120 protein-coding genes, 2 tRNA genes and 1 pseudogene (1 of these 123 running past the window's edge) are annotated in these 115,343 nt (G+C 41.0%); 31 read left to right on the forward strand and 92 right to left on the reverse strand.

All coding sequences use genetic code 11. The annotated features are described in order from the left end of the window. The first annotated feature begins 114 nt into the window (after nucleotides 1-114). Nucleotides 115-1,458: an outer membrane protein transport protein gene (locus C9J40_RS02520; RefSeq protein WP_199188046.1), complete on the forward strand. Its 1,344-nt coding sequence runs from the start codon at nucleotides 115-117 to the stop codon at nucleotides 1,456-1,458. 95 nt (nucleotides 1,459-1,553) lie between these two features. On the opposite strand, the gene C9J40_RS02525 is transcribed toward C9J40_RS02520, so the two are convergent. The 10 genes from C9J40_RS02525 to ccmA form a co-directional block, all read right to left on the reverse strand. Continuing rightward, nucleotides 1,554-2,354 (reverse strand): VacJ family lipoprotein, encoded by an 801-nt coding sequence (locus tag C9J40_RS02525; protein WP_107205522.1) that lies wholly within the window; start codon nucleotides 2,352-2,354, stop codon nucleotides 1,554-1,556. Between the two features lie 68 nt (nucleotides 2,355-2,422). Next, nucleotides 2,423-3,712, reverse strand: coding sequence for a c-type cytochrome biogenesis protein CcmI (ccmI, locus tag C9J40_RS02530; RefSeq protein ID WP_107205521.1), 1,290 nt, complete (start codon nucleotides 3,710-3,712; stop codon nucleotides 2,423-2,425). Then, nucleotides 3,709-4,224: a cytochrome c-type biogenesis protein gene (locus tag C9J40_RS02535; RefSeq protein ID WP_107205520.1), complete on the reverse strand. Its 516-nt coding sequence runs from the start codon at nucleotides 4,222-4,224 to the stop codon at nucleotides 3,709-3,711. The genes ccmI and C9J40_RS02535 overlap by 4 nt, the downstream gene beginning before the upstream one ends. Continuing rightward, nucleotides 4,224-4,778, reverse strand: a complete 555-nt coding sequence (locus tag C9J40_RS02540; RefSeq protein WP_107205519.1) for a DsbE family thiol:disulfide interchange protein — start codon at nucleotides 4,776-4,778, stop codon at nucleotides 4,224-4,226. The genes C9J40_RS02535 and C9J40_RS02540 overlap by 1 nt, the downstream gene beginning before the upstream one ends. Beyond that, the gene (locus tag C9J40_RS02545) at nucleotides 4,771-6,753 is read right to left on the reverse strand and encodes a heme lyase CcmF/NrfE family subunit (RefSeq protein ID WP_107245615.1); all 1,983 of its coding nucleotides are present in this window, start codon (nucleotides 6,751-6,753) and stop codon (nucleotides 4,771-4,773) included. Before C9J40_RS02545 ends, C9J40_RS02540 begins: the two co-directional genes overlap by 8 nt. Then, entirely contained in the window at nucleotides 6,750-7,235 is a 486-nt protein-coding gene (gene ccmE, locus C9J40_RS02550) for a cytochrome c maturation protein CcmE (protein ID WP_107245617.1), read from the reverse strand. The genes C9J40_RS02545 and ccmE overlap by 4 nt, the downstream gene beginning before the upstream one ends. After that, a complete protein-coding gene (gene ccmD, locus C9J40_RS02555) occupies nucleotides 7,232-7,438 on the reverse strand; it encodes a heme exporter protein CcmD (protein WP_045127283.1) in 207 nt (68 codons plus the stop codon). The genes ccmE and ccmD overlap by 4 nt, the downstream gene beginning before the upstream one ends. Before the next feature lie 7 nt (nucleotides 7,439-7,445). Further along, nucleotides 7,446-8,177, reverse strand: a complete 732-nt coding sequence (locus C9J40_RS02560; protein WP_107245619.1) for a heme ABC transporter permease — start codon at nucleotides 8,175-8,177, stop codon at nucleotides 7,446-7,448. A gap of 153 nt (nucleotides 8,178-8,330) precedes the next feature. Continuing rightward, nucleotides 8,331-8,999: a heme exporter protein CcmB gene (gene ccmB / locus C9J40_RS02565; protein ID WP_107245708.1), complete on the reverse strand. Its 669-nt coding sequence runs from the start codon at nucleotides 8,997-8,999 to the stop codon at nucleotides 8,331-8,333. Nucleotides 9,000-9,007: 8 nt separating this feature from the next. After that, on the reverse strand, nucleotides 9,008-9,655 hold the full coding sequence (gene ccmA, locus C9J40_RS02570; protein ID WP_107245620.1) for a cytochrome c biogenesis heme-transporting ATPase CcmA: 648 nt from the start codon (nucleotides 9,653-9,655) through the stop codon (nucleotides 9,008-9,010). A 115-nt stretch (nucleotides 9,656-9,770) separates the two neighbouring features. Between ccmA and C9J40_RS02575 the strand changes: the two genes are divergently transcribed. Both C9J40_RS02575 and C9J40_RS02580 read left to right on the forward strand, forming a co-directional pair. Continuing rightward, complete coding sequence (locus tag C9J40_RS02575; RefSeq protein ID WP_107245622.1) at nucleotides 9,771-10,631, forward strand: hypothetical protein; 861 nt, start codon at nucleotides 9,771-9,773, stop codon at nucleotides 10,629-10,631. 3 nt (nucleotides 10,632-10,634) lie between these two features. Then, the gene (locus tag C9J40_RS02580; protein WP_107205513.1) at nucleotides 10,635-10,943 is read left to right on the forward strand and encodes an EscU/YscU/HrcU family type III secretion system export apparatus switch protein; all 309 of its coding nucleotides are present in this window, start codon (nucleotides 10,635-10,637) and stop codon (nucleotides 10,941-10,943) included. A 3-nt stretch (nucleotides 10,944-10,946) separates the two neighbouring features. Here the strand turns inward: C9J40_RS02580 and C9J40_RS02585 are convergent, their stop codons facing one another. From C9J40_RS02585 to flgK, 37 genes are all read right to left on the reverse strand, one after another. After that, the gene (locus C9J40_RS02585; protein ID WP_107205512.1) at nucleotides 10,947-11,381 is read right to left on the reverse strand and encodes a DUF2802 domain-containing protein; all 435 of its coding nucleotides are present in this window, start codon (nucleotides 11,379-11,381) and stop codon (nucleotides 10,947-10,949) included. Further along, complete coding sequence (locus tag C9J40_RS02590; RefSeq protein ID WP_005370336.1) at nucleotides 11,381-11,875, reverse strand: chemotaxis protein CheW; 495 nt, start codon at nucleotides 11,873-11,875, stop codon at nucleotides 11,381-11,383. The genes C9J40_RS02585 and C9J40_RS02590 overlap by 1 nt, the downstream gene beginning before the upstream one ends. Nucleotides 11,876-11,899: 24 nt before the next feature. Then, entirely contained in the window at nucleotides 11,900-12,850 is a 951-nt protein-coding gene (locus C9J40_RS02595) for a chemotaxis protein CheW (protein WP_107205511.1), read from the reverse strand. Further along, complete coding sequence (locus tag C9J40_RS02600) at nucleotides 12,840-13,619, reverse strand: ParA family protein (protein ID WP_107205510.1); 780 nt, start codon at nucleotides 13,617-13,619, stop codon at nucleotides 12,840-12,842. Before C9J40_RS02600 ends, C9J40_RS02595 begins: the two co-directional genes overlap by 11 nt. Nucleotides 13,620-13,629: 10 nt before the next feature. Next, nucleotides 13,630-14,796 carry a chemotaxis response regulator protein-glutamate methylesterase gene (locus C9J40_RS02605; RefSeq protein WP_107205509.1) on the reverse strand — a complete coding sequence of 389 codons (1,167 nt, stop codon included), beginning with the start codon at nucleotides 14,794-14,796 and terminating at the stop codon, nucleotides 13,630-13,632. A 76-nt stretch (nucleotides 14,797-14,872) separates the two neighbouring features. Further along, complete coding sequence (locus tag C9J40_RS02610; RefSeq protein ID WP_107205508.1) at nucleotides 14,873-17,101, reverse strand: chemotaxis protein CheA; 2,229 nt, start codon at nucleotides 17,099-17,101, stop codon at nucleotides 14,873-14,875. Nucleotides 17,102-17,110: 9 nt separating this feature from the next. After that, nucleotides 17,111-17,830 carry a protein phosphatase CheZ gene (locus C9J40_RS02615; protein WP_005370327.1) on the reverse strand — a complete coding sequence of 240 codons (720 nt, stop codon included), beginning with the start codon at nucleotides 17,828-17,830 and terminating at the stop codon, nucleotides 17,111-17,113. A gap of 38 nt (nucleotides 17,831-17,868) precedes the next feature. Next, complete coding sequence (cheY, locus tag C9J40_RS02620) at nucleotides 17,869-18,240, reverse strand: chemotaxis response regulator CheY (RefSeq protein ID WP_199187030.1); 372 nt, start codon at nucleotides 18,238-18,240, stop codon at nucleotides 17,869-17,871. A 64-nt stretch (nucleotides 18,241-18,304) separates the two neighbouring features. Next, on the reverse strand, nucleotides 18,305-19,027 hold the full coding sequence (locus C9J40_RS02625) for an RNA polymerase sigma factor FliA (RefSeq protein WP_045082753.1): 723 nt from the start codon (nucleotides 19,025-19,027) through the stop codon (nucleotides 18,305-18,307). Next, nucleotides 19,020-19,910 (reverse strand): MinD/ParA family protein, encoded by an 891-nt coding sequence (locus tag C9J40_RS02630; RefSeq protein WP_005370324.1) that lies wholly within the window; start codon nucleotides 19,908-19,910, stop codon nucleotides 19,020-19,022. The genes C9J40_RS02625 and C9J40_RS02630 overlap by 8 nt, the downstream gene beginning before the upstream one ends. After that, nucleotides 19,903-21,615, reverse strand: a complete 1,713-nt coding sequence (flhF, locus tag C9J40_RS02635; protein WP_107245623.1) for a flagellar biosynthesis protein FlhF — start codon at nucleotides 21,613-21,615, stop codon at nucleotides 19,903-19,905. Before flhF ends, C9J40_RS02630 begins: the two co-directional genes overlap by 8 nt. 50 nt (nucleotides 21,616-21,665) lie before the next feature. Further along, nucleotides 21,666-23,762, reverse strand: coding sequence for a flagellar biosynthesis protein FlhA (flhA, locus tag C9J40_RS02640; protein ID WP_107205504.1), 2,097 nt, complete (start codon nucleotides 23,760-23,762; stop codon nucleotides 21,666-21,668). 362 nt (nucleotides 23,763-24,124) lie between these two features. After that, complete coding sequence (gene flhB / locus C9J40_RS02645) at nucleotides 24,125-25,255, reverse strand: flagellar biosynthesis protein FlhB (protein WP_045148070.1); 1,131 nt, start codon at nucleotides 25,253-25,255, stop codon at nucleotides 24,125-24,127. A 23-nt stretch (nucleotides 25,256-25,278) separates the two neighbouring features. Beyond that, a complete protein-coding gene (fliR, locus tag C9J40_RS02650; protein ID WP_107205503.1) occupies nucleotides 25,279-26,061 on the reverse strand; it encodes a flagellar biosynthetic protein FliR in 783 nt (260 codons plus the stop codon). Between the two features lie 20 nt (nucleotides 26,062-26,081). Continuing rightward, complete coding sequence (fliQ, locus tag C9J40_RS02655) at nucleotides 26,082-26,351, reverse strand: flagellar biosynthesis protein FliQ (protein ID WP_005370314.1); 270 nt, start codon at nucleotides 26,349-26,351, stop codon at nucleotides 26,082-26,084. 33 nt (nucleotides 26,352-26,384) lie between these two features. After that, nucleotides 26,385-27,233, reverse strand: a complete 849-nt coding sequence (fliP, locus tag C9J40_RS02660) for a flagellar type III secretion system pore protein FliP (RefSeq protein WP_107245625.1) — start codon at nucleotides 27,231-27,233, stop codon at nucleotides 26,385-26,387. After that, nucleotides 27,220-27,669: a flagellar biosynthetic protein FliO gene (fliO, locus tag C9J40_RS02665; RefSeq protein WP_107205501.1), complete on the reverse strand. Its 450-nt coding sequence runs from the start codon at nucleotides 27,667-27,669 to the stop codon at nucleotides 27,220-27,222. Before fliO ends, fliP begins: the two co-directional genes overlap by 14 nt. Before the next feature lie 8 nt (nucleotides 27,670-27,677). Then, nucleotides 27,678-28,067 (reverse strand): flagellar motor switch protein FliN, encoded by a 390-nt coding sequence (gene fliN, locus C9J40_RS02670; RefSeq protein WP_107205500.1) that lies wholly within the window; start codon nucleotides 28,065-28,067, stop codon nucleotides 27,678-27,680. A gap of 16 nt (nucleotides 28,068-28,083) precedes the next feature. Continuing rightward, nucleotides 28,084-29,133: a flagellar motor switch protein FliM gene (gene fliM / locus C9J40_RS02675; RefSeq protein WP_107205499.1), complete on the reverse strand. Its 1,050-nt coding sequence runs from the start codon at nucleotides 29,131-29,133 to the stop codon at nucleotides 28,084-28,086. A 7-nt stretch (nucleotides 29,134-29,140) separates the two neighbouring features. Beyond that, the gene (gene fliL, locus C9J40_RS02680) at nucleotides 29,141-29,623 is read right to left on the reverse strand and encodes a flagellar basal body-associated protein FliL (RefSeq protein WP_107205498.1); all 483 of its coding nucleotides are present in this window, start codon (nucleotides 29,621-29,623) and stop codon (nucleotides 29,141-29,143) included. Between the two features lie 53 nt (nucleotides 29,624-29,676). Next, on the reverse strand, nucleotides 29,677-31,128 hold the full coding sequence (locus C9J40_RS02685) for a flagellar hook-length control protein FliK (RefSeq protein WP_107245626.1): 1,452 nt from the start codon (nucleotides 31,126-31,128) through the stop codon (nucleotides 29,677-29,679). Nucleotides 31,129-31,248: 120 nt separating this feature from the next. Then, nucleotides 31,249-31,689: a flagellar export protein FliJ gene (fliJ, locus tag C9J40_RS02690; protein WP_045148062.1), complete on the reverse strand. Its 441-nt coding sequence runs from the start codon at nucleotides 31,687-31,689 to the stop codon at nucleotides 31,249-31,251. 31 nt (nucleotides 31,690-31,720) lie between these two features. Then, nucleotides 31,721-33,043 (reverse strand): flagellar protein export ATPase FliI, encoded by a 1,323-nt coding sequence (gene fliI / locus C9J40_RS02695; RefSeq protein ID WP_005370306.1) that lies wholly within the window; start codon nucleotides 33,041-33,043, stop codon nucleotides 31,721-31,723. Next, the gene (gene fliH / locus C9J40_RS02700; RefSeq protein WP_107245628.1) at nucleotides 33,040-33,843 is read right to left on the reverse strand and encodes a flagellar assembly protein FliH; all 804 of its coding nucleotides are present in this window, start codon (nucleotides 33,841-33,843) and stop codon (nucleotides 33,040-33,042) included. The genes fliI and fliH overlap by 4 nt, the downstream gene beginning before the upstream one ends. Before the next feature lie 35 nt (nucleotides 33,844-33,878). After that, nucleotides 33,879-34,922, reverse strand: coding sequence for a flagellar motor switch protein FliG (gene fliG, locus C9J40_RS02705; RefSeq protein ID WP_107245630.1), 1,044 nt, complete (start codon nucleotides 34,920-34,922; stop codon nucleotides 33,879-33,881). After that, the gene (gene fliF, locus C9J40_RS02710; RefSeq protein WP_107205495.1) at nucleotides 34,915-36,663 is read right to left on the reverse strand and encodes a flagellar basal-body MS-ring/collar protein FliF; all 1,749 of its coding nucleotides are present in this window, start codon (nucleotides 36,661-36,663) and stop codon (nucleotides 34,915-34,917) included. Before fliF ends, fliG begins: the two co-directional genes overlap by 8 nt. Nucleotides 36,664-36,724: 61 nt before the next feature. Beyond that, nucleotides 36,725-37,036: a flagellar hook-basal body complex protein FliE gene (gene fliE / locus C9J40_RS02715; protein WP_107205494.1), complete on the reverse strand. Its 312-nt coding sequence runs from the start codon at nucleotides 37,034-37,036 to the stop codon at nucleotides 36,725-36,727. Between the two features lie 41 nt (nucleotides 37,037-37,077). Beyond that, a complete protein-coding gene (locus C9J40_RS02720) occupies nucleotides 37,078-38,457 on the reverse strand; it encodes a sigma-54 dependent transcriptional regulator (protein ID WP_107245631.1) in 1,380 nt (459 codons plus the stop codon). A gap of 37 nt (nucleotides 38,458-38,494) precedes the next feature. Then, nucleotides 38,495-39,535, reverse strand: a complete 1,041-nt coding sequence (locus C9J40_RS02725; protein WP_107205492.1) for a PAS domain-containing sensor histidine kinase — start codon at nucleotides 39,533-39,535, stop codon at nucleotides 38,495-38,497. Nucleotides 39,536-39,873: 338 nt separating this feature from the next. Then, nucleotides 39,874-41,322 carry a sigma-54 dependent transcriptional regulator gene (locus tag C9J40_RS02730; RefSeq protein WP_107205491.1) on the reverse strand — a complete coding sequence of 483 codons (1,449 nt, stop codon included), beginning with the start codon at nucleotides 41,320-41,322 and terminating at the stop codon, nucleotides 39,874-39,876. Nucleotides 41,323-41,596: 274 nt separating this feature from the next. Next, a complete protein-coding gene (gene fliS / locus C9J40_RS02735) occupies nucleotides 41,597-41,998 on the reverse strand; it encodes a flagellar export chaperone FliS (RefSeq protein WP_107205490.1) in 402 nt (133 codons plus the stop codon). Between the two features lie 52 nt (nucleotides 41,999-42,050). Then, the gene (locus C9J40_RS02740; RefSeq protein ID WP_107205489.1) at nucleotides 42,051-42,350 is read right to left on the reverse strand and encodes a flagellar biosynthesis protein FliS; all 300 of its coding nucleotides are present in this window, start codon (nucleotides 42,348-42,350) and stop codon (nucleotides 42,051-42,053) included. A gap of 12 nt (nucleotides 42,351-42,362) precedes the next feature. Beyond that, complete coding sequence (fliD, locus tag C9J40_RS02745; protein WP_107205488.1) at nucleotides 42,363-43,748, reverse strand: flagellar filament capping protein FliD; 1,386 nt, start codon at nucleotides 43,746-43,748, stop codon at nucleotides 42,363-42,365. Nucleotides 43,749-43,759: 11 nt separating this feature from the next. Continuing rightward, nucleotides 43,760-44,185 carry a flagellar protein FlaG gene (locus C9J40_RS02750; RefSeq protein ID WP_107205487.1) on the reverse strand — a complete coding sequence of 142 codons (426 nt, stop codon included), beginning with the start codon at nucleotides 44,183-44,185 and terminating at the stop codon, nucleotides 43,760-43,762. Nucleotides 44,186-44,255: 70 nt separating this feature from the next. Continuing rightward, nucleotides 44,256-45,674, reverse strand: a complete 1,419-nt coding sequence (locus C9J40_RS02755) for a flagellin (RefSeq protein WP_107205486.1) — start codon at nucleotides 45,672-45,674, stop codon at nucleotides 44,256-44,258. Nucleotides 45,675-45,875: 201 nt separating this feature from the next. Beyond that, nucleotides 45,876-47,111 carry a flagellar hook-associated protein FlgL gene (gene flgL / locus C9J40_RS02760; RefSeq protein WP_107245632.1) on the reverse strand — a complete coding sequence of 412 codons (1,236 nt, stop codon included), beginning with the start codon at nucleotides 47,109-47,111 and terminating at the stop codon, nucleotides 45,876-45,878. 12 nt (nucleotides 47,112-47,123) lie between these two features. Further along, nucleotides 47,124-49,457: a flagellar hook-associated protein FlgK gene (flgK, locus tag C9J40_RS02765; protein ID WP_107245634.1), complete on the reverse strand. Its 2,334-nt coding sequence runs from the start codon at nucleotides 49,455-49,457 to the stop codon at nucleotides 47,124-47,126. Nucleotides 49,458-49,691: 234 nt separating this feature from the next. Here flgK and C9J40_RS02770 point away from each other — a divergent pair, with 234 nt between their 5' ends. Beyond that, nucleotides 49,692-49,880, forward strand: a complete 189-nt coding sequence (locus C9J40_RS02770; RefSeq protein WP_107205483.1) for a flagellar hook protein — start codon at nucleotides 49,692-49,694, stop codon at nucleotides 49,878-49,880. 97 nt (nucleotides 49,881-49,977) lie between these two features. Here the strand turns inward: C9J40_RS02770 and flgJ are convergent, their stop codons facing one another. From flgJ to C9J40_RS02825, 11 genes are all read right to left on the reverse strand, one after another. Beyond that, on the reverse strand, nucleotides 49,978-50,964 hold the full coding sequence (gene flgJ, locus C9J40_RS02775; RefSeq protein WP_107205482.1) for a flagellar assembly peptidoglycan hydrolase FlgJ: 987 nt from the start codon (nucleotides 50,962-50,964) through the stop codon (nucleotides 49,978-49,980). Between the two features lie 42 nt (nucleotides 50,965-51,006). Further along, nucleotides 51,007-52,098, reverse strand: a complete 1,092-nt coding sequence (locus tag C9J40_RS02780; protein WP_107245635.1) for a flagellar basal body P-ring protein FlgI — start codon at nucleotides 52,096-52,098, stop codon at nucleotides 51,007-51,009. Between the two features lie 46 nt (nucleotides 52,099-52,144). Beyond that, nucleotides 52,145-52,915: a flagellar basal body L-ring protein FlgH gene (flgH, locus tag C9J40_RS02785; protein ID WP_199187034.1), complete on the reverse strand. Its 771-nt coding sequence runs from the start codon at nucleotides 52,913-52,915 to the stop codon at nucleotides 52,145-52,147. A gap of 55 nt (nucleotides 52,916-52,970) precedes the next feature. Beyond that, on the reverse strand, nucleotides 52,971-53,759 hold the full coding sequence (gene flgG, locus C9J40_RS02790) for a flagellar basal-body rod protein FlgG (RefSeq protein WP_107205480.1): 789 nt from the start codon (nucleotides 53,757-53,759) through the stop codon (nucleotides 52,971-52,973). 16 nt (nucleotides 53,760-53,775) lie between these two features. Continuing rightward, a complete protein-coding gene (gene flgF, locus C9J40_RS02795) occupies nucleotides 53,776-54,525 on the reverse strand; it encodes a flagellar basal-body rod protein FlgF (RefSeq protein WP_107205479.1) in 750 nt (249 codons plus the stop codon). Nucleotides 54,526-54,700: 175 nt separating this feature from the next. After that, on the reverse strand, nucleotides 54,701-56,095 hold the full coding sequence (flgE, locus tag C9J40_RS02800) for a flagellar hook protein FlgE (protein WP_107205478.1): 1,395 nt from the start codon (nucleotides 56,093-56,095) through the stop codon (nucleotides 54,701-54,703). Between the two features lie 6 nt (nucleotides 56,096-56,101). Continuing rightward, the gene (gene flgD / locus C9J40_RS02805; RefSeq protein WP_107205477.1) at nucleotides 56,102-56,827 is read right to left on the reverse strand and encodes a flagellar hook assembly protein FlgD; all 726 of its coding nucleotides are present in this window, start codon (nucleotides 56,825-56,827) and stop codon (nucleotides 56,102-56,104) included. A 17-nt stretch (nucleotides 56,828-56,844) separates the two neighbouring features. Further along, nucleotides 56,845-57,261, reverse strand: coding sequence for a flagellar basal body rod protein FlgC (flgC, locus tag C9J40_RS02810; protein WP_045082774.1), 417 nt, complete (start codon nucleotides 57,259-57,261; stop codon nucleotides 56,845-56,847). A gap of 2 nt (nucleotides 57,262-57,263) precedes the next feature. Next, complete coding sequence (flgB, locus tag C9J40_RS02815) at nucleotides 57,264-57,659, reverse strand: flagellar basal body rod protein FlgB (protein WP_005370239.1); 396 nt, start codon at nucleotides 57,657-57,659, stop codon at nucleotides 57,264-57,266. Nucleotides 57,660-57,811: 152 nt separating this feature from the next. Further along, complete coding sequence (locus C9J40_RS02820) at nucleotides 57,812-58,639, reverse strand: protein-glutamate O-methyltransferase CheR (protein WP_045148043.1); 828 nt, start codon at nucleotides 58,637-58,639, stop codon at nucleotides 57,812-57,814. 66 nt (nucleotides 58,640-58,705) lie between these two features. Continuing rightward, the gene (locus C9J40_RS02825; RefSeq protein WP_107245637.1) at nucleotides 58,706-59,641 is read right to left on the reverse strand and encodes a chemotaxis protein CheV; all 936 of its coding nucleotides are present in this window, start codon (nucleotides 59,639-59,641) and stop codon (nucleotides 58,706-58,708) included. Nucleotides 59,642-59,791: 150 nt separating this feature from the next. Between C9J40_RS02825 and flgA the strand changes: the two genes are divergently transcribed. From flgA to C9J40_RS02840, 3 genes are all read left to right on the forward strand, one after another. After that, nucleotides 59,792-60,499, forward strand: coding sequence for a flagellar basal body P-ring formation chaperone FlgA (gene flgA / locus C9J40_RS02830; RefSeq protein ID WP_107205475.1), 708 nt, complete (start codon nucleotides 59,792-59,794; stop codon nucleotides 60,497-60,499). Nucleotides 60,500-60,619: 120 nt separating this feature from the next. Further along, the gene (gene flgM / locus C9J40_RS02835) at nucleotides 60,620-60,931 is read left to right on the forward strand and encodes a flagellar biosynthesis anti-sigma factor FlgM (RefSeq protein ID WP_105060722.1); all 312 of its coding nucleotides are present in this window, start codon (nucleotides 60,620-60,622) and stop codon (nucleotides 60,929-60,931) included. Nucleotides 60,932-60,966: 35 nt separating this feature from the next. Beyond that, nucleotides 60,967-61,395: a flagella synthesis protein FlgN gene (locus C9J40_RS02840; protein WP_107205474.1), complete on the forward strand. Its 429-nt coding sequence runs from the start codon at nucleotides 60,967-60,969 to the stop codon at nucleotides 61,393-61,395. Between the two features lie 2 nt (nucleotides 61,396-61,397). Here the strand turns inward: C9J40_RS02840 and C9J40_RS02845 are convergent, their stop codons facing one another. Together C9J40_RS02845 and C9J40_RS02850 are read right to left on the reverse strand one after the other, a co-directional pair. Next, the gene (locus C9J40_RS02845; RefSeq protein WP_107205473.1) at nucleotides 61,398-61,859 is read right to left on the reverse strand and encodes an LPP20 family lipoprotein; all 462 of its coding nucleotides are present in this window, start codon (nucleotides 61,857-61,859) and stop codon (nucleotides 61,398-61,400) included. Nucleotides 61,860-61,869: 10 nt separating this feature from the next. Further along, complete coding sequence (locus C9J40_RS02850; RefSeq protein ID WP_005370226.1) at nucleotides 61,870-62,505, reverse strand: FlgO family outer membrane protein; 636 nt, start codon at nucleotides 62,503-62,505, stop codon at nucleotides 61,870-61,872. Nucleotides 62,506-62,649: 144 nt separating this feature from the next. On the opposite strand from C9J40_RS02850, the gene C9J40_RS02855 reads away from it, so the two are divergent. From C9J40_RS02855 to C9J40_RS02865, 3 genes are all read left to right on the forward strand, one after another. Further along, entirely contained in the window at nucleotides 62,650-63,786 is a 1,137-nt protein-coding gene (locus C9J40_RS02855; protein WP_107245638.1) for a flagella assembly protein FlgT, read from the forward strand. Nucleotides 63,787-63,832: 46 nt separating this feature from the next. Next, nucleotides 63,833-63,909, forward strand: a tRNA-Arg gene (locus C9J40_RS02860). Between the two features lie 362 nt (nucleotides 63,910-64,271). After that, entirely contained in the window at nucleotides 64,272-64,805 is a 534-nt protein-coding gene (locus tag C9J40_RS02865; RefSeq protein WP_233217610.1) for a hypothetical protein, read from the forward strand. Between the two features lie 103 nt (nucleotides 64,806-64,908). On the opposite strand, the gene C9J40_RS02870 is transcribed toward C9J40_RS02865, so the two are convergent. Next, nucleotides 64,909-64,984 (reverse strand) — tRNA-Ala (locus tag C9J40_RS02870). A 204-nt stretch (nucleotides 64,985-65,188) separates the two neighbouring features. Between C9J40_RS02870 and C9J40_RS02875 the strand changes: the two genes are divergently transcribed. Then, nucleotides 65,189-65,725 (forward strand): LA_2272 family surface repeat-containing protein, encoded by a 537-nt coding sequence (locus C9J40_RS02875; protein ID WP_107205470.1) that lies wholly within the window; start codon nucleotides 65,189-65,191, stop codon nucleotides 65,723-65,725. A gap of 60 nt (nucleotides 65,726-65,785) precedes the next feature. On the opposite strand, the gene gltX is transcribed toward C9J40_RS02875, so the two are convergent. The 5 genes from gltX to zipA form a co-directional block, all read right to left on the reverse strand. After that, the gene (gene gltX, locus C9J40_RS02880; protein WP_107245640.1) at nucleotides 65,786-67,210 is read right to left on the reverse strand and encodes a glutamate--tRNA ligase; all 1,425 of its coding nucleotides are present in this window, start codon (nucleotides 67,208-67,210) and stop codon (nucleotides 65,786-65,788) included. Between the two features lie 266 nt (nucleotides 67,211-67,476). Then, entirely contained in the window at nucleotides 67,477-68,106 is a 630-nt protein-coding gene (locus C9J40_RS02885; RefSeq protein ID WP_107245642.1) for a DUF2057 domain-containing protein, read from the reverse strand. A gap of 77 nt (nucleotides 68,107-68,183) precedes the next feature. After that, complete coding sequence (locus tag C9J40_RS02890) at nucleotides 68,184-69,275, reverse strand: porin (protein ID WP_107245644.1); 1,092 nt, start codon at nucleotides 69,273-69,275, stop codon at nucleotides 68,184-68,186. A 529-nt stretch (nucleotides 69,276-69,804) separates the two neighbouring features. Beyond that, nucleotides 69,805-71,817 (reverse strand): NAD-dependent DNA ligase LigA, encoded by a 2,013-nt coding sequence (gene ligA, locus C9J40_RS02895; protein WP_107205467.1) that lies wholly within the window; start codon nucleotides 71,815-71,817, stop codon nucleotides 69,805-69,807. 144 nt (nucleotides 71,818-71,961) lie between these two features. Beyond that, nucleotides 71,962-73,281 (reverse strand): cell division protein ZipA, encoded by a 1,320-nt coding sequence (gene zipA / locus C9J40_RS02900; protein ID WP_107245645.1) that lies wholly within the window; start codon nucleotides 73,279-73,281, stop codon nucleotides 71,962-71,964. A 355-nt stretch (nucleotides 73,282-73,636) separates the two neighbouring features. Here zipA and cysZ point away from each other — a divergent pair, with 355 nt between their 5' ends. The 5 genes from cysZ to crr all read left to right on the forward strand — a co-directional run bounded on the left by cysZ (nucleotide 73,637) and on the right by crr (nucleotide 78,562). Further along, on the forward strand, nucleotides 73,637-74,398 hold the full coding sequence (cysZ, locus tag C9J40_RS02905; RefSeq protein ID WP_107205465.1) for a sulfate transporter CysZ: 762 nt from the start codon (nucleotides 73,637-73,639) through the stop codon (nucleotides 74,396-74,398). A 270-nt stretch (nucleotides 74,399-74,668) separates the two neighbouring features. Continuing rightward, the gene (cysK, locus tag C9J40_RS02910) at nucleotides 74,669-75,637 is read left to right on the forward strand and encodes a cysteine synthase A (RefSeq protein WP_107245647.1); all 969 of its coding nucleotides are present in this window, start codon (nucleotides 74,669-74,671) and stop codon (nucleotides 75,635-75,637) included. 308 nt (nucleotides 75,638-75,945) lie between these two features. Continuing rightward, a complete protein-coding gene (locus C9J40_RS02915; RefSeq protein ID WP_008986407.1) occupies nucleotides 75,946-76,233 on the forward strand; it encodes an HPr family phosphocarrier protein in 288 nt (95 codons plus the stop codon). Between the two features lie 54 nt (nucleotides 76,234-76,287). After that, complete coding sequence (ptsI, locus tag C9J40_RS02920; RefSeq protein WP_107205463.1) at nucleotides 76,288-78,012, forward strand: phosphoenolpyruvate-protein phosphotransferase PtsI; 1,725 nt, start codon at nucleotides 76,288-76,290, stop codon at nucleotides 78,010-78,012. Nucleotides 78,013-78,052: 40 nt separating this feature from the next. Next, nucleotides 78,053-78,562, forward strand: coding sequence for a PTS glucose transporter subunit IIA (gene crr / locus C9J40_RS02925; RefSeq protein WP_005370195.1), 510 nt, complete (start codon nucleotides 78,053-78,055; stop codon nucleotides 78,560-78,562). Nucleotides 78,563-78,684: 122 nt separating this feature from the next. Here crr and C9J40_RS02930 read toward each other — a convergent pair whose 3' ends face one another. The 3 genes from C9J40_RS02930 to C9J40_RS02940 all read right to left on the reverse strand — a co-directional run bounded on the left by C9J40_RS02930 (nucleotide 78,685) and on the right by C9J40_RS02940 (nucleotide 80,671). Further along, a complete protein-coding gene (locus C9J40_RS02930) occupies nucleotides 78,685-79,581 on the reverse strand; it encodes a Dyp-type peroxidase (protein ID WP_107245648.1) in 897 nt (298 codons plus the stop codon). 210 nt (nucleotides 79,582-79,791) lie between these two features. After that, entirely contained in the window at nucleotides 79,792-80,205 is a 414-nt protein-coding gene (locus tag C9J40_RS02935; protein ID WP_107205461.1) for a hypothetical protein, read from the reverse strand. A 19-nt stretch (nucleotides 80,206-80,224) separates the two neighbouring features. Further along, a complete protein-coding gene (locus C9J40_RS02940; protein ID WP_107245650.1) occupies nucleotides 80,225-80,671 on the reverse strand; it encodes a DUF2919 domain-containing protein in 447 nt (148 codons plus the stop codon). A gap of 425 nt (nucleotides 80,672-81,096) precedes the next feature. On the opposite strand from C9J40_RS02940, the gene C9J40_RS02945 reads away from it, so the two are divergent. The 3 genes from C9J40_RS02945 (at nucleotide 81,097) to C9J40_RS02955 (ending at nucleotide 82,199) form a co-directional block, all read left to right on the forward strand. Further along, entirely contained in the window at nucleotides 81,097-81,444 is a 348-nt protein-coding gene (locus C9J40_RS02945; RefSeq protein ID WP_107205459.1) for a DUF2956 domain-containing protein, read from the forward strand. A gap of 14 nt (nucleotides 81,445-81,458) precedes the next feature. Continuing rightward, on the forward strand, nucleotides 81,459-81,896 hold the full coding sequence (locus tag C9J40_RS02950) for a DUF1499 domain-containing protein (RefSeq protein ID WP_107205458.1): 438 nt from the start codon (nucleotides 81,459-81,461) through the stop codon (nucleotides 81,894-81,896). A gap of 69 nt (nucleotides 81,897-81,965) precedes the next feature. Next, nucleotides 81,966-82,199 (forward strand): hypothetical protein, encoded by a 234-nt coding sequence (locus C9J40_RS02955; RefSeq protein ID WP_107205457.1) that lies wholly within the window; start codon nucleotides 81,966-81,968, stop codon nucleotides 82,197-82,199. Nucleotides 82,200-82,244: 45 nt separating this feature from the next. On the opposite strand, the gene C9J40_RS02960 is transcribed toward C9J40_RS02955, so the two are convergent. The 6 genes from C9J40_RS02960 to napF form a co-directional block, all read right to left on the reverse strand. Continuing rightward, nucleotides 82,245-82,385, reverse strand: coding sequence for a TIGR02808 family protein (locus C9J40_RS02960; protein ID WP_107205456.1), 141 nt, complete (start codon nucleotides 82,383-82,385; stop codon nucleotides 82,245-82,247). Between the two features lie 15 nt (nucleotides 82,386-82,400). Next, nucleotides 82,401-82,976, reverse strand: coding sequence for a NapC/NirT family cytochrome c (locus C9J40_RS02965; RefSeq protein ID WP_107205455.1), 576 nt, complete (start codon nucleotides 82,974-82,976; stop codon nucleotides 82,401-82,403). Nucleotides 82,977-82,995: 19 nt separating this feature from the next. Continuing rightward, the gene (locus tag C9J40_RS02970; protein ID WP_158259538.1) at nucleotides 82,996-83,505 is read right to left on the reverse strand and encodes a nitrate reductase cytochrome c-type subunit; all 510 of its coding nucleotides are present in this window, start codon (nucleotides 83,503-83,505) and stop codon (nucleotides 82,996-82,998) included. A gap of 67 nt (nucleotides 83,506-83,572) precedes the next feature. Continuing rightward, a complete protein-coding gene (napA, locus tag C9J40_RS02975; protein ID WP_107245651.1) occupies nucleotides 83,573-86,059 on the reverse strand; it encodes a periplasmic nitrate reductase subunit alpha in 2,487 nt (828 codons plus the stop codon). Further along, nucleotides 86,056-86,328: a chaperone NapD gene (locus C9J40_RS02980; RefSeq protein ID WP_005370174.1), complete on the reverse strand. Its 273-nt coding sequence runs from the start codon at nucleotides 86,326-86,328 to the stop codon at nucleotides 86,056-86,058. Before C9J40_RS02980 ends, napA begins: the two co-directional genes overlap by 4 nt. Before the next feature lie 21 nt (nucleotides 86,329-86,349). Beyond that, a complete protein-coding gene (napF, locus tag C9J40_RS02985) occupies nucleotides 86,350-86,847 on the reverse strand; it encodes a ferredoxin-type protein NapF (protein WP_199188047.1) in 498 nt (165 codons plus the stop codon). A gap of 287 nt (nucleotides 86,848-87,134) precedes the next feature. Here napF and narQ point away from each other — a divergent pair, with 287 nt between their 5' ends. Next, on the forward strand, nucleotides 87,135-88,820 hold the full coding sequence (gene narQ, locus C9J40_RS02990) for a nitrate/nitrite two-component system sensor histidine kinase NarQ (RefSeq protein WP_107245655.1): 1,686 nt from the start codon (nucleotides 87,135-87,137) through the stop codon (nucleotides 88,818-88,820). Between the two features lie 4 nt (nucleotides 88,821-88,824). After that, on the forward strand, nucleotides 88,825-89,451 hold the full coding sequence (locus tag C9J40_RS02995; RefSeq protein WP_107205450.1) for a response regulator: 627 nt from the start codon (nucleotides 88,825-88,827) through the stop codon (nucleotides 89,449-89,451). 48 nt (nucleotides 89,452-89,499) lie between these two features. Here C9J40_RS02995 and C9J40_RS03000 read toward each other — a convergent pair whose 3' ends face one another. Then, nucleotides 89,500-89,778 (reverse strand): helix-turn-helix domain-containing protein, encoded by a 279-nt coding sequence (locus tag C9J40_RS03000; protein ID WP_107205449.1) that lies wholly within the window; start codon nucleotides 89,776-89,778, stop codon nucleotides 89,500-89,502. Between the two features lie 240 nt (nucleotides 89,779-90,018). Here C9J40_RS03000 and C9J40_RS03005 point away from each other — a divergent pair, with 240 nt between their 5' ends. The 3 genes from C9J40_RS03005 to C9J40_RS03015 all read left to right on the forward strand — a co-directional run bounded on the left by C9J40_RS03005 (nucleotide 90,019) and on the right by C9J40_RS03015 (nucleotide 91,870). Then, a complete protein-coding gene (locus tag C9J40_RS03005) occupies nucleotides 90,019-90,372 on the forward strand; it encodes an ArsC family reductase (protein WP_005370164.1) in 354 nt (117 codons plus the stop codon). A gap of 13 nt (nucleotides 90,373-90,385) precedes the next feature. Further along, nucleotides 90,386-91,516: a succinyl-diaminopimelate desuccinylase gene (dapE, locus tag C9J40_RS03010; RefSeq protein ID WP_107245656.1), complete on the forward strand. Its 1,131-nt coding sequence runs from the start codon at nucleotides 90,386-90,388 to the stop codon at nucleotides 91,514-91,516. 159 nt (nucleotides 91,517-91,675) lie between these two features. Continuing rightward, on the forward strand, nucleotides 91,676-91,870 hold the full coding sequence (locus tag C9J40_RS03015) for a DUF2897 family protein (RefSeq protein WP_107205447.1): 195 nt from the start codon (nucleotides 91,676-91,678) through the stop codon (nucleotides 91,868-91,870). 82 nt (nucleotides 91,871-91,952) lie between these two features. On the opposite strand, the gene C9J40_RS03020 is transcribed toward C9J40_RS03015, so the two are convergent. From C9J40_RS03020 to C9J40_RS03045, 6 genes are all read right to left on the reverse strand, one after another. Beyond that, nucleotides 91,953-93,194, reverse strand: a complete 1,242-nt coding sequence (locus C9J40_RS03020; protein ID WP_107205446.1) for a glutamate-5-semialdehyde dehydrogenase — start codon at nucleotides 93,192-93,194, stop codon at nucleotides 91,953-91,955. 82 nt (nucleotides 93,195-93,276) lie between these two features. Next, nucleotides 93,277-94,431 (reverse strand): glutamate 5-kinase, encoded by a 1,155-nt coding sequence (gene proB / locus C9J40_RS03025; RefSeq protein WP_107205445.1) that lies wholly within the window; start codon nucleotides 94,429-94,431, stop codon nucleotides 93,277-93,279. 255 nt (nucleotides 94,432-94,686) lie between these two features. Then, entirely contained in the window at nucleotides 94,687-95,091 is a 405-nt protein-coding gene (gene crl, locus C9J40_RS03030) for a sigma factor-binding protein Crl (protein WP_107205444.1), read from the reverse strand. Between the two features lie 273 nt (nucleotides 95,092-95,364). Beyond that, nucleotides 95,365-96,624 (reverse strand): esterase FrsA, encoded by a 1,260-nt coding sequence (gene frsA / locus C9J40_RS03035; RefSeq protein ID WP_107205443.1) that lies wholly within the window; start codon nucleotides 96,622-96,624, stop codon nucleotides 95,365-95,367. A gap of 157 nt (nucleotides 96,625-96,781) precedes the next feature. Continuing rightward, complete coding sequence (gene gpt / locus C9J40_RS03040; RefSeq protein ID WP_107205442.1) at nucleotides 96,782-97,240, reverse strand: xanthine phosphoribosyltransferase; 459 nt, start codon at nucleotides 97,238-97,240, stop codon at nucleotides 96,782-96,784. 69 nt (nucleotides 97,241-97,309) lie between these two features. Continuing rightward, nucleotides 97,310-98,599 carry an NCS2 family permease gene (locus tag C9J40_RS03045; RefSeq protein WP_107205441.1) on the reverse strand — a complete coding sequence of 430 codons (1,290 nt, stop codon included), beginning with the start codon at nucleotides 98,597-98,599 and terminating at the stop codon, nucleotides 97,310-97,312. A 1,093-nt stretch (nucleotides 98,600-99,692) separates the two neighbouring features. On the opposite strand from C9J40_RS03045, the gene C9J40_RS03050 reads away from it, so the two are divergent. After that, nucleotides 99,693-101,153 carry an aminoacyl-histidine dipeptidase gene (locus tag C9J40_RS03050; RefSeq protein ID WP_107245658.1) on the forward strand — a complete coding sequence of 487 codons (1,461 nt, stop codon included), beginning with the start codon at nucleotides 99,693-99,695 and terminating at the stop codon, nucleotides 101,151-101,153. 104 nt (nucleotides 101,154-101,257) lie between these two features. Here the strand turns inward: C9J40_RS03050 and dinB are convergent, their stop codons facing one another. Beyond that, nucleotides 101,258-102,328, reverse strand: coding sequence for a DNA polymerase IV (dinB, locus tag C9J40_RS03055; protein ID WP_255418990.1), 1,071 nt, complete (start codon nucleotides 102,326-102,328; stop codon nucleotides 101,258-101,260). Nucleotides 102,329-102,571: 243 nt separating this feature from the next. Between dinB and C9J40_RS03060 the strand changes: the two genes are divergently transcribed. Next, complete coding sequence (locus C9J40_RS03060; RefSeq protein WP_107245661.1) at nucleotides 102,572-103,792, forward strand: response regulator; 1,221 nt, start codon at nucleotides 102,572-102,574, stop codon at nucleotides 103,790-103,792. A 61-nt stretch (nucleotides 103,793-103,853) separates the two neighbouring features. On the opposite strand, the gene nqrM is transcribed toward C9J40_RS03060, so the two are convergent. The 9 genes from nqrM to bolA all read right to left on the reverse strand — a co-directional run bounded on the left by nqrM (nucleotide 103,854) and on the right by bolA (nucleotide 111,996). After that, nucleotides 103,854-104,075 (reverse strand): (Na+)-NQR maturation NqrM, encoded by a 222-nt coding sequence (gene nqrM / locus C9J40_RS03065; protein ID WP_105060759.1) that lies wholly within the window; start codon nucleotides 104,073-104,075, stop codon nucleotides 103,854-103,856. An 11-nt stretch (nucleotides 104,076-104,086) separates the two neighbouring features. Further along, the gene (locus C9J40_RS03070; protein ID WP_199188043.1) at nucleotides 104,087-105,112 is read right to left on the reverse strand and encodes an FAD:protein FMN transferase; all 1,026 of its coding nucleotides are present in this window, start codon (nucleotides 105,110-105,112) and stop codon (nucleotides 104,087-104,089) included. Between the two features lie 152 nt (nucleotides 105,113-105,264). Beyond that, nucleotides 105,265-106,491, reverse strand: coding sequence for an NADH:ubiquinone reductase (Na(+)-transporting) subunit F (gene nqrF, locus C9J40_RS03075; protein WP_107205436.1), 1,227 nt, complete (start codon nucleotides 106,489-106,491; stop codon nucleotides 105,265-105,267). 22 nt (nucleotides 106,492-106,513) lie between these two features. Next, nucleotides 106,514-107,110 carry an NADH:ubiquinone reductase (Na(+)-transporting) subunit E gene (gene nqrE / locus C9J40_RS03080; RefSeq protein WP_005370126.1) on the reverse strand — a complete coding sequence of 199 codons (597 nt, stop codon included), beginning with the start codon at nucleotides 107,108-107,110 and terminating at the stop codon, nucleotides 106,514-106,516. 7 nt (nucleotides 107,111-107,117) lie between these two features. After that, entirely contained in the window at nucleotides 107,118-107,750 is a 633-nt protein-coding gene (locus C9J40_RS03085) for an NADH:ubiquinone reductase (Na(+)-transporting) subunit D (RefSeq protein WP_107205435.1), read from the reverse strand. Then, a complete protein-coding gene (locus C9J40_RS03090) occupies nucleotides 107,743-108,534 on the reverse strand; it encodes a Na(+)-translocating NADH-quinone reductase subunit C (RefSeq protein WP_107245664.1) in 792 nt (263 codons plus the stop codon). The genes C9J40_RS03085 and C9J40_RS03090 overlap by 8 nt, the downstream gene beginning before the upstream one ends. Continuing rightward, nucleotides 108,524-109,768, reverse strand: coding sequence for an NADH:ubiquinone reductase (Na(+)-transporting) subunit B (locus tag C9J40_RS22090; protein WP_107205433.1), 1,245 nt, complete (start codon nucleotides 109,766-109,768; stop codon nucleotides 108,524-108,526). Before C9J40_RS22090 ends, C9J40_RS03090 begins: the two co-directional genes overlap by 11 nt. 3 nt (nucleotides 109,769-109,771) lie before the next feature. Further along, nucleotides 109,772-111,112 (reverse strand): Na(+)-translocating NADH-quinone reductase subunit A, encoded by a 1,341-nt coding sequence (locus tag C9J40_RS22095; RefSeq protein WP_107205919.1) that lies wholly within the window; start codon nucleotides 111,110-111,112, stop codon nucleotides 109,772-109,774. A 572-nt stretch (nucleotides 111,113-111,684) separates the two neighbouring features. Continuing rightward, nucleotides 111,685-111,996 (reverse strand): transcriptional regulator BolA, encoded by a 312-nt coding sequence (gene bolA / locus C9J40_RS03100; protein ID WP_107205432.1) that lies wholly within the window; start codon nucleotides 111,994-111,996, stop codon nucleotides 111,685-111,687. A 148-nt stretch (nucleotides 111,997-112,144) separates the two neighbouring features. Here bolA and C9J40_RS03105 point away from each other — a divergent pair. From C9J40_RS03105 to C9J40_RS03125, 5 genes and pseudogenes are all read left to right on the forward strand, one after another. Beyond that, a pseudogene (locus tag C9J40_RS03105) lies at nucleotides 112,145-113,269 on the forward strand (methyltransferase). Between the two features lie 98 nt (nucleotides 113,270-113,367). Continuing rightward, entirely contained in the window at nucleotides 113,368-113,937 is a 570-nt protein-coding gene (locus tag C9J40_RS03110) for a YajG family lipoprotein (RefSeq protein WP_107245666.1), read from the forward strand. Further along, nucleotides 113,937-114,488 (forward strand): peptidylprolyl isomerase, encoded by a 552-nt coding sequence (locus tag C9J40_RS03115; RefSeq protein ID WP_107205429.1) that lies wholly within the window; start codon nucleotides 113,937-113,939, stop codon nucleotides 114,486-114,488. Before C9J40_RS03110 ends, C9J40_RS03115 begins: the two co-directional genes overlap by 1 nt. Nucleotides 114,489-114,531: 43 nt before the next feature. Then, nucleotides 114,532-114,900 (forward strand): hypothetical protein, encoded by a 369-nt coding sequence (locus tag C9J40_RS03120; protein ID WP_107205428.1) that lies wholly within the window; start codon nucleotides 114,532-114,534, stop codon nucleotides 114,898-114,900. 184 nt (nucleotides 114,901-115,084) lie between these two features. Beyond that, nucleotides 115,085-115,343, forward strand: partial view of an MFS transporter gene (locus C9J40_RS03125; RefSeq protein ID WP_107245668.1) — the 5' portion only. Its footprint extends 1,136 nt past the window's final position; 259 of the gene's 1,395 nt are visible here — the first part of the coding sequence; the start codon lies at nucleotides 115,085-115,087; its stop codon lies off the right edge, out of view.

A 115,343-nucleotide genomic window follows, 5' to 3' on the forward strand; every position in this document is an offset into this window, starting at 1 on the left:
GGAATATTACTTCAATAAGTAGAATTTATAGCGATAAATTGTCACGCCATTAATTGTTAAGGGTATTATTCGCGACTTAGTTTCAGCGAACAATTAGCGATTAATATTAAAATGATGAATAAAAATAAAATTACATTATCTTTAACGGCTGCATTAGCATTAGGCATGAGCTCTAACGCCCTAGCTGCAGGATTCCAATTGGCTGAATATTCAGCAACAGGTTTAGGCCGCGCATTTGCTGGTGAAGCAGCAATGGCTGACAATGCCAGCGCCCAATTCCGTAACCCTGCAATGCTGACATACCTTGAAGGTACGCAAATATCAGTCGGTGCAATTTACGTTGACCCAAACATTGATGTTAAAGGGAATCTACAACTTAATGATCAAACCATAGATCAAACTGAATCTCGTGATATCGCTAATAGTGCCGTTATTCCCAATTTTTATATTTCTCGTCAATTGAACGATAAAGCAACATTAGGCCTAGCATTTGGTACAAACTTTGGTATGCGTACCGAACTTGGCACCCAGTTCACTGCCTCTCTTTTCGGTAATCAAGCGGAAGTACACACCGTTGAAATCAACCCTAATCTTGGTTACAAAATTAATGACCAATTTAGTGTTGGTGCCGGTGTGCGTTATATTATGGCAAAAGGCCACTTCGGCGCGGCACTGCCAAGCGCACTACCAGCGGCTGTTTCTGGAATGTTGTCACCACAACAGAAATATATTTATGATCAAGGCTTAGCGGGTAAAAATCTTAAATATATGGAAGGAGAAGATAATGCATGGGGTTGGCAAGCAGGTGCAGCATGGCAAATTAACCCAGCAAACCGTATTGGCGTAAGCTATCGCTCAGCTGTTGACCTAAACCTTAGCGGTCACGCTAGCGGCCTTGCATACAACAACCAAACTTTACCCGGTTCATTACCGCTTGAGCTTCCAGCATCTGCAGAGATTGCAACCTTACACCAGTTAACCGATCAATGGGCTATTCATACCAGCATCAACTGGACAGATTGGAGCAGCTTTGAAAAATTAGAAGCGAATATTCCGGCTCTTGGTTCACACAGTAACGATCTAATTAAAGAAGAAAACTGGAAAGACAACTACCGTTTTGCTATCGGTACTACTTACCAAGTAAACAGTAAACTCGCACTTCGTTCTGGTATTGCCTATGACATGGCTGCAGTTGATGAAGCCCACCGAACTCAAACGATCCCTGAAACTGATCGTACTTGGTTAAGTCTTGGTGCGGGTTACCAGTGGTCTAAGAATTTAACATTAGATGCAGGCCTGACCTACGTTTATGCGAAGAAAGCGCACCTAAACGAAACAGATAAGAGTATTAATGGCCTGGCTAGCGGCCTACTTCAACAACCAACTAAACTCTCTTTCGCTGGTACAACATCTGGTGATGTGTGGTTAGCGGGTGTACAAGCAAGCTACCGTTTCTAAGTAAAATAAAATTTATTTAGAAAAACAAGCTCGCTACAAACTATACCACATATAAAAAGACCTCCTTATTGGAGGTCTTTTTTAGTTAAGTAATATTACTGATCATCAATTTCATCAAGATAACTATCATCAAAACTATCTGCTTGTTGCTCTTGGTCAACTTTACCGTCACTGGCAACAAAGTCTTTATATTGAATATATGCATCACGAGTAAATACATATGGATCGGGTGAGTTTTCTAGCATCGCTTCTTGTTGTGCTAATGCAGCACGATCTTCCATCCCCTGAAAAAGCCATTTACCTAGCCCTTCCCAAATATTTAATAAGCTGAACATTGGGTAGAGTTCATCAGCCGCATCACCAAAACCTCGGAACGTCACTGGGCCATAAACTGGTAACATCAAATAAGGACCATTTGGTACACCATAATAACCTAACGTGTCACCAAATCGTCGATCCGCAGGTTTATTTATGTCAGCCGCAGATGCGATATCGATTAAACCACCCAATCCAAAAATTGTATTAATCCAAAAACGGTTAAAATGGGTGACCGCAGCTTTGCCATTTAACGACAGTAGGCTATTAACCATACTTGCAGGCTCATCTAAATTTGATAAAAAATTCATGATGCCTTTACGAACAGGGGTTGGCGTGTAATTAACATATGCCATTGAAACTGGACGGGCTACGTACGGGTCTAAATAGTTAAAATTAAAATCCCACATAGCACGGTTAAACCCCTCAAATGGGTCATAAACGCCATTACTATCACTGTCAGCATCAATATGATCAGTAATATTGTTAGAGGTAATTTGTTTTGACGGTTCATCTGGTGTTTGCGCACAACCGACTAGCCCCAGAGAAAGCCAAATTATTAGTAAGAAAATTCTATTCAAAACATATATCCAATAGAAAGCAGGCTGGACAATAATATCCAGCCTGCTCTATTTGTTCCAGTATTGAATCAATATTGTTTATTAATTAATACTTTTGTATCACCACCAAGCATCACTTTCTGGCTTTCACCATACCAATCACCTTGTTTCGTCATGACGTTACCATCACTATCAATACGAGCACGGACAATCATTTCAGATAATGACGATAGCTTGCGCTGCGGCATCATGCTGTCTTTATCCGTTAACGTAATGGTTAATGGGAAAGACGTTGTCAGTGGTAGCTTTACAGCTGCAATAGGCATTGGTGCACCATCAGCGCTATGAACAGAGACAATAATATCGCCCTGCTTTGGCATCACGACGTTTGGCGCTAATGAAATTGTCGCCACTATCTGCTGTTTTGCTTGTTCAGCACTGACTTTTGGCGCAGTTTCTGCCGCAGCTGCAGCAGAACCATTGACTAATGCCTTCGCTTTATCATCAGCATTTAAACGTGCTTGTGCGCGTTCAATACTTCGATCAAGCATCGGTGCACGCGAATCATCCGGTCCGATAAGCTTTTTCATCATAGTCCAGTAAGCGATCGCTTGTTCAAACTTGTTTTGCTCAAACGCATCGAAAGCGAGTAGCGATAATGCTTGCACGTTAGTATGATCTTTCTTAATGACATTGCGTAATAAGTTACGTGCCATGTCACTTGCGCCCGGCTTACCACTTAGCATTAATGACTGTGCATAACCTAACTGAATATCCTCATCAACAGGGTTTAAGTCATAAGCTTTTTTCATTGCCATTTCAGCGGTTTCACCATCACGGTTTGCCATTGCGATACGACCTAACAATAACCACCCCATAGGATCATCACCGTCATCGTGCAATTTAGTACGTAATGCTAAAGTCAGATCAGACATATCTTGATCAGACAATGGTTCATTGGCTGCGTTATCACCCAGTAAGCGTTGAGAAAGTTGAGGCAGACGGTTTACCGCATCATGCCACGCTTCTACTTTCTGAATACCGCCCACAGAGGCGTACATGCCATAGCTCACACCAACAATTAAGATAATGCCAGGTAGCAACATCCCAGCACTAACATGAGTAGATTTTTTCTCTTTACTTTCAGGTATATCATCAAGCAATGACTGTTGAAGCTCAGAAACTAATTCTTGGCGATTCTCAACCAAGCCTTCTTCTGATTCGTGTTCCAGTTCATGAATACGATCTTTAAAGAATGCTTTGTTTAATTCATCTCGGCTTGCTACATCATCGTATTCTTTACCATACAACATAGGTACAGCAAAAAATGCTATTGCAATAAGCACTAAGACAGCAGTTATAATCCAAAACAGCGTCATTTGTTTACCTTTGATTGAGTATCAACACTTTTAGCATCTTGCTGTTCCATCTCTGCAAGCAGTGCTTTTAATCGTTTAGCTTCTTCCTCATCTAATTGAGCCTGCTCAACTTTTTCACCGTTTTTACGCGTACGATAAACCAGAACAGTAAAGCCAATAACGATAAACAGAATAGGACCAACCCATAAAATTGCAGTCGAAGCTGTCATCGGTGGATTGTACGTAACAAAGTTACCGTAACGCGCAATCATGTAATCAATAATTTGCTGACTGGTTTTGCCTTCTTGAAGAAGCTCAAATGTTTTCTGTCGCATATCTTGCGCTAAGGTTGCATTTGAATCAGCAATATTATTGTTCTGACACTTAGGGCAACGTAATGTTGCCGTTAGCTCTTGAAACTGCTTTTCTTGTTCCGCATTTTTAAAGTCATAGACATCAATCGATGCAAATGCTGGTAACGCCGCGGTTAGCGCAATCGTTGCAGCTATAACAAGGGCAAATAAACGTTTCATTAACCTTTTGCCTCCGCTTTTAGCTTGTTGTACAACGGCTCAAGCGTTTTTTTCCAATTTTCAGGATTAACGTCACCCACATGGCGATAACGAATAATGCCGTTAGCATCAATAATGAATGTTTCAGGTGCGCCATACACACCTAAATCCATACCTAACATACCGTTACCATCATAAAGTGTATGCAAATAAGGATTACCCAATTCAGTTAACCAACCAATCGCTTTCTCACGTTGATCTTTGTAGTTCAGACCAATGATCTTAACGCCTTGTTTCGCTAACGTATTTAAGTATTGGTGTTCTGCATAACATGTCGGACACCATGTCGCCCACACGTTAAGCAATAATGGTTCACCTTTGAAAATCGTTTGTTGATACTCTTTTCCTGGTTGGAATAGATCTTCTAATTTAAAGGTCGGTACAGGTTTACCTACCAATACCGATTCTAATTTTGTTGGATCATCACCATCAGCATTGCGGGTTAACTGCACCATAAACATAATAACCAGTGCAATGAACAAGACTAACGGAATAAAGAGGAACTTCTTATTCATGGGTTAATTTTTCCTCTGACGATTTATTACTCAGTTTTGCAGGAGTGCGGAATCGGTAACGTTTATCGCTGATCGCCAATGCACCACCTAACGCCATTAAAAATGCACCCGCCCACATCCAGTTCACAAATGGTTTGTAGTAAATACGAACAGCCCATGCACCATCACCAAGCTTCTCACCCATAGCAACATATAAATCACGAGTAATCCCGCTATCAATTGCCGCTTCTGTCATCATAGAGCCAGCCACACTGTAGAAACGTTTTTCAGCATGTAGTGTTGTTACATTAATACCACGACGGCTAATATTGAAATCAGCTATATATCCATCATAGTTAGGACCATCTGCATCACGTAATCCAGCAAAGTGGAAATCATAGCCTTTCACATTAACAGATTGACCCGGCGCTAAACGTAAATCACGTTCGATATCGTAGTTAGAGACTAGCGTGATACCAATGATAGATATCGCTAAACCAATATGGCCTAACACCATCGCCCAATGGCTACGACCTAATTTACCTAAGCCATCAACAAAAGTATGACGGTGTGTCGCACGCTCGAATAACTCAAAACCATGCATCACAATGATCCACACCGCCATCATCATCCCTAACACCGCAAGCGGTTCAACCACACTTGCCGTAAAGTAAATAACAAGGTATGAAAATGGAATCGTGATCAGTGCTGAGATAATCATTGGCTTGCGAACATGTTTGAAATTATCGCGTTTCCAACGAACAAGAGGACCAACACCCATAATAAAAGCAAACGGGATCATCAACCATGTAAATAGCATGTTGAAGAAAGGTACACCGATAGAAACAGAACCTAAACCAATTTGCTTATGTACCAATGGTAATAATGTACCAATAAGTACAACCACTAAGCCTGCAACAAGTAAAATGTTGTTTGCTAGTAACAGGTTTTCACGTGAGAACAAGCTGTAGTTACCACGAGAACGAATTTGACCACCACGTAATGCATACAGCAGTAAAGAACCACCGATAACAACCACAAGGAAACCAAGAATGAACATACCGCGAGCCGGATCTGACGCAAATGCATGCACAGAAACCAATACGCCAGAACGCACTAAGAACGTACCTAATAAACTTAATGAGAAGGCAGAGATCGCAAGCAGTACAGTCCATGCTTTAAATGTGCCACGCTTTTCTGTTACTGATAGCGAGTGCATTAACGCCGTACCTGCAAGCCATGGCATAAATGATGCGTTTTCTACTGGATCCCAGAACCACCAGCCACCCCAGCCAAGTTCGTAGTAAGCCCACCATGACCCTAGTGCGATACCTACCGTTAGGAATGACCATGCCGCGATTGTCCATGGACGAGACCAACGTGCCCAAGCGGTATCTAAACGACCAGTCATCAAGGATGCAATGGCAAAAGAGAACGCAACAGAGAAGCCAACGTAGCCCATGTAAAGCATTGGCGGGTGAATAATTAGACCCGGATCTTGCAATAATGGGTTTAGATCACGACCTTCGACAGGGAATACCGGTAGCGTACGTAAAAATGGGTTAGAAGTAATGATAATAAACAGTAAGAAACCCACTGCAATCATCCCCATCACCGATAAGACACGAGAAACAGATTCAAGTGGCATATCACGGCTAAAACGCGCCACAGCAGCAGCCCAACCGGCTTGGATAAGTACCCAAAGCAGCAATGAACCTTCGTGCGCGCCCCATACCGCTGTAATACGGTAATACCACGGTAATAAACTTGTCGAGTTACTGGCTACATACGCAACAGTAAAATCATTGTTATAGAATGACCAACATAAAATAACAAAAGATAACGATATAAAAGCAAAAATACCGTATGCCAATGGTCGTGCCATACGCATCATTGCTTGGTTACCGACTGCAGCACCATATAGCGGATAAATACTGGCCAGTACCGATAAGGCGAGGGCAGTAATAAGGGCAAAATGGCCTATTTCAGGGATCATTGAGCACTACCTTGTAGTTGTTCTTCAGTATATTGAAGTTTTGAGTGATTTTTCTTCATCGCATCAGCGACTTCAGCCGGCATGTAATTTTCATCATGCTTAGCCAGTACTTCGTGTGCTTTTATTGTTGTTGGACCAACGAGTACACCTTGCGCGACAATACCCTGCCCTTCACGGAAGAGATCAGGCAAAATACCATCATAAGTGACAGTTACTGAAGGGCCGACATCAGCAACTTTAAAACTCACTTCTAAAGATTGAGGATCACGCTTCACAGAGCCTTTCACCACCATGCCACCAATACGTAAACGTTGACCAACTTCTGGTTTGGTGCCATCAGGCTTACCATTAACCAGTTCTGTTGGTGTGTAGAATAGATCCATATTTTGATTTAACGCATAAAGCACTAAACCAATGGTAGCACCAAGGCCTAAAACGAGCGCTAACACTAAGGCGAGACGCTTCTTACGTCTTGGGGTCATAGCGTATTCTCCATCTTTTTCGCATCTTTAATGCGTTGTTCACGTGCGATTTTATTTTTAATGTCACCTAATACGCGACGATGGGTGGCCATACTAGAAAAGAGGATCCATAGCATCGCCAAAAATGAGATGCCAAACGCACTCCATACATAAGCAGCATAACCACCCATGGCAAAAAAGTCGCTCATAGAATCAAAATGCATACCAACCTCACTTCACTAGCTCACGCACCCAAGGGCGGTGACTTTCGCGGATAAGAATTTCATTACGTAGACGGATCATAGTCACCGCACCGAAGAAAAAAGCAAAACCCACAATACCAATCAGCAACGGCCATAACATATCTGTTGACATAGAAGGCTTGGCAAATTTAGTAATGGTTGCACCTTGGTGAAGGGTATTCCACCACTCGACAGAGAAGTGAATAATAGGAATATTGATCACACCAACAATCGCTAAAATACCCGCCGCTTTGGCTGCTGTTTTTTGATCATCAAAAGCATTATACAATGCAATAACACCAAGATATAAAAATAGAAGAATGAGTTCAGATGTTAAACGCGCATCCCACACCCACCATGTGCCCCACATTGGCTTACCCCAAATAGCACCAGTGATCAATGCAATAAAGGTAAACACTGCACCAACCGGCGCCATCGCAGCAGCGGCCATATCCGATAATCGAATCTGCCACACTAAACCAATGAATGCGGCAATAGCCATTGATACATAAGCACCCATCGACCAGATTGCAGCGGGAACATGCAAGTAAATAATTCTAAAGCTGTCACCCTGTTGATAATCCGCTGGCGCAAACATTAAGCCCCAAATAGAACTGACAACAATGGCAATTAAGCTAATCATGGAAAACCAAGGCAGTAACTTACCGCACAAGCGATAGGTATTCTCGGCTTTAGCGTAGGGATGTAACCACTTCCACATAATGCTCTCTACTCGTTATATAGTTATAAATACGTCATTAAAACCAAGTTCAGTCACAAAATAATAGGATTTTGTGTCATCCCTTAACCTTATAAATCTCTACCGGTTGGATAAATAAACAAAATGGAAGGCATCATCGCTCCCATTCTTGATTTAATTCACACTGATCCTTAGCGATGCCGCAACCGCAAACGGTGCTAACGTTAAAGAGGCCACCAACATTGCCGCCATTAATGCTAATTGCCCGTTATATGCCATCCCTAGGCCTGCAGCTTCTATTGCAGAGGTTGCGAATATAAGCACAGGTATATATAACGGTAATATGAGCAAGCTCAATAAAACGCCACCTTTTCGTAATCCAACCGTTAAAGCGACACCAATTGCCCCTAAAAAGCTTAATGTTGGCGTACCTACTAGCAATGTGAGTACAACGGCTACCCATGTATCCCAATTTAAGGATAATAAAATCGCTAATAAGGGACTAATTAATATCAGCGGTAGACCTGTCAACAACCAATGCGCAAGCATTTTAGCAAAGGCAGATACCGCTAATGGTGTCGGCATTAATAACATTTGCTCCAGCGAGCCATCGGCATAATCATCACGAAAGAGGCGTTCCATTGATAATAACGCTGCTAACAATGCCGCCACCCAAATGATCCCAGGAGCAATACGTGCAAGCAATTTAGGCTCAGGACCAATACTTAATGGAAATAAGGTGATCACAATAATAAAGAACCACAATGGGTTCATCACATCTGCACGTCGACGAAAAGCAATTAACAATTCACGACGAATAATTTGAATAATAGAATTAAACACCGTGCTCACTACCCTAACTTAATTTTTCGTAAATGATTACTATCCGTAAACATATCTTGGTGCGTGGTTAATAACACCATGCCACCACGTTCAACATGAGATAAAAACAAGTTTTCAAGCACCTTGACACCTTGCTTATCAATCGCCGTTAATGGCTCATCAAGCACCCATAATTTATGATTACTTAACCATAGACGCGCTAATGCAACACGGCGTTGCTGACCTGCAGATAGTTGCCCTGCTGGTACATCTTCACGCCCCGCTAACCCAACATGCGCCAATGCTTGCCATAATGCGTCCTCACCCATAACTTGTGGTGAACCCTTGAGATCTGAGCCTTGATTGCATTTATGCATGGCTTGAAAAAAAGCCAAGTTCTCAAAGGCGGTAAGTTCACGCTTTACGCCAGTTTGATGACCAAGAAACAACAGCTCTTGATGGTAATCTTCTCGTGCAACCTGAATATCTTCTTGATTCCAAAGAACGTGCCCACTATCCGCGCGGCCTAACCCAGCAATAATACGTAACAGTGTGGTTTTACCCGCACCATTATGGCCTTCAATTTGCACTAACTCGCCACTTGATATAGTGAAACTGAGTTCGTCAAACAATAAACGTTCATCACGAACGCAGCTTAAGTCTGCTACTGACAACATATAAATGATGTATCCTAGGTGTCACAAATCAGTCCGCATGATACCACAATGGCTAATAATTTAGCTAAACTACGGACATATTCATCGTTAACTAACGTAAGTAAATGTGAAATATATGCGCATCAATTTAACGCCATCTCACCCCCCTAGCGCAGCAAACACTGCTCAAATTGAAAAACCTTTATCGGATAATCGAAAGAGCCAGGCGCCATTATTTACTCGCTCAGGAGAAAAAGAGCAAAACCTCATTTCTCAACTACCGCAATTATTGTTATCCATAAACAGCTTGCAACGTTTAGTTACACTTTTATCTAACCCGTTAAACTCTGGTACAGCTAAATTAGCCACATCGCCCTCTAACAACCTAAATACTATTTTCCAGCAGCTCTTTGCACCACAAAATCAAACCAGCTTAATCACTTGGTTACAACAAGGTGGAGAACGAAAACCTTTAGCTCAGTTATTACAGCAACTATCTCAACCACAAAGCCAGTTAAACCAATGGTTAAAAACGTTAAGCCCTGAGCAACAGCAAGATATTCCCGCTCTATTAAGGCTTGCCGCTGAGCAACGAGGACCAGAAACACAACGTACACAAGATACCAGTAGCATTTATCTGCAATGGCCGATGAATAACAACCAATCTATTGATATTAAAATAAAAAATGAAAATGAGGATTCAGACTCAAATGCCGACAAGAGTATCAATTCCTGTTGGACGGTCAAATTGGCATTACCTATTGGTGCAATCGATATACTTAATGTTACAGCCCAATGGAAAAACAGCACATTAACAACGGTATTTGAAACCGTTAATCCATTGTTACTACATAAAATAGAGCAGGTCTCGCCGCTACTTTTTTCTCGTATGGCACAGTTAGGTATTAACTGTGAATCTCCTAAATTTCTGCAAGCTCAAGATAAAGAGTCTAATGACCCTCTAGCCTCTTCTAATGGCTTATTGATTAAGGTCTAAGTGATGACTACAGATAATAAAACAACCTCGCATGCAGTTGCACTTAAATATGATGGTGACAAGTCTCCTTATATTACAGCCAAAGGCCACCAGCAATTAGCTGAACATATTATTGAACAAGTGAAACTGCAAGGTGGCTTAATACATCAAGATCCCGTTCTGGCACAATATCTAAATAGCTTTGATGTCGGTGATGAAATCCCACAAGAGTTATACTTGATTATTGCCGAACTGATTGCCTTTTCATGGTACTTAAACGGAAAAACCCCTCCGGGATGGGAGGGGCTTGAAGATATTAATATATCAGTATAACGATTAACGTCGACGGTGTTTTTGCATCGTCTGCTGTAAGCGAAGCAGAAGTTCAGCTTCAGCTTTAGGTAAATCACACTCATTCATCAATTCATGTACATCTGCGCCCAACTCTACCATTTTACTGGCACGGCTATATAAACGTCCTTCGGGATCGTTCATCATGATCTCTGTTTGACGATCTTCAACCACTTCTAACTGATGTGACATATCCGCCAGTTTGTGACTCATACCCATTGTTCCTGCACGCAATTCATTGAACTCTTTATTCAAGCGTTCATTTTGTAAACGGGCATTTTTCAATACAGTTTCAATAGCGGCAAATTTTGTTTCTAAACTCCGTCGCGCTTTACGCTCGCGAAGCAATAACACAGTAAAGATTAAAACCGCCAATACACTAATAACAGTAGGTATCCACTGGAGCAGAATAGTATTCATTACAAGTACGCCATCTCATCCCACTCTTCATCAGATAGCAGCTTATTAAGATCAACTAAGATAAGTAATTGTCCTTCGCGGTTACTTACACCTTGAATAAACTTCGCACTCTCTTCGGTACCCACACTTGGCGTGCTATCAATTTCAGAACTACGTAGATAAACCACTTCAGCAACACTATCGACAAGAATACCAATCACTTGTTTTTCTGCTTCAATGATAACAATACGTGTATTGTCAGAAATCTCACCCGGAGCTAAGCCAAAACGAGAGCGAGTATCGATAACAGTAACGACATTACCGCGAAGATTAATAATACCGAGCACATAATCAGGCGCACCTGGCACTGGTGCAATTTCTGAATAGCGCAAAACCTCACGGACTTGCATAACATTTATACCGTAAGTCTCATCTTCTAGCTGAAATGTCACCCATTGCAGAACCTGATCATTCGCTCCGTCTTTTTGGATCTCAGCGATATTTACCTGTGACATGCTATTCCCTCTTAAGGTCCTGTATTACTCAATACTATTTACATCCAATCCATTGTTTAGCATTGCGATCAACGCATCGACATGGATAAGTGCACACATTTTATCTTTTACCATACCCGCAAGCCAAGGGCGTTTTCCAGCCTTCTCTCGCCAGCGAATATCATTGCCATTCAGCATTTTGGTGCCATGCAGTTTATCGCTAGCTAGCCCCCATTGGCTATCGCCAAGCATCACAATATAACGATAATTATCACGATACTCATCACCAACTAGCTTCTCTGGCATTACCCAACGTGCAGTATCAACTACATCTAACTTTTGCTCGCGTGTTGACTGTAGACCCAAATACCAATTAGGACGCCCAAGTAAACGGTTAAGCTCGCCAAGTTGATGAATACCACCCAATTGCGTGAGCGCAACAGCAAATGTCACACCATTAACTTCAAAAAATAGCGCTTGAAACGCTTGTTCCATCCCATGATGTGTCCACTGCTCTGGCGGAATTAACCCTGCATCTTCAGCAATTTCAGCGGTTTTGATAACCTCCGTTTCAACGGTATCTTCCGCTATATTTTCAGTACTCGTACACCTAGGTTCAGCTTCTTTAATAGAAGTTAGTTGCTCTGGTATGACGTATTCTGTTTCTGAAAAAATTTGTTGTGGATTTGCAGTTTGTATAACATTTTCTTGAATATCATCAACATAATTTTCATCAACTTGACTCAATAGTCGTGCTATATCTTGTCGATTTGACGGCTCTGCATAATCAACAGCAACATAAGGCTGTGGCTTTAATACATTTAACTTAGGTTGAAGTAACGTAGACGCGACTTCAACATTTTCAATACTTGGTTTATCGACATCTAAAATGGGATCTTTAATCTCCGCAGGTACAGCAACTTCATTTGATTCTTCTAATAAATCAAAAAAATAATCATCTAGGGCTTGATCACTTGAAAGTGGCTTACTTTGCATGATTGTCTAACCGTTCTACATATTTTAATAACGTTTTGTAAGCAAACACACCACGACAGTTTCGGGCATATAATGATGGTGGCATATGTTTAATACTGGCATCACGGAACTTTGTATCAATAGGTACCGCAGACGCCCAAACTTGTTCAGGGAAACGAGCCTTGAGTTCTTGCAACGTTTGGAGTGATGCGCGTGTTCGTTTATCGTACATAGTTGGAACAATCGTGACATTAAAACCAGACGGCTTAGAACGCTGCATAATTTGTAACGTCCTCATCATTCTTTCCAAGCCTTTCATGGCTAAAAACTCGGTTTGTACTGGTATAAGAATGCGATCGCTCGCCGCCAATGCATTGACCATCATCACCCCCAAAATCGGTGGGCAATCTATCAGTACGTAATCATAGTCATCAACTAAACTATGCAGCGCTTTTTTTAACACTAACCCCATACCACTGCGATTTCCCATTACACGATCAAGTGTTGCCAGTGACATATGGGCAGGAATAATATCAATATTATTAAATGCTGTTTTAAGAATAAGTGGTTTTACACTGACTTTATTCACTACGGGTAATTGAAACAAATCAAATAAACTCGCGGGTACTTGCTCTGAATCAAAGTTTAAATACGTTGTTAACGATGCGTGTGGGTCGGTATCAACTAATAAAACACGTTTATTTTGCTCACTCAGCAATCCGGCTAATGTAATTGTGGTTGTGGTTTTCCCCACCCCACCTTTTTGATTAGCAATACTCCAAACAATCACCCCTTGATCCTCACTGTAAACCTAGTTCTATTAACATACATTCAGCAATACGATCTAAAGGTAAGTCGTGGCTTGATATACCCGCTTTAGCAACGGCTTGAGGCATACCGTATACCACACAACTGTCTTCATCCTGCGCCCAAATAGTTGAACCACTATTTTTTAGCATTCTTGCGCCATCTCGACCATCAGCGCCCATACCGGTTAATACCATTGATAGGACTTTGTCTTGATAAACTTTAGCCGCAGAACCAAATGTTACATCAACACATGGTTTATAATTCATGCGCTCACCGCTATCAATAATACGTAATCTTGATGCGCCAGGTCGACCATCAAGCATCATTTGTTTACCGCCTGGAGCAAGATACGCCATACCCGCTTTCAACATATCCCCATTTTCCGCTTCTTTCACTCCAATTTTGCACAGCTGATCTAATCGTGCAGCAAAAGCGGCGGTAAATGTCGCAGGCATGTGCTGAATAAGCACTATCGGATAGGGAAAATTAGCAGGTAGCTGAGTCAATATTTTTTGTAATGCGACAGGGCCACCCGTGGATGTGCCAATTGCAACAATCTGGTATTTTTTTCCTGACGCTTTAAAACGTAATGCGGGTTTGACAACAGATGCACGCGCAGCTCTTGAAGATGAAACAGATGAAGGTTCAGCCTGCAAGCGTGACGTTAGCGTTGGTTTCGTCGTCGATGTATGAGTGCTTGTTAATGGCGAAGAAGGAAGAGATGTTGAACGCGTCGTCGCACTTCGGCGCATAAAAATACGTTTACGTGCAAGCTCTGCAACACGTTTTTGAAGCAGTTCAACGGCTTCATCACGATTACGCGCAATATCTTCAAATTTCTTTGGCAAGAAATCTAATGCACCAGCATCAAGGGCATCAAGCGTCGCCTTGGCACCATCATGAGTTAACGAAGAAAACATTAAGATCGGAGTTGGTGACACTTTCATGATCTCGCGAACGGCTGTAATACCATCCATTACGGGCATTTCGATGTCCATTGTGATCACGTCAGGTTGCAGTTTTTGGGTTAACTCTACCGCTTCTTTGCCATTAACGGCATTGCCAACAACTTCCAACCGACTATCAGCATTAATTATTTCACTTACTCTTCGACGGAAAAAACTTGAGTCATCAACTACTAATACTTTAACTGCCATGTTACTTTCATCCCGTTGAAACGCTTAAACAAAGGGGGTCATCGCCCCCCTCTTTTATTATTATTTGTCGTGCTAATTAATGACCAGCGTAGTGTTTTAATAAGCTTGGCACATCAAGAATTAATGCAATATGACCATCACTGGTAATAGTTGCACCTGCCATACCTGGCGTACCTTGAAGTAAGCTATCTAGTGGTTTTATCACGACTTCTTCTTGACCAATTAAGGTATCAACCACAAAACCAATTCGCTGATGGCCAATTTGAACAATAACGACATGACCATGGCCACGATCTTTATTCGTACCGCCAGTCATATTTGACAACCAATCTTGTAGATAAAACAGGGGTATCGCTTTATCACGAACAATAATTGTTAACTGACCATCAACAGTATTGGTTTTATTCAAATCAAGGTGGAATATTTCATTCACACTCGCTAATGGCAATGCAAATGGTTGTTCACCAACACCTACCATTAATGTCGGTAAAATAGCCAACGTTAACGGTACTTTAATGTCAATTCGAGTGCCTTTACCTAGCACTGAATCAATATGAATTGAACCATTAAGCTGATTAATCCCTGTTTTTACAACATCCATTCCTACACCACGACCAGAAATATCAGAGATTTCTTTTTTGGTCGAGAAGCCAGGGGCAAAAATGAGATTATACGCTTCATTGTCAGTGATACGAGAAGCGGCATCTGCATCCATCACACCGCGTTCAACAGCAATGCTGCGGAGCTTTTCTGCATCCATACCGCCACCATCATCTTCGATGGTAAGTAGAATATGATCGCCTTCTTGTGATGCTGATAATAAGACAGTTCCCGTACGAGGCTTACCTACCTGCTCACGAACATCCGGCATTTCAATACCATGATCTACAGAATTTCGTACTAAGTGAACCAGAGGATCAGCAAGAGCTTCCACTAAGTTTTTATCTAAATCTGTTTCCTCACCGCGCATTTCCAGTACGATTTCTTTCTTTAAGCTACGCGCTAAATCACGTACAACACGAGGAAAACGACCAAATACTTTCTTGATTGGTTGCATGCGAGTTTTCATCACAGCGCCTTGAAGATCTGCCGTTACAACATCAAGATTTGAGACCGCTTTCGACATTTCTTCATCATTGGTGTTTAAACCAAGACTAACTAAACGATTTCGTACTAAAACCAACTCTCCGACCATATTCATAATGGTATCAAGGGTTGAAGTATCAACACGCACTGTCGCATCCGCTTGTGGTTTTGACTTCTCTTTGACCGCAACAGGTTTCGCTGAGCGCTCTACTGGCGGTTGATGTGCCGCAGAAGCAGGTGGAGTGACCATTGCTGTTGATTGAGTCGAACTAACAGCAGCTTCAACTTCGGTTAAATCATTCGCTGTAGATTGTGCAGCAGACGCTTGTTCTTCTAAAGATGGGCTTTTACCTGCACCATGTAATTCATCAAGCAGACGTTCAAATTCATCATCTGTCATCAAGTCATCACTATCACCGGCACCAGTATCTTCTGGCACGGTAGATGATAGGGTTACTGACGATGATGGTGTTGTAACACTTGCCGCAGGCGTATCACTATTTCCCGGCCCTTTGCCAGAACCGTGTAGTTCGTCTAACAAACGTTCGAATTCATCATCAGTAATATCACCGCTATCAAAATTTAATTGTGCTTCTACATTATTTTGCGCAGTTGGCTCTGGTGCCGTTGGCTTGGATGGGCTTTGTCCAGTACCATGAAGTTCATCAAGTAAACGATCAAACTCATCTTGAGTCATGTCATCAACACTGTCACCAGTGGTAACATTCTCACTACTTGACGTACTCGCGGGTTCTGGTGTCACCTCTGCAATAACATCAACCGATGGCGCTTCAACGGGCTTAGAAATAGGAGCGAGTTCATCTGCTGTTGCAGGCTGGCTGTAATAATGTAAGGCATCTAATAAACGTTGATCAGCACGATCAAGAGGCTGATGTTCTTTCACTTGTTCAAACATCACATTAATACAGTCAAGCGCTTCTAAAATCACATCCATCAACTCAGATGTTACGCTACGCTTGCCTGTTCGCAGCAAGTCAAAAACGTTTTCTGCACCGTGACAAGCATCAACCAGTTCGGTTAAAGAAAGAAATCCTGCGCCACCTTTTACCGTATGGAAACCACGGAAAATAGCATTCAATAATTCAGAATCATCGGGGCTTCGTTCAAGCTCTACCAGTTGTTCAGAAAGCAATTCAAGAATTTCGCCTGCTTCTATTAAAAAGTCCTGCAGGATATCTTCGTCTAAATCAAAGCTCATAAATTTCCCCTAAAATCCAAGACTCGAAAGTAAATCATCAACATCATCTTGTGATTCAACAACATCATTACGTTGCTCTGGATTAATGATTGGCCCTTCAGGCTTTAAGGCGTCTTTTTTATCATCAATCACAGTATTCGCGTCTTGTTCCATGCCAAAAGCTTTAAGAATTTCAACTAACCTATCTTCAACTTCATGAACTAACTCAATGACACGTCGAATGATTTGTCCAGTGAGATCTTGGTAGTCCTGAGCCATAAGGATATCGGTAAGGTGGGTGCGCAGTGTGCTGCTATCACCTTCAATTTGAACAAGCAATAAATCAATATCGTGACACAATGTTTTAAATTCAGTAAGACCAATCTTACCTGCCATTAAACGCTGCCACTGAGGATGTACTTGCAATAACGTGTTATGCAGTTTATCAGCAATAGGTAGCGTGCTTTCAACTGCGTCCATCGTTTTATTTGCGGCTTGCTCCGTTTTGTCGATAACATAAAGCAATCGTTCACGAGCATCAGGAATATCAGTTTTCGCTAAATCATTAACCCGAGGGTCAAGGCGAAAATTAAGTAAAGAATCATGCAACTGGCGAGTAATTTTACCCACCTCTGCAAACATTGGTTCATGGCTATCGGCAACTAATGTTTGTACAAGCGAATTAGCTTCAGCTTGTTGTCCATTTTCTAGCAAGCTGACAAGCTGTTTTGCCTGTTCAAGTGAAATCATGCTTCTTTATCGTCCTTATGCACTACTGATGGTTATTGTTACTGCAAACGTTCGAAAATTTTATCCAATTTTTCTTTCAACGTTGCTGCGGTAAATGGTTTAACGATATAACCATTAACACCTGCTTGTGCCGCTTCAATGATCTGCTCACGCTTTGCTTCAGCAGTGATCATCAATACTGGCAAGTGCTTCAATTGTTCATCAGAACGAATATGACGAAGTAAATCAATACCTTGCATTCCTGGCATATTCCAATCCGTTACAACGAAGTCGAAATCACCCTTTTTAAGCATTGGTAAAGCGGTTAATCCGTCATCTGCTTCTAAGGTGTTGTTAAAACCCAAATCACGAAGCAGGTTTTTAACAATACGGCGCATTGTTGAGAAGTCATCAACAATGAGAATTTTCATGTTTTTATTCAAGTTTGCCTCCACTGAGAGCCAGTGTTCTTCTAGTTCTAAAAATAAATAATTATTAAGCAGTCCATGCTGTTAATTTTGCACGTAATCGCTGCATTGCTTGGCTGTGTATCTGACAAATTCGTGATTCACTAACACCGATTACCGCACCAATTTCTTTTAAATTAAGCTCTTCGTCGTAATAAAGTGATAACACTAACGCCTCTCGTTCTGGGAGGGTTTTTATCGCTTCAGCCAATGACGCACGAAAGTTATCATCAACAACACCTTGAAAGGGTGTGTTTTCACCGATACTTTCTTCATTAGCGACGGTATCTTCTGCCACTCCAAGATCACTAATACCGACTAAGCGTCCACAATTAACATCATTTAGTGCTTGATGGTACTGTTCTAACGGCATATCGAGATATTGCGCAATTTCTTGGTCATTAGGATCGCGTCCTAATTCATTTTCAAGGTGAGATATTGCTTCACTTATCTTTCGGCTATTTTTATATACTGAACGAGGGACCCAATCACCACGACGAATATCATCAAGCATTGCCCCACGAATACGAATTCCAGCAAACGTTTCAAAGCTTGCCCCTTTCGTAGGATCATAATTTTGTTGCGCTTCAAGTAAACCTATCATGCCTGCTTGAATTAAATCTTCCACTAAGACACTCGGCGGTAAACGAACCATTAAGTGATGAGCAATGCGTTTAACTAACGATGAGTATCGTTCGATAAATGCTTGTGGACTCTGCTGATATTGACCATAAGCCATCGCTTTATTCACTGTATGGCACCTCCATGGCCTGAGAACGTTTGATCAATAAACGCTCAACAAAAAACTCAAGATGTCCACCTGGGTTATGCGGAATAGGCCAAGTCATTGCTTTGGTTGATAATGAATTCAACGCCAATGCAGCAGGGCTACGAGGGAAAGCTTCGACCACTATCTTCTGACGTTTAACGGCTTGGCGAACATTATCATCAAGCGGAATACATGCCACGAGCTCTAAATTAGCATCTAAGAATCGTTCAGTAACACGCGTCAATTTGGTAAACAGATCGCGTCCTTCACGGTAACTACGCACCATATTGGCAACAATTTTAAAGCGTTGAACATCATATTCACGACTTAAGATTTTAATCAATGCATAAGCATCTGTAATTGATGTTGGTTCATCACAGACAACAACCAGCACATCTTGCGCAGCGCGAGCAAAACTAAGCACCATGTCTGAAATACCTGCAGCGGTATCTACCAGTAGAAAATCAAGATCGTCTTGTAAATTACCAAAAGCACGAATTAGCCCAGCATGCTGCGCTGGTGTTAACTCTGCCATATTTTGAGTACCCGAGGCAGCAGGAATAATTTTTAACCCGTATGGGCCTTCAATAATGATATCTTCCAGCTCACAGATACCCGCTAAAACGTGAGATAAGTTACGCCCTGCACGAAGTCCTAGCATCACATCAACGTTCGCAAGGCCTAGATCAGCATCCAATACCATGACCCGCTTACCTTGACGTGCCATCGACATCGCCATATTTAGCGTAACATTGGTTTTACCGACACCACCTTTACCACCGGTTACAGTAATCACTTTGGTTGAGGTTAACTGAGTCATTCGACGTAAACCGCTTGCTTGATCGTACATTCTGCTCTCAATCATAATAATCTGCCGCCTTATTATCTGAACTATCACTAGACCAGAAATGTGATTGCTGGCTTATCTCTATCTCCAATAATTCATTAGCACGTGACACTAGGTAGTTCCCCGATGCTATTTTGATATCTTCTGGTACACGCTGGCCATCCGCTAAATAAGCGATAGGTAATGCATTTTGAATCGCCACGCAGATGATCTCTCCTAAACTTAATGACTCATCAAGCTTTGTTAATACGCAACCAGAAAGTGGAATACGACGAAAATGTTCAATCGTTTCCTGCAGCACTCGACGCTGTGATGTCGCTGGCATCACTAAGTAGCTTCGAATATGCGCTCCGCTGTTTTTCATTAAAGTGTCTAGCTGTTCAGATAACCGAATATCACGCTGCCCCATCCCTGCGGTATCAAGCAATACCAATCGGCGATGTCGCAACTGATGTAAGATATCGGCAAGTTCTTCAGCATCTTTAGCAACTCTTACCGGACAGCCCATAATTCGACCATAAGTCGCTAATTGCTCATGAGCACCAATACGATATGTATCTGTCGTCACTAGAGCAATTTGATCTGGACCAAACTCCATTGCCGCGCGAGCAGCTAACTTGGCAATTGTCGTGGTTTTACCTACACCTGTTGGGCCTAATAAAGCCACCACACCGCCCGTATCTAAAATACAATCGTCGGTAGTAATAATTTGATCCGATAACAAATCAAGTAATGCCGGCCATGCTTCATTGGGTTGAATATCTTCAGGGATATAACACGCTAATTGATCGGCTAATTGCTCTGATAGTCCCATTTTTTCAAGGCGCTTAATCATCATGGCGCGCATTGGTTCACGGCGTTCAACTTCTTGCCACATTAAGCCTGATAGCTGGTGTTCTAATAAGCGACGTATCGAGATCATTTCAGATCGCACTTGATCCAGTTCATCTTTACTCGGTTGGGCTTTAGATTCGTAACGAGAAGGATCTAATCGTGGCTTTTGCGGTGAATGCTCACGTCCATTCATACCATGATCATGCTGAGGGCTATCAAATAACCCACGACCAACGGATAAATCACGTTCATATTGTTTTGATGATGGACGACGGTAATCGCCGATATCTAAATCATGCTTATTGGTTTCAGGTTGACGACGCTGAAATAGTGGTGATGTTGATGATGAACGGTTATCACGTGATGAAGGAGTATCTGCATAATGTTGGTCAGAATAACGAGAGTAACCACTAGCCTTTTGTTGCGATGCGCGTTCATTTTGCGGACTGTATGCTGGCTTGTGGTCATGTCGAAATGCATTCGCTTCTGAATATAAGCTGTGACTATCCCCTTGCTCGCGCAATTTAGATTGGCGATCAAGTAATGCACTAAGTGAATCAACCTCGTTAGGTTGCTCATTTTGCTCTTGGGTTGAGGCATAGTTTTGTAATACGCTAGCAAATTTCTGCGCCGTGGATTGGTTCAACTGCACCTTGTCATCAGCAAGTTTACGTCTTGCTTGATTTAACCCTTGAGTAACTTCGTCACGAGAGCGAGGCTGAGTATTTGGAGCTGCTGGAGGCGTTGTATCGACATCCACCGCTGCCACAATCTCAACACCACCAGAAACTTTCTTATTCGACATAATGACGGCATCAGGCCCAAGCTCTTCTTTGACTTCGCTAAGTGCCGTTCTCATATCCTTGGCAAAAAATCGTTTAATTTTCAAAATATCGTCCTATATCAGAAAGGGCTTAGGCGCATCTACAACCACTAACATTAATTACCTACCGCATTCACAATTCGAATTTGTTTTTCATCAGGCACTTCCTGATATGACAATACCCGTAAACTTGGGATCGTATTTTTAACAAATTTAGCTAATGTTGAACGCAACACACCTGAGGTCAATAATACCGCAGGCTCACCTTTCAATTCTTGCTGCTGAGTCGCTTCTGTTAATGAACGTTGTAAACGTTCCGCTAATCCAGGCTCAATACCTGAAGATTCACCACCAGCAGATTGCATAGTTTGATGCAATATTTGTTCCAATTCAGGGACTAGGGTAATCACTGGCAACTCAACTTCTATTCCATTGATTTCTTGACAAATTAATCGTTTCAGACCGATACGAACAGCGGCGGTTAATATGTCAGGATCTTGACTCTTACTGGAATACTCCGACAAAGTTTGGACAATGGTTCGAATATCACGCAGTGGAATAGCTTCATTTAATAAGTTCTGCATTACTTTCACCACAACCCCTAGAGGTAATTGATCAGGAACAAAACCATCAACCAATTTAGGTGTCGTTTGACCTAACATTTCTAATAGGTTTTGTACCTCTTCATGACCCAGTAACTGCGATGCATGATTTGTCAGTAATTGGCTTAAATGAGTCGCCAGTACTGTTGCTGAATCAACCACGGTATAACCTAATGCTTGCGCATGTTCACGTTGTGAGTCTTGTACCCAGACCGCTTCAAGACCAAACGCAGGATCGGTTGTCATTTCACCATCAATAGAACCGAAAACTTGGCCAGGGTTAATCGCCAGATCCATTTTGGGGTGAATATTTGCTTCGCCACAGGCGACGCCCATCAAACTAATGCGGTAACTATTCGGTGGCAGCTCTAAGTTATCGCGAATATGAACCGGTGGGATAAGAAAACCAAAGTCTTGTGATAACTTTTTACGAACACCTTTCACGCGCTCTAGCAACTCACCACCTTGATCTTTATCGACCATTGAAATTAAACGGTAACCCACTTCTAAACCAATGGTATCAACAGGCTGTACATCATCCCACGATAGTTCTTTTAGCGGTTGGGTCGGTGCTAACTCTGTCGGCGGCGCTTGCTTTTCAACAAGTGCTTCTGCTTTCTCTTTCTTTATTCGCCAATAAGCGACACCACCAATAATGGCGGCAAGCAATAAGAAAGGAATATGAGGCATACCAGGAACAATACCCATAACAAATAGAATCATACCGGTGATGATCAGCGCTTGAGGATTGTTAAACATCTGAAAATACATTTGCTGCCCCATGTCCTCGTCAGTATTTTGACGAGTTACCATCATTGCCGCACCGATGGATAACAGTAGCGATGGGATTTGAGCAACAAGACCATCACCAATGGTCAATAAACTGTAAATTTCGAGGGCTTCACCAAATGTCAGACCATGCTGACCCATACCAATGATTAAACCACCAATGATATTGATAAAGAGGATCAAGATACCGGCAATGGCATCACCTTTAACAAACTTAGACGCACCATCCATAGAACCATAGAAGTCGGCTTCTTTTGTTACTTCAAAACGACGAGTACGCGCTTGCTCTTGATCAATAAGCCCTGCGTTTAAATCAGCATCAATAGCCATTTGCTTACCCGGTAAGGCATCAAGGGTGAAGCGAGCACTAACTTCTGAAATACGACCTGCACCTTTGGTTACTACCATAAAGTTAATGATCATCAAAATAAGGAAGACCACTAAACCCACCGCATAGTTGCCACCAATAACAACCGAGCCAAATGCATCAATAACTTGTCCTGCCGCATCAGGCCCTTCATGACCGTGCAATAAAACAACACGAGTCGATGCAACGTTTAGTGCTAAACGTAATAGCGTGGCAATAAGTAGTACGGTAGGAAAAGCAGCAAAATCAAGCGGACGACGGGTATATACCGTCACCAATAACACCACCAGTGAAAGCGCGATATTAAAGGTAAACGTCATATCCAATAGCAACGGCGGCATTGGTAAAATGATCATTGCTAACATTGCCAATACCATTATAGGCGCACCTATTGATGGCATAGACTTGATACTGGCTAACGGCAATCTATCTGCAAAGGGAATTGAAAGCTTCATTCTGTCTAGTGATCTATTCTTTTATTATTGGTATCAATGTTCGTTTTATAAACAAAAGAAGATAATTAAATAGTCCGTTATTTAATAAAGACGATGAACCATGAATGCATAAAATAAGGTAAAGCAATTATCATGCCTTACATATTAGTCATTTTTTTGACAGTGCGAAAAGACTATCAAATTAATAACAGAAAGCTAAAGATAAACGCTATATTTGTGACTTCCTGTCTAATATAAACATTTAATTAAATAACGCCCCTAATAGACCTTATTCCAAAAAAGAATTAATGATTAATATATAAACAATAAATTTTTAGCCACAATATACTTAATTATCATTTCAATAATCATGTACCTAAACATTAATGGCGTAATTCTTCAGGTATATCCATTGCAGCTTTAGATAGTGTTGGTTTTTTGCCTTTACCTTTGCGGTATTCTTTTAACTGAAACACATAAGCTAATATTTGAGCAACGGCAACAAATAAACCATCTGGAATTTGCTGTTCTAATTCAGTCGTATAATAAATAGCACGAGCTAATGGCGCGGCAGGTACAATATCAATATTATGTTTATTGGCTATCTCTCTGATCTTAAGCGCTAAATGATCGCCTCCTTTCGCAATAACAACGGGCGCAGAGTCCAACTTAGGATCGTAGCGAAGTGCGACAGAGAAGTGCTCAGGGTTAGTAATTACCACGTCAGCTTGCGGCACATCTGCCATCATACGTCGCTGAGCCATTTCACGTTGCAGCATTCTAATACGCCCTTTTACTTCAGGCTTACCTTCCGAATCTTTATATTCATCTTTAATTTCTTGTTTGGTCATTTTTAATTGCTGATTAAAATTCCAAATTTGAAATGGCACATCAATGGCAACAACAATAAGCAGTGAGCAACAAATTAAAAGAACAAAGTTTAGTAATATATCGATAGCATGAAAGTAATTGGCAGGAAAAACCTCATTACTGAGTTGGAAAAAGTCTTCTAAACTCGAAAATATCAAGTAGCAAGCAATACTCCCCACCAGCCCAACTTTTAAAATAGACTTAATTAACTCAACCCAACTTTGCATACCAAACATCCGCTTTATTCCACTGAGCGGATTCATTTTTGATAACTTAGGCATTGCAGCTTGAGTGGAAAAGCGAACACCACCGACACCAGCAGCTCCAATAAAAGCAGCAACAAACAAAAAAATGAGTACTAAAAATAAAGGCGCGAGAATATAAACAATCGCATCTAAAATAATAACGAATAAACGATCAAGATCGAATATATCGTCGCGCGTTAAGCTAAACATTGCTGTCATGATATGACTCAGTGCTTTACTTAACCCTTCTCCAAACCACATTAACCCAACAGCACCAGACACTAATACCGCAACAGACGCTAATTCTCTTGAGCGCGGAACTTGACCTTTCTCTCGCGCCTGCTCAAGCCGTCTGGGCGTGGCGTCTTCAGTACGTTCTTGACCATCTGAATCAGACATACTGATTTACTCCCAGTCTTAACTTAACAATCAATTCGGATCAAACTACACACTTGATCTAAGCCAACTTGCCATATCGCTTCATATTGCGGCACGATACCGAGTACAATAAACCAGCTAATTGCCAGACCGAGTAATAACGCAAATGAGAAACCTAACGAGAAAATATTTAGCTGTGGTGCTGCTCGAGTCATTACACCAAACGACAAATTCACCGTTAGCAAAGCAATCACCCCCGCTAACGCCATATTCACGCCCGCTTTAAACATATGTCCAAACCAACCTGCAAGCTGATAGTAATCTTTTTGCTGTAGCATAGCCTCACCTATCGGCAAGGTTTTAAAGCTCACAACAACAGCATTTAACATCTCTAAATGCCCATCTGTTGCTAAGAACAATAAAATGGCCAAAAACATATAAAACTGTCCCAATACGGGCGTATTCTGACCATTCGCAGGATCAACCATTGAAGCAAAACCTAAACTCGATTGCATACCTAATATTTGCCCAAGTAAGACAAATATTTGAGTAATAAACTGTGTCACTAATCCCATTGCTACACCAATGATTAGTTGCTGAGTAGTAACAATAAATCCAGCTAAAGAAAGTAACTCAATATCTTGTGGGACTTTAGGTAAAACAGGCAAGACCGCAAATGTGATCGCTAAGGCTAAATATAAGCGAATTTTAGGTGAAACAAAGCGCGCCCCAAAAAACGTCATCGCCATCATCATTGATGAGATACGTGTAAAAGGCCAAAAATAATTCGCTATCCAATCAAGTAAAAGATTTGCGGTGTAATGCATAATCGACGGCTGCTCGTTTGCTAATAAAGCAACTGTGGGATTTGATCAATAATGCGATAGAAATAATCCATCAGCATTTGCGTCATCATATGACCAAAAAACATCAATGCGAGTAACGTCACCACTAAACGGGGTAAGAAACTCAATGTTTGCTCATTGATTGAGGTTGCCGCTTGAAATACCGCAACAACTAAACCAATTAACAGCCCTGGAATGACAATCGCGCACACCATGATAAGTACCATGTATAGCGCTTCTTGAAATATCTCAACAAAAGCTTCTGGCGTCATAAAAGCATCCTTTTTATCCGATGTTTATTCACATTAGGTGCCAAAACTACCTGCCAGTGTGGATAAGATCAGGTTCCAACCATCAACTAAAACAAACAACATTAATTTAAACGGTAACGATACAATCATAGGTGAAAGCATCATCATACCCATCGCCATTAAGATCGATGCAACGACCAAATCAATAATCAAAAATGGTAAAAACAGCATAAAGCCGATTTGAAACGCCGTTTTTAGCTCTGAAGTAATAAACGCAGGGATCAATACCGTTAACGGCACCGTCTGCGGATCATCAGCCGTTGAGCCAGACATATTCACAAACGTTTCTAAATCTTTTACCCGGGTTTGTTTAAGCATAAATTGGCGCATCGGATCTTCCGCTTTTACCAACGCTTCTTTCGCCGTGATTTGCTCATTAATATAAGGCTGAACGGCATCTGCATTGATCTTATCAATCACCGGAGACATCACAAAAAACGTTAAGAACAGCGCTATGCCGATAATCACTTGGTTAGAAGGTGTTTGCTGTAAACCCATCGCTTGACGCAGGATCGACATTACCACCACGATACGGGTGAAAGAGGTCATTAAAATAACCATCGCAGGCAAAAAGCCCAACGCGGTCATTAACGCTAAAATTTGCAGGGTGACAGAATAATCTTCACTACCATCAGGGTTTACTGTCACCGATAATGCCGGTATTCCCCCACCATTACGGGCTGCTTGCATGTGACCTGAGGTTGTTTCTGCACTCATTGCTGTCGCCGTCGTACTATTAGCCACGTTCGCTTCAACCGCATGCGCTATATTGATTGACGATAACAACACAGAGATAGCAAGAAAAGCCATCCAAGTGATAAGGGTGAATTTATTTTTTAACATTATTTTTCATTAGCTTGCTAAGCTGAGAAGCGAAATCTCTGCTTGGCGATTCGTCCATGTTTAAAGGCTTATCCAATTTACTCAGCAAAGAAATATTATGTTGAGTAATACCCACCAACATTTGCTCTTCACCGACTTGCAATAGCACGACTCTTTCTCGTTGCCCGACTGCCAGCTGTGTAATTACTTTTAAACCCGAATCATTACCACTGATCCCAGCCACCCGCATACGTTTTAATAACCAAGCTAAGAAAACAATAATCGCAATCACAAGCAGTAAAGAAGCCAGAGTGGTTGCGATATTTAAGTCAGGTGCTTGTCTTAATGGTGGCGGCGCTTTTTCAATCGTTTTCTCAACCGCTGTTTGTGCGAAACAGGACAGTGTGAAAAATAATAGCGATAATACTGTAACTATCTGGCCTATAATCCTTTTCATGGCCAGCCTTAACGTAACTTTTTAATACGCTCAGTTTGGCTGATCACATCAGTCAAACGAATACCAAATTTGTCATTGACCACAACCACTTCACCATGTGCAATAAGGGTCCCATTGACCATCACATCTAATGATTCACCCGCAATACGATCAAGCTCAACCACTGAACCTTGGTTTAATTGCAGTAGGTTACGAATACTGATTTGCGTACGTCCGACTTCCATCGAAATGGTAACCGGAATATCCATAATAGTATCAAGCTTACGACGTTCATCATCGGTGATCGGTACCGTTTCATCAGTCAGCTCTTCTAGTGGTGCTGGTTGCACATCATCAATTTGCTCTGCTAATGCTGCAGCCCAATCATCTGCCATTTGTTGGTCATTATTATTTGACATTGTCATCGTCCTTTTCTTATTCGTTACTATCGCGATTAATATTAAGTAATGCCGTGCCTAGCTCATCACGGTCGAGAAACGCCAAATCCGTTTTAACCATATCGGGACGTTGTAGTTTCTCACTAATTTTCAATGCTACATTGTCACCAGAGCGACCCATTTTGGCGTGATAAGTCGGTAAATCTTCCACAAAAATGGTCGCTTGCTCAGGCATATCAATAGGGATCACATCGCCAACTTGTAGCTCCATCAAATCACGTAACGATAAATCCACATCCAGTAATTTGGCGCGAAGATTAACGGGTACATCCATGATTTCATCACGCAATGCTTTACTCCAACGCACGTCGGTGTCCATCTTGTCACTTTGTACACCCGCATCGAGTAATTCACGGATTGGCTCAACCATCGAATATGGCATGACGACATGAAAATCACCGCCGCCACCATCAACTTCAATATGAAATGAGCTCACCACTATCACTTCTGTTGGGCTCACAATATTTGCCATGGTCGGGTTCACTTCTGAGTCTAAATATTCAAACTCAACCCCCATCACCGGAGACCATGCTTCGCGGTAATCTTCAAACACAAGTTTGAGTAGCATTTGAACAATACGGCGTTCGGTAGGAGTAAATTCACGACCTTCAATTTTGGCGTGAAAGCGACCATCGCCACCAAAAAAGTTTTCAACCAGAATAAAGACGAGACGCGCTTCCATCGTAATAAGCGCGGTACCTTTTAATGGACGAAAGCGCACCATATTTAAGCTTGTTGGTACATACAGTGTATTTTGGTACTCACCAAATTTAATCATCTGTACGCCATTAATAGACACTTCCGCCGTTTTACGCAGCATATTAAACAGGCTGATACGCATATGGCGCGCAAAACGCTCATTGATAAGCTCAAGTGTCGGCATTCGACCACGAACAATGCGGTCTTGTGATGAAAAATCAAAGGTAGCAACATCACTCGCGACCTCGTGATCATGAAGTTCATCTTCTGGCTCATCGACACCATGAAGTAGCGCATCAATTTCATCTTGGGTTAATAAATCACTCACTGTAAACCTACTGCATTACAAAACCAGTAAAAAGAACCCGCTCAACTGCAGGTGTTCCAGCCACTTTAACCATTGCCGCTTTCACAGCTTCAAGCGCTTGTTGGCGTAACTGATCACGGCCATTAGGGCTACGTAATTGCTCAACGGTTGCGACCCCGAATGCTTGAAGAAGAGTACTTTCAATTAACGGTATGTGCTGTTTCGCCAAGGCTTCATTTTTATCGCCACGTACCATTAATTGCACTTTAATTTGAACCACTCTATCTCGTGTATCACCCGTAACATTGAAAGTAAAAGGCTGAGGTAATACAACATAGTAAGCAGACATTACAGATGCTGGTGACGTTGTACTTTCTTGAACCGTTGCAGCCACTTGTGGCGACTCTTTAGCGTCATCGCCATTTAGCAACCAAAAGCCAATGCCTGCCGCCAATATTACAATGACGGCTACTGCACTTATTAACATCAGCTTTTTCTTGCCCATCGCCATTTTTATTCCTTTTTGTCTTTATTTTCATTAATTAAATTATTAGCAATTGTTAATTACGCATAGTAATCAACCCGATCTTTATTGTTTGTTACAAACATCTCAATCGCATCAAGATGTTTATCTGAATTAGTCTCATTAGTGCCTGCAAAAGATTCATCATGGGCAGTACCTGATGATTGCTCCCCTGAATGCTGCTGTGAGAACTGCTGCGCAAATTGATTTGAACTGTCTTGCTGCACAGAGCCTTGCGCTAACTGCAAGCCTTGTTGCTGCATCATCTCACGTAGCCTTGGCATTGCTTGTTCAACCATATCCCGTGTTTGGCTATTATTAACGGTAAATTGCACTGAAGCTTGATCTTGATTCAAGGCTAATTTGATTTGAATTTTGCCAAGCTCTGGCGGATCTAATCGGATATCAATTTGCTTTAAATTCTTAGCCATCATCATATTAATCCGCTCAGAAACTTGCTCTCCCGCCTGCTCTTTTGTCAGCAGTAATGGCGACTGAACCTGTGTATTTGCATGTTGTAAGTCCATTTTCATCGCATTGGTTTGCTGGTTACTCATTAGTGCCGATAATGGTTGTGAAGAGATAGTGTCTTGCTCTTGTTCCTGACCATCAACCAATGTTTTTCTAACCGCTTCCATCATTCCATTGGTTGCGATCAGTTCAGAATTTTTTTCACCAGAAAGAAACGCATTCACGATACCATGTTCAGCTTTTACACCAGATAGTGTTGATTTTAATTCAGGATCGATTGTGGGTTGAGAAAGCAGTGTCGCTTCATCACTTTTTTCCGCTTTCACTGCAGCGGTTGCAGCGTGCCAGCCCAGTTTTAACTCACTCGGTTTGACATCCGCTTGTAGTACTTTCTCTTTTTCAGTTAGCTCATTTTGCTTGATTGAAGTGATTTCAGAGCTATCTAATACAAATTTGTCACTAGAGAGCTCTGGTTTCACATCTAAAGACGCATCTGATGATGGCATTTGCTCTGACTGTGGCGGCAAAGCTTTGCCCCCACCTGAAGATTGTTGACTAAGCTGCTGATTTGATTGGTTCAAACGTTGAAGGAAATCCGCACCTTCAAACATCATTTTTTCGACATCAGCAATACTTTCGCCATCATCAACATTATCAACACTGGTGATATCCTCACTATCATCAATAGATACAACGCCACTATCAACAACAGATACCATCTCATCTGAAACAACCTCATCAGAGACTACCTCAGCGTTAGATTCAGTATCGATAACTAAATCATCAGAGACAATAACAGCATTATTGTTCGCTTCTTCACCAGCTTCAACATCTGTCGATTTTTGTGTTTTTTGTTCTATTTTTAAATCGCTTACCGATGTTTTCTCTGTTGATGCTGCTTGTAACTGAGAATCAAACGAAGCATCTTTGTCACCTTCATTTGTTTCTACCGTTTTAGTATTTGAAGATCCCGCAGGTGTGGCTTTTACGTGCGGTGTTGATAAGGGATTTAATAGATTCATAGCCAATTCAAACCTAGTACTGGGCGTGGAGAAAACAAAACGTAACCATTTGATCTTCCGACGACAAAAAGAGATAAGCTGGAGTAATGCAAAAACTAAACCAGTTACTCATCAATAAGGTTATTGTTGTAACCTTCGCGCAAATTGCAATGTAACAAATTCATCCATCATTTTTTGCTCTTGCTTATCAAGCCACTGTTTATGCTCACGTTCGCGTTTTTCCACCAGCCATTCAACCGAACGTCTTTTTTGTTGCATTTCTTGCCAGTGCTGGGAGCACTTTTGAATTTGTTCTTCAAAGTACCCTCCCGCTTGCTTTTGCTTTTCTAATGTTTGATCCAGTTGCGTTAAGAATTTCTGTAAATGACTATATTGACTTGCGGTTAAACCTTGTTGGCCCCTAACAGATAACTGATTGAGATAATCCAATCGATATTTTTCAATCTGCGCTAATTGCTGTAAGTAATTTTGTTGCTCAATACGGGCTTGGTTTAACGCTAAACTGGCTTGATGCTCTTGCTCTTTCGCTTGCTCGATGATTAATCCTAGCGCGTTAGACATACTTAATTTCCTTATCCATGATCACCTGCAATTAACCACCTAATGTTGAGCGCAACATATTGACGCACATCTCATAGGGCACTGACTCTTTCATTTCTTGTTGCAGATAAGCGTCTAATTTCGGTTTAAAACTAAAAGCTTGATCAATCGTATTATCCGTTCCGGGTTTATAAGCACCAATGGAGACTAAATCTTGATTTTTACGGCATATAGAAAGAATTTGACGTACCGCTTTTGACATCAACATATGCTCTTCGCTCACAATCGCAGGCATAACACGACTCACCGAACGTTCGACATCGATCGCAGGATAATGTCCAGCGTCTGCCATCTCACGAGATAACACAATGTGACCATCTAAAATCGCACGAGAGGCATCTGCAATAGGATCTTGCAAGTCATCACCTTCACTAAGAACGGTAAAGAAAGCCGTTATAGAACCTTGATTTTCATTACCATTACCCGCACGTTCCACCAACGCAGGTAACTTTGCAAATACCGAAGGTGGATAACCTTTGGTTGCTGGCGGCTCACCAACAGACAATGCGATTTCACGTTGTGCTTGTGCAAAACGGGTCAGAGAATCCATCAGCAGTAATACATCAAAGCCCTGATCGCGGAAATACTCAGCAATCGTCAATGAGGTTTGACAACCTTTTAAGCGCATTAATGGTGATGCATCAGCAGGTGCCGCCACCACCACAGATCGCGCACGGCCTTCAGGCCCTAAGCTTTCTTCAATAAACTCTTTAACTTCACGACCACGCTCACCAATAAGGCCAACCACAACAATCTGAGCACTGGTGCCACGAGTCATCATGCCTAAAGTCACAGACTTACCAACACCCGAGCCTGCAAACAGACCAATACGCTGGCCTTTACCTACCGTCAAACAGCCATTGATAGCTTTAATACCCACATCAAGCGGCTCTTTGATTGGTTTACGGGCGAGAGGATTGATAGGAGTGGCATTAAATGAAGCTCGATGCTCGGTAAAAATAGGTCCTAAGCCATCGAGCGGATTACCAACCCCATCAATAACCCGACCTAATAATTCTGGACCAACGGGTAGACCACTATTGTGCAGAATTGGCGTGACTTTAGCGCCTGGCATCACCCCAAGCAGCTGTTCACTTGGCATCAGAAACAAGGTTTCACCTGAAAAGCCAACCACTTCAGCTTCAAGTTCACCATTTAATGTTTCTACTTTACACAAGCTACCAACAGGGGCCCGGCAACCTATAGCTTCAAGTGTTAAACCAACAACTCGCACTAAACGTCCAGAAGCAACCGGCTTACACCCCGTACCTTCCGTTTTATACTGACTTAACCGTTCGGCTAGTGAGGCTGTCATTTAGATTGATCTCGAATGCTACTATTAACCGCTTCAAAGCTACTTAAAGAGTGACGAATGCGATCTTCGATAAAATAATCAACCGAAGTATCATGGCTATTTAATTGCAGATCACCTCGATTTAAGCTTGGCTCAGCAATAAGTTTCCATTTACGCTCTAACAAGTCATCATCACTAAAGTTTTGTTTTACTAGGGCTACATCTTCAGGATGCAGATTCATCGTAATATCACGATTGGCAACCGGTAACGTCGCCACCACTTCACGAATCGTATTTAAAATCACTTGTGGGTTCGTTTTCACTTCCACTCGGATCAACTCTTTCGCTAAACCTAAAGCAAGTTGCATCACCTGCTCTTCAACGTCACGATCAACTTGTGTAATTGGCGCTAATAGCTTTTCAGCCACTGACGCCAAATGATTCACTTGTTCTGTTATTTGTTGTTGGGCTTGCTCTAACCCCTGTTGTAACCCTTGCTCTTTGCCTTCAACAAGACCAGATTCAAGCCCTTCAGCGTGACCGGTTTTAAACCCTTCACTGTGTCCAGCTTGTCGTCCTTGCTCTATTCCTTCGTCATACGCCGATTGCTGCATCGCTTCTAAATCAGCAGCCGTTAATGGCGGAGGCCCCGCTTCTTCTTCAGGCTCGAATTCTTCAATAACAGGACGAGGCTGGTAATTAAAAGCGTTGTCACTTTGTTCTTGACGCTGTTCTGAATAATCAGGGTATGCCCAACGTTCTAATTCTTGTGCTTGGTGGTCTGAAACTCGAAAAAAGCCGCGACGACGTTCATCACTCATGACGACCACCTGCTAATTCAACAATAGGGATAATTTTATAGGTACTCATCTGCACCGCCACCGCCGCCGCCCAGCATAATTTCACCTGCATCAGAAAGACGACGAGCAATGGTTAGAATTTCTTTTTGCGCCGCTTCTACATCAGCAACACGAATCGGCCCCATCGCTTCTAATTCTTCACGTAGCATCTCAGAAGCACGCTTGGACATATTGCCGAAGAATTTATCACGCAGCATATCATCCGCACCTTTTAGTGCTTTTTGTAAGAGATCTTGTGGTATATCACGGAGCAAGGTCTGAATACCGCGATCATCGACTTCTGTTAGGTTATCAAATACAAACATTAAGTCTTGGATCTGGGTCGCCGTATCTTCATCCGTTTCACGGATCTGATCCATCAACAAGCCTTCAACATTATTATCGAGGTAGTTCATGATCTCAGCCGCAGCTTTCAAGCCGCCAATTTTAGCCGCTTGCGCACCAGCTTGACCTGCAAACTGTTTCTCCATGATATCGTTCAATTCATGCAGTGCCGCTGGTTGTACTTCTTCTAAGTTCGCAATACGCATCATCAGATCTAAACGTACACGCTCAGGAAATTGCGCTAAGATTTCCGCAGATTGTTCCGGCTCTAAGTATGATAAAACAATGGTTTGGATCTGCGGGTGCTCATTGAGAATAATGCTCGCTACTTGACGAGGATCCATCCATTTCAGCGAATCCAAGCCACGAGAGCCACTGCCCATCAGGATTTGATCAACAAGGTTATTCGCTTTATCTTCACCTAACGCAGCAACTAATGTGTTACGTACGAAATCTTCGCTACCCATGCCAATGCTAGTGTATTTTTGAATATCTTCGAGAAACAATCGGTGTACACCGGAGACTTTCTCTTGGCTAAGATCTGTCATACTCGCCATCGCACCACCCACACGTTGCACCTGCTTAGGTTCAAGGTGACGAATAATACTGGCAGCATCTTGCTCACTAAGGCTAAGCAGTAAAATGGCGGCTTTTTCTGTCCCACTTAGCGTATTTGGATCAAATTTATTTTCACTTATAGCAACATCATTAGCCATCTTCATTCACCCAACTTTTAACCACTTGTGCTGCGAGATCAGGTTCATTATCCACCAATGCTCGAACGGCTTTCAGTAAATCTTCATCTTTATGTAAATTTGGTAAATCTAAGCTACTAGAGCTCAATTCAAACCCTTCACCGCCATCCAATTCTGCGCCAATAAGCCCAACAGCATCCGCTGAGTTTGCCATAACTGGCATACCATTTTCGTCTAATGGCGTACCATCTGGTGCTTGGTTTGGATACAACAGCTTACGCATTGCTGGACGTACTAATACCATAATCACCACAATAATAACGAGCGCCGCTGCAATCCAACGTACCCAGCTACTAAAGTTCGGATTTTCCCAGATAGGGAGATCGGCAGCTAATTGAGATTCTGGTAACGCAAAAGGAACGGAAAGCACTTCAAGTAAATCCCCTCGCGCTTCTGAAAAACCAATCCCCCCCATTAGCAGGCGGCGAATTTTAGCAATTTCTGCTTCTGAAACAGGTACGCGAGTCACATCCCCCGTTTTAGGATCTGTGATGGTCTTATAATCCACCGCAACAGATACCGTTTGACGGTCAATAACCCCCGTTTGTGCACGCTTATGACTAATCGTGGTATCTAATTCATAGTTACGGGTAGATTCTCTATGTACCGAGCCATCACTGCCGTTTGTACCCGACTGCATGTCTTTCACATTCTGAGGAATAGCCGATTCAACAGGCGGCTGATTACTTAATGCGCCAGGAATACCTGCAACTTGGTTACCACCATTAATATCTTCCAGCGTAAATTCACTGCGCGTTGCCGCCGTTGATGGATCATAGCGCTTACGGGTTTCTTCTAACGCCGAGAAGTCCATTGCAACATCAACTTGAGAAGTATAATTACCCAGCCCTAAAACAGGCATTAAGATAGCATCAATTTTTTCGCGTAATGCTTGTTCCTGTTTACGCTCTAATTCGTATTCTTTACGTTTCGCTGTTGTACTAGGATCTTCAGTACCAGAGCTCAATAACCGGCCATGTTGATCGGTTACCGTGACTCGTGTTGGACGAAGCCCAGGTACCGCTGTTGCCACCATATCAACAATGGAATCCACTTCTTGTTGGCCTAATGAACCACCAGAAGATAAGGTTAAAAAGACTGTTGCCGTCGCTTCTTGATTATGACGAACAAACACACTTTGTTTTGGTGTCGCCAATAAAACCTGCGCTTTACGTACTTGGCTAATTTGTTCGATGGCACGGGCTAATTGACGTTCACGACTGAGCTTTAAACGCTCACTTTCCATTCGTTGTGATACACCAAATCCCATGTCTTGCAATAAAATATCATCGCCTTCTGCCGTTTGGGCATTTAGTCCAGTACGGGTTAAATCTAACTTGATCGCACTATATTCATCAGCAGGAACGCGGATCGTATTGCCATCTAATTGATATTCAATTTTCTTTTGATCAAAGTGATCGAGGATTGGAATTAATTCTTCGGTATCATAAGTGCCTAATGGGCGCATCTCAGGCTCTTTGATCCACATTGTTACCAACACGATTAGCGCGACACAAATTGCCACCGATAGCACTAGAATAACTTGACGTAATAAATCCAAGTTACCCAAAATACTATCAGTCGAAGAGGCTTTCTTCTCTGAAATATCAGCACCTTGATCTGCGCCCATATCATCATGTAATACAGGAGCGGCGCCATTGCCCGATACCGCCAAAGGTTGATTAATGTTTTCTTCTGCCACGACTTTTACCCATAAACTGCAAGAATAACGGTGTTACTTTCCATACTTTAAAAAGTCAGGCTTATACCGGCATATTCATTAATTCTTTGTACGCTTGTACCATTTTATTGCGAACTTGTACGGTTGCTTCAAACGCCACACTAGACTTATTTCTTGCAATCATGACATCTGCTAATGAAACGCTACGATCACCTTGATCAAAACGCGTTGCTAACTCACTGGATTGCCCTTGTATCTGATTCACAGATTGCAATGCATCACTCAAAAGATTGCCAAAATCAGAGCTCACTTGTTGGGCTGTTGCAGGGGAAGTGGTATTTTGAGCATCCAATCTCATTGCTTGCATTTCTGCTTGTAATCCGTTTACTTTCATTCCGTGATTCTCTCTATCAATGTATTTATTTTAACCGCTCACTACGCAGGAATTTCAATACCTGCATCACGCATTTTCGCCAATTTATAGCGCAAAGTTCGAGGACTGATCCCTAACTGCTCTGCCACATCTTTACGGCTGCCTTCACAGGCGATTAAAGTATCTAAAATAATACTAAACTCTTGTTCACGTAACTCACTACCCAGCCCTTCTCCCGTTGCCGCCGGTTTAGGACGAGCAGCCACAACGCAAGGTTCAGGCTCTGGCACACTTTGAGGCATTTCCGTATCTAGCCAATCAAAATGTTCTAATAAAATATCTTGCTGTTGAATGTGGTTGTTATCGCAAAGAATTAACGCGCGTTGAATAACGTTATCTAATTCTCGCACATTCCCAGGCCACGGGTATTGCACTAATTTATCTTGTGCCGCTTGGCTTATACTTGGTACCACATTTCCTTGTTTGATACTGTGTCGCTCTGCAAATAATGCCGCTAAAGGCAGAATATCGCCCTGACGTTCAGCTAAAGCAGGCCAAGCAATTGGGAAGACATTAAGTCGGTAGTACAAATCTTCACGAAAATGCCCTTCTGCCACATAAGTTTTAAGTTCACGGTTACTGGTCGCAAGAATACGTACATCTAACATAATGCTTTTGCGGCCACCTAGACGTTCAACTTCACGTTCTTGCAATACACGCAATAATTTTGCCTGTAAGCCTAAATCCATTTCACTGATTTCATCAAGCAATAAGGTACCACCTTGGGCTTGCTCAAATTTACCCGGACAGGCTTGAATCGCCCCCGTAAATGCACCTTTTTCATAGCCAAATAAGGTCGCTTCAAGCATATTTTCAGGAATGGCAGCGCAGTTAATGGCAATAAAGGGCCCATCTTTACGCTCGGAGTTATCATGGATATAACGAGACAGTACTTCCTTTCCTGAGCCACTCGGCCCTAGCACCATCACATTCGCCTCCGTTTTTGCGACCTTATCAGCAAGTGCTAATAACTTGATACTTTTCGGATCAGCAACAACGGTTTTACTGCTTTGTTTTTTTATCGGCGCATAACGCCCGACCATGTTTAACAGCACTTCAGGGGCAAAGGGTTTTGCCATATAATCAATCGCACCTTCACGCATTGCCGCGACTGCATCTTCAATATTGGCGTAAGCCGTCATTAATAGTACTGGGATTTTAGGCCAATTTAATTTAATACTGCGAAGTAATGCTAATCCATCCATCCCTGCCATTTGTACATCAGAGACAACGATATCAACCGTTTCCGACTTCATGATCACTAAAGCATGTTCTGCGCTTTCCGCTTCAATCCATTGATAGCCAGCTAACGCTAACGTATCAACCAATGCTTCACGTAATCCTTCATCATCTTCGACTACTAAGACTCTCGTTTGATTCATCTCTTCTCTCCATGAGTAAGCTCTGGCACTTTAATGCTCACGATGCGGCTAACTGTGATTGCATATTCTGCTGTGAGGCAATGGGAAGGGTTAAAGTAAAGCATGCCCCTTTACCTAACTCTGATATTAAAGACAACTTGCCACGATGCGCGAGTGCCACCATTTGAACAACGGCTAATCCCAACCCTGTACCTTGTTTTCGAGTGGTAAAGAAAGGCTCTAAGACCTTGCTTTGGAGCTCTGTCGCAATACCGGGGCCATTATCAGTGACTGATAACAAAATTTCGTCACCTACGGCATAACAAGACACAGCAACAGTACAGCCTTTACCTGACATTTGGATAGCGTTTGTAATTAGGTTACTGATAGCGCTCGCCAGTGCATTTTCATTGCCTAAAATAGCCAGTGATTCATCATCACAGTCAATACTAAAATCAACATTTTGGCTCATCACCAAGGCTTCAACCATGTTTTCCATACTATTAAGTAAACTTTCTAATGAAAAACAATTAACCACTTTATTATCACCACCTTTGGCGAACAGCAGCATATCATTAACTTGTTTTTCAAGATCTTGAAGACGATCGACAAGTTTACTTTGGAAGCGTTCACGGGTTGTTACTGGCAAGTTAGGGGCAGATAAATTAGCGGCGTATAACATCGCACTCGATAATGGTGTTCTGACTTGATGCGCCAAGGATGCCACCATTTTTCCTAAGGACGACAGTCGCTGCATTTCACTTAATCGTGATTGTAATCGGCGCGTTTCTGTCATGTCTGTAATGACAATTAACTGTCCAGCCGAAGAGGCTGAAATAGCTAATTTTACCTTAGCGCCAGAGCGCAGTGAAATTTCGTGTCCATCATCTTCCTGAGGCTGAAAACAGCGCTGGATAATATCTACCCAACGTTCACCTTCAAGGGGCTCGCCGAGCAAACGTAATGCTTCATTATTGGTTTCACAAATAATGCCTTTAGGATCGAGTAAAATGACACCAACAGGCATCACTTCCAGCACTTGTTGATAACGTTCAACTTGTTGTTCTAATGCCCCAATCACAACCGCTTTATCATCCATGCATGAAACCTAATAACAAAAAATCCAATCTAATTCATAAAAAAGCAATTTACATGCCATGTATTATTCTTTTAAATCATGCAATTACAAAATAGTCATGACAAAAAAACAATGTCAAAAAAATGACAATATATTAGAGTTTTATGGAATTGGCTAAAAAAATACAGATTGGCAGCAGTTTTTTGAGAGGTTATTGCTAAAAATAAATTAAAAGAAAGTGATTGTTAGCCCGCTCTGTTGAAAGTGATGTATTAACAACCTGCTATTTCGATTGCTATGAGGAATAAAAAAGCCGATGTCAAATTAATGGCATCGGCTTTGTATAAATTCATGACGCTCTATAAGCCTTCTTTATTCAGACCATATTTACGCATTTTTTCTACTAACGTAGTGCGTCGCATACCAAGCATATCAGCCGCCCTTGCAACAACACCTGACTGAGCATCTAACGCTTGCTTGATCATATCAACTTCAAGATCAGCTAACATTTCTTTTAAATTTAGCCCTTCAGGAGGCAGCTCGCTATTTACACCTGTTTGCTCATCTTCATATGATGAAAACATACTTGCTAATGCTTCTTGCTCTAATTCCTCAACACTTGGTTGAGAACTTTCTGGCGTAAAGTCAGGAAGTTGGCCGTAGCGATACTTAATCGGCAAATGATTAGTATCGACCATTTCACCGGGGTACAGAATACATAAACGCTCAACAAGGTTTGCAAGTTCACGTACGTTACCCGGCCAGTTATGCTCCATTAATGAATTAATCGCACGCGGTGTGAAGTGAATGCGTTTCGCACCTTCAGCTTCCATTCGAGTAAGCAACTCTTGAAGTAATAAAGGCAAATCCTCAATACGTTCACGCAATGCGGGCATATCAATAGGAAAAACATTAAGGCGATAGTACAAATCTTCACGGAATAAATTCTCATGGATCATTTTGTCTAAATCGCGGTGTGTTGCTGCAACAATACGTACGTTGGTTTTAATGGTTTGACTACCACCAACACGTTCAAAGCTTCGTTCTTGCAAAACGCGTAGGAGCTTAACTTGCATCGACATCGGCATATCACCGATTTCATCAAGAAATAACGTACCACCTTCAGCTAATTCAAAACGGCCTTTACGTGCAGAAATCGCACCAGTAAATGCCCCTTTTTCATGACCAAACAATTCACTTTCCAGTAAATCTGGCGGAATAGCACCACAGTTAACAGGAACAAACGGACCTTTACCACGCGCAGAGTGATAATGAACGTTACGTGCCACGACTTCTTTGCCTGTACCAGATTCACCTAAAATCAGCACACTGGCATCACAAGCAGCCACTTGCTCCATAAGGTGACGGATCTGACTAATTGTAGAGCTACTACCAACCATGCTACGGAATAAGGTATTTTTACGCCCTAGCTGAGGAACTTGGTAAGCACGTTTACCCATGTATTCTTGGCAATGACGGAAAGCATCAACGAGTTGGTTATAATGCAAAGGTAACTCTAGATCGCCAACATAATTCGCTAAACCAGAAAGATGAGCACGGTGATTTCCAAGCGATACAACAGGAATATGGGCATGAATTTTTAATGCATCTACGATATGAGATAAATGTTTATTTACTTCAATATTGCCCAGTAAACATGCGCCCCATGACTGCTGCCATAATGATGCATCAATACTCTGTGACGAGATAATTTCACACTGCTCACCAACAAACCCCAGAATTACACTGAGATCATGACGTTGCTGTTGATCGTCCTCAATAACGAGTGTCTTTGCTAAACCTTGCATAGAATGGATATAGCCTGCCTTCATAAAATGATGTAATTATTGGCCTATTTAATAGAAATGCGAACCACTGCCAATATTATTGGTATCTATTGTAATTAAACCATAGGAGAAGGCAATATTTGATAACGGAAAGGTGTGATACCAATACAAGGATAGATAAAACAATAGGACGAATATTGCGCATTTACAGCTATTCATCCTATATTTGAAGAGTTATTACCATTTTTTATAGTGTTATCCTGCCTATATGCATTTTAACACTTAACTTTATTAATTAACTCGCTTCACTTAAATGATGATACTCAGTTGGGATTTGATCCCACGCTGATTTGATCTCACGTAGCATACCAATCACATCATCAATGGGCTTAGTTTGGTTTTCGGCATTTGCTCGGCTGATCTCTGCAGCCATAAACTCATATAGGGCATCAAGGTTCTTGGAAATATCACCACCGTCTTCCATTGATAAGCAATCACGCAGACTTAGTACAATATCTAATGCTTTGCTTAAACGCTCGCATTTAACCGCAACATTGCCTTGCTCCATTGCCGCTTTTCCTTGAATTAAACGCTCAATCGCCCCTGCATACAGCATTTGAATAATACGGTGAGGAGAAGCACTGGCTAATTGTGCGTTTACTGAAACTTTTTTATATGCCTGAAGAGAACCACGCATGATGTAATCCCTTATTTAATAAGTGAAATCAAAATCAACAAAACCAAGAAGGCTATAAACCGTTTTGTTGAATATTGCTATACAGTGATAACGATTGTTTGCTCTTTTTAGAACGCACTAATCGCTCGCCAATAATGTCTTTGTGTTTTTGAATTAAGCTTTTTAATGCTTTCGTTCGTGCAACCACATCATCAAACACGACACGCGTTAAATCAGGTTGCCCTAAGATGTTTTCTACTTCTTGATGACGCAGAGCAACCAAATTTTCCAATTGTTGAGGAAAATCATCAGGATAATCTTGCTGCTGCAAAAGCTGTTCAATCTGCTGTTCGAGTTGAGTTAATTTTTCCATTTTTCATTCACTTTAAAATGTCATTAGGCTCATCATGGTATTCAGCTGATTATTCATTTTTCCAATAGCTGCATCCATCGCGGTAAACTGTTGATAGGTTCGTTCTTCATAAGCTTTCATTCGCTCATTTAAATCATCCATATCATCGTTTAATCTGTCTTGCTGCTCTTTTAAACTTTTCTCTTTATTGGTTAGAGAGCCGTCCGTTGAACTGGTGTAACCTTTAAAAATAGCTTCAGCCTTATCAAGAAAGCCTTTTTCATCGGTATGGAAGAAAGAATTAAATGCATTAAAATTATCTTTTAAAGACTCATCTAACTTTTCATCATCAATCTCGATTTTTCCATAACGGTCAGTGGTAATACCAAAGTCACTTAAGCTATAAGTTCTACCATCAACTTCGATACCCGCATTCATCATATTTCGCATTTGACTGATAATTGAACGGGTTAAACTATCACCGTTTAATGGCCCACTAGATTTAGACTCTGTATCGTATTTACTTAAACTATCAGCGGTATCGATAAACTCATTGTACTTTTCAACAAAGTCTTCAATTGAAGACTTTGCCGTTGAAGTGTCGTTGGTGATATCAATCGTTGCGAACTTAACATCGTCAGTATTTGTGAGTTTTTTAATATCAAGCGTCACACCTTCAATGGCATCTTCGATTTTATTACTACTACTAGTGATCTCGGTGAAGTTATCAATTTTTATTTTGGCATCAACACCGTTTTGCATCTCAACCATATCGGCATTGGCTGTTGGATTGGCAGGATCAAAGCTTAATTTGGCTAGCTCGCCCGTCATCCCTGAAGCATCAATAGAAATTTCATTGGCAACACCGGTATCAGTGCTTGAAAAAACAATTTTCGAACCATTGGCATCATTAATAACTGTTGCCGTTACACCAGGGTTATCTGCAGAATTGTTAATTGCATTCAGTACATCTTTTAAGCTGCTTTTATCTTGATCAATGGTGACAGACATGGTTTTACCATCAACGGTAATTTCCAAATCGCCCGATCCCAGTTGTGCTTTAGGATCGGCATCAAAAGCACTGTTAGTGACCACTTTATGAGATTTGGCAATTTCTAACACTTCAACGGTATAACTACCATTTTTTGCTTTATCTGATGCTTCAACAGAGACAAAATCTTTCTCAGATGATTTAGCTGATTGACCTGCAAATACTTTATCTTCAGCAAATTTTTTCACCATATCTTCTAAACCAGATACCGCCGATTTAATTTGCCCGTAGCCACTTAACTGTACTTCCAGTTTTTGTTGCTGCTCTTTAATGCGTTGCTCTTTTGGCGTACGCTCGGCGGCAACCAATTGTTGCGTCATGCCCGCCACATCTAAGCCAGAAGCTAAACCACCTGCACTTAACCCCATGAGTTTTCCTTTTACACTTTATGACTTAACGAGCCTAAACCGTACTTGGCCAAATTTTTGTTTAAATCTAGCAATTCTTGTGCCGGAACTTGGCGAATAACTTCACCCGTTTTGTTATCAACTATGGTGGCAATTGGTTTACCTGACTCATCATCTTGATGGAAACGTAACGAACGATTGGCAGATTGTAATGCCATTTCAATCTGCTTAATTCTCTCTTGTTCCGACTTTTGCTCTAGCAAAGATGAATTAAGGGGATCGTCAATGTCACTGGAATCAATAGGATTAACAGCCTTTATCGATGATAGGGAAGATTCAGAGCTAACAGTTTGTTGCTCTACACCTTGAGGGGAAGTGTGACGAACTTTCTTATCGCCTTCCATATCCTGATTAGAGGTTAAAGACGATGAAAAGATAGTTATCGGATTGATCGCCATAGCCAGTCCTTAGCGATATCGCTGTAAGTAAAAAGCCCTGTATTGAATATACAGGGCTTCATTTGAATGATTAACCCAGTAGGCTAAGTGCCGCTTGTGGGATCTGCTTAGCTTGCGCAAGAATTGAAGTACTTGCTTGTTGCAGAATTTGGTTCTTCGTCATGTTAGTGGTTTCAGCTGCGAAATCGACATCTTTAATACGGCTGTTTGATGCATTTACGTTTTCATTGATGTTCGCAAGGTTATTTAACGTGTGGTTAAAACGGTTTTGTACCGCACCCAAATCTGCTCGTTGTGAGTCAATCCCAGCAATAGCTGCGTCAATAACGTCTAGTGCGCCTTGAGCACCACTCTGACTTGTAATATCGATATCTTTAACAGTACTTAAAGATGAGTTACCAGCTGCAGTAGTAATGGCTGTAGCAGTACCAGTTACCGTAAACTTATCACTAGAACTAAAAGTTAATTCAGAATTAACTACAGCACCACCAACATTAACAGTAGCAGCTGTACCAGCAACTCCCGTTGAAGGATCAACTGCCGCCATAGTTAATGTACCGCCTGCAGGACCTACAGCTTTAATACCTGCAACATCTTCAGCTTCGATCTGCAATTTACCTGTAGACTTATCATAAGTAGCATTATAACCATCTTTACCGATATCACTTGCAAGCTCAGACATATCACCATTATAAGAGCTTAAGTCATAACTTGTTGTACCAATCTCCAGTGTACCAGTATCGGAAGCAGTCAAATTATCCAACTCAACACGAGCCGTAGCCTTAGCTTCAACACCAGTACCCAATGCACTCAAGGCATCAGCTGCTGCTTTAGCATCCATTGTTGAAATATCAGTAGTAGCTGAAACACCATTTGGACCTGATAAAACTATATCACTTGCGCCTGTTGCTAAACCGTATGCTGTGCCTGCTGCTGCTGCTGCGCCAAATACAGTACCAGCACCTGATTTCTGGTGTTGACCAATATCGCCAGAAGCAACACTTGATAATGAAACATCAATAGTCTCATTCGCATTTGAGCCAACTTGGAAGGATTTCGTACCGAAAGTACCATCTAATAACTGTTGACCACCAAACGTTGTAGTATCTGCAATACGGGTCATTTCTGTTTGTAAGGCACTTACTTCTTTTTGAAGTGCTTCACGGTCTTCAGCTGAGTTTGAGCCATTCGCTGCTTGAAGAGACAAATCACGCATACGTTGAAGCATGTTTGTTGTTTCTGACATCGCGCCTTCAGCGGTTTGCGCCATTGAGATACCGTCGTTGGCATTACGCATTGCTACGTTTAGACCGTTTGTTTGGCTGGTTAAACGGTTTGAGATTTGAAGACCTGCAGCATCATCTTTTGCAGAGTTAATGCGAAGACCAGAAGAAAGTTTTTCCATGCTATTAGCAACGCCGTTGCTTGCACCGTTTAGGTAACGCTGGGCGGTCATTGCAGAGACGTTAGTATTAACTGTAACAGCCATAATTGTAGCTCCTTGATTTGATACCCAGCGATTCCCGGGCTAACTAAGTATTTCCTGTTGTGATTTCTTTAACGGCACGGCGAGAAAATGCTTTAATGTTTTTTTTTATTTTTTTCTTATCAAGGGTTAACTTTATTTTTTTACAGTAAGTTAGACAAAAAAAAGCGGCAACTTATTGCCGCTTAATTCTATGACAGATAGCTATAAATAATTAAATAATGTGAGTTCTTTTGTCTTATTAAACGCAGCCTGTGATGCTTGCAGTGCCATCGATTGTTCATTCATATCAATGATCGCTTTGCTGTAATCAAGATCTTCTAAGCCGCTTTGTGCTTTATTCAAGGTTAATTCAAAATCTTTGTGTTGTTCGCCCTGTCTATCAAGGGTTTGTAACACACTACCAACCTGCGAGCGCTGCTGGTTCATGTGAATGAATGCGCCATTTAAATCATCAATAACACGTTGTAAATTGGCATTACCTTCTGCTGATGACGTTGGCTGCTCTGCGTTGTTAATCGCATCTTGAAGAGAGTCTAAAACGTTAAAGGTTTTACTCGGGGTTAACGCGACACTATCACCCAGTTTGATTTCACCATCAAATTGAAAGTCTAACGTCCCCGCACCACCAGCAGCTGCGAGATCAAAGTTTACCCCCACTGTAGGATCATAAGTATTTTGATCTAATAGTACCCCCGTTGTTGGGTCCCCTTGATAAAGTTGATATTCCATTACACCAGCATTATCGACAAACTTAACACTGTAATTGTTGCTGTCATTAGGATTGCTATTTGTTGCCGTTAAAACATGTAGCTGCGAGTCTGGTTGTAAACCAGAAAAGTCAGGCCGGTAATCACCGTAAGGGTTGGGTATCGCCATGAAGACATCATTACCCGTTAAGCTGGTCTTCACCTCTAAGTTTTTATCTATTTGGCTATGACGCGCTTGATCATCCCCTTGATAAACAATGGTTGGTGGCGTTTGTCCATTTTGCATAAACGGTTTGGTGGCTGATTGTGTACCTGCAAAAATATAGTTACCCGATTCATCTTGTGTATTTGCCAGCCCCAATAACTCATCATAAAGGCTCTGCAATTCATCTTTAAAGGCACTGCGATCTTCTGCAGCCATAGCACCATTGATCATGCGAATGACTTTTTGTTTCGTCACATCAAGATTGTTCTCTACACCCGTTAACGTTGATTCCGTCACATTCATGCGGTTGGTCGCTAATGTTATCGCATCTTGATATTGCGTGATGAGTGTCTGCTCTTGACGATAATTCTGAATCATTACTGATGAAACAGGATCGTCACCCGCGGTTAATACGCGTCGACCCGTCGCTAAATGTTCATTACTGGTATTTAGTTCACCCTGCTTACGCATTAAATTCGAGGTTAAACTTTGATACTGGCTAGCAGTAGAAACTCGGTTAATCATGATTTACTCCTACTACACGGTACGCATTAAGGTATCAAAGGTTTCTTTAGCCACTGACATGATCCGAGATGATGCCATGTAAGATTGCTGGAACTTCATAAGATTAGCGGCTTCTTCATCAAGATTAACACCCGATAAGTTCGATACTCGCTCGGACGCGGCATCAAAATCCAATTGATTGACTTCTGCAGTTTTATCCGCATTATTCTTTAACATACCAATGTCTGTTGCTAACCCTTCAAACAAATCAATCACACTCGATTTGCCCTCATTCATGGTTTTGCCATGCTGAATTTGCTGCATTGCTAAGAAGTTACTGTTGCCACCTACCGCATTAGTCCGGCCTAAAGTCACCGTGAAGTTATCTCCAACTTGACCATTATCCGTCAGTGACAATGTCGGGGCTGTTTGGCCTGCAAAGGTAATTTCTTTACTCACGTTAGTTAATGGATAAGCCAGTGATTGGACGGTATTACCCGCATCATCTTTTAAATCCATTAGGGTGTTCGTTTGAGTATTCGTTACTGTTAACTTGTCAGAAGCGGTGATGGCTAACGTAAACGTATCACCAATCGCTGCACCTGAAGTTAAACTTGCTACGCTGATTTGATCACCATTGCTAGCAACCATGGTTAATACATTGCCCGTTGTTGTCAGTGGATAGTCTAGCTCGTTAACAACAGCACCCGTAGCATCCACTAAATTAATCGGATTATTTGCAGCATCTACCATGCTAAGTTTATCGCCCGCACCATTTAAGCTAAGGGTATACGTGCCTTGTGCCACTGTGGCACCAGCAGCTTGAATAGCCGTCAGCGTCGCTGTACCAGTGTTACTTGCATTATTGGTCGCTGTTAAATCAGCGCTGTTAATAATGTCGACTCTGTAGGTGCCCGCTAATTGGTCAGGCACTAACCCGCCGGCTTTATTGAGCTCTGCTGTTCCAACGTTATTTGGGTTAGCTTCAATACTGGATATTTTATTCCCTGCTAGGCCACGAGGATCTGACATCTCCACGCTAATGTTTGCCGCACCACGACGCATCGGCTGAATGATGACGGTCTCACTTTGTCCTGCCGCAGGGGGATTGCCCATCACAGTATTCATGGTTAACGTTAAACCATCGACACTGACTGATAAAGGCATTGTCGCCGTTGGAGATATAAGTGGATTGCCGTTTGACTGTTTCATCTCATTGCCAGCGGGATCGATTAAGCGAAAACTATAATCAGTACCATCAAATTCAGTTGTAAGCTGGTATTCTCCCGTTTTTAACGCATTTACATCATCAATTTTGACATCAATGTCAGTTTGGCTACCTAATGGCTTTAATACTCGCTCTTTCATTAAGTTAGGGTTGTTAACATCATAAAAAATAGCACCTCCAACCGCACCTGAGAGATCGGTACCCGATTGCTGCAAATCGTTTATTTGCTTTGAAAAGCCAATCGCCATTCGCCCCATTTCATCGAGGCTTTTATCTATTACATCATCACGGATCGACAACATGGCACCTAATCCGCCGCCAATGTGATCACTTTTAATGGCTTTGGCTTGATTCCCGTTAATTAATGCCATCTGTTTGTCTTCCAAATCAGGATCACCATTAACCATTTTTAATTGTGATGATTCAACGCCAGAAACCAAGGTATCACCGCTACCAATAATGACTTTATCGGCAAGGCTGCCTTTATCCGCCAATACTGTCACTTTGGTATATTTGGCTAATTCATTAATTAAGCCTCGTTGTTTATCCAGCAAGTCATGGTTTTTATCGCCATCAGGCATGCCTTGTAAACTGGTATTAATAGCGGCAAGTTCTTGCCCTAATGCATTCACACGCTCAAGTGTTACATCCAGTTGCTCATTCACATCTCGACGAATATTGGTTAACGTTTCATAAGAATTATTAAAACTTCTTGCCGCTTGTTCGGCATGCTCTAACACGGTTTGACGAGAGCCAAGATCGTTAGGGTGATCTGACAATGAACGTACCGAGTTATAAAAATTATTCATGCTATTAACGGTGTTAACAGCACTTTTTGAGGTGAAATCATCCAGCATCATCATGTGCTGTTGACGAACATTTGAAGCTTCAAGCTGGGTGGTAGAGAGGGTTAATTCACGGGCAGCAAACTGATCATAAGCACGATTAACGCTATCAATGTACGCACCACTGCCGTAATAGTTACCGCCGCTCCATTGTGCATCGGCCGCTTTTTGATCGACCACCTGACGGCTATAACCTGCGGTATGCACGTTACTAATATTATGGCTGGTTACATCAAGTTGCTTTTGCGATGTACGCAAACCACTGATACCAAGCTGCATTAAATCCGACGCCATATTAATTCCCTAACTCATTAACAACGTGATGTTTTATATCAATCTTAATGACGCTTATTCATATAAGGCGTGCATTACGATAGCTTCTTTGCAAAAATCGAACCAATTAAAAATAATAAAAGTTTTTTTAATTAAACGATTATTTTTGAGTATTTAAAGATGGTAATAAATCGCTATTTGTTTATAATTTAAAAGCTCAACCCAAATTAAAATAAAACATAAAGGATAATGATTATGAACTTATTAGTATCAGGATTAATTGGTTACGCATTAAAAGAAGTTGTTGTGCCACTCGTTAATGATCATTTTGACGATAAAAAAACAGAAGAAAAGCAAGTACCTGAAAAAGAAGTAGAAAATGCTTTATTTGAAAGTAACGATCTAATTAAAATGGTATCGAACATTATTGACATTGTTGTATAACCCTATATTTAAGATACTAAAAAACTTCCATCAAATATTATTTGATAGAATATAAATGTTTTATTTTAATTCGCTTTTTTTTATATATCCCTTCTTTTTACATTAATGTTTTCACCTTTTTCATTACTGCTAATACTTTATTACTGTAATTAGGATCGGTGGCATACCCTGCTTTATGTATTTCTCGAATAAATTGATTCGGCTCACCACTATGTTTTAACGCAGTTGAATAACGTGGGTTCTGTTGTAAGAACTTCACAAAATCTTGAAAGCTATCTTGATAAGAGCCATAAGAGCGAAACGCCGCATTTTCTTGTACAGCAACACCGTTATGATATTCCAATGTACGCGTGGCAACCTTTTGCCCACTCCAACGTGGATCGGCTTTAATATTAAATAAGTTGTTACTCGTTCCTGCCGCATTTTTGATCACTTTTTTACCCCAACCGGTTTCTAACGCCGCTTGCGCTATCAACATTGCAGGATCGGTGCCCAACGCACGTGCCGCTTTCGTTGCATACGGTGCCATATGATCAACAAATGCTTGTGGCGTTTCAAAACGATCAGGTTCTGGTTGTCGTAATGGCGGCTGAACATCAGCGGTTTGTAATCGCTGCTTATATTTTTCTAATACCTGTTGTGCCGCAACACTGTTTTGATCTTCTCGTTGCGGTAGTGTTAATGGCTGGGATTTATTATCGATTGGGCGAATCTGCAATGGATCCGTATTGTCTTTTTTCGGGAATAAATCTGTCGTTGGAGTATGCGGCTTTTGTTCGTTATCTTCGCCACCCAATTGCTTAACAATCATATCAGCCAAGCCCAAACTTCCAGTGGTGCTTAGCTGAGATGACATCTGCTCATCATGCATTTGCTGATAAAACTTACTGTTATTGCTACTCATTAAATCAGATTCAAACGCTTCGTTCGCTTCGCGCATTGACTTAAATAGCATCTGAGTAAAGATAGACTCAAACTGATTAGCCGCCTGACGCAATGATCCCTTTGAATCTTCGCCAATACCCGCACGTAGACGGTCTAGGTTACTAATATCATGGACAAAACCGGGATCAATTTGCTTCATATTATAATCCTTGTTGATTACTTTTTAGTTAAATCATCAGGGTTAAATGATGATTAACTGCCCTTCAATGGCACCCGCTTGTTTCAGCGCTTGTAAAATTGCCATTAGATCTGATGGCGCGGCGCCCACTTGATTCACCGCTCGAACAAGCTCATCTAACGACACACCGGGCTCAAACTTAAACATGCGTGCATCAGATTGCTGTACGCTGATATTACTGTTCTCCACCACGGTTGTTTCACCACCGGCAAAGGCATTGGGTTGACTCACCTGTGGATTTTCTTTAATGGAAACTGTCATACCACCATGGGTGATTGCCGCAGGTTTTAACTTCACATGCTGGCCAATAACAATGGTACCAGTGCGTGAGTTAACGATAATTTTCGCGGAGCCTTCTGCCGGATCAAACTCTAAGTTTTCAACTGTTGATAGGAACGCAACTCGCTGGCTAACATCGCGTGGTGCTCGCACTTTTATTGATGTTGCATCAACAGCTGATGCCATTTGAGGCCCTAAAAACTGATTAATAGAATCTGCCATACGTTGTGCCGTGGTAAAATCTGAATCATGCAGGTTAAAGGTTAAGTAATCACCGCGTCCAAATGGGTTCGGGACTTCTTGTTCAACCATTGCACCGTTAGAGATTCGACCTACCGTTGGCGTATTACCGATCACTTTAGAGCCATCTGCCCCTTCTGCACTAAAGCCACCAACCACCAATGTACCTTGAGCTATTGCATAAACCTTGCCATCTAAACCTTTTAAGAAAGTTTGCAATAACGTCCCCCCCCGTAAACTCTTGGCGGAACCAATTGAAGAGACGGTAACATCAATGCTTTGACCTTGTTTGGTAAAAGGAGGCAAAGTGGCATTAACGGCAACAGCGGCAACGTTTTTGATCTTTGGCTTTGTACCTACCGGCAATTGAATGCCGAAATTTTGCAACATGGCATTAAAGCTTTGATCGGTGAAAGGCGTTGTCTCGCCAGTACCAGGCAAACCAACGACTAAACCATAACCGACAAGTTGGTTACTACGAACGCCTGCAACGGAAGCGACATCTTTGATACGTGCCGCATCCACAGTGCCAGATAATAAAATTAATCCAGTAATAATAATTGCGCGAAAATTCAATGGATTCTCCTGTCCCTAACGCTATGTTTTGACAAAAATTGGCTGATTAGAAAGCAACGTTAAAGAAACGTGATAACCAATTTTGCTCTTGAATATCTTGGCGATCACCGGTACCTGAGTATTGGATTCGCGCATTAGAAATACGTGTTGATGCAATGGTGTTATCTTGGCTAATATCGTCAGGTCTAATATGTCCGCTAACCCGAATATATTCTTCGCCAGTGTTAAGCATTAGCCATTTTTCACCACGTACAACCAAGTTACCGTTATTTAAAACCTCAACCACTTCAACTGAAATAGAACCTTTAATACTGTTACTTTGATCGGCAGAAGTAGAGCCTGCAAATGTGTTGTTGTTCGACATACCATAAGACAAGCTGTAATCACGAATGGTGACGGGTTTCCCCCCTAGCTCTATTGGCTTCATATTTAAATCGGTAGATTTATCTAAATCTGAACTTGCACTCTTTTTCGCTGCAGTTTTTTCTTCGAGTAAAATTGTGACGATATCACCAATACCACGGGGCTTAGTGTCGTCATACAGATCTTGCACTTGTGATTGATTAAATAAAGAGCCTGTTGCGGTTGCGTAATGCTCAGGTTTATCTTGTGGACGAACAGGATTCCAAGCGGGATCGCCCGCTTCTGGATCTTCGCGTTTACGGATCCGATCAATCAGCCCTTTCGACTCTTTCTCTTTACCTTCTACCGCATCAACATTGGTGGTGGCTTTTTCAATATCACTGCCAGCAACATCAGGTGGTGTAGATACACAGCCGGTTAATGCCAAACTTAATAGAAGTAATGATTTTTTCATCCACTGACGATTCATTTTATTTACCTGAGCGCAATTCATTCATTACCACCAATCATTACAACTGCTGGTTAACGTAACTCAACATCTGATCAACAGTTGAAATCACCTTCGAGTTCATCTCATAAACACGTTGTGCTTCAATCATATTCACAAGCTCTTCCGTCACGTTTACGTTGGACGTTTCAAGCATAGATTGGCGAATAGAACCATATCCTTCTAAGCCTGGCGTTCCTTCTTGAGGATCACCACTCGCGCCTGTTGGTAAGAATAAGTTCTGACCGATAGGCTCCATACCACCTGGGTTAATAAAGTCGACAGTCGTAATTTGCCCCAAGGCTTGGTTTTCTTGCTCTCCACGAATACGGGCAGAAACTTCACCATCAGTACCGACGGTGATGCCTACCGCATCTTCAGGTACCACAATCTCAGGCTGGACAGGATAGCCACTACCACTGGTAACCAATTGACCTTCAGAGTTAATCGTGAACTGACCATTACGGGTATAACCTATGTTGCCATCAGGTAATAGCACTTGGAAAAAGCCATCACCTTCGATCATCATGTCCATGGCGTTATTGGTGGTTTGAGTATTACCTTGAGTAAAGACTTTTTGTGTCGCAACCACTTTTGAACCCGCCCCCAACATTAAACCTGTTGGTAATGTGGTATCTTGAGTTGACTGACCGCCCGGTTGATTAATATTTTGATAAAAGAGATCTTCAAAAACCGCGCGACCTTTTTTAAAACCAACGGTTGATGCGTTAGCCAAGTTGTTAGAAATAGTCGAGATATTTGTCTGCTGCGCGTCAAGACCGGTTTTACTTACCCATAGTGCTGGATGCATTGTTCTGTCCTTTTAATTAGCCAATACGCATAAGAGAAGAAGAGGCTTTATCCATTTCTTCTGCGGTTTTCATCAGTTTTACTTGCATTTCAAAGTGGCGCTGAAGATCTATCATGCTGGTCATTTCAGAAACCGCGTTCACGTTACTGCCTTCAAGCATACCTTTCGCCAGTGTTACACTGGCATCTGCATCAAGCGGAATACGCTCGCCGATGGACTTAAATAAACCATCAGTATCTTTAAACAACGCTTGATTATCAGGTTTAACCAATTTGATGCGATCAACGACTGCGATTGCATCAGGCGGCGCACCTTGTGGTAAAACCGACACCGTACCGTCTTTACCAATTTCAATTTTACTGATCGGAAGTGGGATAAAAATAGGACTGTCGTTTTGGCCTAATACCAATTGACCATTACTGTTTTGTAGCATGCCTGTTTGATCAATTTTCAAATGCCCAGCACGGGTGTAAGCTTCTTGGCCTTTGACATCCATTACAGCAAGCCAACCATCACCTTCAATAGCAACGTCTAAATCACGCCCTGTATTGATCACTGAACCTTGTGCAAAATCATTACCCGGGCGCTCAGTCATTGAAAACACTCGGCTAGGTAGACCTTCACCATAGGCTTGCATACTGCGCGCCTGTTGTAAGTCGGCACGAAAACCTGTTGTACTGACATTTGCCAAGTTATTAGCATGAACTTGCATACCATACATATCTTGTTTTGCGCCACTCATGGCAAGATACAGAGCACGATCCATTTTTTTGACACTCCTATTATCTAACAGCATCAATAAAGCAAAAACTAAGCCAATTATATTTATTGTTTAATAACAGTGAATTGAGAGCAAAAGAGCAAGAAGGTAAAGCAGGAGGGAAAAAAATTGCCGCTTCAACGAAAAGGTAAAACGGCAATAGGACTGGAAAGGATAAAGCTTAACGAATTTGTAGAATATTCTGTTGTAGCTGATTATTCACATCTAGTGCACGAGAGCTGGCTTGGAAGTTACGTTGCGCAGTGATCAAATCCACCAGCTCTTGAGTCATATCGATATTTGATTGTTCAAGCGTTCCGCTTTTAACAGAGCCAAATGAACCTTGTGATGCATCACCCCAAATCGCCTGACCTGATTCTTGGGTGGTATTCCAAAGCGTGCCACCTAACTGTGCTAACCCTTGTTCATTAGAAACACGGGCTAAGGCAACACGTCCTACAACGATATCTTTACCATTTGAATAAGACGCCAAAATATTGCCTTCAGGATCAATATCAACTTTCGATAAATAACCTGTTGTAGCCCCGTCTACATCTTGAAATTTGCGCACTTCAAACGCTGAAGCATATTGCGTCGGATCATCATAATTCATAGTTAACGATTGCGTAGGATCAGCACCACCGACATCAATACCAGCAGAAGCGAATGTCTCCATTTGGATATTTAATGGCATTGGTGGAGTTGCTGGAACGGCAGGTGGATTACCAGGGTCTCCAGGATATGGCTGACCATTTTGATCAAATCGCATCCGATAGCCTGTCACTACAGGGGCTGCAGGGTTTGTATTATCAATAACTTGATAAGCTGCAGGGATGCTTGCTGGATCTGGCTTTAATAACCGCTCTTGACCACTGTTATTGGTAACAGTTTGATGCACTTCCCATGTATTAGCATTGGTTGGAACGGCATTAGGATCATATTTAGCGACATAATAAGTCGTCATTTTATACGGTTTACCTAATGAATCATAAATCGTTGATGACGTTGATTTATTGAAAGAATCAGGATCTTTAAAGTCAAATGGACTATTTTTAGGCGTTGTTTCTTTATTAGGTAAATTTAAAGACACTTTGATTGTGCCTGATTTTGTTGGCTGACCAAATACATCATCAATTTTCATCGATTTTGCTTCATAAGAAGCCACGGTATTTGAATCTTTATTGACAGGGTAACCCAGTAAGAACTTACCTTCAGAGTTCACTAACTCATTTTCGTTATTTAGATGAAATGCACCATTGCGAGTAAGATTATTATTCGAGGGCTCATTCTTATTATCTGCCACAGCAAAAAAACCCGAACCAGATACACGTAAATCTAATGGGTTATTGGTATAAATACTAGAACCTTCATGGAACTGTTGTGCAACCGTTGAGGTTTGTACGCCCCCACCCGTTGTCGTTTTACCATTAGAGAAAATCGAATTAGAATAGACATCACCAAATTCAGCACGTGATTCTTTAAAACCAAAGGTGTTGGCATTGGCTATGTTATTACTGGTGGTATTTAGATCTTTTTGAGCTGCACCTAGACCGCTCAACGCAATGTTCATACTCATATTCGATTATCCTTTTTGTGTTGCTTTGCCAATTTGTAGAACATCAGCCAACTGAACTGGCTTATCGAAACCAGCAAGGTTTAACATCACCTGACCGTCGTTATTCCCTAATAAAACGCTATTCACGTTTGCGTGTGTAAGCACTTCAAAATTCTGGCTTTCGCCTTTTACATTGCCTGACACAGAAAACTTATACATACCTTGCGGCATAATATTGCCATCATCATCTTTACCATCCCATGTAAAGGGATGTTCACCGGCTGATTTAGCACCAAGACTCATGGTTTTAACCAATTCACCTTGTTCATTTTCAACGCGCAACATTGCGTTATCAATGCTTTGCGTTAAACGCGTCATGCCAGACATTTCGCCTTCGCTACTGCGCATTGCGGTTGAATTAGGAATAAGTACATCTTGTCCAACAAGAGAAGAAGCTTGTAGTGCTTGATTTGACGTCATCGCACTATTTAATGAGCCAAACTGCTCATTCATTTTGTTAATGCCATCAACGGTAGCGAATGATGCCATTTGCGCGATCATTTGATCATTACTCACAGGTTTAAACGGATCTTGCTGTGCTAACTGCTTGGTTAGTAATGACAAGAAATCATCTTGCTTTAGCTGATTTTTTCCTGTGACTTCTTGCTCTTGTTCGACTTTCTTATCTTGCATGCTTTTTAGCTGGTCAAGGTAAGAAAGATTGCTGGTTCCTGCACCATTAACTGTGCTCATAATGACAACTCCTTACCTTATTTGCCCATCTGCAAGGTTTTCATTAGCATCTGCTTACTTGCATCGGCTACCTGAACATTATTTTGATATGAACGAGATGCTGAAATCATATTCGCCATCTCTTCCATCACATTAACGTTGGGCTTATAAATAAAACCTTCAGCATTTGCCATCGGGTGCTCTGGATTGTATTCAGCTGATAGCGGCTTATCACTTTCAACAATACCTTTAACTTGCACAGGTACGCTGCTGCTTTGATGATAAGACGCAGAATTTAATGCGGCGGCAAAAATAGGATGACGGGCTTTATAAGTTTCTTCTGCTGAGCTACTGACACTGTTGGCGTTAGCAAGGTTACTTGATGTGGTATTTAAACGTACAGATTCAGCACTCATTGCCGATCCCGTTACATTAAAAACATTAAATAAACTCATTATTATTCCCCTTTCAATGCCTTGCTCAGGTTCTTAAATTTAGAACCTAAAAAATCCAACGATGCTTGATATTCAATACTATTTTGCATAAACAAGTTTTGCTCTAGTTGGGCATCCACCGTGTTGCCATCCCCTGTATCCGGCTGTGTTGGCACGCGATATTTTTGCTCGCCACTGACTTGTGTAGAGGCATTAATGTGCCGCCCATTTGTTCGGCTTAGGCCAATATCTGCCCCAGATGTTGCCGCTTTAAGCGCACGACTGAAGTCTAAATCTTTTGCTTTATAGCCAGGAGTGTTGGCATTAGAGATATTACTCGCTAGGGTTTCGGCACGTTTTTCACGTACGCCAACAGTATACTGATGAACCCCTAATGCTTTATCGAACGAAATGGACATATCTTGCCTCCACAATTACTTAGCAGTAATAAAGCAAAGACAGTGCCAATTTTAAGAATTGAGAAATTAAGAAGATGGTTGGTAACTAGAGAGGAGAATAATTAACTAAAAAGCGCTACACGCAATATTAACAAGCGGCAGCGCTTCTTCAATTAACGGAGTTTATAAATGATGCCAGGGTTACAACGGATCATTTCAAATTTTTCTGTTAACCCTGTTAGTGACTCTGATGCACCTAAGAACAAATAGCCACCAGGATTTAAGCTGGCCGCTAATTGATTTAAAACTTTCGATTTCATCTCTGGAGAAAAATATATCAAAACATTTCGACAGAAAATAATGTCAAACTTCCCCAGCAATGCATAGCTATCTTTAAGGTTCTGCGGCCTAAAATTAACCATTTGTTTAACTTTATTGTTAACCCGCATACGGCCATCACCATTGTCTTCAAAAAACATACGGCGACGCTCCGGCGATAACCCTCGGCTTAAAGCAAGATTGTCATACACACCTGCTCGGCATGTTTCCAGCATCGTCTGTGAGATGTCAGTGGCAGTAATTTGAATAGATGGCAGTAAACCAGGACGCTTAGCTTGGGTTTCCAAAACCGTCATCGCCATAGAATACGGTTCTTGGCCTGATGAACTCGCCGCAGACCAAATTTTGATCGGTTTTTTATTTGCTGCAAGTTCAGGCAAAATTTTGTCTGATAATACGGTAAAAGGATAACCATCACGAAACCATAATGTTTCATTGGTTGTCATCGCATCAACGGCGGCAATACGTAATTCACGATTACGACCTGATAATACATTCTGCAACAAGTCTGAAAGCGACGATAAAGAAAAACGATTCACTAACGGGCTTAAACGACTGCGCACTAAATATTGCTTGCTATCGCCTAATACGATGCCACATTGAGACTCAAGAAATCGGCAAAATTCACGATATTCTTGGTCATTTACAGTTACTGCTGTCATTTACAACTCTTCTTTGTCAGTACATTCGGCATTAAATTCTCAATAATTTTTAATAATTTCAAACTGTTACGCCGATTCAATTGAGCTATCAGGCATTGCCCCTTTTACAGCTCGACCCAATTCGTCTGGGTTAAATTTAGGAATAAAAGCATTTGCTCCTACACGTTCAACCATGGCTTGGTTAAACACACCACTTAATGATGTATGTAAAATAACATGTAAGTCTTTTAATTTAGGATCATTTCGTATCTCAGCAGTTAATGTGTACCCATCCATTTCAGGCATTTCAATATCTGAAATAATCAATGCTAGTTGATCATAAATAGAGCCTTGAGCCGCCATTTCACGCAATTTAATAATGGCTTCTTTACCATCTTTTACGAGTACGCATTCACAACCAATCGCTTCTATCGCTCGTTGTACCTGCTTACGTGCAACGGTTGAATCATCAGCAACAAGAACCCGACGCACGGCAGGGCCATTTTCAACCAACTCTTCAAGCACGGTTCCTGTAATGTTGGTATTAACCGGTGAGATCTCATCGAGAATTTTTTCAACATCTAAAATTTCGACCAGTTCACCGTCTATTTCTGTCACAGCAGTCAGATAGTTACTTCGACCAGCCCCTTGAGGAGGTGGAAGAATCGATTCCCAATTCATATTAATAATGCGTTCAACAGAAGACACAAGGAAACCTTGAATAGAACGATTAAATTCCGAAATGATAATAAAGCAATTCGTTAAATTGGTGATTGGGCGCCCACCGGTCGCTAAACTCATATCAATAACAGAAATGGTTTGTCCTCGAATATGAGCAACACCTTTAATCAATGGATGTAAATTCGGCATTGATGTTAATTGGGGACACTGCAGAACTTCTTTAACTTTAAATACGTTAATACCATAACGTTGACGTCGATTAAGACGAAATGTCAGCAGCTCTAATCGGTTTTGCCCAACTAATTGTGTCCGCTGATTAACTGAATCTAAAATACCTGTCATTGGATAAACTCCCTGTCGTGTTATAAATCGCGCTCGCGAACACACTTTATCCACTCACGATCACATCTGATAAATAATCAAGATATTAGAATATCTAGCTATAACTGCGAATGTTATAGTAATTCTAACCATGACCAAAGAGCATTTACCGTGACAAGCCACAGAGATCAAAAACTCTTGCCAATTTTTATCGGCCTTTTGCTATTTTTCTTTAGTACAAATATCTTTGCTTCTGATTATAACGTGCTAGATTCCGTGGAAAAATCCGCTGAAAACTTAATAAAACAGCAAGTTACCTTACCAGAAAAAGGGAAATTAAAAGTTACAGCAGCAGAGCTTGATAACCGTCTTCGTTTTTCTACTTGTTCAGCGCCACTTGAAGCCAGCCTACCCGGCAAACAAAACTTAAGTGGTAATGTTACTGTGCTTGTTAAATGTCCTACCGAAAACTGGCAGCTTTATGTCCCTGTAAATGTACAATTAACACTGCCTAAAGTTGTCGCCAGCGTCGCTCTTGGTCGAGGCATGGTTATTACTCGAGATAAACTTTCCGTTCAAATGGTTGAAAGTCGCTTCCAACGAGGAAATAGCTTTGAAGACCCTAATGAAATCATAGGATCAAAAGTTAAACGCTCAGTAAAATTAGGAGAAATGATCCAAGCCCGTGATATTTGTTTAGTATGCCGTAACGACACTGTCATTATCCGTGCCGGAACAGGCGGACTAAATATAGTAACAGAAGGCAAGGCACTGTCTGATGGAGCTATCGGTGAAGAGATCCGAGTTCAGAATAAAACATCAAGACGCATGATTGATGCTATTATTACCGCAGTTGGTGAAGTAACCGTAAAGTATTAGTCAGAAAAGTTGATTGCGCATGACGATAAATAAATCATTTTATCTTCATAATATTTACTAAAGTCTGTTCACACTTTGCCGATAGCTAGGTATCACAGTTAATTATCAAGGTAAAACATTATGGCAAGTATTGATCACCTACGTGGTGGACAACCTGTAAATACCACACGTGTTGGCCAACAAAAAACAACCACAACGGAAGAGCAAACTACCACCTCAAACATTGCTAAAGAACAGCATGACGAAGTATCTTTAAGCTCTCAAGGTAAAGCTGTGGGCCAAATTCATCAACAATTAGCAACAGAGCCAAGCTTTGATGCAGGAAAAGTGGCAGAGATCAAACAAGCAATTGCAAATGGCTCATATACTATTGATGCCGATAAACTTGCATCAAATATGTTAAAGTTCGAAGACGAGCTTAATGGGCTTTAAGATAACATTTGCATACTAAAATTGAGATCAGCGTAATGAAACAGACACTTGGTCAACTGCTTGAAGTTCAACAAACCACCTTATTGTCTTTAATCGATCTTCTCAAACAAGAAAGAGTGGCAATTACTCGCCGCAAGGCATTAGAAATTGAACAGATTGCCAAAGAGAAGTTAGATCTGATCTACAAAGTCCAACAGCACGATTATTTATTGTCTTCCCATGAAGAGCGCGACCAGTTAACACAGATCAACGATTACCAAACACAAGTGAATACGATTCAAGATCTAGTTAAAGAATGCCAACAATATAATGATATCAATGGCGAAGTATTACAGCGCGCTCACCTCAGCTTTCATAAGCTAAATAACTTATTCCAGCAAAGTCGTGGTCGGCACCAAATGACCTACAATTGTGATGGTGTCGCACAAAATGTTCGTTCATTAGGTACCAACCTAAAAGCGTAAAGTTAAAACATGACTTCTTGTTTATTCGGCACATGAAACACTTCACCGTGTTGCTTCATTCGTTCCATCAAACCAATATTTAACTCCATTTCCGTGACATAACTGTCACCGACAGGATAACTGCGAATAATTTTTGCCCCACGAATAACACCATCTACTGCGCCATCTGTACTTTCATACCCTAACTGCTGATCATCAAGCGATGTGGTTGCACTAATGCGTAATCCATAAATTTGCTCTGATAATTCGCGGTAAGCATCTAACTTAGAAGCGCGCATTGCACGAATACTTTTTTCTTCTTTGGTTCGCCCTTTTTGCTCACTAATTGAAGCATACCCTACCGCTTGGATCACATCTTTACTTTGGGTTAAGTCAGGACCTGGAACCGTTGCACTGCCTGATGTTGTATTAGTACAACCTGACAGTAATAACATCGCAGCAGCTAAAGCCACATAATATTTCATTGTTACTTCCTTACGGCTTTAAAATTACATTATTATCAGGACGGTTACGCACATCTGTACGCATAATTACCCCATTTCGTAACTGAATTTTATTCATAAAATCCAAGTCTCGGCCAATACGCTCTGCCGGAAGAAAACCCTGTGCGGTAGCAATAACGACATTTGAGCGCATACCGATAATTCGAGCATTGATGAGCACCCCACCACTTTGACGCAGCATTGTACCTGTTAGCACGTAATCAACAGGTTGCTGTGACGCTAATTCTTTCCAGTTGCGACTAATACTAAAATCGCCACTACGGGTCACTTTAATTACCCCTGTTGACTTGTAATCAACCACAGTAAAACCACGCTGCTGCATTTGGTACATGAAGTTTTCACTCACCACATTACCGAGCCAGTTGGTTTCCGTCATATCTTGTAAATCAACAAACGAGGTGACGGCTAATGGCGTACTTGCCGTTAAATATTGATTTGACGTTACCAATTGATTCGCTAATCCTTCAATAAAATAATCAACGGTATGTCTTGGCGTGTCTGATAAAGAATAGGCGCCTGATGAGTATTTCTCTTTACCGTTATAAACCGGAGGTGCGGCACAAGCAGTCATCGCTAACGACAACACAATTACAATCCACTTATTCATTACTTCCCCGCCCTCAAATATTGTTTTCTTTATATCGTATGAACATTTAAATTCTTTAATACAAGCGCCCAATTGGGAACACTCTTTGCATTCACTTTTTCATCGAACTATTAAAAAGCAAAAAACATACCTAAATGGGCTTTTATGAATAAATTTTTTTTACGCAGCTTAAGTGCACTTTGTTTGTTTTTTTCATGTTATAGCTCAGCCCAATGGGTTGAAGTAACAGGTGAAGCTGTCATTTTAGAAAGTGAAGAAACAGCACGTGTTAATGCACTAGAAGATGCGGTATATCAAGCGATGAGGCATGCGGGCGGTGAAATAGCGACACTTCCGTCATTAAAACCTTATTTCGCAGAGTCTAAGCAACAATACCGTTTTAGTGGTAATGAGATCCGTAATGTAACGGTTCTTGAACAAAAGAAAGCAGGCGGCAAAATGTATGTCACCAGCCGTATCGACATTTACCCATCGGCAAAAAGTTGCCACAAGACCCAATATAAAAAAGGCATTCTATTAGGCAGTTTTTCAATTACAGAGCCACAACAAGCAGCCATGGGTAGCGTTTATAAAATAGGCACTGATTTCGCTTCAATGCTCGGAAAGCAAATTCAAAAACGTTCCCAAAGCTTTATTGTTACTGGTAAAACAACCGTCCCTTTCAGTGCAACCCAAGCATCTGCAATGACGATGCTGGCTGAAGATCACGATGCGCAATATTTAATTGGTGGTGAAATAACAGATTTGACCGCCACCCTTGATGAAAAATTAGTTAAGAAAGATCAAGTTAATCGCCAGTTTGCTGTTTCATTGGAAATAATGGACGGTAAAACAGGCGAGATCATCTACCAAAATAGCTACCGTGAAATTGGGTTATGGCCGTTTTCTCGCTCAAGCCATGTGGATACCAAATCAGCACGTTTTTGGGTTTCACCTTATGGACAGAGCATTCAACGTATCAGCCAAAATATGATGCTAGATATTGAAAGTGCGCTCTCTTGCCGAGCCAGCCTCCCAGAAATCATCAACATCCATAATAATGTCGCACAAATGAACGTTGGTCGTATTCATGGTGTAAAACAAGGTGATAAATTAAAACTTTGGCATAGCGCAGGATTTATTGATCAAAAAGGTATACCGCGGAATCGAATGGTTGATACAAAAATTAGCTTAACCGTTGATCGCGTTTATGAAAAGTCAGCGGAACTTATTGTTAATCAACCAGAATTAGCAGCAAGCATCCAACCTGGTGATTTACTAACCAAGCAAACGCGACGTTAAGAGTATTCCCTTATATTTTTGAAAATATACCGTATAATACTCAAATGCTTCCTTAGCTCAGATGGATAGAGCGTCCCCCTCCTAAGGGGAAGGCCACTGGTTCGACTCCAGTAGGGAGCGCCATATTTTTCAAAGGCTTAGCGATTTTTTATTGCTAAGCCTTTTTTATTTCCACACAATGTAGTGTCGTAACAATACTATATAGATTCAGTCTTTATCACTTCGGGTCGCATGATTTAATCTGCTCTTCTTTGAACAATCTGCTTTATAACGTGTTATTAGCCTTATTTTTGTGGCTAATAAACGGCTACAACTATTATTATCAAAAATATTTTTACTGTTTTAAATCAATAAAATGGATTTATTTAGCTCATTACTTGAAACATAACGTTACAATATTTGAACGTTGTTTTTTATTATTTAGTGTTTATACTGCCAGCACTTCATAACTCTCATGTTATGAGTTTGTATAGGACATTATGAAAATGAAATTAGCATCTCTTATTGTATCTGCCGCTCTTCTTGCCCCTGCAGCAGCTATGGCTAACACACCAGTTCAGCTTTCAGTACCCGGCGTAAACCTACCAGCAGGTAACGTTACAGGGGTTCGCTTAAATGCTTTATATGGGCATACCGCTTCTGTAACAGGTGTAAACTTCTCATTATTAGGTCTTTCAGATATTGATACATTCAAAGGTCTAAACTTTGGCCTAGCATTTGGTGTGAACCGTACTCGTTCGATGATGACGGGGCTTGAATTTGGTCTTGCAAACTTGAACGACGGTAATGCGAAAGGGGCTGATTTTGGTGCCGTAAACTATACTGCTGGCAACTTTACAGGTGCGCAGTTCGGTACATTTAACTACGCAGGAACACTAAATGGCCTACAGTTTGGCTTAGTGAACGCAACCGATCATATTAATAAAGGTATTCAGATCGGCCTGATTAACTATGATAAGTCTGGTACTTTCGTCAGTAACAGCTTACCTGTATTCCCTATTGTAAATGCGCGATTCTAAGATTTCGCTATAGCAATAAAGAGCCTCGCCACTATGCGGGGCTTTGTTTTAAATTGATAAATTTAGACATAAAAAAACCTCGCACAAGGCGAGGTTTAGAATTTGGTGGAGCTAAGCGGGATCGAACCGCTGACCTCTTCGCTGCCAGCGAAGCGCTCTCCCAGCTGAGCTATAGCCCCAAAACAAGAATACAATAAAATCTCACTGCATCAGTGTCAACATAACTACAAAGATATAAGCATATTTGTGAATTAACTCAAAAATATAACCCTAACAAACATAAAATAATCACGCCTATATCATTTACTTACCATTGACACCTCTAGTAATAAAGTGCGGTTAAATATCTTTAATGGTGACGACTAACCTTAAGGATTATTTTCATGAAGCTTCAACTGACCTCTCTTTTACTCGCAACGGCAATTTGTGCTCCATCCGTTTACGCTGATTCTCCAGTACAACTTTCTGTTCCAACAATTAACTTGCCTGCAGGTGATGTATCAGGTGTTCGAGTAAGTGCACTTTATGGTCGAAGCCACAATGTGAAAGGGTTAAATTTTTCCGTTCTTGGTCTTTCTGATATTGATAACTTTACAGGAATTAACCTTGGTTTGTTCTATGGTGCAAACCGTACCCGTACAAGTATGAAAGGGTTTGAATTAGGTTTAGCAAACTTTAATGGCGGAACAGCAAAAGGGGCTGATGTCGGCCTAGTAAACTACACAGCAAGTAATTTCACAGGTGCGCAATTGGGACTCTTTAATTATGCAGGTAGTTTAAATGGACTCCAATTTGGCTTTATGAACGCAACAAATCATATTAATAAAGGTATTCAAATAGGTTTAATCAACTTCGACCGTTCGGGTACTTTCGTTAGCAAAGATCTTCCTGTTTTCCCTCTTGTGAACGCAAGATTCTAATTAGCAAATATAAAAAACGGAGCATTAATGCTCCGTTTTTTTATTTTATATTTAACAAGCTTATGCGTTAGCTTCACGCTCTGCAATAAATGCTAACGCCATTTTGATACGAGCGACAACACGCTCTTTACCAATAAGCTGCATCACAGCATCAACAGAAGGCGACTGACCTTGACCTGTAACAGCTACACGTAAAGGCATACCCACTTTACCCATACCTAGCTCAAGTTCTTCACACACTTGTGCAATAACGGCATGAAGATTTTCTGTTGTCCACTCTTCAAGTGCTTCAACTTTAGCCAGTGCAAGCGCTAACGCTTCTTTTGCCACAGGACGTAAATGCTTTTTCGCCGCGCCAGCTTCAAATTCGTTAAAGTCTTGGTAGAAGTAACGAGATTGTTCAGCAAGTTCGATCAATGTATTACAACGCTCACCCACTAGCGTGATCACATCTGTAATAGCAGGGCCATTTTCAATAGAAATTTCTTTCTTATCTAAGTGCCATTGTAGGTATTTCGCAACATACTCAGGTTCAGATGTTTTGATGTAATGGTTGTTTAGCCATAATAGCTTATCAGTATTAAATGCAGATGCCGACTTACTTACTGATTCTAGGCTAAATAGATCAATCATCTCTTGTCGTGAGAAGATCTCTTGATCACCATGAGACCAACCTAGGCGTACTAAGTAGTTCAGTAATGATTGTGGCAGGTAACCATCATCACGGTATTGCATTACACCTACAGCGCCATGACGCTTAGATAATTTTGCGCCATCATCACCTAGAATCATTGCGCAGTGTGCAAACTCAGGTACTGGTGCACCTAGCGCTTTATAGATATTAATTTGACGAGGCGTATTGTTGATGTGGTCTTCACCGCGAACAACTTGAGTAATACCCATATCCCAGTCATCGATAACCACACAGAAATTGTACGTTGGGCTACCATCTGTACGACGAATGATAAGATCATCAAGCTCACTGTTCGCAATTTCGATGTGACCACGGATTTTATCATCAAAAATGACCGTCCCTTCTTTAGGGTTACGGAAGCGAATACAGAATGGTGAATCTTCTGTTGCTGCGGCATTAGCTGCAATAATTTTAGGGTGGTTTGCATCGTAGCGAGGTTTAATACCAGCTGCCATTTGCTCTTCACGGATTTCGTCAAGAAGCTCTTTCGGACAGTAACACTTGTACGCTTTGTCTTCTGCTAGAAGTTGATCAACCACTTCGTTATAACGATCAAAACGCTTAGTTTGGTAGTAAGGGCCTTCATCCCAGTTAAGCTCTAACCACTCCATCCCTTCCATAATCGCGTCGATAGCTTCTTGAGTTGAACGCTCTAGATCCGTATCTTCAATACGAAGTACAAACTCGCCGCCCATATGTTTAGCGTATAACCATGAGTAAAGTGCAGTACGAGCACCGCCTACGTGCAAAAAGCCAGTTGGACTTGGTGCAAAACGAGTTTTAACCGTCATTGGAATTACCTTATGAATGAAGGACTACACAGTAAGGGCTACTGTGTCTTATCTAATAACGAGTATTTTAGCACCGTGGAGTAAATCTACAATGCTTTGTCTACAATGAGAAATTCGAAGTTTGGAGAGGTGTTGAGAAAGATTACTCTAATAAAACTATCAATACAGAGATTATTTTAATAAGACTTTGAAAAACAAATTACCTCTATCAATTATTATCAATAGAAGTAATTTATAAAATATATTGTTTACGTTTTTAATCGAAACTATAAATTTTTTAGTCCCCAAGACATAAATTCTTGTTTTTCTTCTTCAGATAGGCCAATGAATGCATTTTTCAAAAACTTCATTTTTGCTTCAGGTGATGGAGTAGAAGCTGGAATGGTTGGAGTACTAAACGTTGTTTCAACATACCCAATTGATGCAATACCGCCAGACTTGTTATAATCAGCAACTTCTCTTTCGTAGTCTCTAAAATTCTGTAATCCTGAGCTATTTAATTGAATATATTCGAATTTAACCTCATCACCCAGACTATTTTTTAGTGTTATTTCAGGCGACTTATTAAAAGCTTCAGCTTGATCTAATGTTCGAATTTTTGGATACCCTAGAACTAATTTAGTATCTTTTGCATCAAACTTAATTAATAATGGCGTTGAATTAAATTTCTTTTTTGCAGCATCATCTAATACAACTGTACCGATGTTAAATAAAATTTGATTTTCACCATTAGGTAAAACCACTTCATTTGTAGCTTTTATAAAAGACCATCCCTCCTCTTTTCCATTTACAACAAGAATATTTGTTTCTTTTGATGATTCAAATTTCACATCAGCATAAATGTTACTAGAGAACAGCGATACCAATGGCAACACACTACAAATTATTTTTTTCATACAAGTATCCTGTTTACGCTTAAGAAAAGAACGAGCATTACGCTCGTTCTTTAAAGTTTTAATTAATAAAGTATTAATTAAAAGTAGTATTCTACACCTACAGAGTATTCCATGAACTCTGGGTTTTGATTATCAACACGTTTAGCTGCTTCATCAGCACGCTCTACATGACGAACACGTGTATAAACAACAGCTGATGGGTCAATAAAGTACATTACCTGACCAGAAATTACAGAGTCGTCAGTGTAACCAACTTTCTTACCATCACGCTCTAAATCTTCGTTCGCCGCATAACCTACCTTAAACTGGTAATCAGCGATGTTATACATTACACCAGCAGTGTAAGCATTTTGACTCTCATCCGCAGTACCAGCAACTTGTGAATTAGCTTCCATCATCTTGTACTGAGCAAAGAAGCCTAAACCGTTCTCAAAGTTACCTTGTACACCAACTAGGTAAGTATCATTAATCCACTCTGAAGAGTTATTACGCTCATATGCAGCCTGTAGTGTTACAGGGCCAATTGCGTAATGCGCAGCAGCACCACCCCAGTTGCTATCAGCTTGAGCAACAGCATCACCACGACCAAATGCTACATCAACGCTAAAGCCACCCCATGTTGGCGAGTCCCAACGCACAGTGTCAGATTGACGGTCTTGATAAGGAGCACCTGCAATACCATAACCCCAGTCATAAACATCACCTAGACCTGGGTTAGATCCTGGCCAGTCGATGATTTCATAAATAGGAGTAAGAACACGACCAATACGGATTTTACCCCAGCTATCACCTTCAAAGCCTACAAATGTATCACGTACACCTAATTTACCACTGTCACCAGCAGCGTTACCGCTACCGCCAACATAGCCAGACTCAATCTGCCAAATGAATTTTGGGCCGTTAGCAAAATCTTTGCTGCCACGGAAACCAATACGTGATTCATTATTTAATTTCCAATTACTATCTTCTGCCCAAAGAGCTTTACCTGCTTCGTTATAATCACGAGTCAGTGCTTGCATAGCAATAACACCGTAAACTTCATATGAAAATGACTCTTTAAGCTTTTGAATAGCAACTGCATCTGCACCTTCAGCACTAGCTGAAATTGAGGTCATTGCAGCAGCTGCGATTGCAGCACCAAGTAGTGTACGTTTAAACATGTTTTCCATGGAATAACTCCTAAAAGATATAAGCTGTTTACCTGTAACCTGAAAGGTTGGCCGCCGAAGGCTACAAGTAAATTTCCCATATGTTAGCCGAATCATTTCGACCAATTCATATTTTTTTCGTTCAAAATTGAACTTTGTGTAACTTCGCTATTAAGACTACTTTCGCAGCGCAAAACATCAATAAGAACTTACTTTCTTGTGTTAAAAATTTGATTCAGTGCAAAGTTTCCAGCCTATAGTGATCCAGTTCAAATGTTTTCACTAATAAATAAAATCACAATAAAAACAACAACCTACAAACATAACGGCATATATATGTGACCCTGATCGTATTTTCATTTTTATTGACATACCTGATTTTTTTTAAAAACAAATTATTAACACAATGATTTATTGTTGATAATGAAACATCTATTACACGTATTGATCACACAGTTATATACACTGTTTCATTTAATTCATAAAAAAAAGCCGCCCAAAATGGAGCGACTTTTTTTGTAACAAGGTTTATCAACCTTATAAAAAGGTATTAAGCCATCAGATCAACGAGTTTTTGTTCGTCCCAGATCTCAATACCTAGCTCTTGTGCTTTCGTTAATTTAGAGCCAGCCGCTTCACCTGCCACTAATAAATCAGTTTTCTTCGAAACACTGCCTGTGACTTTTGCACCTAATTTTTGTAATGCAGCTTTCGCATCAGAGCGAGTTAATTGAGATAGAGATCCTGTTAGTACAACCACTTTTCCATCAAGCGGTAATTCGACATCCTCATCAATTTTTTCAATTTCAGGCCAATGTATCCCAACTTCTTTTAACTCGTTCACAACGACCATATTGTGCTCTTCACGAAAGAAATTAAAGATATGCGCAGCAACAATACCGCCCACATCCGGCACTTCAATTAACTGCTCTTTCGTTGCTTGGCTAATTGCTTCTAATGTCTCAAAGTAATTCGCTAGGTTTGCAGCCGTTGCTTCACCTACCTCACGAATACCTAGAGAATAAATAAAACGAGGTAATGTTGTCAGTTTTGAAGCATTCAGCGCATCAACCAGTTTTTGAGCTGATTTAGGTCCCATACGCTCAAGTACCGTCACTTCTCCTGCACTGAATTTAAACAAATCAGCAGGTGTGGTTACCATTTCACGATCAACCAGTTGCTCTATCACTTTTTCGCCACAACCATCAACGTCTAATGCTTTACGTGATACGAAGTGTTTTAACGCTTCTTTTCTCTGGGCTTGACAGAAGAGGCCACCGGTACAACGTGCGACGGCTTCGCCCTCAATACGTTCAACCTTTGACTGACAAACAGGGCACTCTGTTGGAAATACAATCGCTTGCGCATTTTCTGGGCGACGAGACTCAACCACTGAAGCGATTTGTGGAATGACATCACCAGCACGACGAATAATAACGGTATCGCCAATCATCACGCCTAAACGCGCCACTTCATCAGCATTATGCAGTGTTGCATTACTGACTGTTACACCGCCCACAAACACAGGTTCAAGCTTAGCAACGGGTGTAATTGCACCTGTACGCCCAACCTGAAACTCGACATTGTTTAGAATTGTCATCTCTTCTTGGGCTGGGAATTTATAAGCAATTGCCCAACGAGGTGCTCGAGCAACAAAGCCAAGCTGTTGTTGTGTATCAACATCATCAACTTTAATCACCACACCATCAATTTCATAGCCTAGTGATTGGCGCTTTTCACCAATACTCTGATGATAAGCAATAACTTCTTCAATACTGTCAACTTTGCGAATTTCTGGGCACATTGGAAGCCCCCATGCTTTTAACTGGCACAGGCGTTCATATTGCGTATTGGCAAGTTCACGTCCATCGACAACACCGACAGCATAGGCATAAAAACTTAACGGCCGCGTCGCGGTAATTTTAGGATCTAGCTGACGTAAGCTACCAGCTGCTGCATTTCGAGGGTTTGCAAATGCCTTATCACCTTTTTTAAGCGCTTTGATATTTAACGCTTCAAAGCCTTTTTTAGGCATAAAGACTTCGCCGCGAACTTCTAATCGCTCAGGCCAGTCGTCGCCTTGAAGCTTTAAGGGAATAGCGCGAATAGTACGCACATTATGAGTAATATTTTCACCTGTTGCGCCATCACCTCGGGTTGCTGCTTGTACTAACACCCCCTTTTCATACATTAGGCTCACAGCAAGACCATCTAATTTAGGCTCACAGCAGTAACTAAGTGTTGCTCCTGAACGCAAACGATCTTGTAAACGTTTTTGAAATGCACGTAAATCATCATCATTAAACGCATTGTCTAACGAAAGCATCGCGATCTCATGTTTAACTTGAGTAAACCCCTCTAACGCAGTACCACCAACACGTTGGCTTGGCGAATCAACCGTTATCCATTCTGGATGCTCAGCTTCGATCTTTAGTAATTGCTGCATCATCCGGTCATATTCAGCATCAGGAATTTCTGGGTTATCTTCAACGTAATAACGATGACCGTGGTAATCGAGTTGCTGTCGTAGCGTTAATAATTGTTGCTGAAGGTCAATACTCATTTTTTCTACCTGACAAATCTTGATAGTTTCTGCCAAAACAACGCCCTATCGATAATAAAACGATTAAGACTATTGCCTAAATTTAAATAAAAAAACAGGCCCCTTAAAGGAGCCTGCTCATTAATGACTTCATCTTTTTAAAGATTAAGCATCATTATATTTCACTGATTTTTCTCGATATTGCGTAATACGATTTGGCGTGATCATTACACGATCTTGATCGAGAACATCTGCATTTAACTCATCAGCAATTTGCTGTGCTGTTTGTAGCATTAAGTTAAAGTTACTGGCTGCCTTACCGTAACAAGGCAACATTAAGAAAAAGCCGATACCTGGTGTTTCAAAATGTTGGTAGTTAGTTTCAGGGAAAGAGCCTGGATTTAGCAAGTTAGTTACTGAGAAAATAACAGGTTCCGTGCCAGCTAAATCAGCATGACGATGGAACACTGAATTCTCACCAAAAATTAAACCATGACGCTCTAAACATGCGAACAGTGACGGCCCACGTAAAATCTTACCATTGCGCGCATGAACACATAGCGATATATAAGTTGGTGGTAATGGCTCTGGCTCTGGCTCTGGCATGAAAGATACACTTGGCTCTTGCTTGGCTTGAATCGAAGGCTCGGCAACTTGCACAACGTTTTCTTCAACGACTGGCGTTGCTACTTCAACTTGTGCAGGCTCTTCAGCAGGAACAAATTGTGCTTGAGGCTCAACAGCAGATTTTTCAATCGGTTGTTCAATAATTTCAGGCTCAACCACAGGAATGTCGACGACCACCTGTTGTGCTTGCTGAAACACTGGCTCGGCCGCTACAGGTTGCTGAACAGTTTCTTGCACTGGAGTATACGTAGGCTGCTGTGGTTGCTGAATGATTTCAGGCTGTACTGGCGCTTGCGTTTCTACAACAGGAGCTGTAGTCGCTGAGTTAATAGTTGCCGCAACCTGAGGCTGTATAACAGGTTCAACAGGAGCGCTATTCGGTTGAGCAGCCGATTGTTGAACATTTACAGGTTGTACAGATTGCACAGATGTTTGTGGTGATACTTGCTGAGGTTGCTCAACTGTCGTAGCTTGTGGTTGAACGGTTGTCACTTTTGTAGGTACATCGTCATTATCTGTTGCTGACATTCTAGGGAGATCATCATCACCGTCATCAACCGTAACATTGCCTAATAATGGATCTTGCTGTGGACGCTCACCAAAACTAAAACCAGGCTCTTTGCGTTTTGTTGGCTTTGTCTTTTCAACCACTTCCTGTGGCTTACTTACAACACGTGCTTCACTGACACTCTCTTCAACGTCACCTTGAAGATCAAATGCCGTTTCATCGATTTTACCTACTGGCTTTTCACCAAACTTGGCCGGTTTTTCTTTTCGACTTGTCCATAGACCATGAAAAAGAAGCGCTGTAATCGCAAGCGCACCAACAATAATAAGAACTAGACGCAATTCCTGCATACGAATACTCTGAAATTAACTCGTTATCCCTAGACGGGGTTAATAATAGTAAAAAATCAACTAGGCAGACAAAATCTCTAGCTAGAATTTCTTGCCGATGACTTACTGTACCAAAACTCAAATGATAATGAGAAGTTGAATATCGCTATTCAGGCAAGATAGTCTTTACAACGTGAGTTTTGTACACTTTATACACCATTTTTCATTATGAATGATGAGATTTAATGGTTTGTCAAAACTGTGACAACCATATTTTCATTTGATTCCATCCTACATAGCCCGTTAACATACTCTATATAATCTCTCTATCATCCCTCATCAAAATAAATGTGAGAGATCCGATTAAGGAAATCGAATGTCGCAACAGCATGCCATAAAATCAACAACCAGCGGTGCTGGATACTTTTTTACAGGGTTACAACTGGTTACCCAACCAGGAACGCGTCGTTTTGTAATCATCCCATTGCTCATCAATATTCTTTTATTAGGTGGCGCATTTGCCACCTTACTTACTCAGTTGAATGGCTGGATTGATGGTTGGTTAAGTTACCTGCCTAGCTGGCTTGAGTGGCTATCTTATGTGTTATGGCCGTTACTTGCTATTGCTGCATTAGTGACGTTTTCTTATTTCTTCAGTACCATAGCCAACTGGATTGCTGCGCCATTTAATGGGCTATTAGCTGAATATATAGAGGCTAAACTCACAGGTAATAATCCACCTGATGATAGTTTTAAAGCGTTAATAAAAGATCTACCTCGAACCATGGGCAGAGAGTGGACTAAATTAAAGTATTACTTACCCAAAGCAATTGGCTTATTGATCCTAATGTGGATCCCTGCCATCGGCCAAACGCTTGGTCCTATTTTATGGTTTTTATTTAGCGCTTGGATGATGACGATTCAATATGTTGATTATCCGTTTGATAACCACAAAGTGCCATTTATTGATATGCGAGATGCCCTCAAAGAACATCGTGGCCAAGCGTTAAGTTTTGGTGCCATCGTAATGTTTTTCACTATGACCCCAATTATTAACTTACTTGTCATGCCTGTTGCTGTTTGTGGTGCGACAGCAATGTGGGTTGATCATTACCGCGAGCAATTTAAACGCTATTAAGATCAACGATAAATATCTACCAAAGAGCACTTATTCTAGTGCTCTTTTCTTTTCTATTACCCTTGCTGCAAACACCATTGTTTATCGTTATTTGAGTAAAACATATTTGTAAATTAGTCACTTGACGCTTTTCATCCCACTATATATCTTTAGTTCAATATAATTCACACATTGATAACAATAAGATATAACCATTAATTACTTTTCAAATCACTTATCCAGTATATTCTTAATTTATATTACTTTTAACGTGTCACGAAGGAACGAAGCATGAGCAAGATTTATGAAGATAACTCACTAACTATTGGTAATACTCCGCTAGTGCGCCTTAACCGTGTAAGTAACGGTAAAGTGTTAGCTAAAGTAGAAGCTCGTAACCCAAGCTTTAGTGTTAAATGCCGTATTGGCGCTAACATGATTTGGGATGCTGAGAAAAAAGGTCTTTTAAAAGAAGGCGTTGAACTTGTAGAGCCAACTAGTGGTAATACTGGTGTTGCACTTGCTTTTGTTGCTGCTGCACGTGGTTACAAACTCACATTAACCATGCCTGAGAGCATGAGTCTTGAGCGTCGTAAACTATTAAAAGCGTTAGGTGCAAATCTTGTACTAACTGAAGCGCCTAAAGGCATGAAGGGCGCGATTGATAAAGCTGAAGAAATTGTAAATTCAGATCCAACTAAATACCTACTGCTACAGCAATTTAATAACCCAGCAAACCCAGAGATCCATGAAAAAACCACAGGTCCTGAAATTTGGGATGCAACAGATGGTGAAATCGATGTATTTGTCTCAGGTGTGGGCACAGGCGGTACACTTACAGGTGTTAGCCGTTTTATTAAACAGCAAAAAGGTAAAGCCATTACTACAATTGCAGTTGAGCCACTAGAGTCACCTGTTATAACCCAAACATTAAATGGCGACACTGTTCAACCAGCGCCGCACAAAATCCAAGGTATTGGTGCTGGTTTTATTCCTGGTAACTTAGATTTATCATTAATTGATGAAGTTCAAAAAGTAAGCTCAGATGACGCAATTGAAATGGCGCGTCGCCTAATGGATGAAGAAGGTATTCTTGCTGGTATTTCATCAGGAGCTGCGGTTGTTGCTGCAAATAACATTGCAGCTCGCCCAGAATTTGCAGATAAAAATATTGTTGTAATACTGCCTAGTTCAGGTGAGCGTTACCTATCAACAGCACTATTTGCAGGCATTTTCACAGAAAAAGAAACACAACAGTGATCACACTTTATAATTTTTAATAGGTATATCACTATGAAAAAAGCCCCTCTGCGGGCTTTTTTGTTGCATTTTGGACTTAGCTTTAATATAAAACTCGCACGTTTTATTTTTCGCTCCGAAATAAAGGGGTGAAAATGCGCTTTAATTACTAACAAGTAAGTTTCTGATAAAACTTTGACTTGGATTAAAGCTAAGACAATATGATATTAGGTAGTTTATACTGCAGCAGCACAAGCAAATTATCTGTATTATGCTTGTCATAAATAATTTAATTATTAAATAAAATACTATATCTATCGGGGTGAATTATGTATCAGAAGCAAGTTGAAATCACAGCACCAAATGGTTTACACACTCGTCCAGCGGCTCAGTTCGTTAAAGAAGCTAAATCATTCGATGCAGATGTGACTGTAACTGCTAATGGCAAAAGCGCTAGTGCGAAAAGCCTATTCAAGCTTCAAACTCTTGGCCTAATTAAAGGCGCACAAATCACTATCTCTGGTGAAGGTGCTCAAGCTCAAGAAGCTGTTGATGCTCTAATTCAGCTAAAAGAAGATCACGACGGTTCTCCAGTTGCAATGTTCCGCGAAATCTAAGCTACGTTTATATACAAACGAGTTTTCAGTTTTTAGTTAATTTAAGGTAAGGCTATGATTTCAGGTATCTTGGCATCTCCAGGTATTGCTTTTGCTAAAGCACTACTGCTGCAAGAAGAAGAGGTTGTTCTAAATAAAACACCGATCTCTGCAGACCAAATCGATAACGAAATTCAACGTTTCTTCGACGCACGAAAGAAATCGTCTGAGCAGCTAGAAGTAATCAAAGAAAAAGCACGTGTCACCTTTGGTGAAGAGAAAGAAGCGATCTTTGAAGGTCACATCATGTTGCTTGAAGATGAGGAGCTTGAAGAAGAAATCATAGCCCTTATTAAAGATAAAATGTCTGCTGACTTTGCAATCTACTCTGTTATCGAAGAACAAGCACAAACACTTGAATCTTTAGATGATGAGTACTTAAAAGAACGTGCAAGTGATATCCGCGATATCGGTAGCCGTTTTGTTAAGAATGCATTAGGCATTAACGTAATCAACCTAAGTGCTATCAACGAAGAAGTTATCCTTGTTGCTAACGATCTTACACCGTCTGAAACAGCACAGATTAACCTTGATTATGTTCGTGGTTTTATCACTGATATCGGTGGTCGCACCTCACACACTTCAATCATGGCACGCTCGCTTGAGATCCCAGCGATTGTTGGTACAAACGATATCACATCAAAAGTTAAATCTGGCGATATGCTAGTACTTGATGCAATCAATAATCAGGTTGTAATCAATCCAACAGATGATGAATTAAACAAATTTAAAGCTATCAGCGACGCACATAAAGCAGAGCAAGAAGAACTAGCTAAGCTAAAAGATCTTCCAGCAATCACGCTTGATGGTAAGCAAGTAGAAGTTTGCGGTAACGTTGGTACAGTAAAAGACTGTGACGGCGTAAACCGTAATGGTGGTGAAGGTGTAGGTCTATACCGTACTGAATTCTTGTTCATGGATCGCGATTCTCTACCGACAGAAGAAGAGCAATACCAAGCGTACAAAGAAGTTGCAGAAGCAATGCACGGTGAGCCAGTGATTATCCGTACTATGGATATCGGTGGTGATAAAGATCTTCCATACCTAGATCTACCAAAAGAAATGAATCCATTCTTGGGTTGGCGTGCAATCCGTATCAGCCTTGACCGTCGTGAAATTTTACGTGATCAGTTCCGTGCTATTCTTCGTGCATCTGCACACGGTAAAATCCGTATCATGTTCCCGATGATTATTTCGGTTGAAGAAGTACGTACACTTAAAGCTGCAATTGAAGAGTTTAAAGTTGAATTAACAGCTGAAGGTTTAGCTTTTGATACTGACATCGAGATCGGTGTGATGGTTGAAACGCCAGCAGCTGCAGCAATTGCACACCATTTAGCGAAAGAAGTTTCTTTCTTTAGTATTGGTACCAACGACTTAACCCAGTATACTCTAGCAGTTGACCGTGGTAATGAGCTAATCTCTCACCTTTACAACCCACTATCGCCTGCTGTACTTACAGTGATCAAGCAAGTTATTGATGCTTCTCACGTTGAAGGTAAGTGGACAGGTATGTGTGGTGAGCTTGCCGGCGACGAACGTGCTACCCTACTTCTTTTAGGTATGGGTCTTGACGAATTCAGTATGAGTGCGATTTCTATCCCTCGCATCAAGAAAGTTATCCGTAACGCTAACTTTGCTGATGTAAAAGCAATGGCAGAGTATGCTTTAACTCTACCAACAGCTGCTGAAATCGAAGAGCACGTAGAAAAATTCATCGCAGAAAAGACCATCTGCTAATATAGCTGCAGATAATATAACAACGCTTAGGAGCATCGATATGGGTCTGTTTGACAAATTGAAGAAACTGGTTTCTGACGACAGCAGTGAAGCTGGTGCAATTGAAATCATCGCACCACTTTCTGGCGAAATCGTTAACATCGAAGATGTGCCAGATGTCGTATTTGCTGAGAAAATTGTTGGTGATGGTATCGCTATCAAACCAGCTGGCAACAAAATGGTTGCACCAGTAAACGGTACTATTGGTAAGATCTTTGAAACGAACCACGCTTTCTCTATTGAGTCTGACGATGGCATCGAACTTTTCGTTCACTTCGGTATTGATACTGTTGAACTTAAAGGCGAAGGTTTTACTCGCATCGCTGAAGAAGGCCAAACTGTTAAAGTTGGCGACACTATCATCGAATTCGATCTTGCACTATTAGAAGAGAAAGCGAAGTCAACTCTGACTCCAGTTGTTATCTCTAACATGGACGAGATCAAAGAGCTAACTAAGCTTTCTGGCGCAGTAAACGTTGGTGAAACACCAGTACTACGCGTTAAGAAATAAGTTAAGTTCTATAACTGATAAAAAAGCGCTACTTCGGTAGCGCTTTTTGTTTATCTGAGCTTTAAAAAAGCATGCTTAAAACAGAGTTCATCGCATGCTTGTATCTATCGATTTTATAGTAATTAAAGGCTCTTTAGCATCGCCATCGATGGTGCAAAGAAGTATGCGCCAGTTACCGGTTTTGAGAAACGTAACATTTGGTCTGTTTTACCATCCGTTTCACCAAACATGCTTTCAAGCTGCGCATCAAAGTGATGCTGACGCTGACAGTAAGCAATGAATAGTAAGCCATGATCTGATGTTACAGAGCCATATGGTAAGCTGTGGCGCAGAATCTTTAAGCCTTTACCATCTTCCTTAATATCAACGCGGCCAACGTGTGACGCAGCTGGCACATCTTCGAGTTCAATAGAATCTGGTTTCGTTCTACCAATCACTTTTTCTTGTGCTTTTACGTTTAGACGATGCCATGCTGATAGGTTATGAACATAACGCTGTACCATTACATAGCTACCACCCGCAAACTCACCTTCAGCAATAACACCCACATTAGCACGATCTTCTGCTGTTTGTGGATTCTCTGTGCCGTCAATGAAATCTGTCATGTCACGGTGGTCAAGGTATTGGAAACCATAGGTTTCATCTAACACTTCTACGTCTTGAGACAATTTTTCTAAGAAAACGCGAAACGCATAAAAGTTAAGATCATGGCGATTAGAATGGATATGCAGTAAGACATCACCCCCTGTTGCTGGCGCAATAGTCTCACCTTCACCTAACTGACGAAACTCTGTTAATTCAGCTGGGCTTTGTTGACCTAAAGACTCCCAAAATGCCTTACCGAAGGCAACACTTGCATGTAACTTTGCGTCTTGCTGCTCAGTATTGAGATCCGCAAGTAACTGATGAATTGACTGGCATTGAGCAATAACATTTTGCTTATTACCTACAACATTCATCACCACATAAAGGGCAAAGGCGCCACGATCTGGAACGATTGCTGGTTGGGCAATACTCATAGGTGTCTTCTCCTAACAGGATGTTTAGTCAAAAATGAAAAGTAATTATAACGATATAAAGACGTAAATCACTTGATCTTAATACATTAGTAGAAAGTTTTACTCTTATCCCAACGATATAGGACATTTTGATACCGACTTAATACTAAAACGCCTTCTAAAAAGAAGGCGTTATTAAGAAGAAAAAGATCAACTATCGATGTTAATACATTATGCCGTCATTATTTCAATTTGAAGTTTAACGCGCTCTTCTAAGTCGGTATTTTCACTTTCAAATAATACTGGCATATTAAGCCCAGTAGACAAAGTTTTGGCTAAAATAGTACGCCAACCACCATCATCTAATCGCTCTTGGATCTGAAAAGCAATTTTCACTTCATCTGGAGAAACATCAAGTAGTTGAGCACGACCAATCACTTCACGACACAAGTTATGTTTACTTTGACTTAAGCCATTAAAAAATATCGTTTCTTCACCAGGCACTAATGATAATGAGGTATTCACTGTATGCTTCGAATGACAGTAACTGCTCAATTCAAAGCTAACATCAAGTAACCAATCAGCCATCGCTAACGGGCTCAGTAACGTGCTTAACAGCAATTGTCCTCGACTAAAATCATTCATTACAGCTCCCCTTTACAGGCTAGTCTGCAAATATATCTTTAACTCGAGAGCTTCTTAGAAGGTACAACCCAAGCCATACTGTTAACAGTAATGTGGTTGCCCGTATCCAGCTAAACTCACCATGACTGATAACCAAATGATATATTTGCATTAAAAAATCAAAACTATATGCAGCAAGTAACACTCTTTTCCCTTGCCGCCACAGAAAATGTATTAATTTATTATTTTTATTTCGTTGACCTGATAACCACATCAATAATATTGCGGGACTACCTATTGCCATACCTATATATAAAACATCTCTTATTGGATAAATAAGCTCAAGTAATTCACCGCCTTGAGTACGGCTAACCCCCGCCATAACAAACACTAACCAAGCTTTGGCGTTAAATAGCAAGACGAACCACAACACGGTATTAATTTTTAATTGTCCATGCTGATCATAAGCATCTATCGGATATAACAAGCCATTTCCCTCAAATAGGTATCCAATGAAATTCAGATCAGAGCTTAATAAACTTCTCTATGGTTCACAAACGACTCTAATCTATTCATTTAGATTTTGAACAACAAGGATAAAGTTTTGTGCTGAACCGCACTTTTCCATTTTTTATATTGCCGTTATCGTCACACTTTTTGATCTAAAAAAAACAAAAACACTGTTTTTTAAACATAGATCACAGACAGTAAAAGGTATATACAAATACCTAAAAAACATAAAGTTACACATTAAAAACACCGTTAACAAACCTTTTACCTATTTCTGAAAATTTCCTACACAATCAGTAAGATAGTCCATTACCTTTTCCGTCTATTTTATTGCTATGACATCAACTCTGTTATTTATGGGATATAATCAACGCTTAAATGTTATTTTCAGGGATCTATACCATGGCGAGTAGAAAACAACCGGCCTCTTCACCAGAAACACAAGCTGAAGCTATACGTATAGCAAAGGCCACACAGAAGGTAGGGCAAACAAAAGAGCAAACTCGACTGATTGCACAAGGCATTCAAAAAGGTATAGAGCAATATAAAAAGCAGCAAAAAGCTAAAGCTCGTGAGCAAGACAAACTGAAAAAAAAGGTTTCACGTAATAAGGCCTCTAATGATGCTAACAACGCCTCAGAAGTCATAACTAATACAACTGTTATCCACCATCAGAGTAAACTCGCTTGGGGGCTTTTAATTGCCTCATGGTTAGGGTTTATCACTTACCTACTTCTTCCGCGATTATAAAAAGGATTTACATCGTGTTACTTCGCTTTACGCTATTGCTGTTACTCTTCCTCACTGGCTGTAGCGATACAAAGACAACCTCATGGACGCGTTCAATAAATCAGCTTTGTGAAAATAAGCCCAATTGTGTCTCAACGATTGAAAAGCGTGAACAGTTTAGCGTTAAGCCTTTTCTTTTAACGGCGAAAGGTGAGCATAGCTGGGAAGAAATAAAACGGGTAGCGCTTCAGTTACCAGGTGCAAAAATAGCAGAGCAATCAGATCACTATCTTCATATTGAAGCCACCAGCAAGATTTTTCGGTTCATTGATGACTTTGAAGTCGAAAAAAAAGCACAGCAGTTACAAGTACGCTCTGCATCACGAGTTGGTTATTCTGATTTTGGTGTGAATAGGAAGCGAGTTGAAACATTCCGTAGCCAATTAATAAAGCACGAACTGATTAAACAATAAAAAACAATTTGATAATAATTCTCATTTGCATGTATATTTGTAATATTATTCGAAACAGGATTAATTATCATGGATAAGACAACGTTTAAGCTCTTCACGCTATTAGGACTAAGCGTTATTCTTGGTTTACATTTTATTGAAGTCAGTACAAACGAAAGTCAGTCATTCTCTATCGCTTATTTTATGTTTGAATGGCTGCCACTTTACCTTGCTTGGGGGTGTTGTTTGCGATTGGGTATCGCCAGTGGCAGCGTAATCCCCCCGCGAAAAAACAACAAAAGCCGCCCTTCTATAACGCACTAGCGCATTAAAAGGACGGCTTATTATTTCTTTATCTCGAATATTGGCTTATTCGCTAATTTTTTTATCTTTACCTAGCGAAAGTAGCCAAATACAAATAGCTGCGACTACAGCAAACCCAGATAGAACAATCACCGGCATGGCTGCGTAACCGAGTATATGCCAAATCACTGACTCTAATGTGCTCATCTTATCTCCTTAGGTTTATTGCCAACCTTCAATGTTTTTCATATCAGGCAGTTTATGTGCAATACCCTTGTGGCAATCAACGCACGTTTTATCTCCTGATGCTAATGCCGTCGAATGCAGTTTTGCACTACGAGGCGCTTGCTCTGAGAAATCCATATAATTGAATTCATGACAATTACGGCACTCTTGTGAGTTATTGTCCTTCATTCGCTTCCATTCCCGTTCTGCTAAATGCCCACGGCGATCAGCAAATTTTTCAGGAGTATCAATCGTTCCCATTAAATGGGCCACAATTTCTTTTGATGCCTGTACTTTACGCACGATCTTATCTGTCCAATTGTGAGGAACGTGACAATCCGAACAAATAGCACGGACACCAGAACGATTAGAAAAGTGGATCGTTTCTTGAATTTCTTCAACGATTGGTGCGTGACAACCAGCACAGAACTCTTCAGTGTTAGTCTTTTCCATCGCGGTATTAAATGCCCCCCAGAATAATAAGCCGCCAATAAACCCCATAAAGAGAACGAGACCTACTGCTACTTTGCTGGGTGTTTTTAAGCGTAACCAAAACGTTTTTAATAACTTCATATATCATCCCTTACTTTGGTTACTGCAATGCACTAACACGTTTGAAGTCATTCTCTACTAATGGCTTAGCATCCGCTTGTGGTACGTGACACTGCTGGCAGAAGTAACGACTTGGTGATACATCAGATAGCACCTGTCCTTCTTGCGGTGACACATAGTGCGTTACACTGATTTTGGTTGCGCCCATCTCTTTGGCATTTTTCCAGCTATGACAAGCAAGGCATTTGTTTGCGTTTAGCGACACTTCGTAATGACGGATCGTGTGTGGGATCAACGGTGGCTGATACACATAATCGTTATCAATTGCACCTTGATCTTTCGGATAATGCTTCATTGGATCAGCAGGGCGTGTATCTTCTAATTCAGCAGAGCCACGTAATGATTCAAGGCCACCAATACCGCCCGGATTTAATATTTCTGTTTTCGCTACGGCTTCTGATACCGGTTTAGCTGGTGTTGATTCTTCGCTTTGCACAACCCCAGCCATTAATGCACTCACCGCTAATACAACCAATAAGATTCTTTTCATGATGTTCTCCGCCAACAGGCTAATTCTGAAATGAGGCGAGTGATTGATTCACTCGCCATAGGCAGGCTTATACCTTGCTGATTTTAACTGGACATTTTTTGAAGTCTGTTTGCTTCGATAGTGGATCGGTGGCATCAAGGATCAACTTGTTCACCAAAATTCGAGCATCAAAAAATGGCACAAAAACCAAACCTTGTGGCGGGCGATTACGGCCTCGTGTTTCTACTCGACAGCGTACTTCACCTCGGCGATTAGAGATTTCAACTTCATCACCACGACGTAAGCCACGTGTTTTAGCATCTTCTGGGTGGATATAACACAGCGCATCTGGCACTGCTTTATATAATTCAGGAACACGTCGAGTCATGGTACCTGTATGCCAATGTTCTAATACTCGACCTGTACAAAGCCACATATCAAATTCAGCATCAGGTACTTCAGGTGGCGCTTCATAAGGCGCTGAAATAATCCATGCTTTACCATCAGGCTTACCATAAAAGTCCCAACCAGAACCTTTTTTTGCATAAGGATCTGAGCCTTCTTTAAAGCGCCATTGCGTTTCCTTGCCATCAACAACAGGCCAACGTAAACCTCGCACTTGGTGGTAAGTATCATACGGTGCTAAATCATGACCATGATCACGACCAAATGCCGCATATTCTTCAAACAAGCCTTTTTGAACATAGAAGCCTTGCGCTTTTGCATCATCATTTAACGGTTGGGTTTCCGTTAATGGGAATTTATCAACCTGTCCATTGCGGAATAAAATGTCATACATGGTTTTACCACGGTACGCTGGCATTTTATTAACCAACTCATTTCCCCACACTTCTTCAATAGTAAAGCGCTTCGAGAATTCCATGATCTGCCATAAGTCAGACTTAGCTTCACCTGGTGCTTCAACTTGTTGATACCAAGCTTGTGTACGGCGCTCTGCATTACCATATGCCCCTTCTTTTTCTACCCACATTGCGGTTGGTAAAATAAGATCGGATGCTTGTGCGGTAACGGTTGGATAAGGATCAGAGCAAACAATGAAGTTTTCTGGGTTACGGTAACCCGGTAATCGCTCTTCATTAATATTAGGGCCAGCTTGCATGTTGTTATTACACATCACCCAATACGCATTTAACTTACCGTCTTTTAACATGCGATCTTGAACAACAGCATGATAACCAGGTTTAGGTGGAATAGTGCCTTCCGGTAACTTCCAGATTTTTTCAGCAATGGCTCGGTGTTTAGGATTCGCAACCACCATATCAGCAGGCAAACGGTGAGAGAACGTCCCTACTTCACGTGCTGTACCACAAGCAGATGGCTGACCCGTTAATGAAAATGGACTGTTTCCTGGGGTTGAAATTTTGCCGGTTAATAAGTGCAGGTTATAAACCAAACTGTTCATCCACACACCACGGGTATGTTGGTTCATTCCCATGGTCCATAGTGACATCACCTTGGTTTTAGGATCAGCATAAAACTTCGCAAGCTCTATTAACTTTTCAGGTTTAACTCCTGACATTTCTGATGTTTTTTCAAGCGTATACTCAGCAACAGAAGCTTTGTATTCCTCAAAATTCATTGGGAAAATATCACCTGAATTCGGGTGAGCAGCTTGCTGTTGTAGTGGGTTATCGTCACGCAGACCATAACCAATATCTGTTTCAGCACGTTTAAAGTGGGTATGTTTGTTAACAAAGTCCCAATTAACCGCATCGTTTTCAATGATGTAATTAGCTATAAAGTTGGCGATGGCTAAATCGGTTTGAGGCTTAAAAATCATACCGTTATCAGCGAGTTCAAAAGAACGGTGATAATATGTAGACAGTACATTGACTTTAACATGAGGGTGACTTAAACGACGATCAGTAATGCGAGTCCATAGAATAGGGTGCATTTCTGCCATATTTGAGCCCCATAAGACGAATGCATCAGCATGTTCAAAATCATCGTAACAACCCATCGGCTCATCAATACCAAAGGTACGCATAAACGCACCAACAGCAGATGCCATACAGTGGCGTGCATTCGGATCGATATTGTTAGAACGGAAACCGGCTTTCATCATTTTTGATGCCGCATAACCTTCCATCACCGTCCATTGACCTGAACCAAACATACCTATGCCTGATGGACCATGTTTCTTTAAGGCTAATTTCCACTTTTCAGCCATGATATCGAAAGCTTGATCCCAAGAGATTGGAGTGAATTCGCCTTCTTTATCATATTTTCCATCTTTCATACGAAGCATTGGCGTTTGTAGACGATCTTTGCCGTACATGATCTTTGAAAGGAAATAACCTTTAATACAGTTAAGACCTTTATTTACTGGTGCTTTAGGATCACCTTGAGTAGCAACAACTCGACCATTTTGGGTACCCACCAAAACAGAACAACCTGTACCACAAAAACGACACGGCGCTTTATCCCATTTAATTTTTGTTTCATCAGAACTAACAATTAAATTAGTTGCTGACGCGGGTAAGGTAATACCTGCAACAGCCGCAGCTGAAGCGGCAGCATTTGCTTTAACAAATGCGCGTCTTGTCATTTTCATGAGTTGCCCTCTGGTTGCGTCTCAAAGTGCTCTATTTGGTGATACACCAAAAAAGTAATTAACACATTTTCTAAATTATTGATTTTATCTATGGTATCGGTCACGTAGCCTTGGTTTTCTGTCTCAAGTACTACAATGATTTTCCCTTCTTCACTGTCGCCCGGTATTTCGGTATTTGGCATTGCTAAGATCTGCTCTTTTATTTCTTGCAAGTGCTCAGGTTTTACATGAACCACGAGACTTGATATATGTACTTCTTGTAAAGACATACAGACCCTCTTTGATATGTACTATTGTGCGTTGTTCTCTACACAATCGATTGTTATTGCTGATACAGGACACCCAGATAAACAGGCACCACATCCAGTACAGTCTTTCTCTGTAATCGTTGGCATCGCGACTTTTCCAACCTGTAATTGAAATTTGATCGCTTGAGGTTCACACATATCACCACAGCTTCTGCATTCAATATTTTTAGATGCCATACAACTTTCATTAATCGTTGCAATGATGTCCCATGGCGATTCTAATTGCGGAAGGAACAACGGTTCAGAACACGCCTCTGCGCACTGATAACAAAAAGTGCATTCACCTTCACCTTGGCTGAAATCCACTTGAGGAAAGCCGCCATCACCTTTCACTATGATGTTTGTCTCACAATGTTCGATACAACGTTCACAACGCGAACAAAGATCGGTAAAAGTATCTGCATGATTTAGCCAAGGTAAGCGTGGAATGTTTGATGGTGTTTTGCGTGTGAATAATGAACGTCTTAAACGATCAACCATCATTACCTCTATCGTTGTACTATTTGTGTTACATGGCTGATAAAATACTCAGCAAATAACTCAAATAGCATGCATTAATAAGCTATTCATCTTTTTATACATTAATTCTAAATAATGAAATAATTGCTTAAATACCCCCTAAGGGGTAATTGGTAGGAGTTTTTGCTCTAGATCAATAAATCTAGCTGATAAAGCTCACATTAATAGCTTAATTTTCTGCATCAAAAATTAAGCTATTAATAATTTCAGGGTAAGTAACAGTAAGGATTGCTGTGAATAGGCAAAAAATGACACATTCTGTAACAACGACGATAGCGCGTTCTTTAGTGTTAATTTTGATCATTTCGATAATAACGACTGCACTTGCATTAATGACATTGGTTTCGAGTCAAAATGATGCTGAAGCTATAAATATTGCAGGTTCTTTACGCATGCAAAGCTATCGATTAGCTTTTGATGTTGAAACAGAGTCGCCTCTTTTATCTACACATATTGAACAATTTGAACACTCGCTTTATTCAGCGCCAATGAAAGAACTCTCTTACTGGTTTACCCCTTCAGAGATCCAACAACACTACGATCACATCGTTCTGCGCTGGGCAGAGCTGCACCCGATCCTTGAAAAAGATAACAACACGGTATTTATTCAACATGTCGCCCCATTCGTCCATCGTATTAATACTTTTGTTTCTGAACTGCAAAAATCATCAGAACTTAAAATCCAACGACTCGCTATTATTGGCGCCATAGGCCTTAGTCTGATTTCTCTTATCATCTTCTACACTATTCGTTATACACGCCAACAAGTTGTCGCACCTTTAAATGATCTTGTTGATGCTTGTAAGCAAGTAAAGCGTAAAGATTTTCGATTGGATTTATTAAATAATAGCAATAATGAACTAGGTATTCTTGCCCATACCTTTAGTAGAATGTCATCAGATCTTGAACAGCTTTATCAAGGCTTAGAGCGCAGTGTCAATGAAAAAACCCACCGCTTACGTCATGCAAACGAATCACTCCAAGTGCTTTATAATTGCTCACAACAACTTTCTGTTAGCCATTTAACCCGAAAACAATTTACCAACATGCTTGAAACCATGATTGCTATAGATGGCTTAATTGGTACAAAACTGATCATTGCAGAGCCAAATGGCAGCACATCAGAAATTCAAGTGGGTCAACAAGCAGGTCAACATTGGCAATATAACGAATTGTATATCGATGGTGAATTAATGGGACAACTTTGGTGGCAGTACACTTTACCTTGTCCTGATAAGGCATTAATTAATAATATCTCTCAGATCCTTGCTCGCGCTATCTATTACAACCGCGCCCAAAAACAAGCGGAATATTTATTGATAATGGAAGAGCGCGCGACCATTGCCCGTGAACTCCATGATTCATTGGCACAATCGCTCTCCTATTTGAAAATTCAATTAGCCTTATTAAAAAGAAAACTCAATCAAAGCGATCAAAATGAAAGTACCCATCAAACTGTCCATGATATTGAAGAAGAGTTAAGTAACGCTTATACCCAACTGCGCGAATTACTCAGTACATTTCGGTTGATGATTAAAGATGCCAATTTTGGTGAAGCCTTAAATCAAATGTTAGAACCATTAGAAGAGCAAACCGATGCACTCTTAATTATAGATAATCAAATATCATCAATGGCGTTAGATGCCCATAACCAGGTTCACCTGTTACAAATTATTCGAGAAGCAGTATTAAATGCGATTAAACATGCAGACGCCGATGAGATTATCGTAAACTGCCAACAAACCGATCAACATATTGATGTCACGATCATCGATGACGGTAGAGGATTCGACCTTAACGAGAGTAAACGTGATCATTACGGTTTAAGTATTATGCAAGAGCGCGCATCACGGCTACAAGGTGAATTAAAAATACAATCGGGAATCAATCAAGGCTGCACTATCTGCCTTCTATTTCCATTACAAAAAGGATAACACGATGACATGCTGGAAAGTTATGATTGTAGATGATCACCCTCTCATGCGTCGAGGGATAAGCCAACTATTAAGTATTGAATCAGACTTCCAATTAGTAGGTGAAGCCAGCAATGGTAATGATGCTATCGCACTCGCCCATGAAAAATCACCAGATTTGATCTTACTCGATTTAAATATGAAGGGATTGTCCGGTCTTGATACGCTAATAGCGATGCGTGATGAAGGAATACTTGCCTGTATTGTTATATTAACTGTCTCTGATAGTCGAAGCGATATTAAAACAGTACTCAATGCTGGCGCTGACGGTTATTTACTCAAAGATACTGAGCCTGATGAATTAATCGAACAACTAAAATCAGCGTTATGTGGTGGTAAAGCCTATAGTGATATCGTAAAAGAGTGCCTTGATTCACCACATACCCCTACGAATATTTTGTCTCAATTAACAGACCGTGAGACGCAAATATTACAAGAAGTGGCAAAAGGTCAACGTAATCGCCAAATAGCCGAACAGCTTTTTATCTCAGAAGCGACGGTTAAAGTTCATATGAAAAGTTTACTCAAAAAGCTACAAGTAAAATCCCGTACAGCCGCCACTATTTTATACCTTGAAGCCCAAGGCCAATAATATCCTATTAAAAACGCATAACACGTGACGTCTTATGCGTTTTAATTTTTAGGATAACGCCGCTAATAAGTAGGGTTCTTTTTCTTTGATCCATTCCAAATCAAATGGCCCCCAATCACTCAGCGTATAGTAACCATCATTATGACGACGCCCATCTTGAATGAAAGCAAGCTCAATACCGATGCTAGGTAGCGCTTTTAATACATCTTGAATAGTGCGACGCGGCCAGCCTGTTTGCTCAACCAAACGAGGGACATTAGGTCTCTCTGTATTTTCTACTAACAATGCTAAATAAAGTCGACGGGCAAAAACCGGATTCAGTTCCATTGAGGCCTCCATAAAATATTCCACATATTATTAAGCAGTGGAAAATATTTATGTTGAGTTTGATCAAGCCCGCTTTATCTTTACTTCTATTAAATAGAAAAATAAAAAAGCATTATTGTTTTTGTTAACAATACCGTTCTCAATCTCTTACAATCAGCTCACAAACAACAACACTTGCGGTCATTGTGTAATCTCGTTATAAAAGACTATCCATTAAAATATAATCAAGTCAGATCTTTTATGAGTACTACAGCCTACGGCATCAAAAACTGCGACACTATCAAGAAAATGAAAAAGTGGTTAGAAGCAGAAAATATCGAATACACTTTCCATGATTACCGTGTTGATGGCTTAGATCGCGCTCAACTCGAAACGTTTGAAACAGCACTTGGCTGGGAAGCCATGCTTAATAAACGTGGAACGACTTACCGTCAACTGACTGATGAGCAAAAAAATAGCTTAAACCGCGACAATGCCTTAGCCCTAATGTTAGAGCAACCAGCAATGATCAAACGTCCGCTATTAGTACACAATGATGCGTACTACTTAGGTTTTAAACCTGCTCAATACCAAGAAATTTTCCATCAACAATAACAAGGATACAAGGATGTCTGATAGCCCAGTTATTGCGCTTGCTAAAGATTTAATGAGTCGCCCATCTGTTACTCCTGAAGATGCAGGCTGCCAAGATGTAATGATCGCTCGTCTTGAGCAATTAGGCTTTATTATCGAAACCATGGTATTTGAAGATACCACCAACCTTTGGGCTCGCCGTGGTACCCAAGCTCCACTGTTTGTTTTCGCTGGTCACACCGATGTGGTACCGTCAGGTCCAGCAGAGCAATGGCACACGCCACCGTTTGAACCAACGATTATCGATGGCTACCTTCACGGCCGTGGCGCCGCTGATATGAAAGGCTCTCTAGCATGTATGGTTGTTGCCATTGAGCGTTTCATCGCAGAAAACCCAGATCACAAAGGCTCAATTGCCCTGCTCATCACCTCTGATGAAGAAGGGCCATTTATCAATGGTACAACCCGTGTAGTTGATACCCTTGAAGCCCGTAATGAAAAAATCGATATGTGTATTGTCGGTGAGCCTTCAAGTACTCACCACGTTGGAGACGTTGTTAAAAACGGACGTCGTGGCTCAATTACCGGTGATTTAACCGTAAAAGGTATTCAAGGGCACGTTGCCTATCCACACCTTGCCAATAATCCCATTCACAAAGCATTACCAGCCCTCGCTGAGCTTGCTGCCACCACATGGGATAACGGCAATGCATATTTCCCACCGACCAGTTTCCAGATCCCAAATGTTGCCGCAGGCACGGGCGCATCGAATGTGATCCCTGGAGAATTTGAAGTGCAATTTAACTTCCGTTTTAGTACTGAATTAACGGATGAAGAAATAAAGCGTCGTGTACATTCAGTATTAGATGCCCATGGTTTAGATTACGACTTAAAATGGACATTAAGCGGTCATCCATTCCTTACCGATAAAGGTACGCTAGTCGAAGCGGTTGTTGCCGCGATTGAAGAAGTAAACCACCAGCAACCTGAACTTCTTACTACCGGTGGTACATCGGATGGTCGATTTATCGCTCGTACCGGTGCGCAAGTGGTTGAGTTAGGCCCTGTAAATGCCACTATTCACAAAGTGAATGAGTGTGTAAAAGTCGCTGATCTTGAAAAGCTAACCGACATGTACCAAAAAGTATTAGAAAAAGCACTGTAATAACAAACGCATTCAATACTCAAAGCAGCTAACGTATTTCACCTAAGAAGTGAAATATGTGGCTGCTTTTTTATTGCCATTAATGACTAATATATAAGCTAAATGATCGATAAAAGTGTTATCCTGAAAATACTCTATCACTAAATTAGTGAGGCTAATATGGAATGGCTTTTTAACCCTTGGGTGATCTCTTTTATTATTGTTGCCGTCATCGCTAGCAACATTGCAGCGCTAAAATATACCGCTTATATGAAGATTGAGATGCAGAAAAAACACAAACTGTTTGACGACAAACACCCTCTCAGTAAGCAAGAAAATCCTGTATCTCAAGATAAAAAAGACGACAAAGAATAAGAAAAAATCAAAAATTACTGGCATAAAAAAAGCTGCCAATTAGTGATTACTAGCCGGCAGCTTTTTACATTTTATTTAACGATTAAGCACGGCTTAAGTAATCAGCAACACCCACCCACTTATAACTCGTCAGCTCTTCTAAACCCATTGGGCCACGAGCATGCAGTTTCTGGGTTGATACCGCAACTTCCGCACCTAAACCAAATTGCGCACCGTCAGTAAAACGTGTAGACGCATTCACATAAACAGCCGCCGAGCCTGCCGCATTAACAAAACGTTCTGCCGACTGCAGGTTATTAGTTAAGATTGAATCGGAATGGCTCGCATTGTGCTTACGCATATGGAAAATGGCTTCATCCACATCGTTTACCACCTTAATACCTAAGGTGTAGCTTAACCATTCAGTATCAAAGTCACCTTCTGCTATCTTGCGCAGAGAAGACGCTTTACCTTCAAGTAGATTATAGGCTGCTTCATCAGCAACCAGTGCTACCTTGGCTTTGTTCATACGCTCAACTAAACGTGATAAGAAGGCTTCTGCTACTTTCTCATTTACAAGTAAGGTATCTAACGCATTACAGGCCGATGGACGCTGTACTTTGGCATTTTCAACCACATCTAAAGAACGAGTAAGATCGGCACTTTCATCAACATAAATATGGCTAATACCAAAACCGCCGATAATCACAGGAATAGTGCTGTTTTCTTTACACATTTTATGTAAACCCGCACCACCACGAGGAATGATCATATCTACGTATTGATCAAGCTTAAGCAGTTGTGAAACAAGTTCGCGATCGGGTTGCTCTATGTACTGTACAGAAGCGGCTGGTAGTCCTGCTTTTTCCAATGCCACTTGAATCACTTTTACCAGTGCCATATTGGAGTGAAATGTCTCGCGACCACCACGAAGGATGCTAGCGTTACCTGTTTTTAGGCATAATGCCGCAATATCAATCGTAACATTCGGACGCGCTTCATAGATCACACCAACAACCCCTAATGGAACGCGACGACGGCTTAAACGCATACCATTTTCAAGTACGCGGCTATCAAGCTCTGCACCAACAGGATCATTAAGATTAATCACATTACGCACATCATTTGCAATACCCGCTAATCGTGATTCATTTAGTAATAAGCGATCGACTAATGCATCAGACATACCTGATTCAAGTGCGGCATCAATATCTTGTTTGTTCGCTGCTAAGATAATGTCTTTATTACTTTCTAATTCATCAGCAATAATCGCTAAAGCATTATTTTTAACTGCAGTTGCCGTTGTTGCTAACTCGAAAGCAGCCTGTTGTGCCGCTTGTCCCATTAATTCAAGATTCACAATAATTCCTCTATTAATCCTTGTCGTGATGCCAATACTTCTCTGTATTTATACATACATGTCGTTTTTAAATAACTACCATATCATCACGATGGATAGCCACGTGACCATGTTCGTAACCCAACACAAGGTGGATTTCTTGGCTATGCTTTCCTGCAATTTTTGCCATATCTACACTCGAGTAGCGGCAAATACCACGTGCTAATAGGTTATTTTGTTTATCAAAGATACGCACCACTTCACCGCGTTCAAAATCACCTTTTACCATGGTGATCCCTTTCGCAAGTAAACTACTCCCACGTTGTTGCACAGCAATGACAGCGCCATCATCAATAACAATGTCACCGGCTGGAGGAGGCCCAGCTAAAATCCAACGCTTACGGCTTTCTAATGGGGATTCCAGCGGTAAGAAACGCGTACCAACAGATTTACCTTCCGCTAAATCAATAATGACATCAGGACGACGACCAGCAGCGATGATCACTTCAATACCAGCTCGACGAGCCACATCTGCTGCCTGTAGTTTTGTTGCCATGCCGCCTGTACCTAAACCACCCACAGTGCCACCCGCTAATTTACGCAGTGTTTCATCAATAGTATGTACTTCACGGATAAGCTCTGCATCAGGATTACTACGAGGATCGGCGGTAAATAGACCTGGTTGATCTGTCATTAATAACAGTTTATCTGCGCCACCTAAAATACCGACAAGTGCGGATAAGTTATCGTTATCACCCACTTTAATTTCTGTTGTCGCTACCGCATCATTTTCATTCACAACAGGAACAATACCGTTATCCAGCAAGGCAACTAACATATCACGCGCATTTAAATAACGTTCCCGATCGTTTAAATCTGCACGCGTTAATAGCATTTGACCGATATTGATCCCATAGATACCAAATAAGATTTCCCACTCTTGAATTAAGCGACCTTGACCAACCGCAGCCAGTAATTGCTTACTTGCCATTGTTTTGGGCAGTTCGGGGTAACCTAAATGCTCACGTCCTGCTGCAATTGCACCAGATGTGACAATAATAATTTTATGTCCTTGACGACGAAGCATCGCACATTGACGGACAAGCTCAACCATATGGGCGCGATCTAACTTCAGCGTACCGCCAGTAAGAACACTGGTGCCCAACTTAACAACAATTGTTTGTGATGCAGCAGATGCTGCAAGGTCTTGCTCTCGAGCATTAGTATTTTTGGTATCTGCCATGGGGATCAAACAAAATAGAAAGAAATAATATGTACTTTGTTTTATCAATACTGCTAATAAAGCACAAGAGAAAAACAATGACTAAATACATATAAGTGCGCAAATATTTAGTTAAACAACTGAAACGCTTACAAATCACACAAAATTATATTTAAGCCGCTAAATTCGGTTATCTTAGGCAACAAGATGTAAAAAAAAGATACAAAAAAACCCATCACTTCATTGGATGGGTTTTATAAATTGAGAGCAAATTATTTATGCTAGCTCAGTAAGCGGTGTTTGTGTGAGTTCTGAAGATGGAGATAAGGTTAATTGGCATTCATCAACAATAAATGGCGTCAACTTACGGTGAAAATCTAATAATGTTTTCATCACCGCATCTTTATGCTTTGCGGGTAACTTTCCATTACTCCACTCACCATTTAAATCAAAACGGCCAAAATCATAGCAATATTCATAACCATTATCGGTTACTGTTAAAATTAACCACCAGCCCCAAAATTCACGTTGTTCGGGCTCTTTATCAGCATTAACACAACTGGCTAAACAATCAAAAAAGAACTGACCTTCTTTTGATTTTTTCTCACGTAAGTAAGGACCCAGCGCAGTTAATTTTGTTATTAAACGCCCATGAGGCGGAAAAAGAGTTGTCGAAGTCATTGCAAATCCATCCATAGTCAACTGCAGTGATGAGTATGCTAATACTCAAAATAATATACGTTTACTAACGTTTTTTAATCACGTTGTTTATGTGCAACATGATAGCTATCAGTATTTATATATTATGGTTGAATATGGATAAAATGCTAGTGAAGATACGAAATTTTATTAACAATATCATAGTGGTATAAAATAAAGTTCGATATCCTCACTGCGTACCGTCAAGGTTTTGTCTCCACCTTAACCATTAGAGCCAAATAATTGTCTACTTTATTACCTTAACTGCTCATTTAACCATTCAACGACAGTCGTTAATGAACGGTGGTAGCCATCATGAATAGGCTTTTCTGGTAATGTTATCGCTTTACCACCATAACTGGACAGCGCAATTAACTGATTATCACTTTCAGGGCATACAGGATCATTTTTTAAACTTATTCCCAGCATTGGCATATCAATACGTCGGCGCCCCAAAATTCCTTGATGCTTTAACGACCATGCCGGAAGATGAGAAATGATGCTCGTTTCTGATTGACCATTTTTACCCATTCGAGATGCTAACACATCAAGATACATCCGAGGGATCTGCTCAATCATCTTAGGTTGGGTCAACACGCTATGAATCGCGCCGCCCAAGCTAATACAGGTTTTTAAACGTGTTGGCTCCATAAAACCTAAACGAATAGCTGCATTACCGCCCATTCGTAACCCTAGCATTGCAACTTTATGGTGATCGACCCAAGGGACATCACGTATCTGCTGTAATAACGCTTGATGAAGTCGACTGGTATCTTCCGTTAAGTTCCAACGATCACAATGACCGACAGATGGCATATCCAGTGTGACCATCGCATAACCTGCCGGCCCTAAATAATCTTCATATAAGCGCCATAAATCGCATTGCAATGTATCTAATCCACCGCTAACGATCACTGTCGGTAATAGTTTATCGGTACGAGGCAAATGAATGAAGGCTTCAAAGGTTTTACCTTCATACTTGACACTAATCGTTCGCATATCATGCGGGCGTAATTCTATCGCTTCACGATAACTTTGATTGGCTTGCAATTCTGCTTGATCAGCCAATTGATCGCCTTTGATATACGGATACGCGGCAATACTGTAATGCGTGCTGGCTTTTAATAACAACTCAGAAGCTTTAAGTTTCTCGCCTTCATTTAATAGAAGACGTGCTTGCTTTTGATAGCTTGCGCCCAATTGCGCCCATTCATATGTCCAGTTACCTGGCTTATAGCCAATCACCGTATCCAGTAAATGTTCACTCGTACGTGGAGATTTAGCACCCGCAATACGAGCAAGTACCGCTTCAAGCTCTATCGGATCGACGCCCTGCCAAATCCATTGTGGGCGACGTAAAACACGGTACCAGCTAGCCTTACTCTCACCATCCAGCGCATTGTTCACTCGCCCACTACGCACATGAGCAATTTTAACCAAATTCGATGTCTCTTTAGAGGTTGGTCTTGGGGCAAATAACTTTTCGGACAAATTTTCAGGGGATGGCTCAGACACGGCACTCTCCACGTGGTCTTGATGATGTGTAGTGATGATATACCCAAAATCACTTACGTATGTCGATTTAAAACAAAAAAAGACGCCTTATCGGCGTCTTATTAATCAATCTTAGTTTACAGCAGCAAAGCAATAAACCTTGATAAAGGGAGAATGCTTATCGCTTAGCGATTGGATCGACAAACGTTACTGCCATATCCCACGGTTGTTCAATCCACGTTTCTTGTGGGATATCAACAACGTAATCATCAACTAAATGTTGACCTGCAGGTTTTGCGCATACTGTTACAAATTTACCACGTGGGTACAGTTCACGAATTTTTTCAGCAGTACCGCCCGTGTCGACTAAATCATCAACAATAATAAAGCCTTCACCATCACCTTCTGCTTTCTTGATCACACGCATATCACGTTGGTGATCATGATCGTAGCTTGAGATACATACGGTATCTACATGACGGATACCCAGTTCACGCGCCAAAATAGCAGCAGGAACAAGACCGCCACGGCTAACAGCAATAATACCTGTCCACTGCTCAGCAGGTAGCAACTTTTCAGCTAGCTGACGAGTGTAAGTTTGCATGTTATCCCAAGTGATGATGAATTTATTACTCATAGATAAAGAACCTCTGGATCAACGATGTTAAATCGCCCTAAATAGATAAAGCTTTATGAAATCTAAAACTTAAAGAAAAATTATTTTTGCAAGGAACAATGCTGAAATAACCCAAACACTGATATTTACATCACGCCCCTTACCACTCATTGCTTTAACCGCAGCATAAGTGATAAAACCAAGGCCAATACCTTCAGCGATAGAATAAGTTAAAGGCATCAACAAACAAACCACAACAACCGGTGCAGCTTCTGTTAGATCACGCCAATCAATTGCCACTAACCCCGACATCATCAAAATCGCGACGTAGAATAATGCACCAGCCGTTGCGTAGGCAGGTACCATGCCAGCTAATGGAGCAAAAAATAGAGCGAGTAAGAATAATACACCAACCGTTACCGCAGTAAGACCAGTACGACCTCCGACTGCGACACCGGACACACTCTCGACAAAAGAAGTGGTATTCGATGTACCCAATAAGGCACCAACAGAGGTTGCTGTACTATCTGCAAGTAACGCGCGATTTAAGCGTGGCAACTTGCCATCTTCACCGATTAAGTTTGCTTTTGTCGCAACACCGACAAGCGTACCTGCGGTATCAAATAAATCGACAAACAAGAAAGCAAACACAATTGAAATCAGGCCAACTTCCATTGCCCCCGAAAAATCTAATTGCATAAAGGTTGGTGCAATGCTTGGTGGCATTGACATAATGCCGCCATAAGTCACTTCACCAAATGCAATACTCAACCCAGTAACAATTAATATTGCAATCAAGACTGCAGCTTTAAAGCCACGATGAACAAGCGCTATGGTTAGAAAAAAACCAAGTGCTGCCATCACAACAGGAAAACTGGTTAGATCGCCTACTTGTACTAACGTCGCAGGGTTATCTACGACAATGCCTGAACTCTGTAATGCAATGAAGGCAAGGAATAAACCTATACCTGCAGAAATTCCGGTTCGCAGCGCCATTGGTATGGAGTTAATGATCCATTCCCGTACTTTTAATAAACTTAACGCAATAAAACACAAACCTGATAAGAAAACAGCGGCTAACGCAACTTGCCATGTATACCCCATGCCTAGCACAACGGTATAAGTAAAGAAGGCATTTAAGCCCATGCCTGGTGCTTGTGCGACAGGATAGTTAGCAAAAAATCCCATCACAAAACAACCGATCATCGCTGCTAAACAGGTTGCAACAAATACTGCACCTTTATCCATTCCCGTACTGGATAGCATAGTAGGGTTTACAAAAATGATGTAAGCCATGGTCAGGAATGTTGTTAAGCCAGCAAGCAACTCCGTTCGCACAGTTGTGCCGTGTTCCTTTAGTTTAAATAACTTCTCAAGCATGTTTCTCTGTTCCTTGGAGATTGACACGTTAGTATTAAGCAAAAGAAAACGTTTGCGTTCTCAATTCGAGCGCGATTATAAACATCAGATCTATCAATTTCCAGAAAATATCGAGTAAATGCACAAAACTAAGACTAATAAATTTAATTTTGTTTTTTTGGCTTTTAAGAACAGATAATTAGCAATATAAAATCAATGCATTAGCTAAAATATGCCAAATTAATATATTTCATCTATTTTATATTTATGAGATCTTCAGCAATAAAACGTACTAAGGATCACATCGCGATGTGTGACTAACTTGTTATGACGATTTAAAGGTAAAAAAACGCCGCTTCAAAGCGAAGCGGCGGCGAATGTTGCAAATAATCGCTCACGATTATTTAGTATTCTCAAGTTAGGGGGTGAACAAGCTGTTCGGCTAACTAGTCAGCAACTAGATAACAAAATTCTTAGTAACCAAAGTAATTAGGGTAAGTAAAGTTACCTGTATATACAGAGCGGTTATTCCAAAAGTGTGTAATTGAATCAAAAATTTTCATTTTAAATCACCTTATAAATAAGTAATCCAAATTAACCACATAAATATTTATGCGCTTAATCCTTGGAGGGGAAAGACCATCGTGGTCGCACTTATCTCGGTTCCATGGAGGCGATATCTCGGGTTCATCCTGAACGTGTACAGTGTTTTCTCATACTTTTATGAGACTGTCTAAATCATAACCATTACGTAATTTACTTTCAAGCATTTCCTTTAACTTCGTCACACTTTTTACAAAAAAACATTGTTAAACCAATTTTGATGTAATTTTTTTTCAATTTTGATCGGTTAAATCTTGCTTTATGATCAAGAAAATAAATATAAGAAATAATTACGTAATCATCAGCTCAATGTATACAAGTCAAGCGCCGTTAATACTTATTCATTATCGTATTCGTGGTTTAAGATTTTACTTTTTTCTCTACCTCCACCGAAGTCTGAATGATATGCTAAAAAAAATGCGATGGAGTAAATCGCTACTTATATATGTCATTTGACGGCTAATAGCCTGACAAGTGTCACTGGACCAAAATTCTATAAAGGTAGGCTTCCGTGTCTGAAATCAGTCAACTATCTCCTCAAGCTGTATGGCAATTTTTCGATCAAATTTGTTCGATCCCTCATCCTTCTAAATATGAAGAACAATTAGCACAATTCATCATTGAGTTTGCTAAAAAAGAAGGCTTAGATGTTCGCCGTGATGAAACAGGTAACGTCATTATTAAAAAGCCAGCAACAGCAGGCATGGAAAACCGTAAAGGTGTGGTACTTCAAGCGCACATCGACATGGTTCCACAGAAAAATGAAGAAACCGTTCACGACTTCACAACAGATCCTATCCAACCTTTCATTGACGGTGAATGGGTAACGGCAAAAGGTACAACATTAGGTGCTGATAACGGTATGGGTATGGCAAGCTGTCTTGCGGTACTGGCTGCTAAAGATATCGAACATGGCCCATTAGAAGTACTACTTACTATTGATGAAGAAGCTGGCATGACCGGTGCTTTTGGTCTTAAAGAAGGTTGGTTAGAAGGTGACATTCTACTAAACACTGACTCTGAGCAAGAAGGCGAAGTCTACATGGGTTGTGCTGGCGGTGTAGACGGCGCAATCACACTTGATATAAAGCGTGAAGCAACACCAGCAGATCACCAAGCAATTAAATTAGTCCTAAAGGGCTTAAAAGGCGGTCACTCTGGTTGTGATATTCATACTGGCCGTGGCAACGCAAACAAATTACTGGCTCGCTTTTTAGTCTCTCATGCAGACGATCTTGCCTTACGTATTAACAACTTCACAGGCGGTAGCCTACGTAACGCAATTCCTCGTGAAGCGTCTGCGATTGTTACCCTACCAGCTAAACATGTTGATCAACTAAATACATTATTCGCTCATTACCAAACGCTACTAAGTGCTGAGCTTGGTCATGTAGAAACAGATATCAACCTATTTACTGAATCTGCTGAACTACCAACAGATGTAATGGTAATGGCAGATCAAACACGTCTAATCAATGTATTAAACGTCTGCCCTAACGGTGTTATCCGTATGAGCGATGACATTGAGGGCGTTGTTGAAACATCGCTAAATATGGGTGTTATCACGACAGAAAGCGATAAAGTGATCGTACTTTGCTTAGTCCGTTCTTTAACTGACTCTGGTCGTAGCTATGTAGAAAGCATGTTGCAATCATTAGCAACCTTAGCAGGCGCACAATGTGAGTTTTCTGGTACATATCCAGGTTGGAAGCCAGACGCCGATTCTGAAATCATGCACGTATTCCGTGACATGTACCAAGAGATGTATGGTAATAAACCCAACATCATGGTGATCCACGCAGGTCTTGAGTGTGGCTTATTTAAAGAACCGTACCCTGAAATGGACATGTTATCATTTGGTCCTACCATCAAGTTCCCACACTCACCTGATGAGAAAGTGAAAATTGATACCGTTCAAATGTTCTGGGATCAAATGATTGCAGTACTTAAAAATATTCCTGTTAAAAAATAAACTTACGGAATAACAAAAACGGGCTTAACGTGATCTCATGTTAAGCCCGTTTTTATATGCACTGTAATAAATGTGTCGACAGAGAAGGTTCTGTTTTCATCTAATCAAAAACCAAAAGAAAGCTGTTGCGCTTTTAAACCAACCTCTAACCCAACACTTAAGCCTATTAAGCGTATCTCACGAGAATTTTGTCGGGTCATCGCTTCTTTTAATAAATCGATAAATTGCGCTTTATCTAATTTAGGATAAATATGCTCAACCGTAGTTTGTTGAAAGTCTGCAAATTTTAACTTTATACCTTGCTTGGCAATATCTAACTCAGGCCGTACTTTACGTAATCGTTGCTCAAGCTCAGGATATAACTGATCAACCACTTGCCAACACTGATCAAAACTTGAAATATTTTGACTAAAGGTACGCTCTACCCCAACCGACTTTCGTTGTCGTTCAACAATCACTTCACGCTCGTCAATACCGTGTGCTCGAGACCATAATGATTGCCCAAATTTGCCAAATTGCTGTAGCAGTAAATGACGGTCATAATTTTGTACATCACGACCAATATACAAGCCTTTCTCATGGAGTTTTTGAATAGTTACCTTTCCTACCCCAGGTATTTTTTCTAGTTTTAGTTCAGCAACAAAACTATCCACATCTTCAGGTGTAACCACATATTGACCATTAGGCTTATTCAGATCTGAAGCAACTTTGGCAATAAACTTCACCGGAGCCACACCCGCAGAAGCGGTGAGCTGTAACTCCTCTTCAATTGCACGGCGAATATCCTGAGCAATTAAGGTCGCAGAGCCATGAAGCATTTCGCAATCAGATACATCTAAATATGCTTCATCTAAGGATAATGGCTCGATTTTATCCGTGTACCTTAAGAAAATAGTCCGTATCTGTTGGGATATTTCACGATAAACCTGCATTCTGCCTGGCACTAAGGTTAAGTGTGGGCATAATTTTAAAGCATGAGCCGTTGGCATTGCTGAATGAATACCATATTTACGGGCTAAGTAATTACAAGTACTGACGACGCCTCGCGTCGAGCGGCCACTAATTGCTATCGGAATATCACGTAAAGCTGGATTATCACGAGCTTCAACGGCAGCATAGAAACAATCCATATCGACATGAATAATTTTCCTTTGGCCTGCTATTTGTTTCGTTATATTCGCCACCAAAGACACTCGTAGTTACTGTTTATACATACAGCTATTATAACTATGAATTACGATAGTTGGAAAACTAAAAATATTCATCTAAAAAGGAATACAAATTAAGTTTGATATTTCACCAACAAGATCACAAAAATAAAACCTAATAAAATATTTGATAATCAACCCATTACATCTAATGTTATAAATATCAATATACACCGAATTTATTATGCGTATTGCTAAAAGGAGTTAACTTTGCAACATCAAGTACTTGTTGTCGAAGATAGCCGCGCATTTCGTCACTATCTTGATGACCAATTGAAACAAGCTGGCTTCAAGGCTATTTTTGCCGAAAACCTATCACAAGCTAAAAAATTATTAGCCGACCCAGAACGTTATCTTTGTGCTGTACTCGATTATTGCCTTCCGGATGGTCAAGATGGTGAAATCATCGATCTCGTATTAGACCACAAGGTCAAATCGATCGTTTTAACTGCCCAATTTAATGAAACTATCCGCGAAAAAGTTCTTGCCAAAGGCGTTTTAGATTATTTACTTAAAGATAGTGCAGCTTCCGTTGCCTACCTTGTACCACTATTACTTCGTCTAGAAGCTAACTTAGAGCATAAAGCACTCGTTGTTGATGATTCTGACATGGTACGAAATCATGTCAGTCATTTATTAGAAAAACAGAACCTCACGGTATATGAAGCCTCTGACGGTAATGAAGCGCTACAAATCATTGATGATAATCCAGATATAAGCTTAGTTATTACTGATAACGATATGCCAGAAAAAGACGGCATTACTATGACCCGTGAAATCAGACGTGAGTACAGTCGAAATAAAATGGCGGTATTGGGTCTATCTGGTAGTGACGACAGCACGATGACGGCGCAGTTTCTAAAAGCAGGTGCCAACGATTTTCTCTATAAGCCCTTTAATCAAGAAGAGTTTAACTGTCGTATTCATCATATTCTAAATATGAAAGATACCTCTGATAAGCTGTATCGGATGGCAAACCAAGATGCTTTAACAGGGCTTTGGAATCGTCGTTACTTCTTCACTCATAGCTGTTGTCAAACTGAAAATGAGTCGTTGAATATAGCGATGATTGATATCGACTTTTTTAAAAAAGTTAACGATACGTATGGCCATGATGGTGGTGATGCCGTACTCATCAGCATCAGTAAAATCATTGATGCCCACTTTCCAGAATCGATTGTTGCCCGCTTTGGCGGAGAAGAGTTCTGCATTAAGCATTGTGGTCACTTCCCTAGCTTTTTATCAACCTTAGAACTTGTTCGACAACGCATTGAATCAATTACTATTCCCTACCTTGATCAGCAGATAAAAATCACTATAAGTATTGGTGCAGCAACAAATTTAAAAACACTGGATAGCCTAATTAAACAAGCTGACGATAACCTTTACACCGCAAAGAAAAACGGTAGAAATCAGTTAGTGAGCAATTAAATGGCATAAAAAAGCCTGAGTTAGCTCAGGCTTTTCTTTTATCTTTATTGCTCAAAGGCAGTTAGATAATTTGATTCTTTTTCCATTCAGCTGCACGAGCAGCGCGGGCTTCACGCTTTTTACGCGCATCACACGGCTCAGGGCAATCACATTCTTTTGCAATACCAATACCGTCTAATCCCCCACAGCTGCCACTTACGGTTTTACGTTGGAAAATATAGCCTACTGCCATTGCGACAATCACTAATAAGAAAACAGAAAATGTGACTAAGTAAATAACCATGACTACCTCATTTATTTTTTAACAACGTATTGCTCAAACGTATCTGACTTATATTCAACGAAGCCATCTTTGGTCTTTACAATCAACATTACAGGTAACTTCTCTTTATTGGCTAATGCTATAGACTCTTCTTCCCCCATAACAGAAAAAGTCGTCGCGTATGCATCTGCCGTCATACAAGATGGCGCAATAACTGTAACCGACACAACATGGTTAGCAATTGGCTTACCGGTTTGAGGATTGATCAAGTGAGAATAACGCACTCCATCTTCTTCAAAGTAATTACGATAATCACCCGATGTCGCTATTGCCATATCGCCAGCTTGAATTATATCTTGTACCGCCCTCTCATTTGCAACAGGTTTTTCAATCGCAATACGCCATGGCACATCAGAACGGTTCTTTCCTTGTAAGCGAACTTCACCGCCGACATCAACCATGAAATCTTTAACATGCAGATCATCTTTTAAATAATCAGCAACGACATCAACGCCATACCCTTTTGCGATAGATGAAAGGTCAACATACAGGTTAGGCAGATCTTTCACTAATTTATTACCCGATAATACCGCTAAATGTTGATAACCAATTTCGGCTTTTCGAGTCGCAATCTCTTTATCTGTAGGGGTAGATTCTGGGCGAGCTTCAGGACCAAAACTCCACAAGTTTACCAATGGACCCACCGTCACATCATAAGCCCCATTACTTAGCTTAGAAATACGTAATGCTTCAGAAATTACTTTTGCCGTTGCCGCAGAAACCTCAAAAGGTTGAGAAGATTGTTGCTGGTTAAATTGGCTTAATTCAGAATCAGGACGATAAGTCGACATTTGATCATTAACAAGCTCTAAACGCTTATCAATTTCTTTTTGGATAACTTCTGGGCTTGGTAATCCCTCTTGCTTGATGAGTTTTACTGAATAGTAAGTCCCCATTGTTTGCCCATTAATATCAATCTGTTGACGACTATCACCACAGCCTGTCAACAACATTAACGTTGATAACACCAACGTACTACACAGCAGGAAACGCTTCACTTCATACTCCATCGTTCATGTTGTTTTTTAGTCTGATCACTTCTCACTATTGATAAATAACCACAATAAAAAACAGGTTTAAAAGGGTTAGTAAGAAAAAAGGCTGACCATTCACTGGTCAGCCAATTTAATTGTGAGCGAAGGGCTATGTATTAGCCACCGAAATCATCAAGTAGGATGTTTTCATCTTCTACACCAAGATCTTTAAGCATGCTGATAACAGCCGCGTTCATCATTGGTGGACCACACATGTAGTATTCACAGTCTTCAGGTGCTTCATGATCACGTAAGTAGTTTTCGTAAAGCACGTTATGAATGAAGCCAGTGTAACCATCCCAGTTATCTTCTGGTTGTGGATCAGACAGTGCACAGTGCCATACGAAGTTATCGTTTTCAGCAGCAAGCATATCGAAATCTTCAACGTAGAACATTTCACGCTTAGAACGCGCACCGTACCAGTAAGACATCTTACGCTTAGAGTGCAGACGCTTAAGTTGGTCAAAGATGTGAGAACGCATTGGCGCCATACCAGCACCACCACCCACAAATACCATCTCATTGTCAGTATCTTTTGCGAAGAACTCACCAAATGGACCTGAAATCGTACACTTGTCACCTTCTTTAAGTGACCAAATGAATGATGACATTTGACCTGGTGGTACGTCTGGATTATTAGGCGGCGGCGTAGCAATACGCACGTTTAGCATAATAATACCGAACTCTTCAGGGTAGTTCGCCATTGAGTAAGCACGGATGATATCTTCATCAACCTTAGACTCGTAACGGAATAGGTTAAACTTATCCCAGTCTTCACGGTACTCTTCTGGAACATCAAAGTCAGAGTACTTAATATGGTGAGCAGGTGCTTCAATCTGGATGTAACCACCAGCACGGAAAGGTACTGATTCGCCATCTGGAATTTGTAGCTTAAGCTCTTTGATGAAGGTCGCTTTGTTATCGTTAGAGATAACAGAACATTCCCACTTCTTCACACCAAAAATTTCTTCAGGTAATTCGATGTCCATATCAGACTTCACGTTAACCTGACACGCAAGACGCTCGCCTTCACGTGCTTCACCTTTGGTGATGTGATCTAATTCTGTTGGCAGAATATCACCGCCGCCAGATTTAATTTTTACACGACACTGACCACAAGAGCCACCGCCACCACATGCTGATGATACGAAGATACCGTTACCCGCTAGAGCACTTAGTAGCTTGCCACCTGCACCTGTGGTGATCGCTTTTTCTGGATCGCCGTTTACTGAAATAGTGATGTCACCTGTTGGTACTAGCTTAGATTTAGCAAATAGAATTACTAAAACTAGAGCCAGGATAATCAAGGTGAACATGACTACGCCAAGAAGAATAATATCCATTGATATTCCTTACTTATCCTGATTACAGCTGTACGCCAGAGAAAGACATGAAGCCTAACGCCATCAAACCTACGGTGATAAAGGTAATACCTAAACCACGAAGACCTGCCGGTACATCTGAATATTTCATCTTTTCACGAATACCCGCAAGTGCAACAATTGCAAGCATCCAACCCGTACCTGAGCCGAAGCCGTATACGATAGATTCTACAAAGTTGTAATCACGCTGTACCATGAACGATACACCACCGAAGATTGCACAGTTAACTGTGATCAACGGAAGGAAAATACCTAGTGCGTTATATAGCGGCGGGAAGAAGCGATCTAGAATCATTTCTAGGATCTGTACTAACGCTGCGATAACACCGATGAAAGTAATAAAGTTCAGGAAGCTAAGGTCAACACCTTGAACTAATGCACCATCTTTCAATAAGTAAGTGTAAACAAGGTTGTTTACAGGTACTGCAATCGTAAGTACTACGATTACGGCAACACCCAGACCAAACGAGGTCTTAACTTTCTTAGATACCGCAAGGAATGTACACATACCTAAGAAGAAAGATAATGCCATGTTCTCGATAAAAATCGAACGAACTAATAGGCTAAGATAATGTTCCATGTTCCCCTTACTCCTTCGCTTCTACTTGTTCTGGACGGAAAGTACGAATCACCCAGATCATGAAACCAATTAGGAAGAAAGCAGACGGAGCTAACAGCATTAGACCGTTAGGCTGGTACCAACCACCATCAGACGTTAGTGGTAATACTTGCATACCGAATAGCTTGCCAGAACCTAGTAGTTCACGGAAGAAAGCAACTGTAATCAGAACAAAACCATAGCCTAAACCGTTACCAATACCATCTAAGAAAGACGGAAGCGGTGGTGATTTCATTGCGTATGCTTCTGCACGACCCATTACGATACAGTTAGTAATGATAAGACCAACGAATACAGATAGCTGCTTAGAGATATCGTATAGGTACGCTTTTAGTACCTGATCTACCACGATTACTAGTGATGCGATAATTGCCATCTGAGCAATGATACGCACGCTGTTCGGGATTTGATTACGTACAAGTGAAACAAATAAGTTAGAGAATGCAGTTACTACTGTTACTGCGATTGTCATAACAAATGCTGTTTCTAGCTTAGTGGTTACCGCTAGCGCCGAACATACACCAAGGATTTGAAGGGCGATTGGGTTATTACTAATAAAAGGTCCAAATAGGATCTTTTTCATTTCTTTAGCATCAGCCATTATTCAGATCTCCTGCACGTAGCTTAGCAAGGTAAGGACCGAAGCCTTGAGCACCAAACCAGAAGTCGAAGGTGTGCTGTACACCATTACTTGTTAATGTTGCACCAGAAAGACCATCAACATCGTGTTCGCTACCTGCTGGTGCGCCACCTTTAACAATCTTAATTGCAGGCTTGAAGTTCATATCGTACAACTTCTTGCCAACGAACTGCTCACGCCAAGTTGGGTTTTCAACTTCACCACCCAGTCCCGGAGTTTCAGCTTGATCGTAGTAAGTAATACCATCAACAGTGTTACCGTCCATACCAACAGCAACAAATGCGTACATCATTGACCATAGACCGTTACCGTGGATAGGTAAGATAACTTTGGTTGTTTGACCTGCAGCATCTTTAACAAGATATACAGTCGCAACGTTAGCACGACGAATGATCTTCGCTAAATCTTCGTTCGCTGGAAGCTTAGTAGATTCAGCTGGATCTTTCGCTGCTGCACGCTGATCATATTGTGCCGCAGTTTGACCATCAACCTCAGAAACGTATTCACCGGTTTTAATGTTAACAAGCTTAGGCTCGATGAACTTACCGTATGTTTCTTTAACGTTCGTTGTTGGTGTTAGCAAACCTGCAACAGAAAGAATATTACGCTGTACGTCAAGTACCGCATTTTCTTCTTGCTTAGGGCGTAATGAAACAGCTGCTACTGATACGATGATTGAACACACTAGGCTCAATACAACAACAAAAAGCAGCGTTCTTTTCATGCTATCTTTATTACTTGCCATGGCGAGCCAGTCTCCGTTTGATATTGCCTTGAACAACTAGGTTGTCAAATAGAGGTGCAAATAAGTTAGCGAATAGAATCGCTAGCATCATGCCTTCTGGGTATGCAGGGTTAACTACACGAATCATTACAGCCATTGCACCGATCAATGCGCCATACCACCATTTTGCTTTGTTGGTAAACGCTGCAGAAACAGGATCCGTTGCCATGAACATCATACCGAATGCAAAACCACCTAATACAAGGTGCCACTGCCAAGGCATGCTGAACATTGGGTTCGTATCAGAACCAATGATATTAAATAGCGTTGCTGCTGCAATCATACCGATCATCGTACCGGCAATAATACGCCATGAAGCAATACCCATAACAACGATGAATGCACCACCGATCAGGATAGCTAATGTTGATACTTCACCAATAGAACCTGGGATATGACCGATGAACGCGTCCATCCAAGTAATTGTTTGACCCGTGATAGTGTTAACAACACCTGCTTCACCACCTTGAGCCCACTGACTTAGCGGAGTCGCGCCAGAGAAACCATCCGCCGCAGTCCAAACTAGATCACCAGAGATCTGAGCTGGGTATGCGAAGAATAGGAACGCACGACCTGCAAGTGCAGGGTTAAGGAAGTTACGACCAGTACCACCAAAAATTTCTTTTGCGACGACAACACCAAAGGTAATACCTAGTGCTGCTTGCCAAAGCGGTAATGTAGGTGGAACGATCAAGGCGAAAAGAATAGAAGTTACAAAGAAACCTTCGTTAACTTCATGCTTACGCACTATACAGAACAACACTTCCCAGAAACCACCCACAGCAAATACTACTGCGTAGATAGGTAGGAAATATGTTGCACCAAGCAACATCTTACTGCCCCAACCTGCGTCAACGGATAATGTTCCGCCTAGCATTTGAGTAAACCAGTAATGCCAATCTGCAGCAATAATGGCTGTTAGCTTGTCAGCTGTGTATAGGTGGTTAAGACCAGCAATAGCTTGATCACCCACGTTGTACATCCCCCAGAACATTGCTGGGAAGACCGCAAGCCAAACCATGATCATCAGACGCTTAAGGTCGATGCTGTCACGAACGTGCGCAGAAGTACGCGTTACTTGACCTGGTGTGTACATGATAGTTGCAAACGCTTCATATAGCGCAAACCAACGTTCATGCTTACCACCAGGTTCAAAGTGATGTTCAATATCTTCGAGGAAATTCTTGAGACCCATGAATTACCCTTCCTTCTCAATTTTGTCCAAGCACTCACGTAGCAATGGACCAAACTCATACTTACCAGGGCAAACAAATGTACATAGTGCTAGATCTTCTTCATCTAGTTCTAATGCACCAAGTTGTTGCGCGCTGTCTGAATCACCAGCACATAGATCACGAAGCAGTAATGTCGGCTCGATATCTAGTGGCATTACTTTTTCGTAATTACCGATAGGTACCATTGAACGCTCAGAACCATTCGTTGTTGTTGTCATATTAAACAACTGACCAGGGAAGAACTGGCTTAAGAATGTGCGAGTTACAGAAAATTTGTTTTTACCAGGTACAATCCAGCCCATGAATTCTTTTTCATAGCCTTCACGCAACGCCGATACTTGTAAGTGATAGCGACCTAGATATGCATGTGGACCTTCAGCTTTTACACCGTTAAGCACAGAACCAGAAAGAACACGCAGTTGACCAGGCATCATTTCTGAATCAGTCAGTTGCTCAAGAGAAGCACCAATGCGAGTACGCACTAGACGCGGCTTATTAACAACAGGGCCTGCAAGAGAAACAACGCGATCTGTATATAGCTCACCTGTTAGGAATAACTTACCGAACGCAATAACGTCTTGGTAATTAATACCCCAAGCAATGTGATTTGCATCTGCACCATAGAGCATGTGAATGTGCGTACCAACAAGACCCGCTGGGTGCGGACCGTTAAATACGTGTTCTTCAACATTTGCTTCTGATGAACGCGGAAGACTAGCACCAGACTTACAAACGTAAACTTTACCGCTAGTTAGACGAGAAAGAACCGTCAAACCAGCAATGAAAGCATCACTTTGTTCATTGATGATAACTTCTGGATTCGCAGCCAATGGATTGGTATCCATAGCCGTCACAAAAATAGCTTGAGACTCAGATCCAACAGCTGGAACCTTGCTAAATGGACGCGTACGAAGCGCAGTCCACATACCTGACTCAACCAATTGATCGACAACAACAGCACGATCTAGTTGAGCAAGTTGAGCTGACTCATACTTGTTAAATGTGATTTGCTCATCGCCTTCGACATCAATTACTACAGATTGAAGAACGCGCTTAGCACCACGGTTAATTTCCGCTACCTTGCCACTAGCTGGAGCAGTGAACTTAACGCCAGGATTCTTTTTATCTTCAAAAAGAACCTGACCTTTTTTCACTACATCCCCTACGCGAGCATGCATTGTAGGACGCATACCAACATATTCTTCGCCAAGCAAGGCGACTTTAGAGATGGCATTACCATCATGTATCGCCTGGGTAGGAGTCCCTGAAATTGGGATATCCAAACCCTTTTTTATTGTAATCATACGCACTTGCACTACATTAAAGGGAAAAAAGAATTTTCTATTGCGCAATTAAGACACGACTTTTCACAGTTCGAAATCGGTCTACAAGTGAATTTCACTTGCCAAGTACCAATACCGCAACATCTAGTTAACTACCTCACCACATCCATTAGCGGCAAGTAGTTTTTCAAGGCGGCGATTCTACCACTAACCGCGTTGTTTTTTCTATGCCAATACGCGCGATTCCGACTGAAAACCAAGCAACAATTGAAGCGCAATAGTTTAATAACTCAATAAGTTTGATGAAGCGCACATTTATTAAAAATAACGCCATTCGACCTTGCATTTATTTTCAGGTCTGTTTTTAACATAAATGTCATCATCACTTTTATTGAGATAATCAAATTAATACATACCGTTAACAAGTGAGTGTTATTTGAATCATCACCTAAAATTAGATTAAATATTGACCGCGATGATAATTTTTAACAAATTTAGATGCTAGTTATAGATTCGCACTCAGTTTTATATTACCGACAAATAATAAAAAAGGCCGTTATAACAACGACCTTTTATTTAATATATTTCACTAATTATCCAATTTGTGAACCACCACGACAAGATGGTGATGCAGGTGCTGCCATTAACTCAGACCACTCCGCTTCAGTGTAAGTGTGAATAGCTAGAGCATGAATATCATTTGCCAATTCATCGGCCAACACACTATTAATAGCACGATGCCTTGCGATTAAACGCTGGCCATTAAATTGAGCACTCACAACGACAACTTTAAAATGACTCTCAGAGCCAGGGGGAACATTATGCATGTAACTTTCATTAAGCACTTCTAAATGCTTAGGTGCAAACGCATCATGAAGTTTATGCTCGATACGTTGTTGGATCATATTTACTTTACCTCCGCTCGCAATATCGCACTATTGCCAAATCTTTCTCTACTTTATTCTTGTTCTGATGTCGTATTTCCTTTGCACTCGCGTGGTGTTCTGCGAAAATAGCCGACTATTTTGTAAACATACCTGAAAGTTATCCGCAATGAAACCAGAGCTAACCTTACACCAACGCACTCTATCGCTAACTCGTTTTCCAGTAAGGAAAAATGAAACTCTGCAAGCATGGGATGCTGGCGATGAGTACCTGATCAATTATTGCAACGATCTGGAACTCGACCCTGAACGTCCAATTCTTATCATGAACGATAGCTTTGGCGCATTAAGTTGCTGGTTTTCAAATCAAGCACCTGTCACAAGTGTGACGGATTCTTTTGTCTCTAAACAGGCATTTATTGCTAACTTAGAAAACAACCAATTACCAATGATTAATATTGTTGATTGTCTTTCAAAATTGCCTAACAACCCTCAGTTAGTTTTGTTAAAGCAGCCTAAAAACAATCGGTTATTAAGCTGGCAATTACAACAATTATGTCACTTACTTCCTGCTGATTGCACTATTATTGCGGCAGGTAAAGTAAAAGAGATTCACTCTTCAACCTTAAAGCTATTTGAAAAGTTTTTAGGTGAGACCAAAACATCACTAGCCGTTAAAAAAGCGCGATTAATATTTTGTAAAACCAATCCTAACTTAGCAAAGCCCCTACCCCGCCCTACGCAATGGGAGGTGCCTGAGCATAAGTTAACAATCACTAACCATGCCAACGTATTTTCTAGTGATAGCTTAGATATTGGTGGTCGTTTACTGCTAGATTTCATTCCACAAGATGCAAAGTATAAAGATATTATCGATCTTGGTTGTGGTAATGGAGTGATCGGTATTAAAGCTGCACAATTAAACCCACAAGCTAACGTTGTTTGTGTCGATGAAAGTTTTATGGCGACTGCATAATGCCGTGAAAATGCAGATTTAAACTTAGACAATCCTAACCAATTACAAGTAGTAACAGCTAACTGCTTAGATAACTTCCCACTTGATAGCGCTGACTTAGTCTTATGTAATCCTCCTTTCCACCAGCAAAATACCGTTACTGATCATATTGCTTGGCAAATGTTCTGCGATGCACAACGAGTATTACGTCAAGGTGGCGATCTGATCGTGATCGGGAATAGGCAATTGGGTTACCATGAAAAGCTAAAACGTGTCTTTGGTAATGTAAAACTTATCGGCCAAAGTAATAAATTTGTGGTTTTACAATCGTCAAAATAATCTAACGTGTTTATGACGTTAATTTATTGCTTGTGATATTTAATACGACATTGATTTTTCGTTTATATTTAAACAACGAATACAAGGAAATGGAGAGCATGAAAAAATATATTGTGATTGCCGCAGCATTATTACTAAGCGCATGTGCAAGCCGTCCTGCGCAACCACCACTCGCTTTAACATTAACGCCAGTTTTAGCACAGCAAGCCACATCACAGCTTGCAGTACAACTATCAAGCAAAGATGATCGTAATCATAACTATATCGCCATTGTTGATAGTGGTGCGACCAATGTTGAAGAGTTTCAACCGGAAAGTAATATTGCATCAACCTTTCAAGCTGCATTAAAAAAACAATTTGCCAGCGAAGGAATTACTGTAAACACTGCTTCAACGTCAAATATTGCTATCAATATTCAGCAAGCCTTAGTCAAGGTAACCCAAGGCTTAGTTAAACATGATATTGATAGCCAACTTCAAATTGAACTTGTTGTAACTACACCAAAAGGTACTTTTAGTAAAAAATATTCTGCTCGCTCTACCAAGCAAGAACCTTTTAAAGTGACACGCGAAGAAATCGCACAAAGTTTAGAGAAAATGATGAATTCAGTGCTTAAAGAGATCGCCAAAGATGGCGAATTGCATCAATACTTAACGGAGAATGTTTAATGTCACGTTTTTTACTTGCGCTATGTTTACTTATCGCTTTACCTGTCAGTGCTGCAACACAGGTCTTAGTAACAACAAATTTAGGGGATTTTACGATCCAACTAAATGAAGAAAAAGCCCCGATTAGTAGTAAAAACTTCTTACGCTATGTTGAAGAAGGTAATTACAACGGGACGATTTTCCATCGTGTTATCCCTGGCTTTATGGCTCAAGGCGGTGGTTTTGATAAAGACATGGTTAAACGTCCAACGCATGCTCCGATCAAAAATGAAGCAAGTAATGGATTGAAAAACGACACCGCAACTGTTGCTATGGCACGTACGCAAAATCCAAACTCTGCGACTAACCAATTCTTTATTAACTATAAAGACAATGCATTTTTAAATGCTGCAGGTAATAATCCAGGTTATGCGGTATTCGGTAAAGTGGTTAAAGGTTTTTCTGTTGTACAAGATATGGCTAAAATCCCAACGGGTTCTAATCGTGCAACAGGTATGCAAGATGTACCACAGCAGCCTATAATCATTGAATCAATGAAAGTTATTAAATAAATTGATTACGTCACCTGTGCGCAATCAAGTACAGGTGACGTATATGATCACACCTCTCTACCAACCGTCTGTTTTTCATCGTCAAAATAAACGAATTCAGCAGTTTATTTTTGAGCAAGCCCCTTCTTTTGCGCTGTCTACTATTGCAACTATTGAGGGCGACGTTCCTTTTTATCATCTAAAAAATGATGCCCATGAATGTCTTGCTCAGTGGTGGGACATGAATATCGCTGATAAAGATCCAATCGATGATTATGAAGCTACTTTTTGGCTATTACTTCAATACGTTATAAAGCTCGAAGATTACCAATTGCTAGGCAACATTTATATTCAACAAAAAATCACCAATCACGCTTATTACTTACTCAATCTTGCCCCTTGCCCTGAACTAACACAGATCCAGCGTCCTTAAATATTTACCCTTAAATATCAACCTACTTTTACGGTTTATGAATTAAAAGCACAAGTTGTTGTCGAACTGATAATGAAGCAATGCACACTAGGCTTATTGCTGCTAAGATCTGATTTATAAAGAAAAATAACAGTTTTATACTTTGCTAAGTATCAATGGTCGATACTTGTGTTACGAGGAAAATATGGACAAAGCCATACAACAAAATAATACCACCGGTTGGCGTGTGTATTTAAACCCCAAAGCATTGATCATGTTCGCGCTAGGGTTCTCTTCCGGCTTACCTATTTTATTAGTCTTTGGCACCCTTTCATTTTGGTTACGAGAAGCTGATGTTAGCCGAACCAGTATCGGTTTTTTCAGTTGGGTAGCCCTTGCTTATGGCTTTAAATGGGCATGGTCACCACTTGTGGACCGTTTTCCTTTGCCCATTTTTTCTCGAT

Origin of the sequence: Photobacterium sp. GB-72, from assembly GCF_003026095.1 — a bacterium.
Lineage (GTDB): Bacteria > Pseudomonadota > Gammaproteobacteria > Enterobacterales > Vibrionaceae > Photobacterium.

What these genes read in the sequence shown, in the direction of transcription:
- C9J40_RS02520 (WP_199188046.1), top strand. Translation starts at nt 115, where the DNA reads ATGAATAAAAATAAAATTACATTATCTTTAACGGCTGCATTAGCATTA.
- ccmI (WP_107205521.1), bottom strand. Translation starts at nt 3,712, where the DNA reads ATGACGCTGTTTTGGATTATAACTGCTGTCTTAGTGCTTATTGCAATA.
- C9J40_RS02535 (WP_107205520.1), bottom strand. Translation starts at nt 4,224, where the DNA reads ATGAAACGTTTATTTGCCCTTGTTATAGCTGCAACGATTGCGCTAACC.
- C9J40_RS02540 (WP_107205519.1), bottom strand. Translation starts at nt 4,778, where the DNA reads ATGAATAAGAAGTTCCTCTTTATTCCGTTAGTCTTGTTCATTGCACTG.
- C9J40_RS02545 (WP_107245615.1), bottom strand. Translation starts at nt 6,753, where the DNA reads ATGATCCCTGAAATAGGCCATTTTGCCCTTATTACTGCCCTCGCCTTA.
- ccmE (WP_107245617.1), bottom strand. Translation starts at nt 7,235, where the DNA reads ATGACCCCAAGACGTAAGAAGCGTCTCGCCTTAGTGTTAGCGCTCGTT.
- ccmD (WP_045127283.1), bottom strand. Translation starts at nt 7,438, where the DNA reads ATGCATTTTGATTCTATGAGCGACTTTTTTGCCATGGGTGGTTATGCT.
- C9J40_RS02560 (WP_107245619.1), bottom strand. Translation starts at nt 8,177, where the DNA reads ATGTGGAAGTGGTTACATCCCTACGCTAAAGCCGAGAATACCTATCGC.
- ccmA (WP_107245620.1), bottom strand. Translation starts at nt 9,655, where the DNA reads ATGTTGTCAGTAGCAGACTTAAGCTGCGTTCGTGATGAACGTTTATTG.
- C9J40_RS02575 (WP_107245622.1), top strand. Translation starts at nt 9,771, where the DNA reads ATGCGCATCAATTTAACGCCATCTCACCCCCCTAGCGCAGCAAACACT.
- C9J40_RS02580 (WP_107205513.1), top strand. Translation starts at nt 10,635, where the DNA reads ATGACTACAGATAATAAAACAACCTCGCATGCAGTTGCACTTAAATAT.
- C9J40_RS02585 (WP_107205512.1), bottom strand. Translation starts at nt 11,381, where the DNA reads ATGAATACTATTCTGCTCCAGTGGATACCTACTGTTATTAGTGTATTG.
- C9J40_RS02590 (WP_005370336.1), bottom strand. Translation starts at nt 11,875, where the DNA reads ATGTCACAGGTAAATATCGCTGAGATCCAAAAAGACGGAGCGAATGAT.
- C9J40_RS02595 (WP_107205511.1), bottom strand. Translation starts at nt 12,850, where the DNA reads ATGCAAAGTAAGCCACTTTCAAGTGATCAAGCCCTAGATGATTATTTT.
- C9J40_RS02605 (WP_107205509.1), bottom strand. Translation starts at nt 14,796, where the DNA reads ATGGCAGTTAAAGTATTAGTAGTTGATGACTCAAGTTTTTTCCGTCGA.
- C9J40_RS02610 (WP_107205508.1), bottom strand. Translation starts at nt 17,101, where the DNA reads ATGAGCTTTGATTTAGACGAAGATATCCTGCAGGACTTTTTAATAGAA.
- C9J40_RS02615 (WP_005370327.1), bottom strand. Translation starts at nt 17,830, where the DNA reads ATGATTTCACTTGAACAGGCAAAACAGCTTGTCAGCTTGCTAGAAAAT.
- cheY (WP_199187030.1), bottom strand. Translation starts at nt 18,240, where the DNA reads ATGAAAATTCTCATTGTTGATGACTTCTCAACAATGCGCCGTATTGTT.
- C9J40_RS02630 (WP_005370324.1), bottom strand. Translation starts at nt 19,910, where the DNA reads ATGATTGAGAGCAGAATGTACGATCAAGCAAGCGGTTTACGTCGAATG.
- flhA (WP_107205504.1), bottom strand. Translation starts at nt 23,762, where the DNA reads ATGAAGCTTTCAATTCCCTTTGCAGATAGATTGCCGTTAGCCAGTATC.
- flhB (WP_045148070.1), bottom strand. Translation starts at nt 25,255, where the DNA reads ATGTCTGATTCAGATGGTCAAGAACGTACTGAAGACGCCACGCCCAGA.
- fliR (WP_107205503.1), bottom strand. Translation starts at nt 26,061, where the DNA reads ATGCATTACACCGCAAATCTTTTACTTGATTGGATAGCGAATTATTTT.
- fliQ (WP_005370314.1), bottom strand. Translation starts at nt 26,351, where the DNA reads ATGACGCCAGAAGCTTTTGTTGAGATATTTCAAGAAGCGCTATACATG.
- fliP (WP_107245625.1), bottom strand. Translation starts at nt 27,233, where the DNA reads ATGTTAAAAAATAAATTCACCCTTATCACTTGGATGGCTTTTCTTGCT.
- fliO (WP_107205501.1), bottom strand. Translation starts at nt 27,669, where the DNA reads ATGAAAAGGATTATAGGCCAGATAGTTACAGTATTATCGCTATTATTT.
- fliN (WP_107205500.1), bottom strand. Translation starts at nt 28,067, where the DNA reads ATGTCAAATAATAATGACCAACAAATGGCAGATGATTGGGCTGCAGCA.
- fliL (WP_107205498.1), bottom strand. Translation starts at nt 29,623, where the DNA reads ATGGCGATGGGCAAGAAAAAGCTGATGTTAATAAGTGCAGTAGCCGTC.
- C9J40_RS02685 (WP_107245626.1), bottom strand. Translation starts at nt 31,128, where the DNA reads ATGAATCTATTAAATCCCTTATCAACACCGCACGTAAAAGCCACACCT.
- fliJ (WP_045148062.1), bottom strand. Translation starts at nt 31,689, where the DNA reads ATGTCTAACGCGCTAGGATTAATCATCGAGCAAGCGAAAGAGCAAGAG.
- fliI (WP_005370306.1), bottom strand. Translation starts at nt 33,043, where the DNA reads ATGACAGCCTCACTAGCCGAACGGTTAAGTCAGTATAAAACGGAAGGT.
- fliH (WP_107245628.1), bottom strand. Translation starts at nt 33,843, where the DNA reads ATGAGTGATGAACGTCGTCGCGGCTTTTTTCGAGTTTCAGACCACCAA.
- fliG (WP_107245630.1), bottom strand. Translation starts at nt 34,922, where the DNA reads ATGGCTAATGATGTTGCTATAAGTGAAAATAAATTTGATCCAAATACG.
- fliE (WP_107205494.1), bottom strand. Translation starts at nt 37,036, where the DNA reads ATGAAAGTAAACGGATTACAAGCAGAAATGCAAGCAATGAGATTGGAT.
- C9J40_RS02720 (WP_107245631.1), bottom strand. Translation starts at nt 38,457, where the DNA reads ATGAATCAAACGAGAGTCTTAGTAGTCGAAGATGATGAAGGATTACGT.
- C9J40_RS02725 (WP_107205492.1), bottom strand. Translation starts at nt 39,535, where the DNA reads ATGGATGATAAAGCGGTTGTGATTGGGGCATTAGAACAACAAGTTGAA.
- C9J40_RS02730 (WP_107205491.1), bottom strand. Translation starts at nt 41,322, where the DNA reads ATGCAAGGTTTAGCAAAGACACTCGTTATTGAGGACGATCAACAGCAA.
- fliS (WP_107205490.1), bottom strand. Translation starts at nt 41,998, where the DNA reads ATGCGTGGTTCTCTTCAGGCATATAAAAAAGTTTCAGTAAACGCACAA.
- C9J40_RS02740 (WP_107205489.1), bottom strand. Translation starts at nt 42,350, where the DNA reads ATGGAAAAATTAACTCAACTCGAACAGCAGATTGAACAGCTTTTGCAG.
- fliD (WP_107205488.1), bottom strand. Translation starts at nt 43,748, where the DNA reads ATGGGGTTAAGTGCAGGTGGTTTAGCTTCTGGCTTAGATGTGGCGGGC.
- C9J40_RS02750 (WP_107205487.1), bottom strand. Translation starts at nt 44,185, where the DNA reads ATGGCGATCAATCCGATAACTATCTTTTCATCGTCTTTAACCTCTAAT.
- C9J40_RS02755 (WP_107205486.1), bottom strand. Translation starts at nt 45,674, where the DNA reads ATGGCTGTTACAGTTAATACTAACGTCTCTGCAATGACCGCCCAGCGT.
- flgL (WP_107245632.1), bottom strand. Translation starts at nt 47,111, where the DNA reads ATGATTAACCGAGTTTCTACTGCTAGCCAGTATCAAAGTTTAACCTCG.
- flgK (WP_107245634.1), bottom strand. Translation starts at nt 49,457, where the DNA reads ATGGCGTCGGATTTAATGCAGCTTGGTATCAGTGGTTTGCGTACATCG.
- C9J40_RS02770 (WP_107205483.1), top strand. Translation starts at nt 49,692, where the DNA reads ATGAACTTATTAGTATCAGGATTAATTGGTTACGCATTAAAAGAAGTT.
- flgJ (WP_107205482.1), bottom strand. Translation starts at nt 50,964, where the DNA reads ATGAAGCAAATTGATCCCGGTTTTGTCCATGATATTAGTAACCTAGAC.
- flgH (WP_199187034.1), bottom strand. Translation starts at nt 52,915, where the DNA reads ATGAAAAAATCATTACTTCTATTAAGTTTGGCATTAACCGGCTGTGTA.
- flgG (WP_107205480.1), bottom strand. Translation starts at nt 53,759, where the DNA reads ATGCATCCAGCACTATGGGTAAGTAAAACCGGTCTTGACGCGCAGCAG.
- flgF (WP_107205479.1), bottom strand. Translation starts at nt 54,525, where the DNA reads ATGGATCGTGCTCTGTATCTTGCCATGAGTGGCGCAAAACAAGATATG.
- flgE (WP_107205478.1), bottom strand. Translation starts at nt 56,095, where the DNA reads ATGAGTATGAACATTGCGTTGAGCGGTCTAGGTGCAGCTCAAAAAGAT.
- flgD (WP_107205477.1), bottom strand. Translation starts at nt 56,827, where the DNA reads ATGAGCACAGTTAATGGTGCAGGAACCAGCAATCTTTCTTACCTTGAC.
- flgC (WP_045082774.1), bottom strand. Translation starts at nt 57,261, where the DNA reads ATGAGTTTATTTAATGTTTTTAATGTAACGGGATCGGCAATGAGTGCT.
- flgB (WP_005370239.1), bottom strand. Translation starts at nt 57,659, where the DNA reads ATGTCCATTTCGTTCGATAAAGCATTAGGGGTTCATCAGTATACTGTT.
- C9J40_RS02820 (WP_045148043.1), bottom strand. Translation starts at nt 58,639, where the DNA reads ATGACAGCAGTAACTGTAAATGACCAAGAATATCGTGAATTTTGCCGA.
- C9J40_RS02825 (WP_107245637.1), bottom strand. Translation starts at nt 59,641, where the DNA reads ATGACAGGTATTTTAGATTCAGTTAATCAGCGGACACAATTAGTTGGG.
- flgM (WP_105060722.1), top strand. Translation starts at nt 60,620, where the DNA reads ATGGCAAGTATTGATCACCTACGTGGTGGACAACCTGTAAATACCACA.
- C9J40_RS02840 (WP_107205474.1), top strand. Translation starts at nt 60,967, where the DNA reads ATGAAACAGACACTTGGTCAACTGCTTGAAGTTCAACAAACCACCTTA.
- C9J40_RS02845 (WP_107205473.1), bottom strand. Translation starts at nt 61,859, where the DNA reads ATGAAATATTATGTGGCTTTAGCTGCTGCGATGTTATTACTGTCAGGT.
- C9J40_RS02850 (WP_005370226.1), bottom strand. Translation starts at nt 62,505, where the DNA reads ATGAATAAGTGGATTGTAATTGTGTTGTCGTTAGCGATGACTGCTTGT.
- C9J40_RS02855 (WP_107245638.1), top strand. Translation starts at nt 62,650, where the DNA reads ATGAATAAATTTTTTTTACGCAGCTTAAGTGCACTTTGTTTGTTTTTT.
- C9J40_RS02865 (WP_233217610.1), top strand. Translation starts at nt 64,272, where the DNA reads ATGAAATTAGCATCTCTTATTGTATCTGCCGCTCTTCTTGCCCCTGCA.
- C9J40_RS02875 (WP_107205470.1), top strand. Translation starts at nt 65,189, where the DNA reads ATGAAGCTTCAACTGACCTCTCTTTTACTCGCAACGGCAATTTGTGCT.
- gltX (WP_107245640.1), bottom strand. Translation starts at nt 67,210, where the DNA reads ATGACGGTTAAAACTCGTTTTGCACCAAGTCCAACTGGCTTTTTGCAC.
- C9J40_RS02885 (WP_107245642.1), bottom strand. Translation starts at nt 68,106, where the DNA reads ATGAAAAAAATAATTTGTAGTGTGTTGCCATTGGTATCGCTGTTCTCT.
- C9J40_RS02890 (WP_107245644.1), bottom strand. Translation starts at nt 69,275, where the DNA reads ATGGAAAACATGTTTAAACGTACACTACTTGGTGCTGCAATCGCAGCT.
- ligA (WP_107205467.1), bottom strand. Translation starts at nt 71,817, where the DNA reads ATGAGTATTGACCTTCAGCAACAATTATTAACGCTACGACAGCAACTC.
- zipA (WP_107245645.1), bottom strand. Translation starts at nt 73,281, where the DNA reads ATGCAGGAATTGCGTCTAGTTCTTATTATTGTTGGTGCGCTTGCGATT.
- cysZ (WP_107205465.1), top strand. Translation starts at nt 73,637, where the DNA reads ATGTCGCAACAGCATGCCATAAAATCAACAACCAGCGGTGCTGGATAC.
- cysK (WP_107245647.1), top strand. Translation starts at nt 74,669, where the DNA reads ATGAGCAAGATTTATGAAGATAACTCACTAACTATTGGTAATACTCCG.
- C9J40_RS02915 (WP_008986407.1), top strand. Translation starts at nt 75,946, where the DNA reads ATGTATCAGAAGCAAGTTGAAATCACAGCACCAAATGGTTTACACACT.
- ptsI (WP_107205463.1), top strand. Translation starts at nt 76,288, where the DNA reads ATGATTTCAGGTATCTTGGCATCTCCAGGTATTGCTTTTGCTAAAGCA.
- crr (WP_005370195.1), top strand. Translation starts at nt 78,053, where the DNA reads ATGGGTCTGTTTGACAAATTGAAGAAACTGGTTTCTGACGACAGCAGT.
- C9J40_RS02930 (WP_107245648.1), bottom strand. Translation starts at nt 79,581, where the DNA reads ATGAGTATTGCCCAACCAGCAATCGTTCCAGATCGTGGCGCCTTTGCC.
- C9J40_RS02935 (WP_107205461.1), bottom strand. Translation starts at nt 80,205, where the DNA reads ATGAATGATTTTAGTCGAGGACAATTGCTGTTAAGCACGTTACTGAGC.
- C9J40_RS02945 (WP_107205459.1), top strand. Translation starts at nt 81,097, where the DNA reads ATGGCGAGTAGAAAACAACCGGCCTCTTCACCAGAAACACAAGCTGAA.
- C9J40_RS02955 (WP_107205457.1), top strand. Translation starts at nt 81,966, where the DNA reads ATGGATAAGACAACGTTTAAGCTCTTCACGCTATTAGGACTAAGCGTT.
- C9J40_RS02960 (WP_107205456.1), bottom strand. Translation starts at nt 82,385, where the DNA reads ATGAGCACATTAGAGTCAGTGATTTGGCATATACTCGGTTACGCAGCC.
- C9J40_RS02965 (WP_107205455.1), bottom strand. Translation starts at nt 82,976, where the DNA reads ATGAAGTTATTAAAAACGTTTTGGTTACGCTTAAAAACACCCAGCAAA.
- C9J40_RS02970 (WP_158259538.1), bottom strand. Translation starts at nt 83,505, where the DNA reads ATGAAAAGAATCTTATTGGTTGTATTAGCGGTGAGTGCATTAATGGCT.
- napA (WP_107245651.1), bottom strand. Translation starts at nt 86,059, where the DNA reads ATGAAAATGACAAGACGCGCATTTGTTAAAGCAAATGCTGCCGCTTCA.
- C9J40_RS02980 (WP_005370174.1), bottom strand. Translation starts at nt 86,328, where the DNA reads ATGTCTTTACAAGAAGTACATATATCAAGTCTCGTGGTTCATGTAAAA.
- napF (WP_199188047.1), bottom strand. Translation starts at nt 86,847, where the DNA reads ATGGTTGATCGTTTAAGACGTTCATTATTCACACGCAAAACACCATCA.
- narQ (WP_107245655.1), top strand. Translation starts at nt 87,135, where the DNA reads ATGACACATTCTGTAACAACGACGATAGCGCGTTCTTTAGTGTTAATT.
- C9J40_RS02995 (WP_107205450.1), top strand. Translation starts at nt 88,825, where the DNA reads ATGACATGCTGGAAAGTTATGATTGTAGATGATCACCCTCTCATGCGT.
- C9J40_RS03000 (WP_107205449.1), bottom strand. Translation starts at nt 89,778, where the DNA reads ATGGAACTGAATCCGGTTTTTGCCCGTCGACTTTATTTAGCATTGTTA.
- C9J40_RS03005 (WP_005370164.1), top strand. Translation starts at nt 90,019, where the DNA reads ATGAGTACTACAGCCTACGGCATCAAAAACTGCGACACTATCAAGAAA.
- dapE (WP_107245656.1), top strand. Translation starts at nt 90,386, where the DNA reads ATGTCTGATAGCCCAGTTATTGCGCTTGCTAAAGATTTAATGAGTCGC.
- C9J40_RS03015 (WP_107205447.1), top strand. Translation starts at nt 91,676, where the DNA reads ATGGAATGGCTTTTTAACCCTTGGGTGATCTCTTTTATTATTGTTGCC.
- C9J40_RS03020 (WP_107205446.1), bottom strand. Translation starts at nt 93,194, where the DNA reads ATGGGACAAGCGGCACAACAGGCTGCTTTCGAGTTAGCAACAACGGCA.
- proB (WP_107205445.1), bottom strand. Translation starts at nt 94,431, where the DNA reads ATGGCAGATACCAAAAATACTAATGCTCGAGAGCAAGACCTTGCAGCA.
- crl (WP_107205444.1), bottom strand. Translation starts at nt 95,091, where the DNA reads ATGACTTCGACAACTCTTTTTCCGCCTCATGGGCGTTTAATAACAAAA.
- gpt (WP_107205442.1), bottom strand. Translation starts at nt 97,240, where the DNA reads ATGAGTAATAAATTCATCATCACTTGGGATAACATGCAAACTTACACT.
- C9J40_RS03045 (WP_107205441.1), bottom strand. Translation starts at nt 98,599, where the DNA reads ATGCTTGAGAAGTTATTTAAACTAAAGGAACACGGCACAACTGTGCGA.
- nqrM (WP_105060759.1), bottom strand. Translation starts at nt 104,075, where the DNA reads ATGGTTATTTACTTAGTCACATTTTCTGTTTTCTTATTAGTGATTGTC.
- nqrF (WP_107205436.1), bottom strand. Translation starts at nt 106,491, where the DNA reads ATGGATATTATTCTTCTTGGCGTAGTCATGTTCACCTTGATTATCCTG.
- nqrE (WP_005370126.1), bottom strand. Translation starts at nt 107,110, where the DNA reads ATGGAACATTATCTTAGCCTATTAGTTCGTTCGATTTTTATCGAGAAC.
- C9J40_RS03085 (WP_107205435.1), bottom strand. Translation starts at nt 107,750, where the DNA reads ATGGCTGATGCTAAAGAAATGAAAAAGATCCTATTTGGACCTTTTATT.
- C9J40_RS03090 (WP_107245664.1), bottom strand. Translation starts at nt 108,534, where the DNA reads ATGGCAAGTAATAAAGATAGCATGAAAAGAACGCTGCTTTTTGTTGTT.
- C9J40_RS22090 (WP_107205433.1), bottom strand. Translation starts at nt 109,768, where the DNA reads ATGGGTCTCAAGAATTTCCTCGAAGATATTGAACATCACTTTGAACCT.
- C9J40_RS22095 (WP_107205919.1), bottom strand. Translation starts at nt 111,112, where the DNA reads ATGATTACAATAAAAAAGGGTTTGGATATCCCAATTTCAGGGACTCCT.
- bolA (WP_107205432.1), bottom strand. Translation starts at nt 111,996, where the DNA reads ATGATCCAACAACGTATCGAGCATAAACTTCATGATGCGTTTGCACCT.
- C9J40_RS03110 (WP_107245666.1), top strand. Translation starts at nt 113,368, where the DNA reads ATGAAAAAATATATTGTGATTGCCGCAGCATTATTACTAAGCGCATGT.
- C9J40_RS03115 (WP_107205429.1), top strand. Translation starts at nt 113,937, where the DNA reads ATGTCACGTTTTTTACTTGCGCTATGTTTACTTATCGCTTTACCTGTC.
- C9J40_RS03120 (WP_107205428.1), top strand. Translation starts at nt 114,532, where the DNA reads ATGATCACACCTCTCTACCAACCGTCTGTTTTTCATCGTCAAAATAAA.